This window comes from Gardnerella nova, from assembly GCF_049244055.1.
GTDB lineage: Bacteria > Actinomycetota > Actinomycetes > Actinomycetales > Bifidobacteriaceae > Bifidobacterium > Bifidobacterium vaginale_H.
Genome location: NZ_CP058369.1, coordinates 1,383,634 through 1,498,976 on the forward strand (window position 1 = coordinate 1,383,634; position 115,343 = coordinate 1,498,976).

Sequence of the window (115,343 nt, forward strand, 5' to 3'; positions counted from 1 at the left end):
GCAGGCTTCGGAGCCGGCGTCGGAGCTTTTAAAACCGCAATGGCACTTCTTGGCGTATTTGACACGAATCAGATGCCAAATCCTGTTCTTCCGCTTCAAGGAGAGAACGTCGAAGCTATTGCCGGTGTTCTTAAGGAAGTTGGACTTACGCTTGCTAAGACTCCAGAAGAAGTAAGCGCTTCTACTAAATAAGAAAATTAAAAATCATTTCTTGATGGCGAAAAGTAAGCAAATAGTGTTGCGGCATGCGTTTAGTGCGCTTGCCGCAATGCTAATAATTACACGCAAAAATTACGTACCAAAAATTACGTACTAAAAATTAGACGCAAATAATTACAAGACTTTAAAGGAGAGGTTAAATATGGCAGAAGTTATTATCGTAAAGGATCAAGATGAAGCCGGCGAACTTTACGCAAAAGCCGTTGTAGATTTGATTAGTCGCAAGCCAGACGCAGTACTTGGCTTAGCTACGGGATCTAGCCCATTAAAGGCCTACGAGCATCTTGCAAAGCTTGTTAAAGAAAATAATGTTGACGTAAGTCGCGTGCGCGGATTTGCGCTTGATGAATACATTGGATTGCCGTTAGAGCACGAGCAGTCCTACCACAGCACAATCCGCAGAACCGTAACCGATTTAATCGGCCTAAACCCAGATTTAGTGCACGTTCCAGGAGATGTTCTTAACGGAGCGCCATTAAGCGAAGGCAGCAAGATTGCGCACGCTGGAGCTGACTACGACGCTGCTATTGCTGCTGCTGGTGGAATCGACGTGCAAATTTTGGGAATCGGCTCCGATGGACACGTTGGCTTTAACGAGCCTGGATCTTCGCTTGCGTCTGGAACGCGCGTAAAAACCTTAACTGAGCAGACTCGTGTAGATAACCGCCGATTCTTTGACGGAGATATTAACCAAGTTCCAACACATTGCATAACGCAAGGAATTGGAACGATTTTGCGCGCTAAGCATCTTGTTCTTCTTGCGTTTGGCTCAAATAAGGCAGATGCTGTAGCTGCAACGCTAGAAGGTGGAGTAAGCTCGCTATGCCCAGCTTCCGCGCTTCAAATGCACCCACACGCAACCGTGATTATAGACGAAGCGGCAGCAAGCAAGCTTAAGTTGGCAGACTACTATCGTTGGGTGTACACAAATAAGCCATCTTGGCAAGGAATCTGATACTCAAGTCTAAAATTTAGTAACGTATTCAAAAGCACAATCGCAGGTGAATGAAATGTCAAAAAATGCATATTTAGATGCCGTAAATAAGATTGATGATTCACTAAAATCAAGTGAGGGGCGCAATTTTGTAGTGCGAAACGTTAGCGTTGTAGACGCGCGCGGAATCGTTCCAAACGCTTGGATTTTAGTTAAAGACGGCGTAATTCTAAAAACTGGCATTTTGAGAGATGACCTCACCGCAGCGATTCATTCTTACGGCCTAAGCGCATCTGATTTAAGCGTTATAGATGGGCGCGGAAGTTTTGCTGCGCCCGGTTACATTGATTTGCACGCTCATGGAGCTTGGGAACATTCGTTTGACGATGGCGCCGAAGGGATTGCTATCGCGCGCGCTTACCACATGCTTCATGGCACAACTCGGCAAGTTCTTAGCTTAATTACGAATCCCCTCAACGTAATGCAGGAAAACTTGCGCGTTGTTAAGCAGGTTATGCAAACGCGACCAGATGTGCTTGGGTCGCATTTGGAGGGACCGTTTTTGGCGCTGTCTCGAAAAGGCGCTCACGATCCTAATTGTCTGGTGGACCCTACAGCCGAGCGCGTTGAAGCACTGCTGGAGGCAGCAGACGGCACTTTGCGTCAAATTACTATTGCTCCTGAGCGTGAACATGGCATGGAGGCTATTAAACGTTTTGTTGATGCTGGCGTAATCCCAGCCGTTGGCCATTGCGATGCGGATTATCAAACTGCTCGCACAGCTTTTAACGCAGGTTCCACGCTTATGACGCACATGTTTAACGCTATGAATGGCATTCATCATCGTAAGCCAGGCCCGATTCCTGCAGCCTTGGAAGATTCGCGCGTCACGATTGAGCTTATTAACGACGGTTTCCACGTTGAAAACCCCGTTTTGCGAATGGCGTTTAAGGCAGCGGCTGGAAGGATTGCGTTTGTAACAGACGCTATGGCCGCCACCGGTTGCGCGGATGGCTCTTATAAGCTTGGAGCACTTGACGTTCAGGTTACAGACGGTCATGCAAGGCTTGTTTCTAATGGCGCTATAGCGGGGTCTACTTTAACGTTAGACGTTGCGATTAAGCGCGCTGTTAAAGAGCTTGGCATTGGCTTGCCGGCGGCAATTGCGGCTGCAACTCTCGTTCCAGCCCGAGCTCTTGGGGTAGATAAGCAGAATGGTATAACTAACGCGCCTTTGGGCTTGGTTGAAAAGGGTTACGCAGCCGACTTACTTTTGCTTAATTCTGGGACTTTGGCCGTCGAGCACGTTTGGCTAGAAGGCCATAAAATTTCGTAACGATTGTAATCGTTACATTTAAGCGTGATGTCACAGTACTCAGGCATCACCATTGAAGATAAAAGAACCGCTCCGTAAATAAGAGCGGTTCTTCTATTTGTGCGTTCGTTTTGTAAGATTAATTCTTCTTTAATCTGTGTAACAAAATGGATTGGATCGGTTCGTAGTGAGAATTTACGGCTTGTCTATATCCATCTGCGTCTCCCGCAATAGCCGTTTTAAGCATAAGTTCGTGCGCTCTAGCGGTTTTTTCAAGCTCGTCCGAAACTTCCAGCCCCAATTGTGGCAAAACAGCCATATGCACAAGCCACAAGCATCGCACGAATTGCTCTGCAATCGTATTGTTTACCGCGCGCAAAATGCCCGTGTGGAAAGCAATGTCTTGTTCCAAGAACGTTTTTCCAGCATGCGCTTCTTTAGTCATTATTTCCGAAAGCGCCTCCAGCTCTGGATGCTGCGTTCCTTTAAGCGACTCAACCACCTTATCCGCACATCCAAGGTCTAGGAATTTTCGCATTTCTACAACGTTACTCAAGTCTTCAAAATTCTTATTAATGGAGATTAAGGAGCGAAAAGCGAGTGTTTCCACCATTGGGTCCAAAGATAGCGAGCCAACAAACATGCCTTTTCCTTGCTTAACTTCCACAATGTTAAGTGCTTCCAGCTTGCGAATCGCCTCGCGCACCGATGACCTTGATGCGCCAATCAAATTGCATAGCATTGGCTCAGTTGGCAGCATGTCTTTGGGTTGCAAGCGTTCTCTTAAAATAAGCGATCTGATTGCATCCATCGTTTCGTCGCAACGTTTTCTTGCAACAATTGGAGCGGAATTAGAGCTTGCTTGCAATAACGATAAGCGGTCTAGTGTTGTCATCTCGTCGTCTTCGCAGCTGCTAAATGTCTCTTCCATTTTGGCTCCTTTCAGTTCGCGTGAGTCTTCTCTCTTTTATTTCTTCCATTTTTTCGTTTTTGTGTACTTCGTTTTTGTGTACTTTGTTTTTGAAACCTGTGTGCAAACTATCTTGTTGCCAAAGCGAGGAATCTATTGTTGTTATATAAATTCCAGTAGTCTCTCTTTCCCACAGTAGTTGCAAAGTTCGTTTATTGCTAGAGCTAAGGCATTGATATACGTGGTGGAACGGGTTTATACACACGCTTTTTGCCCATGTTTTTCCACCGTCAAAGCTAAATCTCACAACTCCGCGACCGCGGTACGGCATCATTTGGCTTGCGTTTGCAAACGCTATGCAGTCGGTGGCTTCTGCGTTCTCTGCATTTTCGCTGCTTAAACAGGTTGCGCTCGGCTGGCTGAATATCTCTGGCAAACTTGTGTCAAAAATCAGCTCGCTCCAAGTTTCTCCGCAATCTTGACTAATAGCTTTGCCTACACATCCCGAGCGATTTTGATTGCGGAAGAAAGCTAAAATATCGCCATTTTTGCGTTCAACAAACACAGTTTCGGAGCTTGTGGCATCGTCGTCTTGCATTGTTGCAGGGTCTACGATTTTTCCGTTGATTAATCGCCCTTCGTTAATCATTTTGCCTCGGCTCCACGTTTTGCCGTCGTCGTCCGAAATAAGCGCTCCCGAAGAGTAGTGCGATTTGCTTTGGCCGCTGCAATAGAATGGCACGAGTATTCTGCCGTAATGTTTTTCGCTGTGCCTAATAACAATTCCGTTCCCAGGGCACACTCCCGCAAAGCTCATCCATGGCTCCTTAACCATGTGGTCGATTAAGCGTGGCGCGCTCCATGTTTTGCCGTCGTCGTCCGAGTAGATTTGCGCTATATAACACGTTTTTTCGGCAAATAATGGCTGACTTTCGCTTGCAATTGCTGGCGATTTCCATATGTCCCACGTGGAACAGTCGCAAGTTTGATTACTGTGCGAGTTATTGCGTAAGTCATTGTGCAAATCGCCATTCAAATCGCCATTTTTTATGCTTCCGTCTGGGAAAACTAGCCACTTTGTTGCGCATTCTTTTTCGCTAGAATCGCATGGCAATTTTACGGCCGCGCTTGCGTCCATTGCTGCCGCGTAGTTGCCTCCTAAGCGGTCTATAAGCTTGATCCTTCCGCATGCGTCTACGCCTACAGCGGTTTTACAATTTGTTAGCCCAATTCCGCCAGGATTAATGTCGATTAATACGTTAATTCTTTCGCTTTTGCCTTCTGGGTCTAAAACAGGGCAGGAGTCGATTGCGCTCGCGCCCAGTTTTCCAAGGTTTTTGCCAGGCATGTTGATTACGGTTTGCAAAGGCCCCCACGTTTTGCCGCCGTCCGCGGACCGGCGAATCACAAAGTTTATGTGGTTTGGAGCGTCGTTTGAAACGCTTGTTCGCTGGTCTGCTCCTGCGATTAGTGTTCCCATGTGCGTTTTTACAAGAGACGGTATTCTGTAGCTGCGAGAGCCCGCATATCCTGTGTCAAATAGTGCGGTTGTTACAAGCGGTTTTACTTTTGATATTCTTTGGATTTGGCCTTCGGTTAGTGCGCTAAAGTAGATTCCGCCTGTTCTAGCTTCTCCCATTAATCGCACTCCGCGCAAGTCTTCGCCAATGCTTACGGCGTTTAATTCTGGTATGTTTGCAAACCAGAATTGTCCTATGTTGTGCGACTGGCTGTATCCGTCTACGTAAATGTCGATTGCTCCGCGATTTGCGCGAATAATCAAGTCGTGCCATTCGCCGTCGTCAACGCTTGCGGCTGCTTCGATTACGCTTTTTACGCACGTTTCGCTGTCGATTAGCGTGATTTTTATGCCTTCTGGCCCTGCATACACGCTTATTTTTTCGCTAGATTCTAGATTAGTTTTTGTTCCAACAGTTCCAGCAGCAAAAAGCACTCCATGTTGGCCCGGGCCGCGCAATCTAAATTGAATGTACAGCGTTCCGATCGACTTGCAAGATACGCGTTTTATGTCTCTTGCGCAAATCGTAGGTCCTGCAAACCATATGTCTGGCTGTGCTTGAGTGGCCGAATTTGCGATTTCTTCTGGATTTGGCAAGTGGTTTGAGTAGTAAAAGTCGTAGATTTGCGAAGATTCTGCCTGTGCTGCACACACTTCGGCCGCTTTTTCGCTCACTCTTTGCGGCCCAAGATTCGTTGCGCTCGCAAAGCATTGGTATCCGTCTAAATAGAATCGGCTTCCAAAACTTCCGTACGTTATTGCAAAATCGTGTTCGCGCCCATCGCATGCGCCTAGCGCATCTTCCATGTGCAGTGCAATTTCTTTCGCGCCATTTGCATCCGCGCTATCTTCTAAAAGATTTTGCGCAACAAGTAGTGGAGAATCTTCTTTAATACTTATTTTTATTATTGGAGTTGCGTGCTCTTGATGCGTGGAAGCTTGCGATTTTTGCGCGGGCTTAATATTTAATAAATCGCAATTCGCATTTGCTACAAATTTGAACCTTATTATTCCTTCGTTTTGATTTATTCCATCGTTTTTATCTTTACGATTGGTGCTCGATGCGTTTTCGCTATATTCTTTGATTTCGCTAGTTGGTGTAATTTTTATTGTGGCATGGTTGAATCGCGTGTGCTCCGAACCTGCGATATTTACTATATCTACACTTAGGTTCGTCGTCTTCGTTGAACGACGTTCCATTTTAGTCCTCCATGACCGTAAAAATTAAAACCACTATGTTTTAACACATATGACGTCTTATGACATCTACTTATTTAGTCTATCACATATTTTTAAGCAAATGCACAATTGTTGCACATGATGTTGCAATATGATGCTACAAAATAAAAAAAAAACGTTGAAATATCAACGTTTTACAAAGAGTGCGAACGGCGGGACTTGAACCCGCACGAGTATACACTCACTGCCACCTGAAGACAGCGCGTCTACCATTCCGCCACGTTCGCATACAAAGTGCAAGGCTACCATACTTGATATAAACTCGCAATATTTAGCCTAGCGTTTTGTACTCAAATTGCTCTCAGCCTTTTGAACCGTTTTCGTAATAATGCGCAAGAGTTTCGTCGCGGAACTCCTCAAAATATCCGCCGTCAATAGAAGCACGAATATCGTCAAGCAACTTCACAAAGAAACGCTCGTTGTGAATAGTCGCAAGCGTAAAACCGTTCATTTCGCTAGCTCGCAACAAATGATCCACATACATTCGAGAATAATGCGTGCAAGTGTAGCAATCGCAACCTTCCTCAAGCGGACGCTGGTCATGCTTAAATTCAGCACGCTTTACGTTATAACGACCATGACGAGTGAAAATCGCACCATTGCGCCCACAACGAGCTGGGGCTACGCAATCAAATGTATCTCCACCGTTCTCTACGCACGCAAAAATATCGTCGACTGCAGCAATACCAAGCACGTGTCGAGGCCTGTTTTCCGGCATCGCGTCACAAATCCATGCGCAAGTATCTCCAATAATTCGCTTTTCAATAGCGCCACCAATACCAACGCCATCAAAATCTAGCGAAGCAATCTGCTCAGCTGCATGCCGGCGCAAATCCTCATAATTAGCGCCCTGAACCACACCATACAGTGCCTGATACGGCTTACCAACGCGCTCCTCTGTCAAACGCTGATGCTCAGCTACGCAACGCTTAGCCCAACGGAACGTACGCTCAACTGATTCTTCCTGGTAGCGACGAGTATTCATTAAAGTAGTAAGCTCGTCGAAAGCAAACATAATATCCGCACCAAGTTTATGCTGGATTCCCATAGAAATTTCGGCACTAAAACGGTGCTTGGATCCGTTAAGAGGAGACTTAAAAGTTACGCCGTCCTCGTCAACGAAAGCCATACGCTCCTTGCCGGCCGCAATAACATCATCCGACTTCATGCCAGTAACGTCCATTGCAAGCGTTTTCTTAAAGCCAGCGCCTAAAGAAAGCACTTGGAAGCCACCAGAATCCGTAAAAGTTGGCTTATCCCAGTTCATAAACTTTCCTAAACCGCCAGCTTCGTCAAGAACATCCGCACCCGGACGCTCATACAAGTGAAAAGCGTTAGAAAGCATGCACTGCGCGCCTAAATCTTTAATAGTTTCAGGCAATACTGCCTTCATCGCAGCTTGCGTCGCAACCGGCACGAACGCAGGAGTTTGAATATCTCCGTGAGGCGTGTGAATTACGCCAGTGCGTCCGTAACGAGCGCCGTCGCGACCCTTACCTTCAGCAGTATTGGAAAGTCGCGTTTTAGTTGTAAACGAAAATTCTTTGCGGTCACCAGGCTTCCCAGGCTCGGCTCCGCGTGGATGTTCAAGAAGACTTGTCATATCCTTTACTTTATTAGAAGCCCTGACGAGTAAAACTAAAAGTTGCTACGAAAACAAAGTAATACTATTTATAAACTGACGAAATTTGCGAACCAACGTAACTTACAAAATTCGCGATGATATATGCAAATACCTATTTTGGAGACAATCGCTAGCTAATTTACGGGGTTTTTATTGTGAATTGTTCAGGAAATTTTAAGAACGAGAAGATTAACTCGTATTAAGAATAACTGCATGGTTTATTATGTTGTGTTAAGAATATTTTTAAGGAGGATGAATGGCTGACGATATTTATGATGCTCATCAGCAAGAATTCAACGAGTCTAACCAGATTCAAGGCAATCAAGATAATCAGCCTTACGCTCCCCAGCCCCAGCCGCAGCCGCAGTCGCAGTCGCAGCAAGAAGCTCAACCGGAAGCAGAACAGCAGACTCAGCAAATAACGCAGCAAAACACACAGCAACCGCAGCAAATGCAACCTGCGCCGCAACCGCCACAAACGCCACAAACGCAGCAACCGCAAATATACAGTCCTGCTCCAGAATTCGGCGCTTATGGCCCTGCTCGCACAGATAACACGGGCGCAGCAAACAGCGCAATTACCGGCAATACGCAAGACGCACAAAACACACAAAATGGATTTAACGGCGACGCCACGCGCGAAGGCAACACTAACGATACGTTACCTATACCGTTTGCCAATTTGCAACATACGAGCAACACATTTGGAAATCCTTACGAATCTAACGAAAATCCGAATGTTGTAAACGGCGCCAACAATGCAGCTGCAAACAACACGGATCCTAACGGGGAGCCGTACAATACCAGCAACAACAACGCAAACGGCACAACGGCACCAAAGCTTCGCAATAAGAACGTAGTATCCCCTGTTTTCACTTCCATTATTTCCGCTGCAATTTCAGCAATAGTATGCTTAGTAGTGGTAGCTTTTGCCATTTCTCAAGGACTTATTGCACTTCCGGAAGCAGGATCCTTGGCTAACGTCGGCACAAATAATTCGGCACGAGGAACGGCAATAGTCAAAGGCGCAAATGCCCCAGATTGGCGAAACGTTGCACGTCAAGTCTCCGGATCTGTAGTATCCATACAAACACGTTTGGAACGTGGCATGGGCAAAGGCTCCGGCGCAATTATTAGTTCTAAAGGCTATGTCGTAACCAACAATCACGTAATCGCTGGTGCAAAACAGATTCAGGTCACACTCTCCAATGGGCAAATGTATTCAGCAACTTTGGTGGGCGCAGATAAAACAACCGACTTGGCAGTGCTCAAACTCGACAACGCACCAAGCAATCTGAAGGCAGCACAGTTCGCCGACTCCAACAATCTTGCGGTAGGTGAACCGGTTATGGCAATTGGCAACCCACTCGGCTACGACGACACAGCAACCACGGGTATTGTGTCAGCATTAAACCGACCAGTATCTGTTATGGATGACCAAAGCCGTTCCGAAATCGTAACCAACGCAGTACAAATCGACGCAGCTATTAACCCTGGAAATTCAGGCGGCCCAACGTTTAACGCAGCAGGACAAATTATCGGTATCAACTCCTCCATTGCAGCAACATCTGCACGAGGCGGCACCGCTGGTTCTATTGGTATCGGCTTTGCAATTCCAGCGAACTTAGTAAAACGCGTAGTTTCAGAAATTATTAAAAAAGGTTCCGTTAAACACGTAGCTTTGGGAATTATGATTAAAAGCGTAGCCGTGGAATCAAACGGAATTACCCGCGGAGGTGCGCAAATCGCCTCAGTAAACCAAGGCTCTCCTGCAGCCAAAGCTGGCTTGCAAGCCGGTGACACTATTGTAGCCTTCGACGACAAGCCGGTGACTAACAATTACGCTCTGCTCGGATACGTGCGCGCTACAGCGTTCAACGAAAAGGCCACACTTACGGTAGTGCGCGGCGGAAGTACGCTGAAACTACGGGTGACATTTAACCAAGAAGAAGCAGCCGTTAATGGTGCCAATCGTCAAGAAAGCCAGTTCAATAAGAACAAGAAGCGCCATAGCTTGCGCAATAAGCATGGCAATAGTTCCGATGACGACGATGATGACATGCAGCAGCGTGGAGACGACGATGGAGATGACGGCGGAATTTTTGATCCGTTTGGCTTCTGGTAAATTGAATAACTACCCGCACAACAGCGCAATCAATCGTGCTGAAAATGCGGATTAGTTAAACAAATACGCCCCGAAAGTAAGTTCATACAACTTGCAGTCGGGGCGTATTTGTTTATTCACCTATAATATAATCCGTTTGGCGTGGCGCGAGTTTTGGGGGATTTCTCTCCTCGCACGCCCCGTCCTTCGTCGCTTCGGTTGTTAAAGGTTTTTATGTCTGCTTCGTTCTTAATGAATGTTGCTTCCTCAGTCCTCTTTTAGTGCTCGTAGAGAAATCCCCCTAAACTCTGCGTGCTAATCGTTAATAACCGTGTCTATCGCCGAGATTTTTCGATTTTTCTTCTTCGCTTGGCGAATCAGCAGCCTTCGGCTCTGACGTTCGCCTCGCTCAGTGCGAAAAATCTCAAATCTCCACCACACTAATATTCCTACGACTGAACTGATTGCAATTAAAATGTAAAAATAAACTATTCATTCATTTTGAAGGTTACTTTTACGCTCGTAAACCGTAACTTTTCCATCGCTTGTTCGCGCTTTCCAAGAAGATTTAGTTTGCGCAATAACATGAGGCGTATAGTGCTCAATGTTGTAATCCAAAGATAGGAAATAGTACCAAGGCTCGCTCGATTCCGTAACAAAGAATTGAGGCTCCCGCTTCGATTTGCAAGCAGCTAATTCAGCATAAGATTGCTGTTCGCTAGGCTGCTCGTTGGTAATAAACGAACTGTTTTTGTAGCTGCAATCAATAAGATTCTTAGCAAAATATGGGTTTGCTGTAATAAGTTGCCACGAATACTGATGAATATCACTTACTTCCGGAGATATTACGTTACCGTACTTGTCAGTTTGTTCATCTTTATGCAGCCAAGAAGTTACGAAACGCTTATTTTCAGCATGATTGCGCTTAATAAATTGCGCAAGCGCGCGAGATCCGGAATAGTCGAAACGAATATCGTTAACGCAAGCAAACGCGTTCCAAACTAGGCTTGGTGCAAGCAATAAGACGATAAGTAAGTTAACCGCTTTTTGCTGATTCACAATATTATATTTTGCAAAATAAGGTCTCAACTGTGCAAAAAGTTTGACCAGCATAGCCGGGACGTCACCTCTATCAAGCGGACGCTTTGCAATGCACATCCAAAGTTGCGCCAAGAACAGTACGAACACGATTCCCGAATGATGCAAAGTAAAATATTGCGTCGCCACCGCAGAAAAAGCTAAGTATGGGAAAATAAGATCAGCGGTCATGCTCCTGCGATACGCAATACGAATCACACAAGCCCACATCAATAGCGAAACAATCACACAAATAGCAGTAGGCAGCACGCCCAAAGTTAAACGTCGAAGCGACACGTCACCGCCAAAAGCAGTAAACGCACTTTCTGAAGGAACAACGAAAAGAAAATACAAAAATTGAACAATCTGCGAATTTCCACTAAAAGTTGCGCGGGAACCAAAAGCGTTAGAAGCGGGCCAAATACAAGCAACACTTGTAATGCCTACAAAAGCGAGCAAAACCCAAGCCGACAAACGTTGAATATTGGAAAAAATTGCGGAAAAAGCGTGCGACAATCCCGCAGACTTAATAACTCGGAAAACCCAAGCCAACGCAAAACCGGCAGCCAATGCAATTCCGTAAGCACTTAACACACACATGAGCGCAAGACTTAACATGAGTTTCCAAGTGCAAGAAGGCTTAGAATCCGCTTGTTTCCAATAGTGCGCAGCCATTAGCAAGGCAGCGCAAAGCAGCGCATACGGGCGAGAAGTAACGCCATATTGGAAGCAGAAGAAATACGTAAACGGCAGCAGGATAATTGCCAGTCTGCTAAAAGGAGCGTGAAATATCAGCCACCCTCCGAGAAGCGCGGCACACAACAATTGCACTCCCTTAAGACCGATTTCGTACGGGACCCCAGTTTTTGCAGGAATAGAAAGAAGAAGCGTCCACAGCGGCGGATGCCCTTCGTAGTGCGGGCGAAGCGTTAACAAATCAGCAAAAGAAGAATCGCGCGCAATAAGCCAACTTTGCGCTTCATCAAACCAAGGCTCATGGAAGCACATGACGATAACAATTACCGAAAGATACGCAGCAAACGTAAGTATGCGAGCGCGGAGCGACAGACGTATCGTGCCTGCAGATTTCAAATAGGATATGTTTCCGTTCATAACTACCTTCGTTCGGAACTTTTGCTTGTTCAAATAATCACACAAGTTGCGCACAAACAGCGCACAAATAAAATCACGCCCGCACTATGGCGAGCGTGAAATATGCGAAAGCTACACGTCAGTTTTGTTTCAAAGCCGCCAAACGGCGAGCATTGGCCACAGCGTACAAGCTAATACCAGCAGCAACCGAAGCGTTAAGAGATTCAACCGCGCTGGAAATTGGGATTCCTGCGATAGCGTCGCAAGCTTCACGCGTGAGACGGCTCATGCCTTTACCTTCGGAACCAAGAACCACAACTAACGGATCGGTTTCAAAACCAGTTTCACCAACGAGCTTGTCGCCACCGCCGTCAAGACCAACCGCATACCAGCCGCGTTCGCGCAAACCTTGAATCGCCTTGTTCAAATTCACGACTCGAGCAACCGGCAAATGAGCTGCAGCACCCGCGGAAACCTTCCACGCAGCCGCAGTTACGGAAGCAGAACGACGTTCTGGCAAAATCACGCCATTAGCACCAAACGCGGCAGCAGAACGAATAACCGCACCCAAATTTTGCGGATCAGTTACGCCATCCAAAGCAATAAACAACGGTCGCGCATTGATACGCGCTGCCGCAGAATCTGCAGCTTCCATGGCGCGAGCCTTCTTTTCTGCCCGCTCAACTAATTCCTGCAACGAGTAATATTGGTACGGTTGCACCTTCAAAATAATGCCTTGATGGTTGCTAGAATGGGCGATGCGATCCATTTCCAAACGGTCAGCTTCCAGCAAACGCAAGCCTTGCATACCGGCGAGCTTCACAATTTCGCGAGTGCGATCGTCGTGTTCAATACGATTCGCCACGTACAACTGCGTGCTTGGCACACCCACTCGTAGAGCTTCAAGGGCTGCGTTGCGACCAATAACAAGTTCGTCTGAATCCGTGCCCAACTTGTCTACTCTGCGACGTGCAGCTAGTCGCGGATCAGCAAAAGTACGTTTCATAGCTGCTTTTTTAGCAAAATAAGCCTTGTGATATACGCGATCTTCGGCCTTTGGTGTAGGTCCTTTACCACGTAGCGCGTTGCGATGTTTTCCACCCGACCCCTTGGTCGGTCCTTTTTTCGTAGTCATACTCCTATTCTCACATGCCCCCGAGGCATTGAGTTTGTACCAAGTTTTATCACTTTGCAGGCGACTTTTGCAACAAAAATACTTAAACAAATATTCCAGAAATGCTTAAACAAATATTCCGGCACGTTCTATGACATAATAGAACGGTACTCAACTATTGCAATACTGTTGCGAAACTGTTGTAAAACCGTTGCAAAACCGTTGCAATAATCCACAACCGCGCAATAGTTACGATAATAAGCAGCTAACAATAGCGCTGTTACCGCAATTATTGACTACTCCGCGGCGCTCCCAAGGGGGAAAATATGGTTGATCACACTATTGATCAATCCGAAAACAAAGTAATTGACTCTCCAAGTCAAGATCCATCGTTACAAGACGTTCAACAAGTTGCTGAAGCTCTGCACGTAGATGTGACGCGCGGCTTAAGCTCCGAAGAAGCATCTCGCCGACTTGCGCAATTTGGTCCGAACGCACTCGCCGCAGCACCAAAAATACCTGCGTGGAAACGATTCCTTGAACAGTTCAAAGACCCGCTCGTTTACTTGCTTATTGCAGCCACGATTATTTCTGCAATCGCTTGGTTCGTAGAGCGAGCGCAACATAAAGGAAATAGCGGCGGAGAAATTCTTCCGTTTGATTCCATTGTTATTATCATAATTTTGATTGCGAACGCTGTGCTCGGTTTTATTCAGGAATCGCGTGCGGAAGAAGCAGTTGAAGCTTTGGCTAAAATGAGTGCTCCGCAAACTTCAGTTTTACGAGACGGCCGCGTTAGCCGCATCGATACTACTGAAGTGGTTCCGGGCGATATTCTTGTTCTTGGCGAAGGCGACGCAGTTTCTGCAGACGGCCGACTTATTGCGGCTGCTTCTTTGCGCATTGCTGAAGCAAGTCTTACGGGCGAATCAGTTGCAGTAAGCAAGCGTCCAGATACTTTGCAATCCGCGAAAGCGTTAGGCGATCGCGCCAACATGGTGTTTAATGGCACGGCGGTAACGCAAGGAACCGGCCGCGCAATCGTAACTTCAACCGGCATGCGCACGCAAGTTGGCAAAATTGCGGATATGCTTTCTAAGTCGGATGAGGAATCCACTCCTCTTGAGCGCGAAATGGTGCGCGTTTCTAAAGTTCTCGGCATTGCCGTGTGCGTTATTGCGGTGATAGTTCTTGCCTCTATGTGGCTTCTTGAAGGCTTCCATACAATCCAAGATATTATTGATTCGCTGCTGCTTTCTGTTTCGCTTGCTGTTGCTGCGGTTCCGGAAGGTTTAGCCGCGATTTTGACAGTAGTTCTTGCGCTTGGCGTGCAGCGCATGGTTAAGCATCATGCGGTAGTAAAAAAGTTGTCTTCCGTTGAAACGCTTGGTTCCGCTTCCGTTATTTGTTCCGATAAAACGGGTACTCTTACTCGCAACGAAATGACTGTTGAGCGCGTAGTGACGCCGAGCGGCGAAGTTCAGCTCACTGGCAGCGGCTACAAGCCGGAAGGTCGCATGGTACTTCTTGATTCTGCAGACGCAGATCTTGCAGTTCCACAAAATCTCGCTACGGAAGTATTGGGAACTTTAGGTTCCGGCTACTTGGCTAACGATGGCGATCTTCATTGCGACGAAACTACTAAAAGTTGGCAACCGGTTGGGGATCCTACGGAAGTTTCGTTAATTGTTGCCGCACGTAAAACGAAGGCAGATAAGCGCTACGCTCACTTAGTTCGCGTTGCTGAGGTTCCGTTTACTTCCGAACGCAAGCGTATGTCCGTGGTTGTAAAAGATGGTTCAGATTCCGGAAATTTGATTGTTTGCGCTAAGGGCGCTCCGGACGTGCTGCTTTCTTACTGCACTCGCATTGCGGTAGCCGGCGCTGTACGTCCGCTCACCGACGGCGATCGTGAGGATATATTAGCTACCGTCGAACGCCTTTCCGGAGAAGCTTACCGAACTCTTGGCATGGCGTATCGTCCGCTTGGCGTGGATAGCTTGGCAAAGGTTGACGGCATGGTTGCGAATGCTGCCGGTCAGATTGCTGATGTCGCTGAGCAGAGCGACGTGTTGGAATCCGATTTGATTTGGAACGGCATGGTTGGCATTATTGACCCGCCTCGTATTGAGGTTCGAGATAGTGTTGCTCAGGCTCACCGCGCTGGAATCCGCACTGTTATGATTACTGGCGACCACCCGCTCACTGCGACGCGTATTGCGCGAGATCTTGGAATTGTTGGCAAAGACGAGCACGCACTCACCGGTGATGATCTCGACGAACTTCTTTCTCGAGACGACGACAATATCGCTTTTGACGAAGCAATAAACAAAACCAGCGTTTACGCGCGCGTTGCCCCTGAACACAAGCTTGCTATTGTGTCTTCGTTGCAGCGTCAAGGCAACATTGTTGCTATGACTGGCGATGGCGTAAACGATGCTCCAGCAGTAAAGTCGGCTGATATTGGCGTCGCTATGGGCATTACCGGTACTGAAGTTACGAAAGAATCCGCCAAAATGATTTTGGCTGACGATAATTTCTCAACTATTGTTGCGGCTGTGCGCGAAGGTAGAGGAATTTTCGATAATATTCGTAAATTCTTACGATACTTGCTCAGTTCTAACGTCGGCGAAGTTTGCACAGTTTTCGGCGGCGTTGTTTTTGCTGGCGCGCTTGGCATTACGCAGCCTAATTCCGTTGGCGTTACGCTTCCACTTCTTGCGACTCAGCTTTTGTGGATTAATTTGCTAACGGACGCGGCCCCTGCTCTCGCTATGGGAGTTGACCCGCAAACCGACGACGTAATGGATAGGAAGCCTCGAAAGCTCACCGATAGCGTTATTGACCGACCAATGTGGGGAGATATCGTATTTATCGGCATAATCATGGCTGCTATTACGTTAATCGGCATGGATATGCATTTGGCTGGCGGCTTGTTTACTGACCGTTCTGTTGGCGTTATGAGCCACGCAGCTCAAATGACTCATGCTCGCACAATGGGCTTCACCATTCTTGTGTTTGCGCAGATGTTGAACGCGTTAGCATCTCGTTCCGATTTGCAGAGCGTGTTCGTAGGTTTGTTTGCGAACCGTTGGCTTTGGGGCGCTATTGCAATTTCTGTGGTTCTCCAGCTGGCTGTAATTTACATTCCATTCTTGAACGAGCCATTTGGCACTGTGCCTTTGAGCTTAACTGAATGGTTTGAGTGCCTCGGCCTTTCCATGGTGGTGCTAATAGCTTCCGAGCTTAGAAAGTGCGTGTTGCGTTTTATCGCTAAACGCAAGGCAGCAAAATCCTTAACTACGGCTGCTTAATAAAGCGCGCAATTAGCTAAAATAAATAACTAGCTAACTAACTAAATAAATAGCTAACTAAATAGAAGCTGCCCTAACTAAATAGCAGCTGGCTTACAAATACGCGGTACAGTACGTAGACTACTTACATCAGCTACGTTTCTGTGCCGCGTTTTGTGTTTTTATTTTCTATAAAATTTTTTGCTTATTGCTCACGAATACTTGTTTGTTTTCAGAAAATAGTTTTAGAAACTGCCGGACCGCAGCACACGCTACAATTGTCCGTATTGTGTTGTCGCGCAAAATATGCAATAGAAAATGGAATATTTCGTGCGAACGAAGAAGTGTGTTGTGCATAAGTTATTGCAAGGAGATTTGACGTCATGCTGTTGTCTGATCACGACATTCTCAAAGCTCATGATGAGGGCCATATTAATTTGACCCCATGGACCCCAGAAATGGTACAGCCAGCGTCAATTGACGTGCGTCTTGACCGTTTCTTCCGATTATTCAACAATCATGCTTACACGTATGTTGATCCGGCAGAGAATCAGGGAGAGCTTACAGAACAGTTCGAGGTAGCTCCTGACGAGCCTTGGATTCTTCATCCTGGAGAGTTCGCTTTAGGCGCTACGTGGGAGTATGTAAAGCTTGATGCAACTATTGCTGCGCGTTTGGAAGGCAAAAGCTCGCTCGGTCGTCTTGGTATTTTGACGCATTCCACAGCTGGCTTTATTGACCCAGGCTTTGAAGGCCATATTACGCTTGAACTTTCTAACGTGAGCACGTTGCCGGTTAAGCTTTGGCCTGGCATGAAGATTGGCCAAATGTGCTTCTTCCAGTTGAGTTCTCCGTGCGAGAATCCGTATGGGGCCTCTGTAAACGGTTCACATTACCAGGGTCAGCGCGGTCCAACCCCATCGCGCTCCTATGAGCATTTCTATCGTGCTGATTTAGGAAAATAAGGTCACACAATCGTCATTAAATATAAATTAATATGGCGATTGTTGATTAAATACTAAGTTTCAGAAGAAAAGTAGAGAATTTTCAGATAACTGTCAGCCAGCATTTTACTGCTACCCAGCATCGTGTGGTTTCATAATATTGTCGATGAAAAAACGACAGGTGCAACGAAAAAAGCACTAAAAACTTATTCTTTTCTTCTCTCCTTTTTGTTTCCCCGGCGCTCAGGCGCCGGGGTTAAATTTTTTAATGCTCTGTTTGCGAGCGCACCTACGCTACCGCACACGTCCAGGGTTATAGAGGCCAACATTATTGTTTGTGCAGGTCAGCACAAGCAGAGCTGACGATTTTGCACAATCCTTCCATAATCTTGTCAACTGGAGAAGCCGCACGCCAATTTAAGTACAGTGAACGATAAGGCTTGGGATTCTTAAACTCTCGTAACATTAAACCAGCCGGCTGCACAATTGGAGGTACAGTTGCAAGACGTGGCAATAACGTCACATCTTTGCTTCCTACAACCATATACCGCAAGGTTTCTAACGATGTTGCTCTAAATTCCGATTGCTTCGCACCTACTTTTTGACATACGTCGAGCATGCTTCTACGCATACAATGCCCATCTTCTAATAAAAGTACTTTCTGTGTAGACAAATCTGAAAGTTCAATTGGTTTACTTTCGTGGCCTAGTAAAGAATTTGTAGAAGCCGCAAGGAGAAAATCTTCGTCAAAAACATGACACACTTTTATTGAAGGCGCATTCAAACTTTCGCTTAATATAACTGCGTCGACTTGACCACTATCTAGTAAATCAATAAGTTTTGCTGATTTTTCTTCTATAAAACGAATAGTAAGTTTTGGTTTTAAACGCCTTAGCGCAGGCATGATACGCGGAAGTAAATATGGTCCTAATGTTGGAAACACTCCCAAAACCACTGTAGATGACCATGGATCTTCTGAACGCCTTGCAGCTTGTCGAATACGTGACATATCTGCCTGAATACGTTTAGCATAATAAACTACTTCCCTCCCAGCAGGAGTTAAGATTTGTTTTCCGGGAGTACGCTCAATAAGTTCCACACCTAAAGTTTCTTCAAGTCTTTTAATTTGGGTTGAAAGAGTAGGCTGGGAAACGCGCATACGAACAGCCGCCTTGGTAAAGCTTCCTTCTTGCGCAAAAGCTATTAGATATTCTAACGCTCTAATATTCATAAGACGCCTCCCGTTGTTTATTGCGTAATAAATGTTACAAATTATTTGTTTTGTGGGCTGCGGATAAGATAGTCAAATGCAGACAACGCGGCATTCGCACCCGTTCCATACGCTGTAACGATTTGCTTATACGGTTCGTCTGAACAATCTCCGGCAGCAAAAATACCTGGAATATCGGTGCAACCTGCTCTATCCGTAATAATTTCTTTTCGTTTATTAAGAGGCAACTGATTTTCCAGCCAGCTAGTATTTGGAGCCAAACCAATTTGCACGAATACGCCGTCTGCTTCAATAACATGCTCTTTAGATTCAGAATTATTTTCGCTGTTTCGATCTAAGTAATGCACTGCTGTAACTTTATTTCCATTGCCTTCAACTTTGCTTACCGCAGCACTCGTAATAACTTCAGTATTTGGCAAATTATTCAAAGTATTTAGTAATACTTGATCTGCTTTCAGCGTATCCATAAATTCAACTACAGTTACGTGTTTTGCAACTCCAGCTAAATCAATAGCAGCTTCAACACCAGAATTTCCACCGCCAACAACGACAACATTCTTATCTTTGAAAAGCGGACCGTCGCAATGAGGGCAGAACGATACGCCTCTATTCCTATATTCATCTTCTCCAGGAACGCCAAGCGTACGCCAAGTCGCGCCAGTTGCAATAATCACAGCGCGAGCTTTAAGCACACCGCCAGAGCGAGCATGAATTGTATGCAAACCGTATGCTTCTTTAGCTAAATCTAGCGAATCTGCCCAATCTGGTGTGAAAACGTCAATATTGTACTGTGCAATATGTTTAGTTAAATCTGCTGCTAGCTGAGCACCAGTAGTGTGCGTTTGTGAAATATGGTTTTCTATACTTTCCGTTTCCACTACTTGTCCGCCACGATGATCCATAATCATAGCCGTACGCAAGCCTTTGCGCGCAGTGTAAATTGCTGCAGCGGAAGCAGCAGGGCCGCCGCCAACAAGAATAATATCGTAAGGATCTTGCGCATTCATTTTTTCTGCTAGCGCAGCGTTTTGCGCAGAAACGCTATTATTCCCATCAGATTTTTCGTTAGACGCAAGTATTGCCACCAGTTCATCAATTCCTGCTCGTCCGGAAGAAATGAGTTTTCCGTTTTCAAATACGGCTGGCACGCTCATTACACCAAGGCGCTCTACTTCTTCTCTAAAAGCGCTACCTTCTACTGCAGTATGCCGAATTTTAGGGTTGATTATGGAAATAGTATTTAGTGATTGCACAACTTCTGGGCAGTTAAGGCAGGTGACGGACATGTAGGTTGTTACGTTGTGTTCGCCAAGTTTGAGGATTGATTCGCGTTGTTCGTCGGTAATTTTTGGAGCGTATCCGCTTACTTGCAGCAGTGCTAGAATAAGCGAACTAAATTCGTGACCGAGAGGCAATCCTGCGAAGGTTACGAATACTTCATTTTCTTGGTTCTTACTATTTTTAGATTCTGCGCGCCTAATTATAAAACTTGGCTTCCGAATTGTGCCAGTCTGCTTTACTGCTTGCTCGCCTTCAATAATATTGATTTTGTTGCTTTGTTGAGATACTTCATTAAGTAGTGCGCGAACTTTTTGGGATGTTTCAGAATTATCCGTATACGCTACAAGTTCAACTGGTAAAACCATTTTCTTTAATAATTCTGCGAGTTGATTAGTTAATGATGTATTCAGCAGTGACATAAAAATTTTACTTCTTTCAGCAATATTGATTGTAGGCTTACGTAGTAAATATGGTTGCGTAGGAAGCTACGATTGTAGGTTCCTACGCAATATTGGGATTTTAGATAAATCAGATTTTGCCAACTAAATCTATAGAAGGTTCCAAGGTTTCTTCGCCTTGTTCCCATTTAGCTGGGCAGACTTCGCCTGGATGAGCAGCAATGTACTGAGCTGCCTTAACTTTACGAAGAAGCTCGTCAGCGTTGCGGCCAATGCCATCAGCTGTCATCTCGAAGAACTGAATCATTCCTTGCGGATCCACGAGGAACGTAGCGCGGTGAGCTAAACCGGATTCTTCGTTCCAAGCGTCGAAGTTGCGAGAAAGAGCACCGGAAGGATCGCCTAACATAGTGTACTTTACTTTTGCAATGGCTTCGGAATCGTCGTGCCATGCTTTGTGCACAAAATGTGTATCTGTAGAAACGGAATATACTTCTACGCCAAGATTTTGCAATTCTTCGTAATGATTTGCAAGATCTTCCAACTCAGTTGGGCATACGAATGAAAAATCAGCCGGATAGAAGAAGAAAATTGCCCACTTGCCAAGAACGTCAGCATCACTTACTTCAACAAATTCGCCATTCTTATAACCATTTACTTTAAATGGAAGAATATGCGTGTTCATAAGACTCATATTGTTCTCCTAAATATATTAATTTTGCGCTTTCATCGCGCTGTATCATTTGCTATTAATAATAGATTATTTCTATAAATGTTTATATACGTATAGTTATTTTCTATATTGCTTATACGAATTATCAATACTTAATAAAAAGAAATATATAGTACTTACTTTCGCACATCTAACCCAAAGTGTGCGCGCGACGACTTATACGCAGACTTATAGAAACGTAAATTTTATATGTGGAATATGCAAGATTGCTATGTAAGTGGAGCGGATGACGGGAGTCGAACCCGCCTCTGAAGCTTGGGAAGCTTCCATTCTACCGATGAACTACATCCGCAAAAATTGCAGCAACCATGTTGCGCAACAACCATTCAAGGTTACCATGCGCCGTTTACTGCTTCAACACGCATCTACTATTACTAATCGCAAACACGCGCAAATACGCGCGACCACGCAAATACCAATACGCAACCACGCAAAATCAGCGGGCCATATCCATCAATTTCTCAATGCGCTCCTGAACGGCCGCCCTCGAAGGACATAAATCAACAAGCACGGAATCGCCACTATTCCACGGACGAACAATCATCAACGAAGCAACCGCCTGCAGACCAGCAGTAGCTTTCATACCGTGCAATTGCACGCCGTATGCGATTTTATTCAGAGCAGACGCGAGCGCCGCTGGGTCACCTGTTACTTCACTTCCGTCTTTATCGGCATCTAATTCACGCGAGCCGGGAATTGTTGCGCTCATAATAACAGCAGCAATAGGAGCAAATAGCACATTCAAGCCTTTACCCACAAATTTGCAATATTTACGAAGGCCACGCTGGTACTTATTTCCCGTATAAACAAGGAAGGAACCAACGTACGTTAACACGGTTGCTGTAGCTGTAGCGAGAGAAGACGCAAGAATATCGTGATTATAAATGTGCATAAGTTCATGGCTTATTACTCCACGAAGCTCACGTTCGTTAAGAATATTAAGCAATCCGCGCGTGCAGCAAATAGTAGCGTGCCGTTCGTTTCGCCCAGTAGCGAAAGCGTTAGGACTTTCGCAAGGAGCTACCATCACGCGAGGCATGGATTTACCGATACGTGCAGAAAGTTCTCGCACAATACCGTACAGCACTGGTTCTTCATCCTCAGTAACTTCGCACGCACCCATAGCAACGATGGCGAGCTTGCTGGAGCACCAGTAAGCGGTAGCACTTACCACAAGCCCCAGCAAAATAAACCACAACAATGAGTCCATGTGGGCGCCGGTAAGCAGCCAGCATAACGTAAGAAAAAGCCACACAACGCCAAAAAACAGCGCGGCTTTCAAACTGTTATAGTGGTATGCTCTTACGCCCTTAAACATGGGAGTCAGTCTAATAAAAAGAACTTAAATTTTTCTGAATGTACACTGCGTATTTACTCACTACTATCTAAACGCCGCAACGCCAAAACGCCAGCGCACTACTCGCCCAAAGCAATAGACACAAGTTCCGCAGCAGACACTACTTTCTTGCGAGTGCGCTGTTCTTTAGCGCCAAGTTCTCGCTCATATGCGTCAACCCGCTTCCACCCTGCGTAATCAATAGCTTGCACGCCGCGAGATTCCAGCAGCCTATCAATAGACTGCGCATCGCGATCTTGCGCATCCAAACCAGACGTCGATAAATCTTCAAGCATATTATTCACAATGAGCAGCGCATCAGATTTTGTAGAACCGATCAAGCCGACTGGCCCGCGCTTAGCCCAACCAGTAGCGTACAGTCGTTTGCGCACCTCACCATTTTCCGCAGCACTTACGATTCGACCGTCGTTATTTGCAAGTAGCGTACGTTTTTCGTCGTAAGCAATACCGGCAACTTCGGCAGGATGGTAGCCGATAGCGTGATACACTGCTTGCACATTGTAGTTTTCAAATTCGCCAGTGCGCGTCATTGTGCCGTCTGCACTTGTGACAGTTCTTTCAACGCGAATTGCTTTTACGCACCCATCTTCGCCAAGAATTTCAACCGGAGCCGAGTTGAAATGAATAACGTAACGCCGATTTGCAGGATTTCCTTCAAAATCAACGTTTCCGCCATCTTCCATGTCTTCTGCCATGTCGCGTATAGCAAATAATTCTTCCACCATTTGGCGAGTGAGCTTATCGTTACCCGCGACTTCAATAGTTTCGTCGTCAAGTTCAAAATCGTCTTCGTTAATAACGATTTGCACTCCCGGCAACTTTTCCATTTCGCGCAATTCTTGCACGGAGAATTTGGCTTGTGCCACGCCTCTGCGAATAAACAGATGCAAAGTTTGTATACGATTTTGCTGCAATCCTTCGTACACGTCGTCCGGAATATCCGTATGATCGCGCAAATAGTCCGGATCTCGCAAAAGCTCGCGCGCAACATCCATAGCCACGTTTCCGCCGCCGATAACAGCTACTTCCTGAGCGTTAAGCGGCCATGTGCGCTTGCTCGTTGGGTAGCCGTCGTACCATTCTACGAATTTCGCAGCTCCGTACACGCCATCTAAATCGGCGCCTGGCACGCCTCGAAGCGGCCTGTCTTCTACGGCACCCGTAGCGAACAGCACTGCGTCGTAACGTTGCAGCAAGTCTTCTAAAGTAATATCTTTGCCAAATTCCACGTTCGCGTAAAGGTGAATATCTGGATTATCAAGCGTTTTTTCGAGAGCGTCGGCAATAAATTTAATACTTGGATGATCCGGAGCAACTCCGTAACGCACTAAGCCAAAAGGCACAGGCAATTTTTCAAAAAGATCGATGCGAGCACGCGTGCCAAGCCCTAATTCTTCTCCGCGTTTAGCGAGCTGGCGCAAGAAAATATCGGAAGAATACACTCCGGCAGGACCAGCCCCGACTACAGCAATGCGCAGTTCGGGTGTTTCCCGTGAAACATTTTCATTTATAGCAATATTATTTTCCATTATTATCCCCATATTGAGCTGTATTATGCGGCAGTTTCGCCGCGTTCGCGCCATTTTGCGCGGCCTACAAGCATAGGTTGCCTTCGTATATTTAAACTTCCAAGCTCTGCTAATTACGTAATACTTAAAACTAATTACGCAACATGCTTAAAACTTACTCTCAACGCATTTTGCAGCACTCGCTATCACAAAAGGCATCCGCGTATGCTTTCATATTTAGAGTAGCGCACCGCTAAGTCTTACAACATGCTTTAGTGAGTAATATTACGCGAGCGCAACGCAGTTAACGCCCACATAATTGAGACAACGTCAATAATTTCCTGCATCATGGCGCCAAGAACCGTTGGTATAAAACCAAAAGCTGCAAAAATCATGCTGACAACAGCCAAGCCTATTCCAAGCAAAACCGACTGTATCATCACTCGTTTGGTATGTTTTGCAACGCTTACGGCGTTAGCAACCGACGCAATATCATTGTTCATAATAACAACTTGCGCGCACTCCGATGCCGCTGTATCAGTGCCGTCTGTTACCGCCACGCCAATATCGGCTGCCGCAAGCACTGGAGCGTCATTTACGCCGTCGCCAACCATCATGGTTACGGTTGAATTTTTCCCGTTCTTAGCAGCGTCAAGATTGTGCTTTTTTACGTGTGCTAATTTATCTTGCGGAAGCAAATTCGCGTGTATTGTGTCAATGCCAACGCTTTTGCCAATCGTCGTTGCAGCTTGCAAACCGTCGCCGGTGAGCATTGCTACCGATTGCACACCTAACGCACGTAGTGAAGCAATAGTTGCTTTTGTGTTATTTCGCGGCACGTCTTTTAGTACAATACGACCAGCTAGCACGCCGTCAAAAGAAACGTAGGTTGCCATTTCGTCTGCGGCAAGAGCTTTGCCCACAGTTTCCACAGTTTCTACAGTCCCTACAGTTTGATCCGCATCTTTTTCCGTTACGTATTTTCGCCTACCTACACGCACTAAAATGCCGTCTACAACGCCTTGAATACCCTGACCTGCAGTTTCTTTAACACTGTGCACTACAGGGTATTCTCGTACGCTAGGAAGTTGCGGAGTTGACGATGGGTGCGTGCGTTCCCACAGCTTTGCTCCCGCTTTCGCGATGCCGCCGGCGAGAATGTGCTGCGAATAGGTTTCGAGCACGCCTGCGAGCATTACAATTCGGTCAGCATCCTGCGTAGTGTCGGTTACGTCTACGTTTACCACTTGCGGCTGTTTTACAGTTAGTGTGCCGGTTTTGTCGAAGAAGACGTCAGTTACGCGGCTTAATTGCTCGAGTACGTCTTGACTTTTAACCACAATTCCAAGTTTTGCTAAACGCCCGGTACCAGCCATGCAAGCGACCGGAACTGCAATAAGTAGCGGGCAAGGAGTTGCCAACACAAGTACCTGCGCGAAACGTATTGCTTGACCAGAAAAAGCCCAAGCAAAGCCGGCGATCACAAACGAAATTATTGTAAACGGCACAGATAGCATATCCGCAAAACGCACAACAGCCGCGCGTGACGACTTAGCAGATTCGACTAGTTGCATAATTTTTTGGTATTGCGAGTGTTCCGATAGCTTGGTTACGCGCATAATAAGCACAACGCCGCCGTTTACGCAGCCAGAAAGCACGGACGCCCCTGCAAATACTTCTCGCGGCACGGATTCGCCGTTAATAGCGCTTGTGTCGAGGGTTGCGGAACCGCTGAGTAGTTCGCCGTCAACCGGCACAGTTTCGCCGGGAAGCACGACTATAACGTTACCAATTTTTAGTTCATTAACTGGCACTGTTGTGTAGCGCTGCAATTTTGCGACGGTTTCGCCCGGTTCGGTTGATTGTAAGAATGGGCAACAATTGCGATTATGTTTCTGCTGGCACGCATCCACTTTTTTGAATTCAGCATGCTGGCACAATGCGCACGTGTTTGGGTCGCAGTGGTTGCCGCTCATGCACGGTGGCACGTACGTTTCATTGTTTTCTTGATTGCGTTGCATTTCGTGCTCAATGCCTGGCAAAGTCATAAGATGAGCAGTTTTTGGAGCTGCGCTTACTAAAAGAGACAGATTGCGTTGGGCTTTCATATGCGCAAAATCTTCTATAGCGGATCCGGTCCAAACCATTACCACGATGAGATAGCTCGCCCAAAATTCTCCCATTGACAAAGTGGCTAGTAGCGCAACAAAAGCTAGCAAATCAATACCCAAAGTGCCGTCGCGCAAATCTTTAATCATGTTGTGTAAAGAAGTAAGGCTGGTATATAAAACGAGAATAGCGATAATAGTTTTGCCAATACTAAGACTTATTGAAATATCGAAATCAAGATTTAAGAAATCAAAAATTCGTTGCGAAAGATTAGAAATTTTCTCATTAAAAGTAGCTAATATTGGCAAATTGCATGAGTACAAAGCCGCAATAAACGGAAAAGCAAGAATGGCAATTGTTAATTGAGGTACACGACGGCAATACGCTAAAAGTTTACGCATATACTTTCCTTACGCTGATCAGGTTAACCGCTTAAAACGTTTAACACACGATTTCACGCCTTGTTAACCCATTGAGCGCAACTTAAATAGCGCACTCAATACACGGCGTAAAGATTTATATTTAATTTTCAAGTATTTTTTAGTTTAACAGTAGCCCTTGATGAGAAACATTCGCATTAACCTGCAAAGCTCATGCGTAACAATTGTTTATAAGCGTGTCTGTAGGCTGACGCTTTACCCAAAAACAAAAAAGCCTCCGGTTTCACGAACGCCCCTAGTAGCGTCCACAAAACCGGAAGCAACACACTCAACAAAGCCGCATAAAACCACTACCACACTAGACTGCGAAGAAAAGAAATTTGGCAAAACAGTCCAGCAAGCAACAGCGTGAGCAGCATTAAAGGCGTCAACCTTATCTTTAGCAGCAAAAACAACGGCGGTAGCAGCAGCAAAGGTCGTTTCAGTCAAATCTGCAGGAACAGCAGTGGAACCTTCAGCGGCTTTCTTAGTCTTGTTCAACTTAGCGAGAGCATCGGTGAAAGCATCGTTAGCATTATCGGAAGCAGTCTTGGCTGCATCATGCTTAGCCTGCTTTGCTTCTTCATCAGTCACAGCCTGCTTAGCAGCAGTAACATCATCTTCAGCAGCTTCAAGGTCACGAGCTGGCTCGACTGCTTCATCTTGGTGTCGAGTGTGTAGCCAGATTCGTGTTCGTTCGCGGGAATTGCTCAAAGCGTGTTTTTGCTCGGAAACACACCGATTTTTGCCCTCATACGTTCTCGGAAACAGTTCAAAGGCCATGTTCCTACCCATGATATGCAAATCCGTAGATTTGACCTTCGTTTCAAGACTTCGCTCTGAGGAAATAAGTCCGAAATCCCATCGTCTCGACATACCTATTTGTGAAACCAAAACTATACATTGAATGTCCGTTTTCCTCTATTCGATATATGGTTTCTGTCTCCAATGGTCGCTTTTTAATCTTCAATGTTCACTTTTTTATATTTCTGGTTCCTGCTGTTTGGCTTATCTGGTATCGTCATTTCTATTTTTCCTGCACTAAGCAAAGGAACAAGATACCTTTCTCTGAAATTCTTGCTATCCGTAAGGCCAAGGTAATCCATCATCTCACGCTTACTTCGCGGTGTACTGCAAAAATCAATTAATCTCAATAACCTTTGTTCCAGATCTTGGGGGGTGACTTGATGGGTATCTTGAGGGACGACTTGTGGGGTACCTTGGGTAATCGGCCCGACCTTGGCAGTTGCAGCCTCAGAAAGAGGAATCACTGTCGTAAAAACATCTGCCTCTGTAAAGACAGGCTCTCCACCAGAATACATCTTCGTGTATTTATAGCTGTTGCGCATACCGCTTCCCAGTTCGTCAGCAAGACCTATCTCACGGAACACTTTTGCTATCGGCGGATTCTTTGCAAATGGCTTGAATGTTTTCAGATTCAAGTTTCCGTGCCCATGCGCAAGGTTCGCATTCTCTGTTGTAATCTTATCCCGTTCAATGACAAGCTTCGGTACATATCCACTGGAAAAATCACGGTGCATGAGTAGGTTGGAAATAATCTCACGCAGGATTTTATCTCTGGCGCTTATCCGCTGGACACCATCCAATGTAAAAACATCATTCAGATGCTTCTTTCCAAATTCCATCAGACGATCATAACTTTCAATCAGGTTTGTGATCACCACGTCCCTGTCATCATAACGATCAACATTGAACACTCTGAAAATAGCGTCTGTCTTATGCTGAGGTAACACGGACATGATACGGTTATCCGTACCAAAGAGTAAGACTGCCGCAAGTGTGATACCTTCTTTGTTCGTTTCCGGATCCTCAAGTATAAGCCCGCAGCTTCTGAGCATCTCCTCATCCGTCATGTCAACCCACGGATGGTGCTCAGTATTCACTCTCGTCATTCTCCTTGCTCGATCCATAAGATCATGGCGAAGGCTTGAAACTGGGATGGCAGGGTAGACCTTATTCACAAAATAGGTGCTTTGCTTACGGGCATAAAGGTTGAAAACCATGTCCGCATTATCTGTAATATCGATGTCAGACTCATTATTGCGATCAAATATTCTGCCCGCATTGCGGTAAACGGTTTTTCCAACCGGGACATAGACATAAAGAACAATACGCCCATCGATCTCATATTCCTCTGTAGTCAAATAGAGTGGAGGATACATTTTTCTCTCATTGTTAATCGTAGTAACAAAATTTTTCTTCATCTGCTCAACGCAGTCTTTATCAACACCGAGAATCGTCCCGTTATCCTTCACACCAAAGAAAATATGACCGCCATCCCGATTAGAAAAAGAACAAACGGTATCATAGACATCCTTCGTAATATCTGTTGTTGATTTTTTGAATTCGACTGTCAGCCCCTCTCCCTGACGAATCAAGTTCATCAAATTTTCAGGGAGTATCATATAACTCACCCCTTTCGATTATTCACTTATCAATTCCATTAGGCAAAATGGAATCAACCTCGTTCTCCTTAAAAGTCTGTTCTTTTCCTTCATTGCTTTTTGCTCAGACTTAGGATCTGTTGTTCTCCAGTTTCCTCCCATATTCGTATCTGGATATTTGTATGAAACACTACCACCCAAGCTTGTCTGTGGAAACGCTGGTAACACTTCAAATTTCATCCCATCAGAAAAGGCAATTTTAACAACCTGACCATCTGCCCTAATATCGCTTCTTGAATAGGGAGTTTCAATCGCATTCTTCACAGCCTGGGTGCAAAGTGGCGAATCGACTTGCATGGGCGCTTTGACAGAGCTTGAAATTGCATAACGCATTTCAAGCTCCTTCAAAGCGTGATTTGGCTCAAATGTAAAGTCCAGTGGACTTTACATGCCAAATCAGCCGAACGGCTACTAATAGCCGTGCGCGACGACCTGCCTTTTCGCTTAGAGCATAGCGCGAAAAGGTAATTCGGAGCGCTGAGCCACTCAAGGCAGAAGCACTGCTTCTGCGTGGCGAAGACGTGAGCGCAGCTAACCTGCGCACGAGTCGACGATTTCGAGCTGCATAATGCGCGCGAATGCACTTCGATTCGCTGAGCTTGCTCAGAGTTGAAAGCACAGTGTGCTTTCAACGCAAGCGAGGTCTGCCTTCGTCTCGATTGACGAAGGCAGGGCAGAATAGTGTGACTGTGCTTTAGAAACTAGGTTGTGACTGGCGTGCGCTGACGACCTGCCTGAGCGCAGCATTGCGCGCGCGATTATTCCTTTACGTGGCTGTAAAGTTTTAATCGTTTTTTGGCTTAATTTCGATTTTTTCTTTACATGACTGTAAAGGAAATGTCGGTTTAGTGATTTTGAACATTTGCCGGAGTTTTTTCTCCGGCATTTGTTGCTACTTCGGCCATTTTTTGGAACATTCTCCGGAAAATTCCCGGCGTTTGTTGCTGTTTTGGCTGTTTTTTGGAACATTTGCCGGAGTTTTTTCTCCGGGTTTTGTAGCTGTTTTGGTGCTTTTTTGGAACATTTGCGGGAAAATTCCCGGGTTCTGTAGCTGTTTTGGCGCTTTTTTGACATGAAAAAAGGGCTTCTAGCGATTGGCTAGAAACCCTATCTGTGGAGCTAAGGAGACTCGAACTCCTGACCCTCTGCTTGCAAAGCAGATGCGCTACCAGCTGCGCCATAGCCCCAAAGGTAAAAAGAATGAAACTCACTCAATTTCCGTGGGCCCGGGAGGACTTGAACCTCCGACCTCATCCTTATCAGGGATGCGCTCTAACCACCTGAGCTACGGGCCCAACTTGTATGCTTAAAACATACAAGTAGTTAGATTAGCACATAGCAGCAAAAAGTCAAACCCAACTGCAGGGCGTGTCGCACTATGCGCTCATCGCAACAGTCATACCATTATATATTGCAATTAATCAAGATGACTACGCATAAACCACTGGAACTTCTCCAGCTGCTGCACGTGATCCTGAATAATGTTAGAGCTTACGACGTCAAGCTCATCAAGCTCAGCAATAGCTTTGCGATCGTCTGCAATCATATCGTTGTAATACTCAATAAGAGCCTGCAAATATTCTTTAGTTGACTTACGACCAGTTAAAGCAAAACGCTTCCATGTGCGAGCTGCAACAACATCGTCTGCGCGTCCAAGTGGAGAGCCACCCAAAGTTGCAATTCGCTCAGCAGTTTCATCCGCCTGAGCCAGAACTTCAGCAACCTGAGGGTCAAGCATTTCGTGTACAGCAATAAAATCTGGGCCAGTAACATTCCAGTGAGCATGCTTCAAAACCAAAGCAGCCTCCTGCTCGTGGCTTAAACGATTCTGCAAAACAGCAACAGCCTTTTCACTGGCCGCTTCGTCGAGACCTGGCAAAATATGCAATAAGGCCATATTTATCCTTCCTTAGGTTTGTTATTATCATACTTATTTTATCGCTACGGCTAGCTACGCGCGGCGACGCACTTCAAGAGTTGCAATACGTCGACCATCAACCGCAGTAACTGTCATATCGTAGCCGTCTGCATCGTGCAAAACAGCTCCAACGCTTCCCATAGAACCAGTATGCGCTAAGAAATAGCCTGCAACAGTTTCATAAGGTCCATCTTCAAGCTCAATGCCTGTAATGTCAGCAAAATCTTCAATGGTCATACCGCCATCAATTTTTGCCACGCCGTTTACAAAAGCCGTGGTTTTGTTTGCATTACTTTGCTCAGTTTCATCCGGCAGATCGTACTCGTCGCGAATATCTCCAACAAGCTCCTCGGTCATATCTTCAAGAGTTACAATGCCGTCAGTTCCGCCGTATTCGTCAATAACAATAGCCAAATGGATTCCGCGCTTTCGAAGTAGCTCCAGGCTCGGCAATAGTTTGGAAGTTCCAGGAAGACTAATTCCTTCGCGAGTTACATCTGCAACAGTTTTTGCGTTAGGATCTCTAACATCCAACAAATCGCGCACATGCACAAAACCAATAACGTCGTCAAAATCCTTGCCAATAACAGGGTATCTGGAATACGGAAGCTCACGAATTTTTGCAGCTGCTTCTTCAAGGCTCAAAGAGCCGTCCAAAAATTCCACGTCAGCACGCGGACGCATCACTTCAGCAACAATAGTTTCCGAAGCATCAAACACATCATCCAAAATATTGCGCTCATCCTGACTTAAACGCTTATTGCTATTAACAAGCACACGCAATTCTTCGTCGGAAACTTCGCTTTCTTTTTCGTTCGGATCAAATCCAAGCAGGCGCACAAAACCGTTAGTATTCTTACCAATAAGCCAAATTAAAGGTTTGCAAATTTTCGAGAAAATATCCACCGCCGGCACAACCGCTCGCGCAATCTGCTCAGAACGCTGCATTGCAATACGTTTCGGCACAAGCTCCGAAATTACTATAGAACAGTACGAAATAATAAGAGTTAAGAAAATAGTAGTAAGCGGGCCTGCAACATGCTTAGGCACTCCCCATGAGCATACAAGCGGAACAACGTAAGGCGCTAACGCAGATTCGCCGAAGGATGCAGAAAGAAAACCAGAAAGCGTTACGCCAATTTGCAAAGCAGATAAGAAAGTATTGGGATCACGCGCAATTTTAGCAACACGCGCGCCGCGAGCATCCTGCATCTCCATGCGATCAATTTGCGAACTTCGTAAACTCACTAAAGCCAACTCGGTAGCCGCAAAAACGGAACCGAACAGCAAAAAAATCATAATGAGCAGAATATTAAAACCAATCGCCATAATTGTTATCTTAGTTTACTTCTATGCGATATCAATAATTCACAGCAAAATACTCACGGACGATAAAAATATCCCGTCGGAGCCGCAACAGCACGCAACGAAACTATTCGCAACACAATCCCCGAATGTTGATACCCGCTCAATCCAATACTTCCACGAGTAATTACAGCACGAATACGCACCCATTCACGATCGTGAAGATTCTTCGCATTCTTGTAATTAGCAACAAAGCCAAACGGCGACATGTCGAGAATACAACACGACATAAGTTGACGTGACAGACGAAATTGCCCGGCACCTAACGTTGGGTCGCGGCTTACAAAACCAGTAAGCGTAATCGTATAACCATCATATTTTGAAATATTATGGTCAATTTCGTCATACCATAAGCCAAAATCGTCATTTGGCACTGTTATAGAACGCTGATCGCGACGCAAACCAGGCAACGCGCCGGCAACACGACGAATCGCAATCGCGCGACCACCCGCGTAACGATCAAAACCGTTCAAACCAAGCCCAGGCGCAGTCTGCAAAGGAATAATAATCAGCAGCGCAGGAACAACAATCGCCACAAGCATGCGCCAAGCATCGCGCGCAGAAAGCGCAAACCAACCACACGCGGCGCAAACGGCAAGAATTAGCAGCATAACGGCAGCAATAAGCAAATAAACAAACGCGCGCGGCGTGGTAAGAAGCGTATATTGGCCGCTTAAAGTAACAAAAGCTACCGCAGCCGCCAACAGCAGCAACGCCAGGGATTCTACAAGTTGAGCAAAAGTAACGCGATTGCGTTGCTCGCTTTTAGACGCAAATAAACCGGTGCGTTTCATATCATGAATCCCCAGGCCCAGTTAGCAAATAGCGAAGTTAGGAAGCATACGCCAGCAATAGTTAAAGTTAAGCGCAAAACGAATTTTCCACGGCAGTCGGCGGCTAGCATAAGCGTATTTTTAAAATCAAGCATGGGACCGAATAAAAGGAACACCAGCACGGAGGAAATAGGCAAAGATGCAGCCAAACTTCGCGCAATAACAGCATCCGAACTCGAACAAAGCGAACTAGCGTACGCAATAACCATCATTGCTGGAATCGCAAACCAAACGTTGCTGGCCTGCACGCGAGAAGCGGGATCCGCGCCAAGCCACGCGCGTATAACAGAAGCGACAACGGTTCCACACACGATAATTGGTAAAAGTTTCAAAAAATCTTCGTGAATATGCTGTATATATTGCTTTATTTGATGCTTTATTTTATGCTTTATTTTATGCCCTGGTTGCGGCAATTTCGTGGATTGCGTTACGCTATTGCAGCCGCATTTTAGCGCGCAAGAACATTCCGGATTCTTATTTTCAAGCAAAATTTCGCGTCTCAAAACTTGCGTTTTTTGCGGGAAAATCACAAAACTCAAACCAACGAGCAGCGCAATACCAGCCCCCAACGCAACCCTCATAACGGCCACTGCTGGCACATCCGCAAACGCATACCAAGTTGCCAGCACAGACACAGGATTTACCACGGGAACAGCGCAAAGGAACGTTATCGCACAAGGAAGCGGCAATTTTCTTGCGACCAGCCTGGAAAAAGTTGGCACAACAACGCAGTCGCACACCGGCACGCACACTCCCGCAAATATGGCGGCTAAAAAGCCGTTTGCAGTGGACTTCGGAGCGTGTTTTTCAATAAAATCAGCCGTTACCCACGTTTCCACAGCCGCCGAAACGAGCACGCCAATAAGAGTGAATGGAATTGCCTGCAAAAGTAAGCCGGCAACGCCTCGAATAGTTGTGTCAACGAGCAGCCACGGGTAGCGCGCTTGCAAAGCAGGGGCCATCGCAATAAAAAGCGCGACAAGCGGTGTACCAGCAATCAAAAAAAGATAGTGCGCAGAATTTGCTGGTTTTGATTGTTGCGCCGGTTTTGATTGTTGCGCCGGTTGAGTTGATTGCGTCACTTGCGCCAATTTTAACATGACAATACTTCCACCAAGCCGTCATTCATACGATATCTTGCACCAACAAGCATCAAAGTATCGTCAAAAACAGCTTCGCGAATTATCTGCGATTTATCGCAAATTTCAGCGAGAATATTAGAAACGTGAATACGCTCAATATCGTCCGTATCCAATTCTTCTTCAATGCCTGCGAGCGCAGCAGGCCCCAATGAACGAAGTAATATTGACTCACTCGACTCAATTATTTCACTTGTTTCGTCTTCGCCGTATTGCGCAACCAACTTTTGTACAGTCGGCACAACCGCTTTAACAGCCCCGCAATGCTCGTGGCCAAGCACAACCAGCACTTTTACTCCCAAATCAGTCACAGCGTACTCTAGCGAAGCAATTACAGCATCGTCCAGCATCTCGCCGGCTGTACGAACGGAAAAAATATCTCCCAAACCGGCGTCGAATACAAATTCCGGAGCCACGCGCGAATCAGCGCACGAAAGCACAATAGCACCCGGATGCTGGCCGTCAATAAGTTTCATACGCGTCTCGGAATTTACGCCTGCGTGCGTCGATTTTCCTTCCGCAAACTTGCGATTCCCGGCAAGCATTGCGCTCCATACCGATGTAGCTAAAACTGAATTTTCGTTAATAAAATCTTTGTTAGCACAATTTTTATTAACGCAATCTTCGTCGATTACTTCCTGCATTATTACCTCCTACACTGACGCAACTGGCGTGGGCAATATTTTTTAGTTGCTTAAAGTTTAAAATTTTTTACTTAGAATATATTGTATCTTTCGTAGTAAATATGAGAATAAAAAGGCTCCCGTATCGCAGATTCGCAAATACGAGAGCCTCCCTACGTAAATTTATATATCATCCGGTGTTCTGCAAGCCTGCAGCAACGCCAGAAACAGTGCAAAGAATAAGGTAAATGAACTCTGCCTGCTGGCTTTCGCTCAATTCTTCCTTATCTACCTTGTTACGAAGCTTGTGCAATGCGAGCGACTGGATTACCGAAAGCGCGTCCACGTAAGGCGAGCGCACGCGAATTGCCTGTCCGAGCACGTGACGGTGCTGCAACGGCCACTTGTCGCCAACAATCTGCAAAACCCACTTGCGAGTAAGCTGCATTTCCGAAAGTACTTTATCGCTCAAATCTTCGCGATCTCCAAGGCTTAAGTACATGCGAGCAATACGCTCATCCGTCTTAGCCAAAGACATCTCAATATTGTCAATAAAAGTACTAAACAGAGGCCACTCTTCGTAAGCACGACGCAAAGTTTCCAAATCGCCAAACTTTTCGCAAGCTGTTCCCAAACCGTACCATGCTGCCAAGTTGATGCGAGCCTGAGCCCAAGAGAACACCCACGGAATTGTGCGCAAATCGTCCAACGACTTCGCACCCAAACCGCGCTTAGCTGGGCGAGAACCGATTGGAAGCAAGCCAATCTCGCTCAACGGCGTAACCGTGGAGAACCATGGAGTAAAGTCATCGGTTTGCAGCAAATCAAGGAAGCGCTCGTGAGCCGCAACGTCGAGCTTTGCAGCCATATCCGCGTACTTCTTCGTCATATCAGTGTTGGTCTTCTCAACACTTGGCGAAGACTGAAGCAGCGTTGCAGCTGCCACGGATTCCAAGTGACGAATAGCCAAAATTGGGTTGCCATAACGTGCGAAAATAACTTCGCCCTGTTCGGTGAGCTTGAATCGGCAGTTAACGGAACCAACCGGCTGAGCGAGCACTGCGCGGTTTGCTGGACCGCCACCGCGACCAACAGCACCACCGCGGCCGTGGAACAGCGTCAAATCAATATCGTGCTTCTTAGCCCACTGAGCGATACGCTCCTGAGCAGAGTGCAAAGCAAGCGTTGCGGAAGTAGGGCCAGCATCCTTAGAAGAATCAGAGTAGCCGAGCATAACTTCCATCTTGCGGCCAGTAGCCTTAAGACGAGCCTGCACTTCAGGAATTTTAATAATTTCCTCAAGCACATTTACGGAATTTTGCAAATCTTCCAACTGCTCAAACAGTGGAATTACGTCAATTGTTGGCGCATCCTGCGGATGAGCGAAAGCGAGACGATTCAGTTCGAAAACGTCGCGCACGTGCTGAGCAGATTTTGCAAAGGAAATAATGTAGCGTCGTGCAGCTCGCATGCCGTTGCGCTTCTGAATTGCTCCCAAAGCGCGGAAAGTATCGAGAACTTCACGAGTCATCGGCTGCAACGGTCCGCGTTCGCCGTGCAAACCGTGCTCACGAATATCTTCCAAGGCGCGAGAGTGCACCAAAGAGTGCTGACGGAACTCCATCTCAACCATGTGGAATCCGAAAGTTTGTGCCTGCCAAATCAAATCCTGCAAAGGACCGTAGGCCGCACGAGGATCGCCACCTTCCGCCAAAGAACGCTGCACAATCTGCAAATCTTCAATAAAATCTTCGCAAGAATGGTACATCAAATCCGTATCGCGGCTAATAGTGCGATGCAAACGATCTGCCATTACCAGCATTACAGCGCGATGTGGCTCGCTATTAGAAACGTCGGAAGCGTTTTCCGTAAGCTGTTCGCTCATTTCGCGCTGACGATTCCACAACTCAAGCAACTCAACGCTTGGAGGAGTTGTGCGAGTTTCCATAGTCAAGCACTTGCCAACTTCGCGAGTACGATTTTCCAAAGCCGCAAGCACGTGATCGCTAAACTTTCGTGCAACTTGGCGACTTACTTTAGCAGTAACGTTCGGGTTGCCATCGCGATCCGAACCAATCCAGCTTCCCGGATGGAAGAATGCAGGGCAGCGAGGCGGCACCAAACCAGCCTTCTCACCAAGCAACCAATCGTCAAAGCGACGATACACGAGCGGAATAGTATCAAATAAAGTAGCGTCAAAAATGTCAAGAATCGTGTCGGCTTCTTCAACCGGCGTTGGCTTCTTCAAAGCAATAGGCGAAGTACGAAGCAAAGCGTCAATTTCGTTGTAAAGGCGACGGTAATTTTCGCGCTTATCCGACCCGCCTAAACGATGATGCTCGCTAAGTAATTGCGAAATACGGCGAATCTTGCCAGCCACAGCCTTACGACGAGCTTCAGTCGGGTGCGCAGTAAACACAGGATGGAACTCAAGCTTTGCAAGCAATTCCTTCGCTTTAGCCGGACTCATTTCCGTCAGTAATTTGTGGTACGCGCAAGTAAGTTCATTAACTGGATCTACTGGCAACGAATCTTCAACTTCACACTCGCGCTGATGCAGCACAGACACGCGATAATTTTCTTCGCACAAATTAGCGAGATGGAAATACGTTGCGAAAGCGCGTGCTAAAAGTTGCGTATCGTGTAAACTGAGGCCGTTAATTTTGCTGACAGCCTTGCTTAAACCGTCGTCCGCAGTAACTTCCGCGTCAACCATTTGCGCAAAATGGGCGGTACTAGCTTCCACAGCATTCAGACGCACATCGTCGAATACTGCAAGCAATTTTTCATCAAATTCACCAAGAACATCGCGAAGAATATGCAAGCACAAATCCATATCTTGCTTAAGCGATGCTGGAAGGTCACGCTCCTCCGGGCCTTTTCGCCCTAAACCAGACGTCACAATGGTTGCGTCTGCTGGAGTAACCTGCTGATTTTCTATTGTCATCAGACCTCCTCACGCCAGTAATAAGGTTGCTTGGTCGTCTGACTTCCGTGGCTCCTCCACGGTTATGTAGGTCAAAAGTTGCAAGCCCACAGCCTTGTTCCCAGCGAAATACCAAGTTAATTTTGGAACTACCACCGGACGTATCCGGGACGTATAAGTAAACGTCAATAATTTGGCAATTCTCCTCGGCAATGGGGGTGCGTATACTGAAAAATTGTGAGCACAGTAGATAGTAATGCAAATAATAATGACGACAGCAACAAGCCGGAAATTCTTTCAACAGGTCATATAGTCGGCAAGCCTTCTGGACGCTTCCACACGCACGCTATTCCGCTCGATATGGACGATGTTGAGCAAGACTGGGACAAGCCGGTTACGGAGGCTTGTATAGCTGCTAAGTCAAGCATTATTATTCGCGTCGGCGCACTCGGCTTGGGTGCTGGAACCGGAAGCTACCGCGTTCGCGAGCTTATGCACCGAATTGGCGAACCAATGGACGTGCATGTGCGAGCAAACGTAAATCTCACCGACATTGAGGCGACTTGCACCGATAAGCATGAGCGTATCACCGAAGTTGTCGATCTTCCAACTACTGGCGTAAACACTGAGCGCATTTGGCTTTTGGAACATTTTGCAGACTGGTTTAACGTAAAGCTTGGCAACGATTCTCTATACCATTCCAAAGCGGCTGTTTCTAAGGAATTAGTGGACACTCTCCAAGAAAGCGACGTGGAGCGCGATATTGTACAAACCGCTAAGCAATCAGAAGAGCACGCTGCAAAAGTAGCGGAAAAGCAGGCTTTACAAGAGGCAATTCAAAAGGAAAAGCCGCGGGGAATTTTTGCTTTACAGCCGGAAAGCGCTTATACGGAACATTTTTCTCACATTCAACGCACAAACGGCAAGAATGTAGATGCCGGCGAACGTGACACCGACAGTCCTCTTACTGTTCGCGAAGTGCACGACCGCCTCGATTTGATTAAAAATCGTAAACCGCTGTACAAGCCTTGGTTTGCCGGACTTGCGTCTGCAGTTGCTTGTGCGTCCTTCGCTTTTTTGCTTGGCGGTGGCCCTTACGACATGATTGGCGCTTTTATTGGCGCAGGAATTGGCCATTATATTCGTCGCCGCATGTTTATGCATCATCTCAATCAGTTTGTGGTGACGTTCGTGGCGGTTGCTATTGGTGCGCTTTCGTGTATCGGTTCGTTGCATTTAATTGGTTGCTTTGATCCAAGCGCATTAAATCATACAACAGCATATATTGGTTCAGTTTTGTTTGTTATTCCTGGCTTCCCGCTTATTACAGGCGGCTTGGATATTGCAAAAATAGATTTCCCTTCCGGAATCCAACGTTTGTGTTACACGCTTGCGATTATTTTGATGGGTACGCTCGCTGGTTGGATGGTTGCAAGTCTTGTACAGCTTAATCCTCAAGGTTTCCCTCCGCTCGGGTTAAACCCTTGGCTTAATGCGGTGTTGCGACTTATTACTGCGTTTGCCGGCGTGTGGGGCTTCTCTGTGCTGTTTAATTCTCCACAACGCATGTGTTTTGTTGCTGGCATTATTGGTGCTATTACTGATACGTTGCGATTAACTATGACAGACTTTGGTGTTGCTGCAGAAATTGCTGCTTTTAGCGGGGCTTTACTTGCGGGATTGTTGGCTTCTGCATGGCGATCCATTGTAAGACATGGCTGGGCACCTCAGTACTTGGGGTATCCTCGAATAGGTCTTACTGTTCCGTCGATTGTGATTATGGTTCCGGGACTTTATATGTATCGTGCGATGTTTTATCTCGGTCAATTCAACACACTTCCAGCGTTGGATTGGACTTTCCGCGCGTTTATGGTGATTATTTGTTTGCCAATTGGTCTTGCAGTTGCGCGAGTTATTACAGATAAAAGTTGGCGTTACGACGTGTGATTTTCTAAATTTCGGTTCATCAATTTTCAACAATAAAGCCGCTTACAAGTTTTCTTGCGAGCGGCTTTATTGTTTATTAATTTGCTTACTAAATTTTAATTAGTACTTCTAGTACCTCTAGTACTTCATTCCCATTGCTTCACGAACTTGATTAAGCGTTTCCTCGGCGATAGCGTTGGCGCGCTTGTTACCATCGTGCAAAACGTCACGAATACTATCCATATCTTTTGCTAATTCTGCGCGACGCTCACGGTGTGGAGCTAAGAAATTATTTACGTTCTCAATTACGTACGCTTTCAACGCGCCGGCACCAGCGTTACCAATTTCTTCCGCAATTTCTTTAGGATCTCTTCCAGTTACCAAACCTGCAGTAGTAAGAAGTGCCGAAACTTGCGGACGCGCAACCGGATCAAAAGTAATCATGCGTTCAGAATCAGTTGGACTTTTCTTAATTAGTTTCGCCGTTTCTTCAGCAGTAGCTCCCAACATAATCGAGTTGCCGTAAGATTTGCTCATCTTGCGACCGTCCAAACCTGGAATTTCAGGCGCGTCGGAAAGAATAGCGGAAGGCTCCGAGAATACTGGATTCTTCTTTGCGTAGCGTTCGTTAAATCGGCGAGCAATCGTGCGAGTAATTTCAACGTGCGGCAAATTATCTTTACCAATCGGCACAACATTTGCCTTGCAGAACAAAATATCGCAAGCCTGATGCACCGGGTACGTAAGAAGCAAGCCGGTTAAAGCGTGTCCTGAAGATTCCATTTCCGACTTTACTGTAGGATTTCTGTGCAATTCCGCTTCGGTGACCAGTGAAAGGAACGGGAGCATAAGTTGATTTGCAGCAGGCACAGCAGAGTGCGTAAAAATCATGGTTTTTGCTGGATCAATACCAGCAGCCATGTAATCGAGCACCAAATTCAACACATTATCTTCAATGTGTTCCGTAGTGTCACGATCAGTAATCACTTGATAGTCAGCGATAATAATATTGGTTTTTACGCCACGTTCCTGCATGGCGACACGCTCACGAATTGAGCCGAAATAATGTCCTAAATGCAAACGTCCCGTTGGACGATCGCCGGTGAGCATAGTAAATACCGAAGGTTTAGTTTTTAATTTTTCTAAAGTAGCGTCTGAACGCTTACGTGCTGCGAGAAAACTTGCGCTCATTTCGTTACCAACAGCTGTTACCTGCGCTTCTTCTGCCATTTCCAACTCCTTACGTACGCGTATTTTTACGCCGAAAATATGGCTTTTATGGTAAAAGTTTACACAGACAATGCACTCGGTTGCGGTTAAGTGGTACGCTCTTGTGTGATGAACTGATTGTTACGGTAATTTTTAGAGGGGGTCAGATGGGCCGCGGACGACAGAAGGCAAAGCAACAGAAAATTGCCCGTAAGCTCAAGTACCTGACGACCGATACGGATTATGTCGAGCTTGCTAAGGAACTCAACTCTAGCGAACCCGGACAAGGATCCTTCGATCCATTTGCGTCGAGCGAAAGCTACGAGGAGGATACGTATCTTCCAGAGCAAGATAGCACCAATCAAACGGATGCTACTGCTGACGTTTCAGACGATGATGATTTAGACGAATATGCTAAGTGGGCCGCTGAAGCAGCTGCTAAAGCTGTGAGTAATGAAAATTCTGCAGCTCATACGGGCGCACACGCTCCTGTGCATCATCACATTCCTATGCCAGTGCCGAGCTTCATGCACAAGCATGACAAATAAAGCATTAGCTTGCGAATTTTTTAATTTCTTATAAAACTTACGTACCCTGGGTGTGCAGTACTGCCCCCAGGGTATTTGTGTTTGGTTGGCGTTACGCGCGTTACATAAAAATCTGAGCAAGCGGCAAATGTTCCGCAAAACCGCAAAAGCAACGACAAGACTGTCAACCAGAGACACGCGCGCAGAAAGAGTACTGCGCGAGGGTCTGAAGAACGGGATTAAGAGACACTAACGCAGAACACAATCTGCACGCGGGTCCGAAGAACAGGATTAAGAGACACTAACGCAGAACACAATCTGCACGCGGGTCCGAAAAACGGGATTAAGAGACACTAACGCAGAACACAATCTGCACGCGGGTCCGAAAAACGGGATTAAGAGACACTAACGCAGAACACAATCTGCACGCGGGTCCGAAAAACGGGATTAAGAGACACTAACGCAGCGTGCCGACGAAAATCCCCAGCATTTTACAGCGGCAGAATATCACTTAAATCGTCTCGTTCTCCACACGCACTTATGTTGCCTGCTTGCTTTTCTTGATTCCAACTTGTGATACCGCAAGAAAGTCTTAACCAAACTTCCGGATCGAGCTCAATAACGTCTGGAGGCGTAAGATTGTGCGGATCGGAGGCGGGGCCTTCTAAAATTTTCACGGCTCCCCAAGGAGCAACCCGAACTTCCACCCCCGTGCCAGGTGCCTTATTTTCAAGCAAGTGCAAAGAATATCTCACAGCTAAAGCAACGTCCGCAGGCGCAATCTGTACAACACTGCTACTTATTTGCATTTGCTCAATACCAGAATTACATATTTTTAATGCTGCTTCATGCCAAGATAACCAAGCGCGCTTCCCTCGCTCTATATCTCGTTCAAGTATTACTGCCATTCTTTCATTATCTTCAATGCAACATACTTTATCTTCAACGCAACATACTTTCGAAAAGTACATTTGTAATAAGTCGTTATATACCAATTAATTAAATTAATTAAAGGACTTGGGGTTGTGGTATCGTCGAAAATATCGTGTGCATTCACGCCTTTTTGTAGTTATCTGCAAAAGTTACCTACAACACGGCATTGATTTAATTGCCTAAACAAAGTTTCAGGCTGCACACTTTTTAGGAAATATAACAAACGGCACAAGGAGTCAAATATGACTAAACACGTCGCGCCGAAAGCTAAAACTACTGCGACGGCATTTGCCAAAGAACTTCAAGAGCATCTCAAGTACACCCAGGGTGTAACGCCAGAGCAGGCCACTACGGCAGATGTGTATGTTGCCGCTGCTACCGCAGTTCGTCGTCACTTGATGGACTCTTGGATGCAGACACAGCATGACATGATTAATGGTAATACCAAGGCTGTTGGCTATTTGAGTGCAGAGTTCTTGATGGGCAAGCAGCTTGAGAATGCTTTGTTGAACGCTGGTCTTACTGATCAGTTCAATAAGGCTGTTACTAAGCTTGGTTTCGATCCAAAGGCTGTTATCGACGCCGAGTATGAGCCAGGTTTGGGTAACGGCGGTTTGGGTCGTCTCGCAGCATGCTTCATCGACTCACTCGCTTCTATTGGTGTGCCAGCATTCGGCTACGGTATTCAGTATCGTTACGGCATCTTTAAGCAGCGCTTTAATGAAGAAGGTAAGCAGGTTGAAACCCCTGATTACTGGTTGAGCAATGAAGAGCCATGGGGCCACATTGATTATGGTCGTGACCAGCGCGTCAACTTCGGCGGTGAAGTTGTAGAAGAAAATGGCAAACGCGTGTGGAAGCCAACTTGGTCTGTTCGTGCAGTACCAGTTGATTACATGGTTCCAGGCTACAATTCTGGCCGCGTAAATACTCTTCGTTTGTGGACTGCTAAGTCTTACGATGAGTTTGATTTGCTCACTTTCAACAAGTCTGAGTACTTGGATGCTGTGAAGCCACAGGTTGCAGCAGAAAACATTTCTAAGATTCTTTACCCAGAAGATTCCACTCCAGAAGGTAAGGCTTTGCGTCTCGAGCAGCAGTACTTCTTCGTAGCTGCTTCTATTCATGACGCCATCCGCGTGTTCTACCCAGGTCAGGATAAGCCGGATCTCACTACCTTCCCAAGCAAGATTAACTTCCAGTTGAACGATACTCACCCAGTTATCGGTATTCCAGAGCTTATGCGCGTTCTTATGGACGAGTACGGCTACGATTGGAACACCGCTTGGGGTATCACCACTAAGACCTTCAACTACACTTGCCACACTTTGCTTCCAGAAGCTTTGGAAGTTTGGCCAGCCAAGCTTATTGGCGAACTTTTGCCACGTCACCTTGAGATTATTCAGGGTATTAGCGAGCAGTTCCGTAACGAGCTTCGCGGCAAGGGTGTTGCCGAGGATCAGGTTGAGCGTATGCGTATCGCTACCGACGCTGATGAAAATGGCGAAGGTGCTGTAGTTCGTATGGCTTACTTGGCTACCTACGGCGGCTCTTACGTTAACGGCGTTGCTGAGCTTCACTCTGAGCTTTTGAAGGATGTCACGTTGAAGGACTTCTCCAGCGTGTACCCAGATAAGTTCAAGAACGTTACTAACGGCGTCACTCCTCGTCGCTTCGTGCGTTTGAGCAACCCACGTATGTCTGCTCTTATTACTGAGGGCTTGGGCACTGACGCATGGCAGGGTGATTTGGAGCTTCTCGAAGGTTTGAAGCCATTGGCTGACGATCCATCCTTCGTAAAGAAGTTCGCTAAGGTCAAGCAAGAGAACAAGCTTGCCTTCGTTGATTTCGCAAAGCAGAAGTATGGCTTCGAAATCAACCCGGACACCATGTTCAACACCATTGTTAAGCGTTTGCACGAGTACAAGCGCCAGTCCATGAAGATTCTCCAAGTTATCTCCACATACGCTGGAATCAAGAATGGCACGATCGACGTAGACAAGATGCTTCCACGCACTGTCTTCTTCGGCGCTAAGTCTGCTCCAGGCTATGCTATGGCAAAGCTCACGATTCAGCTCATTAACAATGTTGCTCGCGTGGTGAATAACGACCCAGCATGCAAGGGCAAGCTCGCTGTGTTCTTCCCACCAAACTACAACATCGAGTTGGCAATGAACTTGATTCCTGCCACCGATTTGGATGAGCAGATTTCTCAGGCTGGTAAGGAAGCTTCCGGCACCGGTAACATGAAGTTCGCTTTGAACGGTGCTTTGACTGTTGGTACCCTCGATGGTGCAAACGTTGAGATTCGCGAGCGCGTTGGCGCTGAGAACTTCTTCCTCTTCGGCATGACCGTTGACGAAGTTGATAAGCTCTACGCTGAAGGCTACGATCACGGCGGCTCCCGCAAGTACTACGAGTCTGATCCTCGCTTGAAGACCGCTGTGGATATGGTTGCTGACGGCACCTTCTCCAACGGCGACAAGAGCGTGTACGAGCCACTCGTCAACGATTGGCTTACCCACGATTACTTCATGGCAATGGCTGACTTCAGCTCTTACATGGATATTCAGGCTCAGATTGAGGAAACTTACCGCGATCCAATGAAGTGGGCTCGCATGGCAGTTTTGAACGTAGCCAACTCTGGTTACTTCTCTTCTGACCGCTCTATCGAAGATTACCTCGATCGCATTTGGCACACTGGCGCTTTGCCAGCACACGTCGCTGAGTGAGCATAGAGGTAGCGTTGTAATCGCTTAAATAAAGGCGGAGGCTGTTGATTCAGCTTCCGCCATTTTTTATCTAAAAAATATTAATATAAATAAGAGGCAACTACGCGTGTGCGCAACCGCCTCTTATTTCTAAAGTTATTAAAGCAACTACTGCTGTTCTAAAGCCTCTATTTGAAGCTTACGTTTTGTTGAAGATTCCTTTTTAAGCTTCTGCAGCAGGAGCGTCTTTTTCTTCCTTCTCTTCTTTTTCTAATCCTAAATCGATTGGTGAAGAGCTGTTCTCCCATGGCTGCTCCCATGGATCGTAATCAGGATTGTGCTGCTTATATACATACAGTGCAGCAATGCCTGCGAGCAGTGCTCCGAAGAGCAGTGCAAAGAACTTCCAACCGCCAGAGGACCTGTTCTCCATGATGGCTCCTTTCGTTAAGCTGACCTGCTCGTCCAAGTCAACGATTCTTATCGCGTTTTGACGCGTATCTACTATCATAGTTGCTTTTTAGTACCATCGCATCTTTTTGTAAGTAATGTTTGTGACTATTTTTCGTAAACTTTTAAAACGCCATAAGTGCGACACAAATGTGAAGCAAAACAGATACTATATTGATATGCACAATTTGGATATAAAAAATTTCTTACAACGCTTCAAACTTCGCTGCAACACTATTACAGCGGTTCTTATATACGCTTGCGTAGCTGTGTGGGTTGTGGAAATACTCTTACATACTTTTGCACCTAACACATATTCTCTGCTGATAGAGTACACCGCTTTCGCACCAGTAACAGCGCTTGTGACACCTTGGACTTGGTTCACGTCAATGTTTGTACACGCGCCAAACATTACACATATTTTCTTTAATATGCTTTGCTTGTGGTCCCTTGGGGCAGAGTTGGAACGTTTCTTTGGCAAGTGGAAGTTCCTCGGTTTATATGTGCTTTCTGCCCTCGGCGGCGACGTTGCTGACATTATATGGTGCAGTTTGACTCATAATTGGTTTGTTGCGTCTTATGGCGCTTCAGGAGCCATAATGGGACTTATTGGTGCACTGTTGGTTGCGCAATGGCGGCTTGGCGAAAATATGAGAGGCACGTTGCTCTGGATTGCGATTACTCTTGCTATGCCTCTTGTTATTCCTAATATTGCTTGGCAGGCACATGTCGGTGGTTTATTAGTTGGTACAGTTCTTGCAGCTTTGCTTGGCACGCATAATAGGCTTCTTGAAAAAGCTTCCTTTAATACGCGTTTCTTAACGTATTTTGTTTCGATTTTTGTGATTCTCGTCGCTTGTGCAGTGTTCTGCTTGAGTTGGACATTGTAGCTAAATTACACGCGTGTAGTTTTCCACCATTGTGTACAGTAGTGTGGATAACTTGGGTATAAGTTGGGCATAAGATGCTAACAACTACTCAAGTTATCCACATACTTAATCACAAACGTTGATAACTTGCCTTTCTTGAACGCGTGTATAAGTGCATAACAGTTATCCACAATTTACTGCCCGCTGTGTAATTCTTCTTGCTTTTTGTCTTAAATTTCTACACCTTCATGAACAATAAAAACCATGCCTGTTCTTCAAAATCCTCCCGCTATTCAGCCAGCTAACGATTCCACGATTGCGTTTATTAAAGAAAATGCGAAAGCAAATCCAAATAATGCTGCTCTTAAAGCACCACGCAACGCAGGTATTGATGTTCCTTTTGCAATAAATCAAATCGCAGGCAAACAAATAGCCCTTCAAAAACTGCCAAAATGGGCATCCTGCGAAGAGATTATATATCCGGCACATATATCTATGGAACAATGCTCTTCGCAAGCCACAGCGCAATATAAAGCTAATATTGCACAAAAATTACTTAGTGAGCTGCATGAAGAAAATACTTCGAGCACTCTTGTTGATTTTACAGGCGGATTTGGCGTCGATTGCACAATAATGTCTGAAGTTTTCGATTCCGCAATCTGCATTGAGCAACAAACTGAACTTTCTAGCATAGCGCAACATAACATGAAATCTTTGGGACTTTCACACGTTGCATGCTATAACAACAACAGTCTTGACGCACTGAACCACATTTCCAACGTAACGATGATATATGTTGACCCAGCTCGCAGGAATACACAGGGCGCACGCACGTACGCCATCGAAGATTGCACCCCCGATGTACTTGCTCTTAAAGGGAGTATGCTTGCAAAAGCTCAAATAGTGATGATTAAACTTTCACCGATGCTTGATTGGCACAAAACAGTAAGTGATTTCGGCGGCAACGTCTCGCAAGTACATATAGTTGCGCATAATAACGAATGCAAAGAACTACTACTAATTATTGATGCGCATATTCATAACCAACTTTCAATACACTGCGTAAACGACAATCAGCGCACCACTATTAAAGCGTTCTATGATACCGTAACCAAGCAAGTTTCAACGCGTGCCGCACAATTATGCGACAGCACTGAAACCAGGCAGAGCAACGACTTACGCAATTGGCAACAATGGGCACAGTACGTTTACGAACCAAACGCAGCAGTTATGAAAGCTGGGTGCTTTGAATACTTAGAAGAACAATACAAGATCCAGGAAATTGGCCCTAACAGCCACGTTTGCATTGCTCGCGATTATTACGCTGATTTTCCGGGGAAAGTATGGAAAATTGAGAGCACGTGTAGCATGAACAAGCGCGACATAAAGCGAACGCTTGGCGATCTTACTCACGCAAATATTGTTACACGAAACTTTCCTATGCCGGCGGAAGTGCTGAAGAAACGTTTGCACTTACAGGACGGCGGAAATATTAGGCTTATTGCAACAACCGACAGCAATAAAGATCACGTGATTATTCGCGCAGGTTCCGTACAGCAATAATAGCGAAACACAAAATTCGCATATCGTAACTTTTCGTAACAATAAAAAAGTAGCCACACAAAACGCGCAGCTACTTTAATAAAATCGGTTCTAAATTAGCGTAATTGTATTAACGCCACCACATGGTCATTATGAATCCAACAAAAATTACTGTTAAACCAATAACCAAATTCCATACGCCAATGCCAGGAATTGGTAGAGCAGGATTCAGATAGTAAACAACCGCCCAAATTAAACCAACAATCATCAGCGTGCAGAACAGTGGCACAAACCATGCAGCATTAGCTTTAGTACCTTTGATGCTTTCCTCAACACGTCGCCTATTTTCTGCTTGACGCTGCATCATCTGCTGAATCTGTGGTGAAAGCGCCTCCTTATCAGCAGTAGCGTTCAACACAGCTTCAACCTCATCCATAGGCACGCCGTAAATATCATCATTCGACGTATCGCTCGTCTTTGCAGCGTCGTCAGCTGCAGTCGTGTGCAATTTTTCCTCAGCCATAACTGTAACTCTCCAATCAATCGGCTACACGCTATAATAGTGGTTACACTCGAACGCTGGAAGAACAGCTGAAAGAACAGCCGAAAGAATGAAGGCAAATTATGGTAAAACAGACCGGCAAACACGGCGCCCCACGCTCATTACTGGGCAGTTTTGCCGTTGCGATTGCTGTATTTCTTACCGGCTACTTGTTTGTTACCAACTTGCGTGTTAATAAAACCGCTTTCGTTACTTCCAACACGAGTCAAATGGTTGAGCTTAACTCTCAGCGTACTAAATCTTTACGAGAAGATATTAAATCTTTAGATTCTAAAATTAGTTTACTCAACAAGACTTTAGTAAGTAATACAAACGATAACGTGTCTTCTTCAGATACGGGAAGCAGTACAGTACTTCCGAAACTTCAAGGACCAGGTATTGTAGTTACTCTTAACGATTCCCCCTTGTGGAAAGGTGTAGTAAACGGTTCAGGAACTTCCGGCAATATTAACGATTACGTTATTCACCAGCAAGATATTGAATCTGTCGTAAACGCACTATGGCGAGGCGGTGCGGAAGCTATGACTATTCAAGATCAGCGAGTATTGTTCAATACTGCTGTAATCTGTATTGGTAACGTACTCATGTTGCAGGGACACCAGTACTCGCCACCATATAAAATATCTGCTATTGGCCCAGTAGATGATATGGTGAATGCTCTTAATACTTCACCAGCCATACGCACTTATAAAGAGTACGTAAGTTCGTTTGGACTGGGGTGGAAAGTAGAGAAGAAAGAGAATTTGCGTTTTCCCGAATCTTCAGTTTTGCTACAGCCGTTACAATACGCTACAGTATCTAAAGAACTAGGCAAGTAATACTATGGTTCAAGATCTTAATATGTCAACAAAGGAGTAGCGCATTATGCACTCTGCTAACGCACATGGGCGATATGCTAAGAATACTGGCTCTGGCTTTTGGCGCCAGGCTATCGGCGTTTTAAGTGAACTTCTAATTGCTTTTGCAATAGTTTGCGCACTATATGTCGCATGGCAAATGTGGTGGACAGGCGCTCAAGCCGAGCATACTCAGGTTGAAGCCCGTCAAACAACTTCATGGCATAATCCTAAAAGCGGCACTGAAGCTAAGATTGCTATGCCTCAAACAGGTGAACCTCCGAAGCTTAATAAGGTCAAGTATGGCGAACTCTTAGCGCGTTTGTACATTCCGCGTTTTGGCAACCAGTGGGAACGTAACGTCGTAGAGGGCACAACACTAGAGATTTTAGGTATGCGTGGCGTAGGGCACTACAGTGAAACCCAGCTTCCTGGAGAAATCGGTAATTTTGCGATAGCCGGTCACCGTAGTGGTTATGGACAGCCTTTAGGCGATGTTGATTTGTTGCAGCCTGGGGACGCAGTCGTAGTTCGTACTAAAGATTACTGGTTTGTGTACAAGTATGAGTCTCATAAAATTGTCACACCAGATCATGGTGAAGTTATTGCTCCAAATCCTGATAATCCTGGTGAGAAACCAACGAAGCGTATGCTTACTCTTACCACGTGTGAACCTAAGTACAGTGTTGCAACGCACCGCTGGATTAGTTACTCACAATTCGCATATTGGGCAAAAATTAGCGATGGCATTCCGAAAGAGTTGTCTACAATTGACGAGCAGGGCAATGTTAAGTTTATTAATAACGAACAGCAGTCTTTAGCTTCTCACCTTTCTTCATTAGTGCCAGTTATGCTTGTTGTTTGCGCTTTGTACATCGTATTTTTCGCAGCAGGCGCAATCGCTTGGCAATGGCCTGAACTTCGTGCCATACGCGCTGGTTTGAAGAAAAAGCCAGACTTCAGCATATTTGGTGGTCTTTTACGACTTCAGCCAGGCATAACCGCAATACGCTGGATTTTGGTATTGTTGATTTATTTTTTCATCGCAATGGCTCTTTTTCAGTGGATTTTCCCGTGGGCCGCAACAACAATTCCAATACTTCAGCAGATGTCTAACTACGCTACCACTGTCTGAACTATAAACGAGAATCTACTTCTAAGGCCTACAAGTTATATGCTTGTAGGCCTTAAAAATATGTACCATTGTAAGAAATAATCTTCCTACTCACCGTTTCATAAAACAGTTCTTTACCACCATACGAAACTTGGTGAGTAGGTTTCAACCTGTAACAATGAACTTAATTATTTTTTGCTGGAGCATCCGTCGTATCTGTTGGAGATGGAATACTACTTGCGCTAGCTCGTGTAGTTAAAGTAATCGCAGAACCTTTATCCACCTTGTTCCCGGATTCTTCTGACATTCCCGTAACAATGTCATCATCCTTGGCAATGGAATCAGATACCACTCGCAAACCCTTAGCTTCAAGTATCTTCTTAGCTTGCTTAAAGGTTATATTACCAACGTCAATGCGAGGCACTTCCACCTTTGGCGAACCTTGAGACACATACACAGTGATGGAGCTATGCGGTTTAACTGACGTTCCGGATGCAGGATTGATGCGCGTCACATTATCTTCAGGCACACTATCTGAATCCTCTTTCACAATATCCGCAGTAAAACCAAGATTTTGCAACTGACTTACTACAATATCCTTACTTTGACCAACAAGACCATCAGGAATCTTCGTTAAACCAGAAGCTATATACAGCGTAATAGGCGTTCCCTTATCTGCGAAGGAATCAGCATCAGGATCGGTACGCGTTACATGATTCTTTTTCACTTCGGAACTATCTTCAACGCGAACGCTTGCAATCTTAAAACCGGCGTGCTCAAGAATCTTACGAGCTTCTTCTTGAGATTTTCCGCTTACATCAGGAACGCGCGACGATTGCGGTCCCACAGAGAACCACACGGTAACCTTAGAACCAGAAGCTACACGCTCACCGCCACGCGGAGACTGCTTAGTAAAAGTACCTTCTGGTTGTGATGAGCGGTCATCTTCACGAATATCTGGTACCAATCCGAGTGCACGCAACTTTTCTCGAGCAGCATCCTGCGTAGTTGTTTCCATAAAGGTTGGCACAACAACGTCACCAGCCATACGACTGCGATTCAGCATAAACAGTATGCCGACAAGTACTAGAAGTGCTACTACAACTGCGGAAATAGAGCCTATTACTACATGCTTACGTCGTTTAGCTTGCATAGTAGCACGTTGAGCCGCTCTTGTACTCGGTTCGAAAGAAGCAACATTCGAGTTTTCAAACTGGCCCGTAATAGGATTAAATGACTGCGTTGCCGCAACATCTTCTACGCCCATGGCTTGTGTTGCTGCATTCTGCTCAGCCTGCTTGCGAGCTTTCATATTAGCTAAATCAGTCAGAGGATTAAACGCAGCGGCAACCGGTACTCCACCGTTCATAAACGCTAAAATATCGTTTTTAAATTCTGCGGCTGTAGCATAACGATTCTGACGATCCTTTGCCATAGCTTTAGCACAAATCTTGTCCCACATAACAGGCATTCCTGGCACAAGCGTACTCAGCGGAGTTGCAACTTCAGACACGTGCTGATATGCAATAGACACTGCGGAATCTCCAATAAATGGAGGTCGTCCAGTGAGCATCTCATACAATACGCACCCCGCAGAATACAAATCGGAACGCATATCCACTTGTTCGCCGCGAGCCTGTTCTGGCGACAAATATTGCGCCGTTCCCACAACACCCTGCGATTGCGTCATAGTAGTTGCGGAATCATCCAACGCACGCGCAATACCGAAGTCCATCACCTTCACCATGCCTTGCTCGGAAATCATAATATTTCCAGGCTTAATATCACGGTGAATAATTCCCATGTGATGCGAATATTCCAGAGCATTTAGCACGCCCAACATGACTTGTTCAGCGTCACGTTGGCTTAATGCCCCATTCATCTTCAAAATATCGCGCAGCGTTTTACCTTTAATGTATTCCATTACCAAATACGGAAGGCGCTCTTCTGTACCATTTTCTGCAATGACAGATTCTTCCCCGGAATCGTAAATATTTACAATATTAGGATTGTTCATTTGCGCAATCGCGTGTGCTTCCCTGCGGAATCTTGAAAGGAAGATTTCATCATTTGCCAGGTCAGAACGCATAATTTTTACAGCAACGGTACGTCCCAAGCGCTTATCTACTGCGACTCGCACCTCCGCCATGCCGCCGCGGCCGATAAGTTCACCTAATTCATATCGGCCATTCGCTAATGAGGTTGGCATTGTCGTACTCATTGCTGCTCCTTGCGATTATTGGTATTAAAAATATTAATAATATTAACTTGTGTTTGTGGCATGCTTTTAATACATCGTACCTGTTTAGGAACGGTAGTAATCATTCCTGTTGTGTTATTAAAAGCTGTTTGTTGATCAAGAAGTCTGCGTTCAATGCGCGATAATACTTTTGAAACAACAAGCGCGTCTTTTGGACGATCTTGAGGATCTTTTGCAAGCATAGACATAACAAACTGTCTTAATTGCAAATCAACTGTCTTCGGCAAAGGTGGCACAGGATCATTCACATGAGCAGCCGCAATATCTACGGGAGTGGCTCCCGTAAACGGCCTATGTCCGCATAATCCTTCATAAGCTACAACGCCTAACGAGTAAATATCGGATTGTGCAGTTGCTTGTTCTCCCTGGGCTTGTTCAGGAGAAATATATTGTGCAGTTCCTACTACCATGCCGTCTTGCGTAATCTGCTCTTGATCGTTTGAATAGGACACACCAAAGTCTGTTATTTTAACATTTCCAGTATCTGAAACCATAATATTTGCAGGCTTTACATCGCGATGAATAACACCGTGAGAATGTGCTACAAAAAGACCACGCGCTGTTTGAATAAGAATAGGAAGCAGTCTAGTAGGTTCTATAACTTTCTCTTTATGATACAAGTCTGCCAACGATTTACTTGGCACATATTCCATAATGAGGAAGCCAATTCCATCGTGCTCATAGTAATCAAATAAGGCTGCAATATTAGGATGCGCAAGGTTCGCAGAATTGTGCGCTTCAGCACGAAGACGACGTAACTTCGCTTCAACGTTTGAAGTATCAGTGCGCAACGCTTTAATGGCTACAATCCTGCCAAGCTGAATATCGAAGCCCTTCCAAACTTCTCCCATGCCGCCTTGTGCAAGACGACAGTCGAGACGATAACGATGATGAACTAACTGTCCTTCAACGAGTTTCATTGGGTAAGCGCCTCCTTCATCACTTGTCGCATAATTGGTCCTGCAACGTAGGTACCAAAAGTTGTTGCGTTATGAACGACTACTGCTATAGCTATTTTAGGATCTTCCGCGGGGGCAAATCCAATAACCCAACCATTTGCCGCCTGATTATACATTCCAATCTGTGCTGTACCAGTTTTCGCAGCAACGTGAATATTTGGTAAGGAAAGATTCATATTTTCTTTCGTGACCACAGCTTGCATCATAGTAGATAATTTAGCAGCATTATCAGCACTCATCGCCTGATTCATAACAGTCGGCTTTGTTTGTGATAACACAGACAAATCACTAGATCTAACACAGTCAACAAGAGTAGGTTTCATAAGGGTACCATTATTAGCGATAGCTGCAGCAACCATAGCGTTTTGCAGAGGAGTTAATTTAGCGTCACCTTGACCTATAGATTCCAGCGCTAATTTGTCAGGAGTTGGTTTCAGTGAGAATGTAGAGCTTACTGCGCGAAGAGGGAATCCTGTAGAGTCAGAACCATCTATTGTTGGAGAATCAAAGAATCCAAACTTTTTTGCTTGTTTTACCAACGCATCAACACCCAAAGCATTACCTAACTGTGCAAAAGCAGTATTAGAGGAGTAAGCTAAAGCATCTTCAAAGGAAATTTGTCCGTTCACTCCATTTCCTTGCGGACCAACATTAGTTAAAGCGGCACTTGTTCCAGGAAGAGTATAGCTTACTCCGGCAGGAATTAACGTATTTGGTTGATATTTTCCGGACTCTAAAGCTGCGGCTGCAACAACCGTTTTAAACGTGGATCCTGGAGCATAAAGTTCGGAAATAGTGCGGTTTAGCATAGGATTCGCTATATCAGAAGTAATCTGTTCATACGAATTATTAACAGCATTAATATTGTGCAGAGCAAGAATATTCGGATCGTAACTTGGAGTGCTCACCATTGCGCGAATTCTTCCAGTTTTCGGCTCAATGGCAACTAAAGCACCGTCTTTGTCTTTAAGAAGATTGTAGGCAAGATTCTGTAAGCGTGAGTCGATAGAAGTTTCAATGGATGCTCCACGGTTAGCAACACCAGTAAACAGAGAACGAAATCTTTGCCAGAATAATGCGTCAGACTCACCACTCAGCAGGCTGTTACGCGACGCTTCAATGCCTCGATCAGCTCGCTGACTAATGGAGAAATACCCAGTAATTGGCGCATATACTGGACCATTAGCGTATTGTCTTTGATATACAAAAGCATCTTTTGAAGGATCAGATTTTGCTATAACAGTACCGTCAGCAGTAAGAATTGCACCTCGCGGCGCACCAAATTCATGATACAAAGCTCTTCTATTGCGTGGATCAGCATTTAATGCATTCGCATGAATAGCAGTAATAATAGTACTTGAAATTCCTAAAATTATAAACAGCACAACTACTGCAGTAAACAGTTCTCTCAGACTTTTATTCATGAATCTCACCTCGCTTCTCCGCTGAAACGACTGACGAAGTGCTATTCTCTTTGTAATCATTCTTTTCGGAGGACGTTTGGGCACGCTCTTGTAACTCTCGTTCCCTCAACGCAGCTAACGCTTCATATTGGAAAGTATCAGAAACGACAGTAGATTCAGGCTTGTTTGCTGCGTGAGAAATAACAATAAGTAAGGCTGCAAGCAAATAATTTGCTACCAGCGAAGATCCTCCAGCTGCCATATATGGCATAGTTAAACCAGTGAGCGGAATAACCAACGTAATACCACCAACAACGGTAAAAACTTGAAATGCCATAGTAAAAACAAGTCCGGATGCCAACAGCTTGCCGAAACCATCTTTAATTTTCATTGCTGTAATCATGCCGGAAGCAATAATAATTAAATACAGCACAAGAACAGCAAGAAGACCTGTAAGACCAAGTTCTTCACCAACGGAAGCATAAATAAAATCTGAATTAGCTAACGGTGTTAACGAAGGGTGTCCTTGACCTAAACCAGTTCCCGTTGTACCTCCTGCAGCTAATCCAAATAATCCTGATACAATTTGTGCAGATCCGCCAGGGAAACGGTTATATATGGCGTTATCAAATGGGTGAAGCCACGCATCCACACGATACTGCACATGTGCAAATAGTTTTACTGCAACCAAGCATCCTACAATAAAGGCGACGCAACCAATCGCAAGCCATCCCTTGCGTCCTGTTGCCACATACAACATTGACACAAACATAGCAAAGAACATTAATGATGTTCCAAGATCATGCTGAACCACCAGCACACCCATTGAAGCAGCCCATACTAACGCAATAGGACCAGTATCTTTCAAACGTGGCAAGTGAACGCCTAATACTTTGTTTCCACCTACAGCAAGACGATCACGATGATTAAACAAGTACGCAGCAAAGAAGAAAGCAAGGAATAATTTAGCAAATTCCCCAGGTTGAATAGTGTGATTGCCAAAACCTATCCAAATCCTAGCCCCACCAATTTCCTTACCTAAGCCCGGAATCATAGGTGAAAGCAGTAGTAGTAAGCCAATCACCATGTTGACGTACGAGAAACGTCTAAGTATACGATAATCTTGTAAAACTATTACAAAAATAATTGATAATACTAGTGCTACACAAACCCACACTAATTGTTTCATAGCAACGTTGGTATTGTTTTGCCGATCAATCCTAGCGATAAGAACGGTTCCAATAGCGGTGAGTAGCATAATACACGGCAATATGGCTTGGCTGGCATACGGTTGTTTTACTAGTAATACGCTCCAAAATACTAGGAATAATAGCACTACCAAGCACAGCATAACTACATAGTTGCTTGATACGTAGCCGTCTATTCGGAAGAACATTTGTAAGAATGCCATGCACGAAAGTAAGGTTGCAAAAAGAAGAAGCGCCATTTGACGTATACGCGTAACAATCATACTCATGAGGTTTTACCCTCCTGTCCCGCGTTATCGTGATTCTTATTTTGCTGTGAACGAACAACTTTCTTCTGTTGTTCTTCACGTCGCTTTTCTTGTGCTCTTGCACGCATTTCTCGAAGAATTAGAGCAGCATGACCACGGGCTTCAGCTAAACTGCCAAAACTGATGCCTTCACGCAACTGTTCTTGCCAAGACTTATCAAGTTTTTTTACACGAATATTAGTTGATTCAACTTCGTGAGATAAAGCAATGCCAAAGATATTTGTTGGTACACCTTGATAGATAACAACACGATCATTACCTTCACCAATGTAATACTGGGTTTGTGTCCACGCATACACACCATAACCGGCGGCGGACACAATTAGCAGACCTAGTAATACTGCTAAGGCAATTCCAATACGCGTCCAACGCCTACGTAAAGAGTGTGCGCGATGAGCCTCATCTTGCTCATGTTTCATAGCACGAGCTACATCCGGATCATGCGGATCTGTAGAAGTTTTACCATTTTTCTTAGTTACTATAGGAATTTCGTGAGTATCAGGATTATGCAACTCACCAGCTTCTTCTCGAATGTGAGAAGGCTGAACAATTCTTGTCACAGTAGTTGTTACATCCGAATTTTCGTCATGATTGTTATCTGCATTTTGAACTAAAGCAGCTGCACGCTGAGCTGGAGAATTTTTATCTTCTCTTAAAGCAGGAGATGCAGCAACAGCTTTGTTAATAATATCCGCTATTGATTCAAGATCTTGGCTTGCTGCCCCACCAATAAGTGGAGTTTGATGTGGTAAATCAAAAGCATCAGCATCAAGCGCCAACGTTGCATCAGCAATAACAGCAGTAACATTATCAGTGCTACCAGCCCGAAGAGCCATGGCAACTAACTTCTGTGCGCACTCTTCCTGATTAGAAACAGTGCTCATTACATCTTGTATAGTTGAGTCTTCAAGCACCCCACATAATCCATCCGAACACAACAGCCAACGATCAGAAGGATGAGCCATTCGTAAAGCAATATCAGGACGTGGATCAATATCAAAATCTCCCAAAACGCGCATTACAACATTGCGTTGAGGATGATTACGCGCTTCCTCAGGAGTGATATGTCCCATATCAATAAGATGTTGAACGTAGCTATGATCCGTTGTCATACGTATAAGATGATTATCTCTTAACAAATATGCTCTCGAATCACCTAAGTGCGCAAGTACCCAATATCCACAAACTAGCGTTACTGCGGTAACAGTGGTTCCCATTCCTGCAAGTCGGCGTTCTCTTTTAGCTTTACCAACAATGGCATCGTGAGCTGCCATAATAGATGTTTCCATCATTGCAGACACAGTTTTTATATCGTGTGGTCTTGAATCCTGCTCAATATGCGCGAGAGAACGAATGGCAATAGTGGAAGCAGTATCTCCTCCGGCATGACCTCCCATACCGTCACAAATAGCAGCCAAATGTTCACCAGCAAATGCGGAATCTTGATTGTTGCTTCGTACAGTTCCTACATCGCTCACTGCCGTAGCATACATAAACAGTATTTTTCCAACAGGTTCCACATAATCGGTTTGTTTGGAAACTTCGGATTGTATTGGCTGGATGTTGAGTTGCTCATTCATTTTCTCAACTTGCGTTTGAGAATCAGCGTTTGAATTGGATTGTGCCATATACTTACCTCAATTCAAACATGGTTGCGCCTATGCGTACCGAAGTACGAGGTTGCAACACTACAGGTTCGCTTACACGAGTATGGCCAATCATAGTCCCGTTAGTGCTACCTAAGTCTTCAAGAACCCATGCGTGAACAGTTTGATTAAAGTACACGCGTGCATGGTGAGATGACACAAACTCATCATTTAATACGACAGTGTTGGAAGCAGCACGACCTAATGTAATGCCAGCAGCATTCAAAGGGAATGATGATCCAGCTAGCGGTCCATCAATAACAACGAGCAATGTAGGTTCCATTCCAGAATTTTCCGGAGCTGTAGAAGTTGAAACAGCCTGAGGAACCTGTAACTGTGCAGATGAAGGTGAAATTATCTCATGCGGTGAACGTCGAGATTTTTTATTCCAAAAATGGGATTTTTTAGGACTAAAAATTTCAATATCACAGCGAAGTGAACGAATAGCGCACCACACAAAAACCCATAGTAAGGCAAGAAAACCATACTTGAGTATTGCGAACGTTAATTCAGTGAACATCATGTGCGGTACGTCTCCTCAGTCAGAAATACTTACTACTCCTGGTCTTGAGACGATGCCCAATAAAGAATACGCGTACGTCCAATAGTGATCGTGTTACCGTCGACTAATGTTGCTGCAGGAACCTGATGTCCCTCTACATACGTGCCGTTGGTGGAACCGAGATCGCGAGCAATAACACCATCAGGGGTGATATCAATACCGAGATGATGACGAGAAATGCCTGGATCATCAATAACAATGTCACATCCAGATCCACGACCTAAAATAGTGCGTTCCTTGGTGAGCAAATATTGGTTTCCATTAATCTCCAACATAGGATGATTCTGTTGTTGATTATCAGTGGTGACAGGTACAGCGTTTCCTTGTACTGATTCGGAAGTTAAGTGGAAGTTACCTTTGGTTAACTCTAAATCTTCCTCAAAAATAACAACTACAGGTCCAACGAATGCGTAATGCTGACTTTTTGCATATTGCGTAAGATTGTCGGCAAGTTCATTAGCTAACGCTTCACTACCCCATTGTTCAATGTGATCAAAATCCGGTGTGCTCAACTTAAAACGATATTCATTAGGAGCAACAGTGTGATCACGCCCAATAGGCATGGCTTCAGCATCAATTTCACGTTCCAAAGCACTCGAAAAATCAACTGGCTGCAAATCTTTAGAGCCGAATTTTGCGAAGACGCCGTTCATTGCACCTTCCACGCTCTTCTCAAATCGGTCAAGCACACTCATGGTAAACCCTTTCTATCTGTTCATCATAGTACTCGTCACCGGGTACGGTGTTCAACTCTCACATTACATGTTTTATACTTATACTCTATTTTTTACTTTTACTTCCACAAGATTAGCGTGCGTGTACGTTATTGTGCGTGTACTCTTAACAATTATGACGCAAAAAAATAACAGCAATCATGGCGGATTGTTGGCACTAGCACACAATACCGCTACTATTTTTACCATAATACTTGCTCTTGTTGTACCTTGTTTTGGTAAGGCTTTTCTTGTGACAAGTAAGGAGCGCGCTTACGAAAGCACAATTGTTGCTTGGTTTCATAATAGCGTTCCTTCATTTTTACTTACTTTTTCCAAAATTATTGCAGTAGTGTTTTCTACTAAAGGTTGCTTAATAATTTTACTTTTACTTGCCATAACTTCTTGGTTTATAAGTAGAAATTGGAAGATTACGCTTATTCAACTTTTTATTTCCTTAATTCCTATGGTTTATATTTTTGCGGTGAAATTTGCCGTTCATCGTCCTAGACCATATATAGGTCTAAAAATTAGCGTTCCTTCAGATCCAAGTTTTCCTAGTGGACACACTTCGGCAGCGGTTGCAGTGTGTGTGATGGCTATGCTCATTGTTTATATGGTTAAACCAGCTTTTATTCAGATTGGACTTCTTTTTAGCGCAGTATTAGTTGTTATTGTTGCTATTTCACGACTTATTGTTGCTGCACATTTTCCAACTGACGTATTAACTGCTGCAATCATGTATCCTTTGCTTTCTATTTCCGTATTACGATCGTGTCAACGTCACCACTTGTATGTTGATCTTAGAGAAAATACGGAAGATACAGATATAAATACTGAAGATACAGATATAACAGAATTATCCTCAACAATGGAGTAATACAATGATGGATGGTTTTAAAAAGTTTATTTTACGTGGCAGCGTTATTGATATGGCTGTCGGTGTTGTTATGGGCAGTGCTGTTACTGCTGTAGTAACAGCAATAGTAAAACATATTATTAATCCTCTTATTGCAATGATTTGTGGAAAGACGGAACTTGATGGAGTACTTACTGTCACATTGAATGGCGCCACTATTTCTTTTGGAGCAGTAATTGGAGCTTTACTTAACTTCCTTATTATTGCCACTGCAGTTTATTTCTGCATAGTTATTCCTATTAATAAGTTGCGTGAGCTTGGCGTCAATTTGTTACAAATTGAACACGAAAAAACTGAGGAAGAAAAACGCAAAGAACGCGAAGAAAAAACTATTCAACTTTTGCAAGATATTCGCGATGAAATAGCTCGTCGTTAACATATATTTGCTTTTTAAATATTGTGTCCCCGCTCATAAAATTATGAACGGGGACACATCATATTTATTTTGTCAGTAGTATTAATCATCACCTAGTGTGATGTGAATACCACCTACAAGAGATCCGACAACGTTATAAAGCAGCGCAATAATTGCCGAAAGTATAGTTACAATAACGATTTCGACAATAGAGAAAATTGTTACAGCACTTAATACCGTTGGCAAAGAAAACACGTCTGCAAGATTAAAACCGTTACTATCCAATCCGGTTGAAGACACGATTTGTGTTACCTGATCAAATACACCTACCATATTCAAGAATAGCCATACTAATCCTGCTGCAATAACTTGAATAATTCCACCTGCAACGCTGAGTAAAAATGTAACTTTTGCAACAGACCATGCATCAACGCGAACTAGAGAGAGACTCATACGCCTTGCACGCGGGGTTCGACTAGATTTTGCTGAATTATGAGCCTGATTGTTTAGATTATTAGATGCAGTTCCACCAACAGTACGACGTGAAGCATAGCTGCTGCTCACCCGTCCTGAAGTTGAAGGATTTTCTTTAGCAATATTCCCCAACGATGAAAGATACATCCCGCCGTTAGACTTGTTTTCTTTATTATCCTCGATGTACGCACCTTCTGCAGAAGGAACGTGCTGTTCTGCAAATTCTTCTTCATTTTCCGAAATAATTGCAGATTTTTCACTCATATTGGTTGGATGCGATGGCTCAAAATTTTCGCTCATCTCAGTGTTCCTTCTCTTACTATATTTCGTACAATCAGTGTCATTATATCAATGAGAGTACCAATAAAAACGGACTATAAACGCTCTCATGGTACTCTCATTTATTCTTTTTTATTATTAAATTTTATTCCTCAGCGTATGTAGTTTCTGCAGGATCTTGTATATTATCCGCATTTGCTTCATTTAGTTGAGTTGTTACTTCATCTGTTTGATGATCGTCATCAGTTTCTTCATTGCGAGCAATGGAAATGATTTCGTCACCATTATCTGGCTTTGCTAAAGTTACGCCTTGAGTAGTTCGTCCCGTACGTTTCACTTCGTTTACGTTGGAACGAATTACTTTGCCTGACTTCATAATTGCCATTACTTGATCTGTTTCTTCAACAATTAATGCGCCAACTAATGAACCACGACCTTCTGCAAGTTGTACAGCTTTCACACCGTAACCGTTTCTGCCTTGCAAACGATACTCTTCAATAGCAGTTCGCTTAGCAAATCCTTCATTAGTAACTACAAGAAGATCTTTACTAGTTTCTGCAGCAACAACGTCCATGTCGAGCAATTCGTCACCTTCACGGAATCGCATGCCTTGAACGCCAGCAGTTTGGCGACCCATTGGTCGAAGCTGTTCATCATCTGCTCTAAACTTCAGACTCATGCCGAGCTTAGAAACAAGAATAATGTCGTCTTCTGGATTGCACAATGCTGCACCAATAAGCTCGTCAGAAGGCTCACCAGTTGTTTCATCTGCCATTAAACGAACTGCAATTAAACCGCCTTGACGTGGAGAATCGTATTCTTGCAAAGCTGTTTTCTTAACTTTACCCGAGCGAGTTGCAAGTACAAGATATTTTGCTACATCATAATTTTCGATTGAAAGCACTGCTTGAATTGTTTCTCCAGGAGTAAATTGCAGAAGATTTGCAACATGCTGACCTTTAGAATCGCGCGATCCTTCTGGAAGTTCATAAGCTTTCAAACGATAAACTCGACCACGATTGGTAAAGAAGAGAAGCCAATTATGTGTGGATGTGAGGAAGAAGTGATCTACTACATCATCTTCACGAAGCTTAGCGCCTTTAATACCTTTACCACCGCGATGTTGAGCACGATACTCGTCTGCTTTTGTACGCTTAATGTAGCCTGCTCGAGTAACTGTTACAACAACGTTTTCTTCCGCAATAAGATCCTCAACGTTCATCTCACCAGAGAATGGAAGAATCTTTGTTCTACGTTCGTCACCATATTTAGCAACAATTTCGTCAAGTTCATCACCTACGATTGTGCGCTGACGTTCTGGACTTGCCAAAATATCGTTGTAATCAGCAATTTTTCGCATTAATTCTTCGTGTTCGTCGAGAATTTTCTGACGTTCCAAAGCCGCAAGCCTACGAAGTTGCATTGCAAGAATTGCGTCTGCTTGAACTTCATCGACATCGAGCAAATCCATCAATCCTGTGCGAGCAGTATCAACATCTTTAGACGCACGAATTAAAGCAACAACTTCATCAATCATATCCAAGGCTTTCAAATAGCCTTGCAAAATATGGTCGCGCTCTTCGGCTTCACGCTTTAAGTAACGTGTACGACGATCAATAACTTCAAGCTGATGAGCTACCCAGTGGCGTATAAACGCATCCAAACTCAAAGTTCTAGGCACTCCATCAACCAAAGCAAGCATGTTTGCACCAAAAGTTTGTTGCAACTGCGAATGCTTATACAAGTTATTTAAAACAACTTTTGGAACAGCATCTCTCTTAAGAACAAGTACCAAACGCTGACCAGTACGACCAGACGTTTCGTCTCGCATATCAGCAATGCCTTGAATCTTGCCGTCACGTACAGCTTCCCTAATAGAAGCAGCAAGACGGTCAGGATTTACCTGGTATGGAAGCTCGGTTACAACCAAGCACATACGTCCCTTTATTTCCTCAGTATTAACTACTGCACGCATGGTGATTAAGCCGCGGCCAGTACGATAAGCCTGCTCAATTCCTTTGTGACCTAAAATTGTTGCTCCAGTAGGAAAATCAGGTCCTTTAATGCGCTGAATTAATGCTTCAAGAAGTTCTTCTTTACTAGCATCTGGATGTTCCAAAGCCCAGTGCACACCATCAGCCACTTCACGCATATTATGAGGTGGAATATTTGTTGCCATACCAACAGCAATACCTGCGGAACCATTTACTAGGAGGTTAGGGAATCGTGCTGGAAGAACTGTAGGCTCTTGCGTTTTACCATCATAATTTGGCAGAAAATCGACGGTATCTTTATCAATATCACGCACCATTTCCATAGCCAAAGGTGCCATACGACATTCTGTATAACGCATTGCTGCTGCAGGATCGTCACCAGGGGAACCAAAGTTTCCTTGACCATCGACGAGCATATAACGCATAGACCAAGACTGAGCCATACGTACCAAAGTGTCATAAATAGCAGAATCACCATGAGGATGATACTTACCCATAACGTCGCCCACGACGCGGGAACACTTGTTATATCCACGATCAGGCCTATATCCGCCGTCATACATGGCATAAATAACGCGGCGGTGTACTGGTTTCAAACCGTCACGAACATCTGGCAAAGCTCGCTCAATAATAACTGACAAAGCATAAGCCAAGTAGGATTCTCGCATTTCCTGTTGCAAATCCATGTGCTTTACGCGAGCACCCTTCATTAAGCCATAATCAGTATTATCTGATTCCTGTGGGCTTTGCGGTTCCATTGAACCATCTGGCAGTTGATCTCGTTTTTCGCCATCATTAGCGGCATTTATTTCGTCTACCACTGCAATTCCTTTGTATTTTTATACGTTTAACGTTCTATCTGGCTATATTTTCTAAGAATAAATCTCATACTTAAGCATCAATAAATCGTGCATCATGAGCATTTCGTTGAATAAAGAGTCGTCGTGGCTCTACTTCGTCGCCCATAAGCATGGAGAAGGTTTCATCAGCACGAGCAGCATCTTCAATATGAATTTGCTTCAAAATGCGATGTTCAGGATCCATAGTGGTTTCCCACAACTCCTGATAACTCATCTCACCCAAGCCCTTATATCGCTGAATACCTTCACCCTTAGGAAGTTGACGACCAGCAGCTTTACCTTCTGCAAGAACGCGATCACGTTCAGCATCTGTATAAACGAAGTCATGTGCTCCCTTACTCCACTTCAAGCGGTACAAAGGTGGCATAGCAACATAAACGTATCCTGCTGTAATCATAGGACGCATGTAGCGGAAGAACAGTGTCAAATTCAAAGTAGCAATATGAGCACCATCAACATCAGCATCAGCCATAATAATAACTTTGTGGTAACGGACCTTGCTTAAATCAAAATCTTCACCATAACCGCCACCAACTGCAGTGATTAAGGATTCAATAGTCTCAGACTTCATCATTCTGTCTATTGATGCACGCTCAGTGTTCAAAATCTTACCGCGCAAAGGCAAAATTGCTTGTGTAATAGGATCTCGACCTTGAATTGCGGAGCCACCTGCAGAATCACCCTCGACGATGAATAATTCACATTCTTCAGGATTACTTGATTGGCAGTCCTTCAACTTATCTGGCATACCAGCAGTTTCAAAAATAGACTTGCGACGAGTATTTTCGCGAGCTTTCTTTGCTGCCAGACGAGCACGAGAAGCTTCCATAGCTTTTTGAATAATATTCTTCGCTTCACTTGGATGAGCATCGAGCCAATCTCCAAGCTTTTCTGTCATAACTCGCTGCACGAAAGTCTTAGCTTCGGAATTTCCAAGTTTTGTCTTAGTCTGACCTTCAAACTGTGGAGTAGTAAGTTTTACTGAAACTACAGCAGTTAGACCTTCACGAACATCGTCACCAGAAAGATTAGTATCTTTTTCTTTTAAGATATTTTTTTCACGAGCATAACGATTAATTAAAGTTGTTAAAGCAGCACGGAAGCCTTCTTCGTGAGTGCCACCTTCAGTAGTTGAAATTGTATTAGCAAAAGTGTGAACTGCTTCTGAATAGGCAACGGTCCACTGCATAGCAATTTCTGCTGAAATACCAATTTCAAGATCTTCAGCTTCAAAATCAATAACATCTTGCTCTACCGGCACAGCCTTACGAGATTTAACTAAATAATCAACGTAATCTTTAATACCGTGCTCATATTGGTAGCTTACGCTTCGATGCTTTGTTTCATCAGTAGACTCATTATCTCCTGCAACTTCGTCTCCAGCTTCATCTGGTTTACGTAAGTCAGTTAAGGAAATCTTCAACCCTTTATTTAGGAAGGCCATCTGCTGGAAGCGAGAACGCAATGTTTCAAAATCGTATGTAGTTGTTTCAAAAATTGCTGCATCCGGCCAGAATGTTACGGACGTACCAGTAGATTCTCCTTCTTTCATTGGCTTACCTTGGGCAAGTGGAGCAGTTGGATGCTGATCTACATACGTTTGTGTCCAGTGGAATCCTTGACGACGGACTTCAATTTCCACACGCGTAGAAAGTGCGTTGACTACAGAAATACCAACACCGTGAAGACCACCGGAAACAGCATAGCCGCCGCCACCAAACTTGCCACCAGCATGCAGCTTAGTCATCACTGTTTCAACACCAGAAACACCTTCGCCTGGAACCTCATCTACTGGTATGCCACGGCCATCATCGACAACGCGAATAGCGTTATCTGGCAAAATTGTTACTTCAATATGCGAAGCATAGCCAGCTAATGCTTCATCTACAGAATTATCTACAATCTCATAAACTAAGTGATGCAAGCCGCGAGGACCGGTAGAACCAATGTACATACCCGGTCGAATACGAACAGCCTCCAAACCTTCGAGAACTCGAAGATCACTAGCATCATAATGTTCAGGAGCAAGTGAATCATCAAGTTGAGCATCATTAAGCTTATGCTCTTCGACAGTATTGTCCATCGAATTATCTTCTGTATTTGTCACCTTAGGTCCCTTCACCATTTTTCACACCAAAAGGCATTAATAAGGTCAACATACGCCAGAAAGCACAAAAAAGGGGATTCTAGCGCTTGAACTATATTACATGACATTCTACACATACATAATGACCTCTCGTCATTAAGAGGCCTTTTCACTATTTTTAATATTTACTTACTTTTCCAAGCACCTAATCCGGTTGTTGTAGGACCAATAACTTTAATTTCTGTAATCTCAATATCGGCAAGATTTTCAGAAATTTTTTTCTTTAATTGAGGAAGTAAATAAGAAAGTTGCGTAGCCCAAACAGCTGATTGCGCACGAATAATAAGTGTTCCATTTCTTATTTGACTAATTTCACAATGTTGAGCAATAACTTCTCCCACCACTTTATTCCAAGAAACACGCAATTTTGCTATAGAAAGCTGCTTATTCCACCTATTTTTAGAAGCAAAAGTTTGTAAAATTCCACCTAATTCAATAGGATCTCTCCCAGGTTTACCAAAATTTTCCCAAGCCTGCTCAGCTCGGTAAGAAAGATCTTCTTTTTTTCTTGCTTTAGCAGAAATTGGTTCAAATATTAATGCCGGTAATTTACGAGTATCTAGCTTAAGAATCTTATACGCAGGTATCATAGTGCATCATTTTCCTGACTGCTGCGTTGGGCTAATATACCTTTTAGTATGGTGGTGTGAAGCGAATTAATATCATCGTCTTGTTGGGATGTTAAATCAGCAACATCAATAATATGATGATTACATAACTCACTATTTTCAATGCTGTTAGGTATATCGCTTATTGAGGAAGTAGTAATAAAAACTTGTCCTTGTTGTTCTGCAAAATTCAAAATTTGTTGACGTCTCTGTTCATCGAGCTGAGCAAAGACATCGTCAAGAATAATAACAGGATTATCACGATTTTTTTCTTCTAATGCTTTGCACAGTGCCATTTTTGCAGCTATAGCAAGTGTCCATGATTCACCATTAGAAGCAAAATCCTTAGCAAGCATAGAATCAAGCATAAAATTGACGTCATCTCGATGAGGACCTATAAGATTGCATCCTCTAGCAAGTTCACCCTCATAAATACGTTGAAAATGCTCACCTATATCTTGTAAAAGTTCATTATGAGAATCGTAACTTTTTAATACTTCTTCAAATGAAGGAGCATATTGTAATATTGCGTTTTCACTATTATTAGTAAGATTTTGAACAAGCTGAGTAAAAGAGTTATTTAATATAGTTACTACTTGATTTCGAGCACGAGTTACAGCAATACCACTTTCAATAAATCTTCCAGTCCAAATTTCTAAACCAGATAGTGAAATATTACGTTCAGAATAAGAATTTTCTCGAATATTTTTTAGTAGTGCAGCACGTTGCTTAGCAATATGACGAAATTCTTGAATAAGCTGTGCATAATTAGGAAGTAATAAAGTTCCCGCCTGATCTAAAAAAGTACGTCTTATATTAGGATCTCCAAAAATAAGAGATTGATCTCGAGGAGTGAAAGAAACCACGGGAAGTAATCCTGCAATTTCTCTCATATATAATGATTTTCCAGAATTAATACGCGCTCTATTGGCACCCTTTATTGAAAGAGTAACTTCGTAAGTAGTATCTTCTTTGTTGGCACACACGTTAATACGTATAGTAGATGTTTCATAACCTCGTGTAACAAGAGGTAAAGTTGAGGAAGTTCTGTGACTGATTCCTGTTCCAACAATTTCTAAGGATTCTACAATATTTGTTTTTCCTAAACCATTATTGCCAAGAATAATATTTATTCCAGGTTGAAAATCACAAATAATATGTTTCCAAGAACGAAAAGTATCAAGGGCAATACGAGAAACAAACACTGTTTTATTACCCTTTCTTTTTACAAAAAACGTGTAATATTAAATATTTTTAAACGTTGGTAGTTATATATAAAAAATTGCGATATTACACTCACTTTGAAAATGTGTTGATATTAAATTCATAGTGAATGTAATATCGCAAAAATGTTTAATTATTAAAGCGCATAGGAACAAGAAGATAACGATAATTCAGAGATTCGTCACCATCAGATTCTTGTTGACCATTAAATTCGACAGGTTTTACTGCTGTTGCCATTTTCATATGAACGAAAGGTTCACTAATAGCGCTTAATCCTTCCACTAAGTACATTGGATTAAATGCTACGGTAATGTCTTCTCCATCCATATCAATATCGAGAACTTCATTTGCTTGAGATTCATCGGCAGTACCAGCACTTAATGTGAGTTCTTGATTAGAAAAGACCATGCGAATAGGAGCATTACGTTCAGCAACCAAAGATACTCGTTTGATAGCGTTAATTAATGCTTGTCTGTCAATAACAGCGTGAATAGGATATTCATCGACAAAAAGTCTGTCTACTGAAGGAAATTCGCCATCAATTAGTTGTGATGTGCTGGTTCGTCCAGAGTTTTCAAAACCAAGTAATGTTGGTTCTTCTTCATTAAAGTAAACAAGAACATTTTGGTGGTCATCAAAAGAACGAGCAATGTCACGAAGTAAAGATCCACGAACAAGAGTTGTTGCGTGAATATTTTCATGTTCAGGAGTCCATTTGAAATTAGAACGAGACAAGCGGAAACGGTCAGTAGAAGTCATAGTTACGGTATCGTCATCAAATTGCATGCGAATACCAGTCAGTACAGGCCTATTTTCTTCTCGTGAAACAGAAACAGAGGCTTGGTTAACAGCTTGCATAAAAGTTGGAGCATCAACTTGTCCTAATTTGCTAGGAAGATCAGGCAAATTAGGATATTCACCGAGTGGCATTAGTTGCAAAGTAAAAGTTGATTTTCCAGAAGTAATGGTCAAAGTATTTTCTTTAGAACTTAGATAAGTATTTTCTGCTGGAAGAGATTTAGTAATATCTGCCATTAATTTGCCTAAAACAAGAACGCTACCTTCTTCATCAATGCCAGCTTCAATGTGGTGACAACTGGAAATCTGATAGTTAAATGCAGAAAGTTGTAAGGTACCATTTGTTGCTTCAATTTTTAAGCCTGCAAGGATAGGATTAGCTGGTCTTGCATCGATAACGCGTGTTGTCCAAGCTACAGCGTCAGCAAAAGATGCAGAATTAACTTCTACTTTCATACGTCCTCTTTTCTGTAAAGTCTGCAATTATTCTATCGTATGTTGCGCCTACTTTGCTAAGTGAAAAAAGAAAGTGGAAAACGTCTTAATTATTTCTACTAATAAGTAAGTAAATAAAGTAATAGACATAATAAGCGTGGTTAATATGTGGAAAAGTGCTGTAAAAGCGCGAAATAAAAAGGTTATGCACACGAGAAAATTGTGTATAGTGTTCAAACAACAGTGTGCACAAGTAGTCGACTTATCCACAGCGTTAGCTATTTTTTGAGTTGTTAACAGTTGAATCGTGCTTATACACGACTTACTAACATTTTAAAACGGCGTTTTCCACGAGTTATGCTCAGGTTTTACCCACATTTGTGATTAAGTATGTGGATAACTTTCTTTATTTTCTATGAACAATTAAAGAATAACATGGTGGAAAAGCAAATATTTTTTATACTACTTCCTATGCTCGGTAGGATTTTGCTTCAAACGAACTGTTAATTCCATAACGTAATTATAAATTTCCTGCTTTTCTTGCATCTCACCACTAACACGAGTATAAGCGTGCATAACGGTGGTATGATCTCGACCGCCAAAAACCTCGCCAATATCAACCAAGCTCATACTTGTCATTTCACGAGCAAGATACATAGCAATTTGACGTGCAAGTGCAACATTTTTTGTACGTTGGCGACCAACAAGTTCATCAAAAGTCATGTGGAAATATTGCGCAACTTGACTAATAATATCGGATGGTCGAACTTCAATATCAGTTGCAAAGAAATCCTGCAACGCCTGTTCCGCCAAAGCCTTACTCACCGGCTGATTACTTAAGGAAGCAACAGCGGTAACGCGAGTTAACGCACCTTCAAGCTCACGAATATTCTCTGTAAAGCGTTCGGCAATTAAATCAAGTACATCACTCGGAACGTTGCAATGGTTCATAGAAGCCATCATACGTAAAATTGCGATACGCGTCTCTAAATCTGGTGGTTTAATATCAACGGTAAGACCAGACTCAAACCTGGAAATTAAACGAGCTTCAAATCCCTTAAGATTTTTTGGAGCAACATCAGAAGCAATAACAATACGCTTATTGGCCTGATACAAGGCATTAAAAGTATGGAAGAACTGTTCTAGTGTTGCTTCCTTACCACCGAGGAATTGAATATCATCAATGAGAAGTACATCAACTTCACGGTAACGCCTGTTAAAGTCAGCAATTTGACCTTGACTTTGATTTGGCGTCTGTAGAGCTTCAATAAACTCATTGGTAAACTCCTCACTGGTGACATAACGCACTTTAAGAGAAGCATCCTTAACCAAAGCATAATTACCAATAGCATTAAGCAAATGGGTTTTACCAAGTCCAGAACCGCCATAAATACATAACGGATTAAAGTCGCGGCCAGATCCTTCAGCAACAGCAAGAGCTACAGTTCTTGCAAAACGGTTTGAATCTCCAGGCACGAACGTATCGAAAGTTGCACAAGTATTTAAATGCGTAACAGAATCTCTTTGCACGGAAACAGGCATTTTTTGTTGAGAAACCTGTGCCGAAGTAGATGGCATACGAGTTTGTTGCAGAGTGGAAAGACCAGTGGCATTGTCAAAATCCGGCTGCGAAGGCATTGTTGCCGAATGTAAAGTATTAAGTGGATCTTCAGATTTTCTGTCAGCTTCCATCGAGTTAGCAGAAGCTGGATTATGAGATAGAGGAGCTGGGGAAGTTGTATTGATTGATGCCGTTTGTTTTGGCTGAGGCGCCACAGTAGGGCGTGTATCAGCCCCACCTTGCTCGTTATGATGCATTTGTGGAACGATTTTAAAAGCAGGGAACATATCCTTGCCTGTGCAAATTTTCAAAGCAGTCAGCAGCGGAGAATTAAGTTCATTCTGTAATGCAAGCTGCGCTTGAGCATTAGGAACACATAAAACGATAGTTGTCCCAAAAATTGCCTCTGGTTCGACGCTTTCAAACCAACCCTTATCTCGTGCAGTTAACAGGGCATTGTGCTGCAAAACAGTAAGCGTATTAGACCAAACAAGAGCAGCTTGTGCTGCAGGGTCGCCTAATGTATCAGCCATGTCACCCCCCAAAAGGTTAACGTACACACATGAGAATAAATATGATTTTTATACGCGCACGCGTGTGTAAAAGTATCAGTAAGCTATCTTTACACCGACCCTACGAAGTTATCCACAGTCTAGCGTGTTGAAATTACTTAAATGTGAATAACATGTGTGTAATTTGTGGATAAGTTAGAAGTGTAGTTTTGGCTATATTTCAACGTTTTTGGCTATATTAAAAATGTGATGAAAATGTGAACAAAATAATTTTTGTTATCTGTATGACATTCACCCAATAAGCACAAAAAATGTGAAGTTTTGACTCTTGGTGAGGGGTAAGAGTATTTTAGTAGAGCTTGACTCATACGGGGCCATGCTTTTGCATGGCTGAATACAGGAGCATTAGTTATGAAGAGGACATTCCAGCCGAATAACCGTCGTCGTCACATGAAGCACGGCTTCCGCGTTCGCATGCGTACGCGTTCTGGTCGCGCCGTTATTAATCGTCGTCGCGCCAAGGGCCGTAAGTCGCTGTCTGCCTGAGCTAAGGTAGCGTCGTCAGGTATGGAAAGGCTGAAAAGCCACCGTGATTTTGTTACGGTACTTAGGAAACGACGCAAAGTGAGTTCGCGGGATATCGTCGCGCATTATGTGATGCGTGACGATATAGCCGTACCGAACGCGCTTAACGAAGGTAGAAGTGCAGGTCTAGAAAGTGTTGCCACGGGTTTTGAAAGTAGTATTCCCGCGGCATTTTCTGATACCTTAAAACAAGCTCACAATACTGAGGTTGCCAAGAGGTTAGGCCTTGCTGTATCTAAATCAGTAGGAAAAGCTGTAATTCGTAATAAAGTGAAGCGTCGTTTAAGGGCTATTACTCGCGAATGCGAATTTTTGTTGCCTGCGGGCTGCGATGTTGTACTACGAGCTAAGCCGACTGCAGCTAAAGCTTCATTTGATTCACTGCAAAAACAAATTCAAAAGCTATTTGAAAAAATTAGTGAAGTGTTGCAGCCTGCTCAAGGTTGTGAATCGCATGAAAATAATCAAAATTAAGTAAGTGAGTATATATTACTTAGAGAGAGAAAGTGGTTATTATTATGCGAAATAAGGAAAGTTTTGCAGCGAGTACAATGATTACAGCAATTCGTTGGTATCAGCGCGTGATTTCTGCCAAAAGACCAGCTTGCTGCCGCTACTATCCTACTTGTTCGCGTTACGCTATTGAAGCCGTTACAAGGTTTGGAGCAGTAAAAGGTGGTATTCTGGCGGCGTTGCGACTACTTCGCTGCAGACCGTGGACTAGTTGCAGTATTGACGACGTGCCACATACTTATTCAATTTTTTATCGTTGTGCTTGGTCTAAAGCGCATGAAGAGCCTCGGTTAACTCCCTTGGCTGAAGAAGACAAGGAAAACTAATGTTTAATCAAGATCACTTCTTACTTGATAGCGGACCCTGGGGATGGTTCTACAAAATCCTTACGCCAGTTGAGTGGCTTATGACTCAAGTTATGTACTTGTTCCACAAATTCCTAACTATGCTCGGGATGAATGAAATTGGTTTCTCTTGGGTTCTTTCGATAGTGTTTTTGGTGCTGGTTGTTCATGCCTGCATCTTCCCTGCCTTTATAAAAAGCATTAAGGGCATGCGTAATATGCAGGCAATTGCCCCTAAAATGAAGAAGATTCAGCAAAAGTATAAGGGCAAAAATGATGCTGCAAGCAAAGAAGCAATGCAGCGAGAAATGATGAAACTGTACCAAGATAACAACGCAAATCCTGCTGGAAGCTGCCTTCCTATGATGATTCAAGGTCCAGCGTTTATGAGTATTTGGTATACGCTTTCTGTGATTCCGTTCATTGCTCGTGGAAAGCATGCCGCTCTTGGAGCTTTTGATATTGCTACAGCACAACAATTTATTAAAACGCACGTGTTTGGCGTAGGTGTTGCTGACACATTTATGACGGTTGGGGCATTAGGGAAAGTTGTTATTGTTATCGTTGTAATACTCATGTGTGCTGCAATGTGGTACATGCAGTTTAACAATATTCGTAAGAATCTGCCTCCAGAATCTAAGCAGGGCAGCCAATATACGATGCAAAAGCTCATGATGTGGGGATTCCCGTTAATCTATGTTTTCTCTGCATTCGCTCTTCCATTTGCAATGCTTGTTTATTGGCTTGTAAACAACATTATGAATATGCTTCGCTCTATTTGGCAGGTATATGCCTTCCCAACTCCTGGCTCTCCTGCAGCTGAGGAAAAAGAAGAGCGAGATTATAAGAGAGAAACAGCTCGTCGCGAACGTGAAGGATTGCCTTCTATTGAAGAAGAAAAGCTCCAACAAGCCCGCGAAGAGGCTGAGCGTAGGGAAACTGAAGGATTCCAACGTAAGCAACCACAACGTAAGCGTAAGGTGACAAAGCGGTAGTAATAGCTATATTACATAAATCAACAAAGCCGGTGCGAAAGCCTGAAAATAGGTTGTTAACTTGGCTTTATTATCCGCTAAACTAGACTTCAGAATTGTGTAACGTGAATTTGTATCACGATAAGGAGTAGGTAATGATACAAGATGAGAAGAAGACAGTGGATCAGCTCAATGAAGAAGCTGATATCGCTGCCGATTATTTGGAAGGTTTGCTTGATATTGCCGATTATGAAGGCGATATTGAGATGGGAGTGCGCAATAACCGTCCAATGATTCAAATTGTTGCTGATGACGATACTGATATCAAGCATTTGATTGGTCGCGAGGGCGAAGTGGTTGATGCTTTGCAACAGCTGAGTCGTCTTGCTATTCAGCAGAAAACTGGTGATCGTTCGCATCTTATTGTTGATGTTGACGGGTTCTTAAAGCGTAAGCGTCAGCATTTACGCGATATTGCATTGGATGCTGTTGATGAAGTTCGTGAAACTGGTGAATCTGTATCTTTGAAGCCTATGAATTCGTTTGAGCGTAAGGTTATTCACGATACTGTGCGCGATGAGGGCTTGCGTTCTCGTTCGCATGGTGAGGAGCCACATCGTTATGTGACGGTGTATTTGCCTGCCAGTGCAGACGAAAATATGGTTGACGATGCTGAAGATGTTTCTGCAGACGATGGGTATGTAGAAGAATAATTAATGCTACACCTCTTAGTGTTGTCTAAAATCGAGAAAAAATAAAATTACCCAATAAGATAAAGTAACATAGTTGAACAAATTTTGTTTAATTATGTTACTTTTATCTGTTTGTGATGTACTAAAAAATGAATCTGAAAATCAACAAAGCGCGGGACAATATGGAAAATATTCAATCTACTCAAGCGACAGAAAGTATGCAAAATGTAGTTGATGAATTGGAAAATTCCCCACTTTTAGCTGATATTCTTGGAAATGCTCTTAGCCAGTGCGAGCTGTTTCACGTGAAACTACAAAAAGAAGGTTTGTTGCGTGGGCTGGTTGGACCGCGAGATATGGGAATTTTGTGGGAGCGACACATATTAAATTCTGCTGCCGTTGTGCCATTTATTCGTGAAACTATTTCTGGTAGTAAAAGTAAAAGAGTTGCCGATGTTGGTAGCGGTGGCGGCTTCCCTGGATTAGTACTGGCTGCTTGTTTACCAGAAAGCGATGTGACATTAATTGAGCCAATGGAACGTCGTGTAACATGGCTTCAAGAATGTGTTGCCCTTATGGGATTAAAAAACGTAACTATTTTTCATGGAAGATCAGACGAAGTTATTGAGAAAATTAAATCTCACGAGATAAATGTTTTTGATGCCGTAACGTGCAGAGCTGTGGCCCCTATGACAAAATTGGCAGGGTGGACGATACCATTGTTGCGCGAACACGGTCGACTGGTTGCTCTTAAAGGAAAATCTGCTCAAGCAGAAATAGAAAAAGCTGCAAAGATGATTCGCAAAGCTGGTGGTGTAAAGCCTCGAGTTCTTGAAGCGCCTGTGGCTCCTGGCTTGCAACCGACTACTGTTGTAATTGTAGACAAAGCCTAATTTTTTAAAATTGCGCAAGCAAAAAAAGCAACGTTAATAAGCAAATAAAATCAATTAAACTGTTACATTGTTTCATGTGAAACATTAAACAATTTTGCGTTTTTATGTCCATAGAAACAAGGAAACTTGAGACACGGTATTGTATTTTTTGGTCTCTTCATAGTTGAGCGGGGGTGATACGTTGTGGAATCGGCTGCTGAAACAATTCAACGTATTTTTGGGGATTCGAAGTCTTCGTTAGGCATTGAATTAGCAGATTTAACATCTCGTTATCACGCGCTTGACAGTGTGAAATATCCACATCCTGATCAAACTCGTTTTATTGCTGTTGCTAATCAGAAGGGTGGCGTAGGTAAAACAAGTTCTGCCGTTAATCTTGCTGCAGCAATGGCGATTAGTGGATCTCATGTGCTCGTTATTGATATGGATCCACAGGGTAATGCTTCTACCGCATTTAATGTGCCACACGCTTCCGGTGATCCTTCAGTATATGACGTTATTGAAGGTAGAAAAGGTATAGCTGAAGTTAAGTTAGCTTGTCCTGACATTGAAAATCTTGATGTAGTTCCTGCCTCAATTGATTTAAGCGGTGCAGAATTAGAACTTGCTGATATGGATAATCGTAACAATCTATTGAAAGATGCTCTTCAAGAATATCTTAATCAATGTGAAACTCATTACGATTATGTCTTTATAGATTGCCCACCTTCCTTGGGATTACTTGTAATTAACGCTATGTGTGCCGCTCGTGAAATGCTTATACCTATTCAAGCTGAATATTATGCACTAGAAGGTTTAGGACAGCTTATAAGAACAATCGGTTTGGTACAGCAACACTACAATCCAATTTTGGTAGTATCAACCATGTTGGTAACTATGTTTGACAAGAGAACACTTCTAGGGCGAGAAGTATTCCAAGAAGTAAAAAACCATTATCCTAACATTGTTCTCGATACTACTATTCCGCGTACAGTAAAAATTCCTGAGGCGCCTAGCTTTAATCAGAGCGTTATTACGTATGATCCGCACGGTGCTGGTGCAATATCGTATCGCGAGGCTGCGTTGGAAATAGCAAAACGTTCGCAAACTGTACTGGCTGTTATTTCATCAAAACAAGAGGCGTTGCGTAGCGCAAATGAAGAGGAGAGTGGACGATGAGCGGAAATAAATCTCGTTTGGGGAAAGGTTTAGGAGCTTTATTCCCAGCTTTGCCTGGTGAGGGTGCCTTAACTGAGCAGTTTGACGATAAACTAGATGATAACAAAAATATTGTTTCACATGAAACAACAAAGGCGACTGTTTCACATGAAACATCTAGCAATGTTGTTACTTCTGCAAATAGTGTTTCACATGAAACAAACCAACAATTAAAAACGCAAACTAAAGTGCCCAGCATAAGCGATGCAATAGCTCCTCATGCAAATTATGTAGATAACAAAAATAAGGAATCACAAGCCGTTTCACGTGAAACTTTACCGCTAACACAGGGTAACAAACACGCTCGTAAGCGTTCAGCCATGCCATCTCTTGAAGATGTCACACGCCCAATCGATTTCTTCTTCAACGAAACCACGACGCAGACATCACCCCTTACTTCGCATGAAAATACGGATCGTAAATCTGGTGACAGCAATGTAAAAACTGCAAATACTACAAACGTTGAGGAAACGCAACAAACTGCAAAAACTCAACCGCTGCAGCCAGTAAAAGGTGGATATTTAGCATATCTAAAACCTTTAGATATTGTACCTAATGCTCAACAGCCACGAACTATTTTTGATGAAGATGAGCTGCGCGAACTTGCGTCTTCTATTAAAGAAGTGGGCGTACTACAGCCTATAGTTGTTAGACCAATCGAAGGTGCCGATAAGAACGATAAGCAGATTGCACACTACGAACTTATTATGGGAGAACGCAGGTGGCGTGCTTCGCAGATTGCAGGTCTCGATACTGTGCCAGCAATTGTGCGCACGACTTCTGACGAAAATATGCTACGCGATGCATTGCTCGAAAATCTACATCGCGTGGCCTTGAATCCTCTGGAAGAAGCTGCAGCTTATTCGCAAATGATTGACGATTTTGGTTTGACACAAATACAGCTTTCGCAATCTGTGTCGAAATCTCGTCCACAAATTGCAAATACTTTGCGACTTCTAAATCTTCCTGCAAGTGTACAAAAACATGTAGCATCAGGCGTGCTTTCTGCCGGACATGCTCGCGCTTTGCTTGGTTTGGAAAAGCCAGAAGATATGGAAGATCTTGCCAATCGAATTATTGCTGAGGGGTTATCAGTTAGAAGTACTGAAGAAATTGTGTCGCTTAAAACTAAGCATGAATCTGACGGCATAGTTCACGCTCGCAATCGGCGTAATAATAAGTGGGCTGCTTCGCCAATTCGCCAACAACTTGAGCAGCGTTTTGCAACTAAAGTTTCAATTAAAGGTACAGAAAATCACGGTCGAATAGAAATTGTGTTCTCGTCTCCGGAAGAAATGCAGCGCATAGTGGATTTGTTAGTAGCTGAAAAGCAGCAGTAATAAGTGATATATGCGCAGGCGCTAGCAATTACAGCTTATTATGTTCCTGGTTATGTTTTAGTATTGTGTTTTTTAGATTTTGGACACCAGTCTTTAGAACTACACAAAACTTACAGATTTGTACCGCTTCTTAGCAGCAGCGCAGTTTTTCAGTGTGACTAAAGTTACGCAATTAAGATATTAATAACGCGTGCTATATGTAAATCGGATTTTTGCGTTCTGGTGTTTCCCTTAGCTGAATACGGGAGTATTGTTTTCAATAGTAGTTACGCGACTTATTACATTGCGTATGGCAGGCGTGTATCTATATTTCTATGCAAGATTCATATTTTAATATGTATCGAGAGAGGAAAATAATGATGAACAAAAAGTGGTGTGCTGCTATTGTTGCAGCAGCAACATTAGCCGGAGGAATGGCACTTGCTGGTTCTGCATACGCTGATGAACCGGAGTATTCTCCTGAATCTTGGTCTGTTGCTGAAGCTTTAAACACAGAGAATAAAAAACTGTACTTACAGGCTATTCATGCTGCTCATGAAAAAGCTGAAGAAACCGGCAAAGTTCAAGCTATATTTTATCGAAATGATCATAATATAGAAATTCCAAAAGGTCATACGGTTGTTCACGGTGATAATAACACAGGTACATTCTATATTGCGCCTGTTAACGTCGTTAACAATGCTTGGACTGTGGATGAAGCCAACCCTACTGAAACTTTCGCATTAAGCGACGAATTTGTAAAATCATTAAGTAGTTATCCAGGAGACGGCGATTCGGGTTTCGCTGCTATAATTTCCGGTGGCCTGCCTCGTAAGTCTCCATTGTTTGTAATCCCAACCAAAGGTGATTTTTGTGCAGGATTGACGGGAGCACCTTACGCTAATTGTTCCACGTGGCGCGACGGAAGTGCTGTTGATATTAACAAAGTATCCGTCAGCAAGATTGGAAAGTATTCTGCAAATGTAGATGTCGAATACAATGTGCACTCAGATAGTTCGGTAAAAGATCTGAAGGTGTTATCGTACTGGTACAAGAATATGGAACCTACGGGATTTGCTATTGAAACAGACTGGTCCCTTAGGCCGCTAAGTGCCGAAGAAAAGGCTTATGTTACGAACATTCGCATGGATGAAGTTCCATATGAAAACGGCGCTCTGAAAAAATACGCAATTTCTGAAGATAATGCAGAAGAGGCTGCTAAGGAAGAGGCTACAACAGAAGATGCTGTTGAGCGCTCTTATTGCTTCGAGGGTACTGCTGTTAAGGAAAATCTGCAGACCAAAGTTGGCAAGAACAATACTACGGTGACCTTTGCTGAGTTACTTCCAGGTGCCGTATATGGTAATACGACTAAGCAGGTGTTGCCTTTCTATGCTCAGTTTGGCCTTATGTCTACTGTAGAATCTCCCAACGGCGAAGTGATAAGTGACGATATTTCTCGAACTCAGACAACTGTTAACAATCTATTGTCCAACAGAGTACCTGAGGGTTCGCTTATTCCACAGGCTGGCGCTAAGGGCTTTACTGTGTGGGCTGAATGGCGCGATGAAAATGGTTTGTTAAGGCATTCCCAAGAGAAGTTAGTTCCTTCGTTTAAGACGCTTCCAGATGGTGGGCATTTTTATGATAATTATCCGAAGGGTAATCCTGATGAAGGTGTAGCTGCTGAAGATGTTCAAGAGCCTGAAGTTACGCCAACTGGTGAGAGTGATGCACTTCCTGAGGCTGACAATAATGATAATGTTGCCGGCGACGACTTTGGTGACTTTAGTGACTTTGGTGACTTTGACGACTTGGGTGATCTTGGAGACCTAGGCGACTTTGGTGACCTTGGTGACCTTGACGACTTGGGTGATCTTGGTGACTTAGGTGACCTCAATTTGGATGACTTAGGTGACCTTGACGACTTGGGTGATTTTGGCGACTTAGGCGATGTTGATACGGAAACTACTGCGGATGCAGTTTCTAATGCAGAGCCAGTTGCAGATTCAGCTGCAGAACCAGCTGCTATGTAGTGTAGGTGACAAAGCAACTGCAATACTATCGGCTAATTTATAGTTAGCTGTGTAGTTTTATAAATTAATATTGTGATATTTCGGCTGGGTAAGTTGTACGTGAAATTAGCGGAAGATATAGAAAAGTACGGTATTTTTCTCTGTTTCACGTGGAACAATCCCAGCCGATTGTTATATATTAGGAATTACGGTTGGGCCGTTGTTGGTATTTTTATTAATGTGAATTTGCTTTCACGTATGGCCATGGTTTTATTCATTGGGCATTTTGTATGTGACATTGTGTGAGTAATGAAATGTATGTGCAATATCCATTGAATACCTTGATTTCTGTAGGTAGTGTGCTTATGCTAGTCGAAGCGCTGCTCGCAAAATTATTCAGGTTAGTGCATATTTCACAATAAATTTGTAGATAGTTGCTTATGCGTTTGCGTATGAGATATTAAGAAAGGGAAAGATATGTTAACCAAGAAGGCTATTGCCGCATTTGCCGCTGGGGCAACATTGCTGAGTGGATTTGCTTTCGCTGTTGTTCCTCAGACCGCTTTTGCTGCTTCAAATACTACGAGTACTTCTGCAGAGCATAATGACAACGATGTTATTCACTTTAAGAATGAAATTTTTAAGAAGAACATACTTGGTGCTTTGAAAGATTACCAAGTAATTGGTAAAGATGCCACTGATATTACTTATGCTGATGCTAAAAAAATGGTATATCCTGTATTTCTTGATTTAGGATATTCATACAATAAACCTGAAGGTGTTGACGTTGATCCTCAATCTTCAGATAAAAATGTTTCAGATCTTTCTGATCTTCAATATTTTTCAAATGTTCAAGATCTTCACTTAACTGGAGATGTAGGTTTTGATTTTTCGCCATTAGCAAAGCTGCAGAATTTAACAAAATTGTATATTATGATTCGCAACAGTACAAAAACTTGCGATTTTTCTTCTTTGAAGGGTGTAACAAAAAATCTAACGACTTTATCTGTGAGAGTTTCTGGGGATCCTGATTTATCTCCTTTGGAAAGATTCACCAATCTTACTGATTTAGATATTGATGCTAATTATTTGAAGAGTCTTGATGCTATTAAGGGGCTTACGAAGTTAGAGCATTTGGTATTACATGCATCTAGTGTTTCTGATCTTTCTCCTTTGAAGAATCTCACCAATCTAACAGACTTGGGTATTTATAGCAGTGCTGCTACTAACATTGATGCTCTCAAAGGACTTACAAAGTTAAAAGATTTATGGTTATATATTTGGGATGCTCCTGATCTTTCTCCTTTGAAGAATCTCACTGACGTCACTAATTTGCATGTTGTTACTAATAAGGCTACTAGCGTCGATGCTCTCAAGGGACTTACAAAGTTAAAAAAACTGGAGATGCAAATTCATAATGTTTCTGACATATCTCCTTTGGGTAATCTAAAAAATCTTACTTTCCTTGATATTTCTGATTCGATTGTGAAAGATATAAGCACAATAAAGCAGATTCCGTATCTTAGCTACTTAGATATTACTTGTTGCGATAAAATTGGCGATTATTCTCCATTAAAGAGTTTGCCTGGGAATGCGGTGTTAGTAGTTAGCGCTAAGTTAAAAGACAGTGATGTTATCAAAAAGTTAAAACAGGAAAGAGGCGATAAAAAGATTGATATTTCATATTCCACAACTTGGTGTTCGCAAGGTTGTGATCCAGATTTTAATGATGTCAAACATATTGAGCCAGATTCTAATGATGACAAAGATATTGAGCCAGCAGATAATCATGGTGATGCAAATACCAGTACTGTAGACATAAAAGAGCCAGAAGATGCAAAGGATTCTTCTAAGGATTCTTCTAAGGATTCTTCTAAGGATTATGGCGATGATAATCCGCAATTTGCAGCTGATTTTGATGATTTTGATTTGGATTTGAGTGATCCAGGTTTATTGTATGATGATTCTTCTTCGGATTATGGCGATGATAATCAACAATTTGCAGCTGATTTTGATGATTTTGATTTGGATTTGAGTGATCCAGGTTTATTGTATGATGATTCTTCTTCGGATTATGGCGATGATAATCCGCAATCTGCAGTTAATTTCGATGATAAATTCATGTCTTTTGATTCGAATTTTGATGATTTTGATATTGCGGAGTTAGATAATCTAGCTGATTTCAGCAATGACATCGGTGATTTTTATGATGTTGATGTTTCTGCGCATAATTCCTTAGATTCTAATCAGGTTGAGCCTGTAACTGCGGATGCAGTTTCTAATGCAGAGCCAGCTGCAGAACCAGCTGCTATGTAGTGTAGGTGACAAAGCAACTGCAATACTATCGGCTAATTTATAGTTAGCTGTGTAGTTTTATAAATTAATATTGTGATATTTCGGCTGGGTAAGTTGTACGTGAAATTAGCGGAAGATATAGAAAAGTACGGTATTTTTCTCTGTTTCACGTGGAACAATCCCAGCCGATTGTTATATGTATTTAAATGCTAAAGAGCAGCGAGCAAGCGTAAACTTTGCGCGATATATGCTACATTATGAGATTTATCAGCGGTTTGCACCTACTTAAGCAACTCTTAATTTTCTTTCTTAATTTTCTTTTTCATTAAGATAATCTTGCGCATCAAGAGCGGCACGGCAGCCCATACCAGCTGCGGAAATAGCTTGACGGTACACGCTGTCAACTACATCTCCGCACGCAAATACGCCCTCAACAGACGTGCGCGTCGAAGCGCCGTCCACTACAATAGTGCCATCTTCGTTAAGATTCAGTGCGCCGTTAAGGAATTTCGTTGCAGGAGTGTGTCCGATAGCGACAAACAATCCAGCAGATTCAACTTCCTGCGTCTCCCCCGTAGTAACATTGCGAACGGTAATTGAAGTAGCCTCTGTGTCGTTGCCGTGTACAGCGTCAACTACGCTACTCGTCAAGAACTTAATTTTTTTGTTTTCTTTTGCGCGATCAACCATAATTTTTGAAGCGCGGAACTCATTGCGTCGGTGAATTAAAGTCACAGACGAGCCAAAACGTGTAAGGAATTGTGCTTCTTCAAAAGCAGAATCTCCGCCGCCAACAACAGTAATCGGCTTCCCTCGGAAGAAGAAACCGTCGCATGTTGCACAATAGGATACGCCTCGTCCAGAATACTCCTGCTCACCAGGCACGCCCAATTTGCGTACCTGTGAGCCTGTAGAGACGATAACAGCCTCAGCTTCGTAAGTTACACCCTCGTCTACAGTTACGCGTTTTACTGGGCCGTTAAAGTCTACAGAAGTAACGTCGTCTAAAAGAATTTCCGCTCCAAATTTTTCGGCCTGACGCTGCATACCTTCCATTAGATCAGGGCCTAAAATACCATCGGGGAATCCCGGATAATTCTCCACTTCTGTGGTATTCATAAGTTGTCCGCCAGGAGTAAGTGCGCCGGCAATAACAAGTGGTCGATATCCTGCTCGGCCCAGGTATATTGCGGCAGTGTATCCTGCAGGACCAGAGCCGATAATAATTACTTTGCGCGTCTGATTTTCCATAAATTGTTACCCCTAAACTACTATTAACCAATCAACTAACTAGCCAATTAAATAACTAATTGGTTAACTAATTAATTAACTAACTAACTAACAAATCAACTAACCTACTAACCATACTGTGAGCCAGCCAACTGTGCCATTAGTGCTAGTACAGCTTAATAGAATTAATATAAAGACTATTATTCGGCATGCTATCTTTTGGAACCCACAGCATAAAGTCTTGCGATTTCACAATCTTCTTCAACTTTACGTCAGTAGTGCCGCTTTCGTCGAATGTAAATTCTGCTACTTGTGTGCCTTTAGTAGGATCATTCGTAGCGTTCGCAATCAAATAAGCATGGCCACCTGAAGTGCGAATCGAAATTACAAGACGATACACCGGTTGTGGCTCGGTTAAATGAATGTAATAGCCGTAGCCATTCTGCTGCGCTGGGAAACTCAAGAATTGGTAACGGTCAGCCTTATAAGCAACCGTATTCGTTGGCATCTTAGGTTTTGGCACAGCGCGAACCTGCTTGCGTCCAGTTTGCTTGCGTCCGGCATTCTTCTTAGTTGACTGCTTTTCTTGCGGAAGAACTCCTTGACTACCAAACGGCACATTTTCAACATTGGTACTATCCCACGTTTCGTTATTTCCGAAACCGTCTGTATTTTCGTGTGTGCCAAACAAGCCGTGCAATGCTAACGCTAAACCAGCTACAAGCAGCAAAAATACCGCGCCAATAGCGATAACTTTTGTTGAAAGACCCCACCAAATCTTCGCGTCTGCAATAGCATTATTATTTCGAGATTTTTGTTTTTGTGATGCGGCAGCCTGTTCGCGAGGTTGGAAACTTGGTGGCAGTGAAGGTGCGTTATTAGCAAGAGAATCGTCGTCGTCATTATTGCGTTCATCTTGAAGCGCGCGCGCCGATTCTTCGCCAGGAGCTATAAACCTGCCATGGGTATCAACTACAGGAACTCGGCCTGTGGACTCACCTTCTGACGTCAAGTTTTGCGGACGAGACAGCAACGTTGTGTGTTGTGCATTTTCGGCAAGCAAATGTTCAAAATCAAACGTTCCTGTAACACCCGTTTCACTTATGCTACTTTGTGCCGATTGATTCTCAGAGTTACTAGCATGGTCAAGAACGTTCCGCGAGGTCGCTGGATCCGGAAAATGCTTATACGAAGACGATAAAGTTGGGAATATAGCATCACCCGTATCAAGCTCAGTAGGAGCAAGAATATTCGCCATTTCAGCTGCAGCAATATCATGGAAATCGATGTCGGTATTAGTATTGCTGTCGTCCTCGAATCCGTTATTGTCATCACTTTTAGCGTTGGCGCTGTTACGTTTAAGAAGCGAGCCAAGCGTTTTGCCAGCATTCTTAATGCTATTACTTAACTTAGCGGAACTTCCTGTACCAGTCGCAAGTGCCGTAAGCGAACTCGACTCAGAGGTAGCAGTAACGTCGTCGCTATGTATATTGCTCTGCTGAATAAGTTGTGCTTCAAACTGTTCCTCACTTTGGGTGAGATCCTCCGGCAACGGTAACAGAAAAGCATCTTCCGTATGACGCAAACGAACGTTACTAATAGAAGCTGCGCTCGTTTTCCCATCGAGATCAATATCTTGCTTAGTAAGTCGAGATAACGGCGTGTAAGAGCCCAAAAGAGCGGTAAGTTCAGCAATAGAAGCCATAGGAACCACATTGCTACCATTGCCGTCTTTGTGGTTAGATAAGCTGCGTGTACAAATCATCCTAAATTCTGAAGGAGTATTATCTGGCAGCATAGCCGCATCAAAACGAGCTTGTACACGAGAAGAAGTTCTAGTGAGCAAAGCATACAGCAGCGAAGCGAGTTGGCGAGTAGCCGTATGTTCAGCGTCATGCATTAGTGGAGGGTGCTTTTCGTCTTCCAACTGCGTCCTATCCTCTAATAGAGGGCTTACCGGAGTGTCAGCAAGTTCTATACCAGTTGGAGTAATTCGCACGGTGTCACTAGCGATGGCGTGATGCGTAATATTATTAGCAAGCAGTCTACTTAAAGCCTGGGCTGTTTCCGCAACAATTGTGCGCACTGCTTCATTGCTTAATGGTGCATCTTTTTTCGCTAGATAGTCGTCGAGCGTAACACCGCGGTCAAGTGAAGTAATAATAATCGCAATATTATCGTGGTGCTGTAACTGTAGCACTTGCGTAAATTTACGGTTATGAGAAAGCGCGAGCGTAGAAGCAATAGTATTAACTTCCGGCAGGAAACGTGAGTCGCGTACAATAAAAAGTTGGCAATCTTGCGTAAGTATGCGGTCATTAGCCTGCCACACTTGCAAGCCTGCTTCATTGCGCAAAAGGGATACCAATACGTATCGATTCAGCACAATATCTCCCAAGCGAGGTTCCATGTATTCCTCATCTTCCTACGCACAAGTAAATAGGTGACAAAATATTTCTTACTACCATCTCATTGTACCGATGAAATGGCATGTTATGTACCGTAAATTTTGCTTATATTGTAATAATTTCCAAAATTAAAACTCTTACTCACTAATTGACGAGTGAGAACGCACTTTTCTAGGTGCGCGGCTCTCGGCATCGCTATGCTGTTCGTCATGTTGCGCAAGATCACTAATTTGCGAAAGATGCTCAGATAGTGGTGTCAAAGCCGGAATTTTCTGCGCGATTTTACGTACCAGCGGAGCCGACAAGTCCACAAGTTCGCTTGTTTTTAACAAAACCAAAATCACTATATACGCAACTGCAGCAACAATAGTAACTATTGCGCAAACGATTACGGCATGAAGCCAACGTGCAACCCCATGCGTAGCAGGATCGTTAAGGCACAAAACTTTTATCAACGGATCACGTACTATCAATCCCACGATGATAGCAATCAGCGAAGCTGCAACAATTTTTGCGTGTGAAACTATGAGACGACGATCGTCCAAATCATTATGAAAACGATGACGTAACATTCTAACCAACGAAGGGAACGTGAGGAAGAAACTCATGGAAACGCAAGCACCCAACGCAGTAACCCAGTAAGTTGCCGGCAAAAACTTGACGCAAGAAACGAAAGCAATAAGTTCAGTAGCAAGCTGCGCGAACGCAAAAATAAAAGGTCGCTTCCCATCTTCAAAAGCAAAAAAGGTGCGTTGAATAATCAGGTAGCTGCTAGTAAGCGGCAATCCAAAAGCGAGCATCATAAGTGGTGCAGCCATCAAATCAGCTTCCTGAAGGCTAATAGAAGGAATGAGGGCTAAAGAAATAGGCATTGGAATAACAATAAAAACAACAGCAAAAAAGCAGGTAATAAGGCTAACGTGACGCAGTGCACGACTTAAGTCGTTGCGTGCGACGCGGAGATCGTGTGAGGCCACAGCCCGGGAAATCTTAGGGAACATGGCTGTCGCAACCGATACCGCAACCAAAGAGTAAGGAAGTAGAAATATAGTGTACGCATTCTGGTAGGTTGCGTTGCCAGCTACTTCAAACTGGTCCAAGCCTAAAGTTTGTTCCGCAACCAAAGGAACGCTGGTAGTAATATGCGTATTAATCATCACAATAATCTGCGTAATTGCTACGATACCGGCACTCCACGCGGCGACTGGACCCATAGAACGCAAGCCAATATCTCGTATACCCCAGCTTGGTTTGTAATGTATGCCGCTTTTCATCAAAGGCCAGAACAACACCAACGCCTGCGCAGCAACACCAAGCGTCCAAAATCCTGCGGTAAGAAGCAAAGAGGTGCCATTCCAAAACCCAAGTGGTTCCCTATTTGCTTTTCCAAAAAGCAGTATAAATACGCCAAAGCCGCAGCAGCTGATAATATTCGCCGCAACCGAGCTCCATGCGTACATTGCGAAACGACCTTTAGCTGCAAGTACCTGTCCAAGAACCGTATAAAGTCCGTAGAAAAAGATTTGCGGCATGCACCATAACGTAAAAGCATAAGTAAGAGATTGCATTTGAGCGCTGCCGCCGGCGTACAGAATAGTAAGTAGCGGCGTTGCTGCAGCCATAAGAATAGTGATGGCCGCAAGTAGCACAATTGCGAAAGTAATAAGCTTATTTAAGCGGTCTTCAGCATTTTTCTTTTCCAAAGTACGCACTATTTGTGGTACCAACACAGCATTAAAAATGCCGCCGGAAACGAGCGTGTAAATAAGCTGAGGAATCATGGAGCCGGCTTGGTATGCGTTTGCTGCCAAGCCAGTCGTGCCAAGAGCTGCAGCAAGAAGAATAGTGCGTATTTGGCCGGTGATGCGCGATGCCGCCGTTCCGCTGGCCATAATCATAGAATTGCGACCGATTGAGCTCATTCGTCCGGATCCTTTTTACGGTGGAATTGCCTCCAAAGACCAAGCAACCCAAGCATGAAAGCGAATATTATAATAATCGTACCGCTTTTGTCATTAATTTGCAGTGTACTGGTAATAAGTGTGCCTTGCGGCTGAGAAAATGCGTGATGCTGCCTGTCTTCTAGTACAAACGTCACTTTGGTGTGCGTTGAAGTGGTAATACGAAGCGGCAACGTAACTTGCGTTTCACTATTTGCCGGAATATTTACTAACGTTTTACGATTAGTGACAATTTCCATAGCGTGCGTGTCAGCAGACAAATACACTTGGACGGGATATCTGTAATTGTTGCTAATAGTAACCGGCATGCTTGCTGTTTCGCTCACTGCTGTAATATCGTGAGGCGCAATAATACGTATGCCGGAAAGAAGCGCGCGGGTGAAGCGAGTTGACGCGCTTTCTGTTGATTTTTGGATGGATCTGTTTACCAAATCGTGTAGGGCGATTGAATCGTATAAGCGTAATACGTATTTTTTCCAAATTTTTACGTTTAGTACGCTTCGTGTTTGTGCCGTTTGTTTAGCGAGCGCTTGGGCGTCACCTTCGGTAGCGATTGCTTTGGTCGCAGCTCGGTAATCGAGAATATGGTTGACGAAGCGTAGCGTATTGTTCCTATGGTGCGATAAATCGTTTAGCGCTTTTCGTCGCGTTTGAGCGGTTGCCGCACTTATTGCGCTGCTGTGAGGAATGGATCGCATAATATTGCTGCGTTTCCAATAAGGCAGGGTTTCTTGCTGCGTTTGTGCCATGGATTTCAAGTCGCTGAGCGAAAGCCAAGGGGACTGTTCTAAAGCGCTCATAGTGGCATCAATATCACTGACGCTGGTTTGTTGGGAAAAAGTTACGAGAATATGGCGCGGCAAGTACGGTTGCTCCATATGGTAGAACGCGCTTTGTGCAACAAGTCGGTTAATGCGGCCTGCTCGGGTGTGCTCGCCTACTGCTTCGTTATCGGTAGGATTGCCGTTCGCGAGGGTGGTCAGTACCGCTTGTGAAGCTAGCACGCGCACATTTCCGGCAGGGGTTTCAATATCGTATATGCCGTTTCTCAACGCAAATTGCGAGGCGCTGGAATCAAATTCGTCTGTGGAAAGAACGGTATCGTAACCGTTGCGTTTTGCTTGCTCAAGTGCTTCGAGCGTCCAGCGTCCGCCGGTTTGCCACGCGTAAGATTGTGGCGCAGTCTCGTTGTTTGTGTTTTTTACTATTGCTTGAGAATTTTTTGCTGACCATACGGATTGGGCAATGCCTGCAGAACTATACGCTTCTCGATTATGCTCGTCGGCGTAGGCGCTAATATCAAACCCCGCTCGTTGCATATAAGCAGAAGGGAGGAATAGTAATCGTGCTGCTTGGAGCGTGTTGCTATCTGCAATTGTCTGTAATTTTGCGTGTTTGTTAGCTAAATCGGCTTGTTGAAGGATGTGATGGGTGTTATTTTTGCTTGTTTGCAGCAACGAATCGATATTGTAGATGTGCTGTGGAATATCAGATTTTATAGAGTATTGTGTTTGTGTCAGCATTGGCATAACCGCAGTAAGTTTCATGGTTGGAGCGTCGGTTGCGTGAAGTCCAACGTTGGAGCGCGTCAGGAAAGACGATATTGATTTGTATCGTGAATAGTTTTGAGAGTAGTAAGTAATGGAGAGCGGTTTTGGTCCCCAATGCCAAATTGATTTTAATGCTGGATTGTCGGCAGGGATGTCAAATTGTACTTTTGTGCTTGTGCCTGCAGCAAGGGAGCTGGTTTTAGCTGAGCCTAAGATTTGCAGCGTTGGTATGCGAGACTGTCCTTGCGCCCAATTTTGCATGTCTGTGCGTGAAACAAACGTGTACCCAGCGTTTATGGCAACTTGCACCGTGCCTTCTGGAAGTGCGGTGTTAGTCGCCTGAAGATTAATAGTGATATGGTATCCGCTGGTATCGCTTACTACAGGGGTTGCTTGGAGTATGCTGAGCGAAATTCCTTTGCTGCGCGGGTTTTCGTATGGTGTAGTGCGTTGCTTTTGTGTTGGCGCGTGATTGTTTGACGAATAACGTGCAGGTGCTGCTATTGTGGCAGTTTTTGCGTGCGCTAAACCAACTAGTCCTAGCGATTCAAGTCCTGGAGCGCAGCTCACGAGTAAGCTGAGGGAAACAATGGTGAGTAAAGCAACAACAAAACGTGCTTTCTTAACGAGCGTGTACAAAACGCTAGTTAGCGAGAAACGTGCTGTGCGGCTCAAAGATTGCGGATATTGGTTGGTTTGGTGCTTACGCGTGAGATTCGTCACTGTGAGACCGCCTGTGTGCTTTTTTTGCATATAACCATGCAACTTTGCGTTCGTTTGGATAACTCAATATAGCATTTAATTCCTTGAAGCTCACCCATATTGCATCTTCTGCTTCGTGATCTGGGTCGCCTAATACGGAAAGATTGCCGCTTACGTAGCGTAGTGCAAAATGGTGTACCAATTTGTGTACGCGATGTGTTGTGCCAGTAAACCAATAGTCGATAGTAGCGATAGAATCCACAACTTCGCCTACGATGCCGGTTTCTTCGTGAATTTCGCGCACGGCAGTTTGTTGAGGGGTCTCGCCTTTCTCAATATGCCCCTTAGGTAAGCACCATTCGAGATGTCCACTTCTGGAATGACGAGCAATAATTGCGACACGCCCGAGTGAATCGAACACGAGGCCGCCGGCAGAATATTCGCGAATAATTGGCAAATCTTGAGCGTCTAAGGAAGCGAAAGTTGCGGGTGTATCCGTAAGTCTACGCTGTGGCATGAGCGCTGGAGAAGCGCCGGCAACGGTTGAATTTTTCGGTAGTTCTTCCGTGGTGATTACCGGTTCTTGCGACCTCTGCTCACCTGCTGAAAGTATTGGAATATCAACGAAAATTCGCGTTTCTTCTTCATTCCGTTCGCAAGTTTTTCCTCGCGTAATTTTAGCGAAATCAAGTGGAGTAAAAGAATGGTGAGGCTCATTTTGGGTATGATTATCCGCAAGCTTGGCGAGCATACGTCGTAAATCTGCAGGAGTAACCATACACTCCACCTTACTCAATCCGCTGTGCATTGGGGTAACGGTATGCTGGAATATAGATAGATTTTTGCTGAAAGGGTGTCGGTAAGGGTGACTGAGAACTTTGAAGTTTGGCCTGAAGCTATAGAATTGGGGCGACTTTTTGCTGAGCATAATTATGAACTTGCGTTAGTTGGGGGTCCTGTGCGCGATATGTTGTTGCATCGCGTGTCGCACGATCTTGATTTTTGTACTTCGGCGCGTCCTGAAGAATTTGAGCCAATTTTGCGTCGTTGGGGGCACGATGGTTTTTGGGATATGGGACGAAAGTTTGGTACGTTGGGTGCTATGCGTCGTCGTCCTGACGGCACGGAAGTAAAGGTTGAAGTTACTACGTACCGTTCGGATGTGTACGATCCGGATTCACGCAAGCCTGAAGTGCAATATGGCGATACGCTGGAAGGTGACTTGTCACGGCGAGATTTTACCGTGAACGCGATGGCGTTGCGTGTGCCGGAGCTTGAGTTTGTTGATCCTTTTGGTGGTGCTAGTGATTTAGCAAAAGGGGTGTTACGCACTCCCGTGGACCCTCGCCAATCTTTTGACGACGATCCGTTGCGTATGATGCGTGCGGTACGTTTTGTTGCACAGCTTGGTTTTACTATTGAAACTAATACGGCTGAAGCAATTGTGGACATGGCTGATCGTCTTACTATTGTGTCTGCTGAACGTATACGTGACGAAATTACGAAATTGTTGCTTTCTGACAGGCCTCGCCAAGGTTTGGAAGCTTTAGTTGAATCTGGTATTGCTAAGCGTGTGCTCCCAGAGATTCCAGCATTACAGCTTGAAATAGATGAGTATCATCGGCATAAAGACGTGTTTGAACACACGATGATGGTTCTTGAGCGCGCTATAGCGTTGGAAACAGCACCGGAAGGGCCTGTGCCCGCACCGGATTTAACGTTGCGTTTGGCGGCATTGTTACATGATATCGGTAAACCGAGCACCAGAAAGTTTGAAGATGGAGGCAAAGTGAGCTTCCATCATCACGATGTTGTGGGTGCGAAAATGACGCGTAAGCGTTTAAAAGCGCTGCATTTTGATCACCATATTATTGATGATGTAAGTGAGTTAGTGAATTTGCATTTGCGTTTTCATGGCTATGTTGACGAGCCTTGGACTGACTCTGCGGTTCGTCGCTACGTTAAAGATGCGGGTCACTTGTATGAGCGTTTGAACAGATTGACGCGAGCTGACGCTACTACGCAAAATCGACGTAAATCACTGATGTTTGAGCATGCTATGGACGAAATGGAAGATCGCGTGCGCGAACTAAAGAAGCAGGAAGATTTTAATGCAATTCGTCCGGACGTTGACGGTAATGAAATTATGCAAATATTGCAATTGCAGCCTGGCCCAACCGTTGGCGAAGCTTACAAGCACATGTTGGATTACCGTCTTGATAACGGGCCGGTTGAGCATGATATTGCAGTAGCTGAGTTGCAGCGTTGGTATCGAGAAACACACGAGTAAACTGGACGTATAAGCGCAAATGCTGCGCATATGCTTACTTACTTTTACTTACTTTGGTTAGTGCCTGTAAGTAAAGCATTGTATGTACGTTGCGTGTACGTTACTGTATTTTGTTACTGTACTTCTTTATGCTGGTAGGCTTTTGGAAGCTTAGTTAACGTATCTGCTTTTACACAGCCCGAAATTTCACGAATAGACGCTCCGGCAGCAGGCACGTCAACTTTTGGACGAAGGTTATTAAACGTGGAACCAAGTACGATATCAATAAGTTTGTCTTGACGATCATCCATGCGAATAATAGCATCAGTAAAATTGGCACTTACTGTATACGCTTCATTAATAGCGTTTTTGCCGAAATAAATAGTAGTACGCTTAATGTTGCTCGTTTTATTGTTATTGACTTCAACAAGATTAAAGCCGCGAGCGTTAAGAGCCTCGCCCACTGCGCGCGCAAACCCGCGGAATTTAGTGCCGTTTAATACGCGAATCGACACGGCTCGATTATCGAGGTACGGTTTCTTCCCGCCTTCTTTTCCTTTAATAGCGCAAGGTGCCACAATACCATAATTTGGATTATCTCTTGGTGTTGGCGCGGCACCTATGCCAAAAACATGGGAGTGCACAATCAGCGCAAAAACAAACACAACCGCTAAGCCTACGCTTACGGTGGTTAGGATAGACCGTTTTCTCTGATACATGAAAGCTTTACGAGCAATATGTTCGTCGTACTCTTGCGCCATGTTTACTTCCGATCTGCGTATTTGCCTTATATGCTTAATTTGCAGTGTGCAGTAAGCTCATTAAGCTACTTATAAGCCACTTATAAGCCACCTATCCCTAATACTTACCGCATTTTACCGGCTATGTATGACTGATGAATGTGTTACTTGCAGGCACGATATAAGCTAATAAATTCGTCGCAAGTAAGCGTCTCCCCACGTCGCGTTGGGTCAATTCCCGAGCGCTCGTACGCAGCTTCGGGGACTAGATGCTTCAGAGCCGCGTGCAAAGTTTTACGGCGCTGTTGGAAGGCCGCATCAATAAGTGCGAATACTCCTTCGCGCTCTTGTTCTTCCCCTTTGCTGGTTTCATCGCGCGTGAACGAAACTAAAGCTGAATCTACATTTGGTGCGGGCCAAAAAACGTTGCGTCCAATAAGACCTGCTCTTTGCGCTGTCCCATACCAAGCCAACTTTACGCTGGGAGTTCCGTATACTTTATTGCCTGGTTGAGCGCATAAACGGTCGGCGACTTCTTTTTGTACCATCACTAAAAAGTGTTGTAAATTGCTGAATTTTTCAAGCAAAGTAAGTACTATAGGAGTCGCCACATTGTATGGAAGATTGGCAACGAGAGTAAATTGAGTAGCGTTTGCTAATTGTGGGACGTCGTTAGAGTCGAGCGCTAAAGCATCTTTCAGTATTACTGCGAAGCGAGATGATGCTTGCGGCATAAATTCTTCGACGGTGTGCGGCAGCCGCTTAGCAAGTGGTGGATCAATTTCTATAGCAGTAAGATTGGCGCCGGCCTGTAGCAAAGCAAGGGTAAGTGAACCAAGGCCAGGGCCTACTTCCATCACCATATCCCCTGCCTGAACTCCAGCGGCGGCTACGATTTTTCGTACGGTACCAGGATCAATTACAAAATTCTGCCCGAACTTTTTGGTAGGTGTAATGCCTTCTTCTGCAGCGATACGACGAATATCCGCAGCGCCTAAAAGTTGACCGTCGGATTCGCTTTTCTTTGTTGCGGAATCTGCGTTACTTGTCGAGGTGCTTATTGTTGCGCTGTCTACTGTGTTATTCACCCTTATACTACCTATCGTGTTTGCTAGCGTTACGTCGTCCAATTTAGTACCAACCAATCTGCTTCGAATGTCTTACAGCTCCGCTTGGGCTTCCGTACTTATTTTTGATGTAACTTAATCCCCAGCTGATTTGCACCGCCGCGTCCTCATGCCAGTTTGCTCCAGCGCTACTCATTTTGTTTGCAGGAAGCGCTTGTGGAATGCCGTATGCGTGAGAACTTGGGTTTTCGGCGTTCCAACGCCACCCAGATTCTCTATTCCATAGCCAAACCAAATCTTCCCACTCTTTGCCCGTCCATCCCATTTGTGCTGCGGCTCCTTGCGCGAAGAGTTTGGCCTGTTCTGGGGTTGCGTGTACCAAACTATCTGGGTTGCTGGCTGGAGCTGGTGCCGGTGGGTTTGGCGCAGGTGCGGGTGCTGTAGTAACCGTTGACATTGTGGAAGGATTTGGTTGCTTATTTTCTTGCGATTCCGTCTGCTTGGAAGATTGTTGAGATTGCTTGGTTTGAGTGTCGGTTTGTTGAGTTGCAGCGCCGTTAGACGATTTATCGGATGATTGGGCGGGAGCTTGTGCGGATTGCTGCGCCGAAGTAGAAGCTGAAGTCGAGGTAGAAGCCGGAGAAGACTTCGCTGGCTGCGCAGATTCTTGATTTTGTTTGTCAGATGGTGCTGACTTAGGTTGAGTTTGTTGCGTTTGTTGTGCCTGTTCTGCTTGCTTGTCAGATGCTAGTTGCGAAGGAGACAATTGGGTAGCTTTGCGAGGGGTTTCCCGAGGAGTGTTCTTAGTTGTTGCGTTTTTTTGTGATTGACGTTGAGGTTGACGAGGCTGCTTTGCTTGGTTTTGCTGATGATTCGAAGTCTGCGTCGGCTTAGGAGCACTCTTTCCCACAGCAACGACTTCATTAATCGAAGGCTTCACTATATTTTGCGCAATAAGCGTGGCGCTTTCCGCTTTTCCATCTACGTACGTTACGTTATAAACATCCTCACGTTCACCGTTTACGCCAGCCTGTTGTACTACTCTCGCGTTTGCTGGCAGCTTAGGATCGACAATAGTTTGCGTAGCGAAAGGTAACGAAACAGTGCGCGTTTCCTTACCGTGAGTGACTCGTGCAACTCGAAGAATCGTAGTGCCGTCATTTTCTTCAACGCTTACGCGATCTTCTTTGCCGAGCACAATTCCTTGCGAATCGAGGATTGCGCTCGCAGGTAACGTACCGTCTGGCGCAATTCGCGCTTTCCCGTCGGCAATAACGGTTATAGGCCCTTTTTTATTAATTGATAATCCGCAGGTAAGTTGGTCATATATGTTGCGTAAATTCACTGTAATGCGTGCGGCTTTGCGTGCGTTAGCTTTAAAGAATCCAATAAGTTGATCGATACTAGTTGCAACTGTCCAAAATGGTATGGTTACGCCATCTACAGTAATGGAAGTTTGGTAAGCGCTGCGGACGGTGACGGTTGCGTGATTGGTAAGAATTTCCCCAGAAGAAGATATTACTTGATCGTGCGTTTTGAGCGGAATGCGCTGTTCTTCTAGCAAGCGAGTAGACGTAGTGGCGTAAGTTTTAACAATTCGGGTTTTGCCGTTTACTACGAGCGCCACCGATTTTTGTGCGGTAAAAGCAAAAGTACTTGTTGCTGCAAGTGATAGAGACAGGACGCAGGCAAGAATACGTGCGCGTCGCATTACGATTAAGCGTCGAGGGGTCCATCGACGTGCCATATCACCACTCCCTTCACTGTGAACCGGCTTTTATTATACCTTCTACGCTGCACTCTGTTGTGATTATTAATCTGACTACTAATTTGAAAAGAATGAATTGGACAAGTCTGGCTACGCTAAAAGTAGTCAAGACGAAGGTAAAAAAGAAAAATGGGGGCGGGAGAGAAGGGGATATTCCCGCCCCCTAAGAGGAGGAGCTGGTTGGGGGACGCTCCGTCCTCTACTCGGAAACCCTGAGTTGGGGGAAGGTTTCCGAGTTCTTACTCGCGAAAAGTGTTACAGTGTGCAGATTCCCTTTCTCAACCTGAATTTTACATATAAAATTACAAAAAATTACGTCGGCTTATTAAAAGGTTTCCTTCTTCGTGCAACTATTTCCCGTCATTATATGCTGAGCAAGAGATAACAGAAAAAACGGAGCCTCCTGCCGGGATCGAACCGGCGACCTGCCGCTTACAAGGCGGCCGCTCTGGCCATCTGAGCTAAGGAGGCGCACGCTACGTGGTGTACATCACTGCTCCACGCAGAACATTGATTAGTGTATCATATATCGTCAAACTACAAAAGTGACTGTGATTCGTAGCGTGTGGTGCGTTGCGTATTGAGCTGGACTATGAATATGCGAGTGCTTTGGCGGTGCGCAGCATTACCATAATGCAGTATGGAAGATATCAGCATAGTTGATTTGCAGCCGGGCAATAATGTGGGCGGGTATACGCTTATTGCCAGGCTTGGTGGCGGCGCAATGGGGTCAGTTTGGCGCGTTAAAGACGATGGCGGCAATCAGTATGCTATGAAAATATTGCGTGCTTCGATGAATATTTCCGGCAGTGAGGATATTGACGGTGAGCAAGCGCGTGCTCGTTTGCGACTGAAGCGGGAAGCGCTAGCTTTACAGCGTATTCACCATCCGGGAGTGTGTTCAATAGTTGATATGGAGCTTGATGCGTCGATTGCGTTTATTGTTACCGAATTAATTGATGGTCATAATTTGCGTGAGGATGTTGCAGAAAATGGACCGTATTTAGCTGATGATTTAGAGCGTCTTGCGCATAAACTTATTGAAGCTGTTCAGGCAGTTCATGAGGCTGGCATTATTCACCGCGATATTAAGCCAACGAATGTTATGATTGCTGCAACTGGTCCTGTATTGGTAGATTTCGGCATTGCGATGGGTGAAGGTGAAAGTCATGTTACCCGTACGGGATTAGTGATGGGAACTCCGGGATTTATAGCTCCCGAAATTATTGAGGGCAGTGATGCTGACGAGCTTACCGACTGGTGGTCTCTTGCAGCAGTGTTGGCTTTTGCGGCCACCGGAAAGCCGGTTTTTGGTACGAAACCTTTGATGGCGGTGCTTGAGCGTGCAGCTTCTGGCAATGCGGATTTAAGTGGATTGCCGCCGAAAACTTTGGCTGCTTTCCGTGACGTTTTGCAGCCTCAGCGCGAGAAGCGCTGCTCCCCAAACGCTTTGGAACAGGCGATAAGCGAGGATGCTATGAATCCTTTAGCGTGGCCGGAGGCGAACCGCCCTTTTGATCGAAGCGCTGCAGGCGAGACAGCTCGCGCAATGTGGCGTGAAACAATGGACGAAAAGATTGATGAATCGCAGGGTGGATCAACCGACGAGATGCAAACAATTTGTTGCGATAACGTTATTGAAACCTCTGCACTGCCATTATCTGCTACTACGGTTATGCCGCAACGCAATACTGTTACCTCGCAGCCACACGCTGTTACAACGCAACCGGAACATTACGAATCAAATATAAGCCAGGATGTTGATTCTTCTGGCGGTGCTGTTAGCAATCCCCCAAGCCAATATTCTTACTTATTGCGAGGTGCGTGGGCGCTTACAATTTGTGCTCCGATTTGCTCTCTTATTGCAATAGTGAATGTGCTTGATGCTGTGGCAGTCAGCGCATTAATGATGTGGATTACTGCAACGGTTGGATACAATATTGCGGCAAAGTTGCGTCGCCAGCAATTGCATAATGGCACAACTCCGCGGCATGATGTTGTTATGCGTGTTGCAGGGCTGCCTTGGCATAGCGTATGCGGTTTGGCATATACCATACCCCGCATTATTGGCATAGTGGCTGGCGGTGTTGTAGGTTCTGTTGCGTATCCGCTGCTGTGTGGTAGTGCTCCAGAATTACTGTCTGTTACGTTTGGTTCCGTACAAGTTTTTGTGCCGACTTACCATCCGGAAATATTTTCGCAAACGTCTGTTGGTTACGTTTTAGGATTTATTGTGGCTTGGATTGTTATGGCAATTATTAAGGGCACTACTGTGTTCTGTTCGGGACTGGGAGCACTATTTTGTTCGTCGCGTAGGGTTGAAGATTAGTAATTGTGTTAGCTTATGTTGCAGGTTTCATAAGAATTATCGAGTGATTTTCGTTATGCTTTCGTTAGGTTTGTACTGTTGCTAACGTGGTTAGCAGTGTTTCCGTTGGTGCCACACGTTAAACTATGTGGCAGTTATTTATTTATGTGACTGTCGCCGGGAGCAAATCCTGGCGCGTAATGCAAAGTAAGCGAGGATTACGAAACAAATGTCTACAATACAGCCAGATGACGTTCAGCAAAACAGTCATGTTGCTTATGCGCAGCAGAAAAATGCGTTACAAAGTGAACGTTTAGAGCGTGAGGCGCGTGAACGCCGTCAACAAACGATTATTGGGCTTATTGTGGTGCTGATTGTTATCGCCATGATTGCTGCAGTTGGTATAACTGCTTATCAAATGACGTATGTTCAGCCTCAAAAGAAGATTGAGCGATCTGAAAAAGCTCACGTCAATTTGAAAAAACTTGCACCTCAAGATCGTCCAAAAAGCGTGAACGATAAAGACGGCATTTTGTTAAGTAAGTTGGGTTACGGGAAGGCTGTACCGAACGCTCCGACGATTGCTGTGTACTCTGATCCGATGTGCCCAGGTTGCGGCGGTTTTAACCGCAAGGTAGACAAAACTCTGAATGCTATGGTGCGTGCTGGCCAAATTAATTTGGAAATCCACCCAATGTCGTTCCTTGATTCGCTTTCAACCGATCACTACTCTTCTCGAGTAACGGGAGCTATTGCTTATATTGCAGAGAACGATAGTGATCCTGAGCATTTGTTGCAATTTATTAATAACATTTTTGCAGAAGACTTCCAGCCGGAAGAAGGCGAAGGTTATAAACCTGTAAGCAACGAAAAGTTGATTGAACAAGCTAAGAAAGCTGGAATAGACGATTCTGTAGCAAGTAAGGCTTTCGACCGTCGATACGTGAAATGGCAGAATGTAGTGAATAAATACACTCCAGATCGTAAGGAATTGTGGAATGTTTCTGGATCTAACAAGGGTTCTATGACTACTCCAACTGCGACTATTAACGGTAAGTTGCTTGATATGAATGCAGTAAACGAAAAGAATATGAATGTGCTCGATGCAGTACTGCATTGCATTGGCTTGGAAAAGCAGCAAGTTGGTGTTGAAGGGCAAATGCCTAAAGTGACGGATAAGGATGCTCCTATCGACTTGTAATCTTGTAGTAAGTTACACGCATTCAAAGTAACGATAAAATCAAAATATCGTTGTAGTAAAACGGACGTTCAACATTGATGGGCGTCCGTTTTTATATCGCATGAGCTTGCAAGATGAATTATCGTTGATTGTTTCGCGTCTTTGCCATAGCTTTGGTATAAACAAATGATTAAGCAAACGGGCATATTTTTAAGGTGAATACCAACCATTGTTTATGCTTATTGCTGTTTTTAAGAGCGTTTCCGACACGCCGATGCCGCAGAAAATACTGATTTTTTGCTGTTTTTCTGAGCTAAACATGATATATTAAGGCATGGCTCAACGAAGAGAACCTTCAATGGACCAGGTAAGTAAACTGTGGACGATTGATACCCGCCGATGTAGGAAATTGGGGTCATGAGTGCACACCCTTCACTACGGATCGTTCGGCACGTACCTGCCGATGAAAGGACATATCATGGCAGAAGTTGTATTTGATCATGTGACTCGTATTTACCCAGGCAACGATAAGCCTTCGGTTGACGATTTGAACATGACTATTAGAGATGGTGAGTTCCTCGTACTCGTTGGTCCATCTGGTTGCGGTAAGTCAACGACATTGCGTATGTTGGCAGGTCTTGAAGAGGTTAACAAAGGACGTATCCTCATCGGCGGTCAAGACGTTACTACAATGCAGCCAAAGGATCGCGATATTGCAATGGTCTTCCAGAACTATGCATTGTATCCGCATATGACTGTTGCAGACAACATGGGCTTTGCTCTTAAGATTGCTGGCGTTCCAAAAGAGGAAATTCGCGCTCGCGTTGAAAAAGCAGCTCAGGTTTTGGATTTGACTGAGTATTTGGATCGTAAGCCAAAGGCTTTGTCTGGTGGTCAGCGTCAGCGCGTTGCTATGGGTCGCGCAATTGTTCGTGAGCCAAAGGTCTTCCTTATGGATGAGCCTCTTTCGAACCTTGACGCTAAGCTCCGCGTGCAGACTCGTACGCAGATTGCTGCTTTGCAGCGTCAGCTCGGTGTTACTACTTTGTACGTGACTCACGATCAGACTGAGGCCTTGACCATGGGTGACCGCATTGCAGTCATCAAGCTTGGTGTTTTGCAGCAGGTTGGTGCTCCAACCGAGCTTTATGATCGCCCGGCAAACGTGTTCGTTGCAGGCTTCATTGGCTCCCCATCCATGAATATTAACCAGCATCCAGTAGTTAACGGTCGCGCTCAGATTGGTGAGGATTCTATTGTTCTCCCAGCTGAAGCTGTTGACAAGCTCACTGCAGAAGATAACGGCCAGATTATTGTTGGCTTCCGTCCAGAAGACGCAAGCTTGGCAACTTTCGACGATCCAAACGCATTCTCCTTGCGAGTAGTGAACGTCGAAGATCTCGGCTCTGATGGCTATATCTACGGCAACATCATCACTGATGGTTCTCCTGAGGAAGCATCCACAATGATGTCTGACCAGAATAAGCTCACAACAATTCGCGTGAATCCGCGCGCTTTGCCAAAGGTTGGTGACACGGTGAAGATCAAGATTGATCCATCCAAGATGCACCTGTTCGCGCCTTCTACTGAGCTGCGTTTGAACTAAAAGCTGTAGGTTTGTTTGTTTGCGTAAGTAAAATAAACAAATTTTCGATATAAAGGTATTACGGGGTTCGCAATGTTAAGCGGACCCCGTTTTTGCCAGCAAAATCAGAACACAAATAGTGGTAGATAAGTTCGCGTGTTATAACGTATAGCTTATTATGTCTTACTGTGTATAGTTGTTATCAATAATTAGTTGGCAGTGAATCTGCGTAGCGTTTGAGCAGTGGATTGTACTGTTGACATGAGCTTGATTGGTACATGGACTTTATGGAATGGAATGACGCTCCTCAGTTGGACCCGCGTGCTGTGCAGGCAACTTCAGTATCTGCACAAGACGAGAGTGCGTCGTCTCAAGAGCCGCAGACGCTTAAGATTACCGCCGCTAGTTCAAATCCAAAAATGTTTACCTTGCCGTGGGAGCTGCCGCTTTCTCAATGGCCGGTTGATTTATTTGTGAATTTGCCACGCGGTATTTCTCGTCACGTTGTGCGCTTTGTGCATGTTGGTGACGAAGTGTATGCCATGAAGGAAATAACTCGGCAAGTAGCAGAGCGAGAATATGAGTTGCTGCGTCGCTTGCGTAAGCTTGAGTTGCCAACTGTTACCCCTATAGCTGTTGTTGCAGGCCGTCGGGATGCCAATGGTGAAAAACTTGAGGCAATGTTGGTGACGAAACATTTGAAGTTCTCACTGCCATATCGTGCATTATTTGCTCGCACTCTGCGTCCGGACACTGCTGAGCGTCTTATTGATGCGCTCGCTGTGCTTATGGTTCGTTTGCATCTTTCTGGCTTCTATTGGGGTGACGTGTCGCTTTCTAACGTACTGTTTTTGCGAGATGCTGATGCGTTTTCTGCATTCCTGGTTGACGCAGAAACTGGTGATTTGCACGGAAGTTTAACGGAAGGACAGCGCGAATACGACATTGATTTGGCTCGCACCAATATTATCGGCGAACTGATGGATTTGAGCTCAGGTCAATTGTTGCCTACTGAAGTGGACGAAATTAGCATAGGTAATCGTTTGGTTGACCGTTACCATTCGTTGTGGAGTACTCTTACCGATGTCGATAAGTTTAGCCCAGATGAAATGTGGCGTATCGAGCGTCGTGTGAATCGTTTGAACGAGCTTGGATTTGATGTTGACGAGTTGGAAATGAAGACTTCTGAAGACGGACGTAGAGTATTGGTTCGTCCTCGTGTAGTCGATGCCGGTTATGCTTCACGTAAGTTGTTGCGTTTGACTGGCTTGGATGTGCAAGAAAATCAAGCTCGAAGGCTGCTTAATGATTTAGACGCGTATAGAACTTCTACATGGCGTCAGGGTGAAGAGTTGGAGATTGTTGCTACCGACTGGATGCGTGAAGTCTTCGAGCCGACGGTTCGCATGATTCCGCCTGAATTCCGTTCGCAGATTGAGCCAGCGCAGTTCTTCCATGAAGTGCTTGATCACCGTTGGTTTATGGCAGAAAAGGTCGGTCACGACGTTGCTATGCAAGATGCCGTGACGAGTTACATTAAGAATGTATTGCCACAGTACAAAATGGATAAGCGCGTGCTCGCTGCTATTAATGCTGATGCTGATTCCGGTGTAATAGACGATGAATATACTTATTCGCAATCCAATGATGCTGGCGTTGATCTTTATGAGGATGATCAAGATGCCAGCGTGTGGGCAAGTTGAGATTTTGCCTGGATGAGTTGAGGATAGTTACTTGAGCGTTATACAACAAACAAGAGAGCTAATTTTTAATAAGGACGACCTCGTTTGTTGTCTTTGATTGTTCAGCGATTATTTCGCAGGGGGAACTTCGGTTCCCCCGTTTTTATATATAGTTACGAATTAATCTGGATGCAACCAAATATCAACACTGTAGTCTGAATTTGGGTATAAAAAAGTGCCCCCTGTGGGACTCGAACCCACAACCCAAGACTTAAAAGGACTCTGCTCTGCCAATTGAGCTAAAGGGGCAACAAACGCTAAGTGTACTACACTCGAGCGACGAAGTGAATATCGTGTACACGTATGCGTGTTATGAGCGTTGCTGGTGTTATTGCAATTCGCCTAAAGATTCCAACTTTGCTTTAATTTGCGTAGCTGAAGGTTCTACCATAAAAGTATTGTCTGCAAAAGTAACTACCGGAATATGCTTTTGCCCACTAATCTCAACCGCTTTTTCTGCAGCGCCTTCTTCCGTTTCAATATCATGCCAAACGAATGCTACACCATACTGATTAAGCGCAGCTTTAGCACGCTTGCAATCACCGCACCAATCTGCTCCATACACTTCTACGGTTGCTTGATCTGCCATAAATGCTCCTTACTGTACTTTTAATCGTCACTATTGCGCGCAATAAATGGATTGCTTACTGCCTCGCTACTTTCTTACTGCCTCGCTACTAGTTTAATGGATTCCGTAATGCTGTGCTAGTTGATGGCAAATTAATATGCAAGTGTGACAAAGATGAGAAAAAATAGTGAAATATATTGCTAGTGTCCCTTGATTTTCATAGGCTTAATTGCATGAATATGGTTATAGATATGAATACAGTGATTTGGTTTGCGGCTGCAGCGGTCATTATCGCTGTGCTTTTAGTAGCTGCTGCCGTGATATTGCGTATTCGTGGTAACAATCATGGTCCAGACATTCCGCAAAGTGTGGACGACAATCTTTCAACTGTTGAAGCGGGCAAAACAACAGCGTCTGAAAAACCGTTAGATTCTGAACCATCAGCCGAGCCTGTAACTGAGCCGGAGGTTAAGCCGGTAGTTAATTCGGCATCGGGGTCTGCGTCTGGGCTTCGTTCCGCAACTCCACTGCCGGAAAGTACCTCTTCCCGCTTAAAGCGTCTGCGTGAACGTTTAGCACGTAGTGCAAACCCATTTGGTCGCGCGCTTTTCAATATTATGAGTAAGGATCATCTTTCAGAAGAAGATTGGGAAGATGTAGAAGATACGCTGCTTATGGCTGACGTTGGTGCGCAGGCGAGTGAAACATTAGTTGAAGCGCTGCGCCAAGATGCTCGCATTGCTGGTACTACTAGCGCTGACGATGTGCGGGCCGCGCTGCGGGCTAAGCTTTTAGAAATAGTGGGTGAGAATACGGATCGACGTTTGAATGTCGATAAGCCAGAAGCGCACCATCCGGGCGTTATTATGATGGTTGGCGTTAATGGCACTGGTAAAACTACTACTGCCGGTAAATTAGCTCGACTATTTGTGGCTGAACATCGTTCTGTTATGTTTGCTGCTGCTGATACTTTCCGTGCTGCTGCGGCAGACCAGCTTACAACTTGGGCTTCTGCGGTTAATGTGCCGGTTGTGCGAGCCGATAAAGACGGTGCTGATCCCGCTTCTGTTGCCTTTACGGCGGCAAGTAAAGCGCAAGAGGAGCAGACAGACGTATTGATTGTAGATACGGCAGGGCGTTTGCAAAATAAAGCAAATCTGATGGATGAGCTTGGCAAGATTCGCCGAGTGGTAGAGAAAACGATGCCCGTCGACGAAGTATTGTTGGTGTTGGATGCCACTACCGGTCAAAATGGTATGGCTCAGGCGAAGGTTTTTGCTGAGGCTATTGGTATTACAGGCGTGGTGCTCACTAAACTCGATGGTTCTGCCAAAGGCGGTATCGTTATTGCTGTGCAGCGTGAGCTTGGTGTACCGGTGAAGCTTGTGGGACTTGGTGAAGGGCCGGATGATTTAGCTCCATTTGATCCGCACAGTTTTGTAGATGGTTTGCTTGGCTAAGCGGTGGTTTGGTAGGTAACTTGGTTGTTAATTTGGCAATCTGAATTACCGAAACACAAGTTTTGAGCCTGCTTACATGAGCCTGCTTACATAGGTGAGCAGGCTTTTTTATAAGCTTTTTTGCATAGTCTTATTTCATAGTCTTTTTGTTACGTAACTTTTCTCGTTACAATAGCTATATAGCAATAATGTAATACGTCAGCTGCAACGGCACTGTTATTGTGCCGTTTGCGTTGTGCTGTTGAATAATTGAGGTGAGACATGACCACAATGGATCCGCAATGGGCGTTGTTGGCTGGTGCGTTGGTATTTATTATTACGCCTGGCATTGCGCTGTTTTATGGCGGTCGCGAACGTGCTACTTCTATGGTAAATATGATGATGCTGTCTGCTGGTGCTATTGCCGTCACGACGATTGTGTGGACGTTGTGGGGATGGTCTATGGCTTTCGCTGGCAAAGATATGGCCGGTGGCGTAGTTGGAGATCCGATTAGTGGCCTTTTGTTCCGTGATTCCATGGTGGCAGATCATGGCGTATTTACTTCCATGGATGCTAATTCTGGTTTGGCTGGTGGTATTCCTGCAGCTTTCCGTTTAGCCTGTGCTGTAGTCGCTGTTGCGCTTATTACAGGTGCTTTGGCAGGCCGTGTACGTTATGCTATTTGGTTGATTTTTGTGGCTGTTTGGGTGACGTTAGTATTCGCTCCGTTGGCACACATGGTTTGTGGCGGCGGATTGTTATCTCCTAACGGTGCTATTTCGCAAGCTCTTGGTATCCAGGTGCACGATTTTGCTGGTGGTTCTGTATTGCATATTGCTGCAGCGGTTTCTGCTCTTGCCATTGTGCTCATTATTGGCGGTCATGCGCATTTCCAATTGAAGCATTTTGTGCTGCATATTAAGAATGTTGCGCGCACAAGTGTTGGTGCTGATGCTGGTAGTGCTGCAGGTTCCGATTCATTAAAAGATAAGCATATTCGTAATCATGGTGTGAAAAGTCGTTTGTCTCGTGCTTTGTGGGCTGATGTTGCGAATGTGCAGAATGCTGTTCAGAGTGCTGTTGTTTCTCCGGTTGCAACAGTTGCTGAGGTTGCTTCAGAACCTGCCCAATCCGCCACAGATAGTGCTGTAGCTGCCCGTCATCCGCATAATGTTCCGTTTGTTGTGCTGGGCGTGTTTTTGATTTGGTTTGGCTGGCTTGGTTTGATGATTGGTTCGTCCGCAGGTGTTCCTGGCGTTGCTGGTTACGCTTGGGTGAGTTCTATGATTACAGCTTCGGCTTCTATGCTTGCTTGGGGTGTGACTGAACGTTTGCGTTCTGGTTGCTTTAGTGCGTTGGGTGCGGCTTCTGGAATTATGGCTGGCTTGGCTGCGAGCGCTGCTGCTGCGGATGTTATTGCTCCACTGTGGGCGTTGGTGCTGGGCGTGCTTGCTGGAGTTATTACTTCGCTGGTTTCACATTCTCGCATGTTTGTGCGTTACGATGGCGCTTTGCACGTGGTGAGCGTAAATGGTGTTGCTGCTTTTATTGGTGTGCTTGCAGTTGGCTTGTTTGCTGACGGTACCGGATTATTTGCTGTTGGTGACTGGCATCAGTTGGTTGCACAATTATGCTTGATTGGTATTACCGTGCTGTATTCGGGTGCTGTAACAGCGGTTGTTGCTTTTGCGCTTGAGAAGCTGTTAGGGTGGCGTATTTCGGAAGCTAAGGAGCGTAAGGGAGTTGATTTAGCTGATCAAGGCGAGCGTGCTTACGATTTTTCCACTATTGCGCAAAGTCATGGCGGTGCTGTGGTAACTGTTGCTAATGACGGCGATGCGAGTAGAGAGCAGATGGCTGTGCTTGCGTCGGTAGATATTGCGGTTGATGATAATGCAGCTGAGCCTGAGCGTCCGGAGATTGAGGTTGATACTAACGATGAGACTGTTGAACAGAGTGAGGTTGTGCTTGAAAATGCCGCTGATAGTGATGTTCAGGATGTTGCTGTCGATGAAACGTTAGTGGAAGATAGTAAAAATATCGAAGCTGAGGTTGCAGAATCGGATGTTCAATCTGAGGAGAGCAATATAGAAGCGGATACGGAGGCTGACGATAGTGATGCAGCTGAGTCTGATGCCGAAGTTGAGGATACTGAGGCTGAGGACAGTGAAGCTGAAGATGCCGATGTTGCCAAAGCTGTTGAGGCTGACAGTGACGCTGAGAACAGTGACGCTGAAGGTAACGCTGAAGGTGACACTGCAACTAATAAGGATGTTGCTGAGAGTCGTGAGACGGCACAGAGCGAAGGTTCTGTTGAACAGTCTCAAGAGGAGACTCGAAAGAAAAAGTCTGGTAAACGCAACAATGCTAAGTGATCATAAATGGTCACAATGTTGAAAGTGCATATCGTAAGATAGTTCCGTAACGAATGTATCGAGACATTACAAACCGCGTGTGTTACGTAAGTAAAGCACGCGGTTTTTGATTTTCCTTGGCTTTTGAAAGGCACATTTGCCTGCGTAAAGTATCAAATAAGACACGCACGAAATATGACATGTGAATAAAAAGTTGAGTTATCCACATTTTAGGCGTGTTCAAGTGGACATCTGGCAAAATTATCCACATAATGGGGATAACAATGTGGATATCCTGCGGATAACTTGTGTAAACCAATCTTTCTATTTGCACTTTTAACATATTTGTGTTAGCGCGCAAACCAAAGTAAGTAAGCGGATGAGTTGCTTGTGTACGCAAACAATCCAAAAAAGTAATTTCGCCGCAAATAAACTAATTAAAAAGTAAAGCGATACAATAAAACACTATGGCACATAAGCAGTTGGAAAATAACAATATGGCAACATTGCCGCACGACGCACATCGTGCTTCGTCAAACGAGTCAAGCAAGGATACGTTACGCAAAAATACGCAAAGTAATCTTGCGCAAGCTACTGTAGTAGATGCTCACATGCTTAAGTCTGTTAACGACATTGCTTCACAACGGAAAGATGTACTCCGCAATATGTGGCTGCTTGCTGTGCCAACATTCGGTCAACTTATTGCAGAACCAGCATTCGTGCTCATTGATACTGCTATTATCGGTCACATTGGCCGCAACGCCCTTGCAGGGCTTTCTATTGGCTCAACGGTGCTTCTTACCACTACCGGTCTTTGCCTTTTTCTCGCGTACAATACAACTTCGCAAGTTGCTCGTTTTTTAGGTGCCGGCAAACGGCGTGAAGGTTTTAGCGTTGGCATGGATGGATTATGGTTGGCAATGCTACTTGGGATTGTGCTTACTGTGATACTTCTGTTTGCTGCAGAGCCGTTATGTTACGCTGTTGGAGCGCGCGGCGAAACTTTGCGCAATGCAATTGTGTACACACAAACGGTGATACCGGGATTGCCAGCAATGCTGCTCGTTTACGCAGCAAACGGCATATTTCGAGGCTTACGCAATGTGCACATTACCTTATTTGCTGCGGTAAGTGGAGCCATAATTAATACGATACTTGACGTAATCATGGTGTTTGGTTTGCGTTTAGGAATTGCAGGATCTGGTATTGCTACCATGATTGCGCAATGGTATATGGGGTTGGTGCTCACTATCCCTGCTATTGTGTGGGCTGCACATAGTCAGGCGCGTCTCCGGCCGCATTTTCGCCATATTTTACATTCCGCTGGTAGCGGTGTGCCGCTTTTTGTGCGCACTCTTGCACTGCGTGTATGTATGGTTGCCACGGTTGTTATGGCCACGAGACTCGGCACGAATACGCTTGCAGCTTACCAAGTTGCCAATTCTTGCTGGAACTTTGTGATGAATATTCTCGATGCTATTGGTATCGCTGCGCAAACTATTGTTGCAGCTGCACTTGGTGCGGGTCTTCGTGAGCGTGCCGGCATGATTACGCGTATTTGCGCTCAAGTAGGTGCGGTAAGTAGTGTGATTGTTGGTTTAGTAATGATATTAGTTGGATGGAGTTGCTCGCCATTATTCACTCCGCACGCGGATATTCAGCTCCTCATTGCGATCGGCATGACAATAATAGGATTGTTCCTACCTCTTGCTGGTTGGATGTGGGCTTTAGATGGCGTGCTTATTGGTGCTGGCGACCATCGTTATTTAGCAAAGGCTTGCTCTGCAACGGCAGTAGTGTATTTACTTGCGCTTCTTACTACTTACGCAATTGATTCGCTACTAAATACTCACGATATTACGCGAACTATTACGCTGTGGGTTGTGTTAAACGCTGTGTATATTGGTGGTCGTGCCGTGGGAAATAGTCTAAGAATACGCAACGATACGTGGATGGAATCTGCTGCGCGGCTGTAATACGTGCGCGCGTTTATACTCGATTCTATGGCAGATAATGATATGTGGCAGTCCGCGTCAAGCAAGGTGAGTCGCGCTGGAAGTAATCGAGGCGGCAACGGTGACGCTTCGTTATACGGTTCTGAAAGTACAAGTCGCGGCAGTGAAATGGGCGGTGTAACACTGTTTGATCGTGTGCCTCCGCACGATGTTGACGCAGAAATGGCGGTACTCGGTGGCATGCTCATGAGTAAGGATGCTATTGGTGAGGTATCGCAAGTACTTGAAACGGCTGATTTCTACCAGCCTCAGCATCAAACAATTTATGATGCTATTCTTACGCTGTTTTCTGGTTCGCAGCCAGTTGATGTTGTGCTGGTTGCTAACGAATTAATGAAAGCTGGCAATCTCGATAAAATTGGTGGTGCCGATTATTTGCACAGCCTCGTGGCTTCCGTACCGACGGCTGCAAATGCAATGTATTATGCAGATATTGTGCATCAGAATGCCGTTTTGCGTAACGTCATTACAGCCGGCACTAAAATTGCGCAAATGGGCTATTCTGCCTCAGGTGCGCAGGCAGAAGATATCGTAAATCTCGCACAATCGGAAGTGTACGAGATGAGCGCTGGTAGAATACGTCAGGATTATGTTGCTATTGGTCCGGTTTTGCAAAATACGCTCGATCAGCTCGATAAAATGCAGAATCATGAGCTTGAACAAGGCGTGCCAACCGGTTTTCGCGATATTGACGAAGTTACGCAAGGTTTGCAGCCTGGTCAAATGATTGTTGTTGCAGGCCGTCCAGCCATGGGTAAGTCAACGCTCGGCATTGATTTTGCACGTTCGGCTGCGTTGCATCATAATCTAACTACCATCGTATTCTCGCTCGAAATGAGCAAAGTGGAATTAGCGCAGCGCATTATTGCTGCAGAAACGAATATTCCGCTTGCTGCCATGCGTAGAGCGGAAGATATTACGCCGGATCGCTGGAATACACTCAATAATTTCTGGACAAAAATGCAGAACGCCCCACTTTTTATTGACGACAGTCCAAATATGAGTTTGATGGAGATTCGCGCAAAATGTCGTCGTTTGAAACAAACGAATGATTTGAAACTGGTAGTTATCGATTACCTTCAGCTTATGAGTTCCGGCAAGCGCGTTGAAAGCCGTCAGCAGGAAGTTTCGGAATTTTCGCGTGCGCTAAAATTGCTCGCTAAAGAGCTTGAAGTGCCGGTTGTGGCTTTAAGCCAGCTCAATCGTGGGCCAGAAATGCGCAACGACAAGAAGCCGCAACTTTCGGATTTGCGCGAATCTGGTTCTATCGAGCAGGATGCTGACGTGGTGTTCCTGGTGCATCGTCCTGATTTCTACAATAAGGAAGATCGCCCGGGTGAAGCGGATATTATTATGGCTAAGCATCGTAATGGCCCTACTGATACCTTCAATCTTGCCTTCCTTGGCGCAACTTCCAAATTTATGGATATGCCACAGGATTATCAGCAGGCAGGGGTGTGATAAGTATGTCAAGTGGCAACCATGAATCGCGTAAAAAGTTGCGTAAAGATTTGAATAAAGATTTGAATAAGACCTTGAACAAGCATTGGTACAGTTTTGCTATGCCCGCTGTAGGAAAGTTAGTATGCTTACTTTCCAGAGCTTTACATCACGGCGGAAGCGCTCTGCCAGGTAAAGTAATCGAGCGTCTTGATCCAGGCTTTTTAGCGCGAACCTTAGCAACATTACCGTACGGAATAGTACTTATTTCCGGAACTAACGGCAAAACTACCACGACGCGTATGGTAACTTCTATGCTGCGAGACGCAGGATTTAAAGTATTTACGAATCCAACAGGCTCCAACTTTACTAGAGGCGTAGTGGCAGCTCTCGCAAAAACTATGCCTGCTTTTGGCACAAAACTAGACGCGGATATTGCGGTTTTAGAGCTTGACGAAGCGTACGCAGTGCATTTTGTAAATCAAATTAAACCACGTTACGCTACGTTACTCAATGTTATGCGCGACCAGCTCGACCGTTTCGGCGAAATTGATACGACTGCAAAACTATTAAGTAACGTAGCCGCTGCGACTGAAGGAACGGTAGTGTTAAACCGTGAAGATCCACGTATTCGTGCGCTTGCAAGCGTTGTTCTTTCTGGTGCCAGCGTGCGCTACTTCGGTTTGGATGATGCAGTAAAAAGTATGTTCCCAACGGATGATGATTTGCACAATAATGTTGAGAAAAACGAAAATTGCGAAGACGGTGCAGTGGGGAGAGATAGCAACCTTCCCAAAGCAGATGTTGTGCTTTCAAAAGTTGGCGACCACGAGGCTGAGTTTATTATCAAAGGGCAGCGTAAAACTACTTCCGTAAAACTCGACGGAGCTTACAATATTTTCAACGCCGCAGCTGCTGCAACTGTAGTTCGTGCTATCTTAGCGGACGCGGCAAAACAAAATTCTGCGCTACAAAAATTCGACGACGATGCGCTTATGGCGGCGATTTCGCGCGTGACTCCAGCTTTCGGGCGAGGCGAAGTAATTGAAGTTAATAGTGCTCCAGTTGAGCTTGTTTTAGTAAAAAATCCTATTGGTTTTAGGCTTGCGCTTGCTTCTGATCATCCGCAAAATCACGATACAATGATTGCGATTTGCGACGAATATGCGGACGGGCGAGACATGAGTTGGCTGTGGGACGTTGATTTTACATGCTTGAGCGGCAGTGGAGTTGCGTGCGTTTCTGGCACTCGCGCATGGGACATGGCTTTGCGCTTGGAATACGATAAGGTTGCGGCTCGCAATGTGAATACGGATTTAGAAGAAGACGTTAAATCTTTCGTGAACGGTGATTTTAGTGGCAACACTAAAAACGCAAAACGCATATACTGCACGTATACTGCCATGCTCCGCGTGCGCGCGACTTTAGCGCAACTTGCGGAAGTTAAAGACGTTGGAGTTGGAAAGTAGTTGGAAAGTAGAAGTCATGAATGGTGCCAGTGATATTAGTCAGGCAACTGCTAATAATGAGTATAAAAATCGCGTGCTAGATATTGTGTCGCTATATCCGAAAGACATGAATATTTACGGCGACTATGGCAATGTGCTTACGATTATGCGCCGTGCGGAATTGTACGGATATAAACCTGTGTTGCACGAGTACAATGTTGGCGATGATTGGCCAAAGCGTGTGGATATGATTCTTGGCGGCGGTGGCCAAGACCATGGTCAAAGTAGAGTTACTGAAGATTTATTTGCGCGCGCGGATGCGATTCGGGAGCTTGCAAAAAGTGGCGTGCCAATGCTTATGATTTGCGGACTTTACCAGCTTTTTGGAGAGTATTTTGAAACCGTTGAGGGCCAAAAGCTTCAAGGAATTGGCATACTCGGTGAGCATACGGTTGGTCAAGACGTGCGCATGATTGGAAATCTTGTGGAGCACAGCGCCGATTTTGGCGATATTGTGGGCTACGAGAATCATTCCGGGCGCACAAGCTTGGAAGATGGCACGCAGCCGCTTGGCTCGGTTGATGGTGAAAATTGCGGAAATAATGGTGAAGATCACACGGAAGGCGCTCGCAAATATAACGTTATTGGAACGTATATGCACGGCTCAGTTTTGCCGAAAAATCCGCGCTTGGCTGACTTTTTAATTCAAAAAGCTGCAGAAAATCGTTACGGTGAATTTACACCAAATCAGACGGACGCTCAGCGCATAGAGCTTGCAAAACTGGACGAACTTGCCGATAGCGCTCGCAAAGTCGCCATAACTCGTCCGCGGTAAACTTGCCTGTATTATATACAAAAGCCTGCTGAATTATGCAAATTATTGCAAACCAGCAGGCTATTTTGTAGTTTTTAGATTGATTTTTGACTTTATTTTTCTCAGCTATTCGCACGGGAAACAACGTGTTAGTCGCAATGCAGCCGTTGCGTACGCTATTTATTGCGTTAGCTTTTTACTTAGTTCGCACCACGAGGCTTGCGCGTGTGGGTGTGAATTAAATAAGCCTGGCTGTCGACGAGCGGACGACCTTCCTTGTCGCGAGAGTGCAAGGTGTACGTGCCATCGCCATCCATCCACCATGAGACCGTAGAATCAGCCATTTGCAAATCAATATACTGAATCAACGCTTCAACTTGGTCAGGGGCGCTAATGCGAACCAGCGTTTCCACGCGACGATCAAGATTGCGGTGCATCAAGTCAGCTGAACCAATCCACACTTCTGGACCGCTCGCAGGGCCGTCTCCAATTTGTGGACCACAAGAATTAGCAAACGCGTAAATACGGCTATGTTCAAGGAACCTGCCGAGTACTGAACGAACGCGAATATTATCGCTCAATCCCTCAATACCAGGCTTCAATGAGCAAATGCCACGCTCAACAATATCAATCTTCACGCCTGCTTGCGAAGCGCGGTACAAGGCATCAATAGTTTGCTCGTCAACCACAGAATTGACTTTAATTTTAATCCACGCTTCTTTACCAGCAAGAGCCGCTGCTTCCTCGCGGCGAATACGTTGGATAATGCCAGTGCGAACCGTACGCGGAGCAACAAGTAAGCGGTGGAAACTTGACTTTGGAGCGTAACCAGAAAGCTGGTTGAACAGACGCGTCAAATCCTGTCCGACTACAGGATCGCAAGTAAGCAATCCCAAATCCGTGTATAAACGAGCTGTCTTAGGATTGTAATTTCCTGTACCAACGTGGCAGTAGCGTCGCAATCCTTCTGCTTCCTGACGGACCACAAGAGACAACTTGCAATGCGTCTTCAAACCAACAATGCCGTATACAACGTGCACGCCTGCGCGCTCAAGCTTACGCGCCCACGCAATATTCGCATCCTCGTCAAATCGTGCCTTAATTTCAACTAACGCAAGCACCTGCTTACCAGCGTGAGCCGCGTCAACAAGAGCATCGATAATCGGCGAATTGCTAGAAGTTCGGTACAAAGTCTGCTTAATTGCAAGAACCTTCGGATCGGCAGCAGCTTGCGCAAGGAAAGCCTGCACAGAAGTAGAGAAGGAATCATAAGGGTGATGCAACAAAATATCGTGCTCACGAATCGAAGCGAAAATATCTTGCGCATGGCTAGTTTCAACTTCCGCAATCTGACGATTCGTAGTCGGAATAAACGGACGATACTTTAAATCTGGGCGATCCAAAGCCTGCAACTCAAAAAGTACCGTCATATCGAGCGGCGAAGGTAAGCGATACACTTCCTCAGGGCTTACTCGCAACTGATTGGCAAGAAGTTGGGAAAGGAACGGGCTGGCTTCGTCGGAAATTTCCAAACGAATTGGCGGTCCAAAGCGGCGACGCAAAAGCTCTTTCTCCATAGCGTTGAGCAAGTTTTCTGCATCGTCTTCCTCAACGTCAATATCCTCATTACGCGTAACGCGGAAGGAGCGAGCTTCCTTAATAATCATGCCTGGGAAAAGCGATTCCAAGTGCGCTGCAATCAACTTTTCCATGGTGATAAAGCCGTAGCGTTCCTCGCGGCCTTCTTCATCTGTTAAATCGTCAACTGGCACAAGACGGTTCAAATTGTCTGGAATTTTTACGCGCGCAAAATGCGATTTCCCAGAATTTGGATTTTCGACGATAACAGCCAAGTTAATAGACTTGCCGGAAATGTATGGGAACGGGTGTGCAGGGTCCACTGCGAGTGGGGTGAGCACAGGGAATACTTGCTTGCGATAGTAATCCGAAAGGCGATCTTTTTCGGACTGAGTAAGCTTATCCCAGCTGAGCAAAACAATGCGCTGCTTGGCAAGTTCCGGGAGAATATGGTCGATAACATAGTGCGCATGCTCATCTTGGCGGCGATGCGTCACTTCGCTGATAGCGCGCAATTGTTGGCGTGGGCTGAGCCCGGATGCTGCGGTAACAGCAATGCCAGAATCAATGCGTCGCTTCAAGCCTGCGACTCGAACCATAAAGAATTCGTCGAGATTTGACGCAAAAATAGCAGCAAAATTAGCACGTTCAAGGAGTGGCAAATCGGTATTTTGAGCCAACTCAAGCACGCGTCGATTGAATTTCAACCAGCTTAACTCGCGGTCGAAGAAACGATCCTTTGGCAACGGTAGCTCAC

General features: G+C 44.6%; 83 protein-coding genes, 6 tRNA genes and 1 pseudogene (2 of these 90 only partly in view). 36 read left to right on the forward strand and 54 right to left on the reverse strand.

Translation table 11 applies throughout. The annotated features are described in order from the left end of the window. The 3 genes from HXT56_RS05415 to nagA all read left to right on the forward strand — a co-directional run. Positions 1 to 192: the 3' end of a dihydrodipicolinate synthase family protein gene (locus HXT56_RS05415; RefSeq protein WP_421777962.1), read on the forward strand. It extends 768 nt beyond the left edge of the window; the window shows 192 of its 960 coding nt (coding positions 769–960); the start codon falls outside the window, past its left edge; its stop codon occupies positions 190 to 192. 169 nt (positions 193 to 361) lie between these two features. After that, the gene (gene nagB, locus HXT56_RS05420) at positions 362 to 1,174 is read left to right on the forward strand and encodes a glucosamine-6-phosphate deaminase (RefSeq protein WP_004126702.1); all 813 of its coding nucleotides are present in this window, start codon (positions 362 to 364) and stop codon (positions 1,172 to 1,174) included. 55 nt (positions 1,175 to 1,229) lie between these two features. Beyond that, a complete protein-coding gene (gene nagA / locus HXT56_RS05425) occupies positions 1,230 to 2,489 on the forward strand; it encodes an N-acetylglucosamine-6-phosphate deacetylase (protein WP_421777963.1) in 1,260 nt (419 codons plus the stop codon). Between the two features lie 118 nt (positions 2,490 to 2,607). On the opposite strand, the gene HXT56_RS05430 is transcribed toward nagA, so the two are convergent. The 4 genes from HXT56_RS05430 to tgt form a co-directional block, all read right to left on the reverse strand. After that, positions 2,608 to 3,399 carry a FadR/GntR family transcriptional regulator gene (locus HXT56_RS05430; RefSeq protein WP_116712625.1) on the reverse strand — a complete coding sequence of 264 codons (792 nt, stop codon included), beginning with the start codon at positions 3,397 to 3,399 and terminating at the stop codon, positions 2,608 to 2,610. Then, positions 3,383 to 6,097 (reverse strand): exo-alpha-sialidase, encoded by a 2,715-nt coding sequence (locus HXT56_RS05435; protein WP_421777964.1) that lies wholly within the window; start codon positions 6,095 to 6,097, stop codon positions 3,383 to 3,385. Before HXT56_RS05435 ends, HXT56_RS05430 begins: the two co-directional genes overlap by 17 nt. A 183-nt stretch (positions 6,098 to 6,280) precedes the next feature. Next, positions 6,281 to 6,363, reverse strand: a tRNA-Leu gene (locus HXT56_RS05440). A 74-nt stretch (positions 6,364 to 6,437) separates the two neighbouring features. Next, positions 6,438 to 7,739, reverse strand: coding sequence for a tRNA guanosine(34) transglycosylase Tgt (gene tgt, locus HXT56_RS05445; protein ID WP_116712627.1), 1,302 nt, complete (start codon positions 7,737 to 7,739; stop codon positions 6,438 to 6,440). Positions 7,740 to 8,016: 277 nt separating this feature from the next. Here tgt and HXT56_RS05450 point away from each other — a divergent pair, with 277 nt between their 5' ends. After that, positions 8,017 to 9,885 carry a S1C family serine protease gene (locus HXT56_RS05450; protein WP_421777965.1) on the forward strand — a complete coding sequence of 623 codons (1,869 nt, stop codon included), beginning with the start codon at positions 8,017 to 8,019 and terminating at the stop codon, positions 9,883 to 9,885. Positions 9,886 to 10,356: 471 nt separating this feature from the next. On the opposite strand, the gene HXT56_RS05455 is transcribed toward HXT56_RS05450, so the two are convergent. Further along, positions 10,357 to 12,054: an ABC transporter ATP-binding protein gene (locus tag HXT56_RS05455; RefSeq protein ID WP_421777966.1), complete on the reverse strand. Its 1,698-nt coding sequence runs from the start codon at positions 12,052 to 12,054 to the stop codon at positions 10,357 to 10,359. 118 nt (positions 12,055 to 12,172) lie between these two features. After that, positions 12,173 to 13,168: a 23S rRNA (guanosine(2251)-2'-O)-methyltransferase RlmB gene (rlmB, locus tag HXT56_RS05460; protein ID WP_165846103.1), complete on the reverse strand. Its 996-nt coding sequence runs from the start codon at positions 13,166 to 13,168 to the stop codon at positions 12,173 to 12,175. Positions 13,169 to 13,473: 305 nt separating this feature from the next. On the opposite strand from rlmB, the gene HXT56_RS05465 reads away from it, so the two are divergent. Together HXT56_RS05465 and dcd are read left to right on the forward strand one after the other, a co-directional pair. Continuing rightward, positions 13,474 to 16,461 (forward strand): cation-translocating P-type ATPase, encoded by a 2,988-nt coding sequence (locus HXT56_RS05465; protein ID WP_421777967.1) that lies wholly within the window; start codon positions 13,474 to 13,476, stop codon positions 16,459 to 16,461. Between the two features lie 362 nt (positions 16,462 to 16,823). Next, positions 16,824 to 17,405, forward strand: coding sequence for a dCTP deaminase (gene dcd / locus HXT56_RS05470; protein WP_421777968.1), 582 nt, complete (start codon positions 16,824 to 16,826; stop codon positions 17,403 to 17,405). A 307-nt stretch (positions 17,406 to 17,712) separates the two neighbouring features. Here the strand turns inward: dcd and HXT56_RS05475 are convergent, their stop codons facing one another. The 18 genes from HXT56_RS05475 to HXT56_RS05560 all read right to left on the reverse strand — a co-directional run bounded on the left by HXT56_RS05475 (position 17,713) and on the right by HXT56_RS05560 (position 37,710). Further along, a complete protein-coding gene (locus tag HXT56_RS05475) occupies positions 17,713 to 18,615 on the reverse strand; it encodes a LysR substrate-binding domain-containing protein (RefSeq protein WP_421777969.1) in 903 nt (300 codons plus the stop codon). Between the two features lie 41 nt (positions 18,616 to 18,656). Beyond that, entirely contained in the window at positions 18,657 to 20,315 is a 1,659-nt protein-coding gene (gene ahpF, locus HXT56_RS05480; protein ID WP_421777970.1) for an alkyl hydroperoxide reductase subunit F, read from the reverse strand. A 109-nt stretch (positions 20,316 to 20,424) separates the two neighbouring features. After that, entirely contained in the window at positions 20,425 to 20,988 is a 564-nt protein-coding gene (gene ahpC, locus HXT56_RS05485; RefSeq protein WP_116712635.1) for an alkyl hydroperoxide reductase subunit C, read from the reverse strand. A 257-nt stretch (positions 20,989 to 21,245) separates the two neighbouring features. After that, a tRNA-Gly gene (locus HXT56_RS05490) sits at positions 21,246 to 21,319 on the reverse strand. A gap of 144 nt (positions 21,320 to 21,463) precedes the next feature. Beyond that, complete coding sequence (locus HXT56_RS05495; protein WP_421777971.1) at positions 21,464 to 22,345, reverse strand: M48 family metalloprotease; 882 nt, start codon at positions 22,343 to 22,345, stop codon at positions 21,464 to 21,466. Between the two features lie 98 nt (positions 22,346 to 22,443). After that, the gene (locus HXT56_RS05500) at positions 22,444 to 23,925 is read right to left on the reverse strand and encodes an FAD-dependent oxidoreductase (RefSeq protein WP_421777972.1); all 1,482 of its coding nucleotides are present in this window, start codon (positions 23,923 to 23,925) and stop codon (positions 22,444 to 22,446) included. Positions 23,926 to 24,164: 239 nt separating this feature from the next. Beyond that, a complete protein-coding gene (locus HXT56_RS05505) occupies positions 24,165 to 26,402 on the reverse strand; it encodes a heavy metal translocating P-type ATPase (protein ID WP_421777973.1) in 2,238 nt (745 codons plus the stop codon). Positions 26,403 to 26,636: 234 nt separating this feature from the next. After that, positions 26,637 to 27,296: a hypothetical protein gene (locus HXT56_RS05510; protein ID WP_421777974.1), complete on the reverse strand. Its 660-nt coding sequence runs from the start codon at positions 27,294 to 27,296 to the stop codon at positions 26,637 to 26,639. Between the two features lie 83 nt (positions 27,297 to 27,379). Beyond that, complete coding sequence (locus tag HXT56_RS05515) at positions 27,380 to 28,846, reverse strand: RNA-binding domain-containing protein (RefSeq protein WP_421777975.1); 1,467 nt, start codon at positions 28,844 to 28,846, stop codon at positions 27,380 to 27,382. A gap of 18 nt (positions 28,847 to 28,864) precedes the next feature. Continuing rightward, positions 28,865 to 29,218 (reverse strand): SMODS domain-containing nucleotidyltransferase, encoded by a 354-nt coding sequence (locus HXT56_RS05520; protein WP_421777976.1) that lies wholly within the window; start codon positions 29,216 to 29,218, stop codon positions 28,865 to 28,867. A gap of 781 nt (positions 29,219 to 29,999) precedes the next feature. Next, positions 30,000 to 30,072 (reverse strand) — tRNA-Ala (locus HXT56_RS05525). Positions 30,073 to 30,106: 34 nt separating this feature from the next. Beyond that, positions 30,107 to 30,180 (reverse strand) — tRNA-Ile (locus HXT56_RS05530). Positions 30,181 to 30,302: 122 nt separating this feature from the next. After that, positions 30,303 to 30,782 (reverse strand): Dps family protein, encoded by a 480-nt coding sequence (locus HXT56_RS05535; RefSeq protein ID WP_116712018.1) that lies wholly within the window; start codon positions 30,780 to 30,782, stop codon positions 30,303 to 30,305. A gap of 54 nt (positions 30,783 to 30,836) precedes the next feature. Further along, positions 30,837 to 32,132: a hemolysin family protein gene (locus tag HXT56_RS05540; protein ID WP_250309753.1), complete on the reverse strand. Its 1,296-nt coding sequence runs from the start codon at positions 32,130 to 32,132 to the stop codon at positions 30,837 to 30,839. Positions 32,133 to 32,185: 53 nt separating this feature from the next. Further along, positions 32,186 to 32,962, reverse strand: a complete 777-nt coding sequence (locus HXT56_RS05545; RefSeq protein WP_421777977.1) for a TIGR03943 family putative permease subunit — start codon at positions 32,960 to 32,962, stop codon at positions 32,186 to 32,188. Further along, on the reverse strand, positions 32,959 to 34,101 hold the full coding sequence (locus tag HXT56_RS05550) for a permease (protein ID WP_421777978.1): 1,143 nt from the start codon (positions 34,099 to 34,101) through the stop codon (positions 32,959 to 32,961). Before HXT56_RS05550 ends, HXT56_RS05545 begins: the two co-directional genes overlap by 4 nt. Continuing rightward, positions 34,095 to 34,784 (reverse strand): carbonic anhydrase, encoded by a 690-nt coding sequence (locus HXT56_RS05555; RefSeq protein ID WP_421777979.1) that lies wholly within the window; start codon positions 34,782 to 34,784, stop codon positions 34,095 to 34,097. The genes HXT56_RS05550 and HXT56_RS05555 overlap by 7 nt, the downstream gene beginning before the upstream one ends. 169 nt (positions 34,785 to 34,953) lie before the next feature. After that, entirely contained in the window at positions 34,954 to 37,710 is a 2,757-nt protein-coding gene (locus HXT56_RS05560; protein WP_116712478.1) for a phosphoenolpyruvate carboxylase, read from the reverse strand. A 216-nt stretch (positions 37,711 to 37,926) separates the two neighbouring features. On the opposite strand from HXT56_RS05560, the gene HXT56_RS05565 reads away from it, so the two are divergent. Next, positions 37,927 to 39,636 carry a threonine/serine ThrE exporter family protein gene (locus HXT56_RS05565; protein ID WP_421777980.1) on the forward strand — a complete coding sequence of 570 codons (1,710 nt, stop codon included), beginning with the start codon at positions 37,927 to 37,929 and terminating at the stop codon, positions 39,634 to 39,636. Positions 39,637 to 39,753: 117 nt separating this feature from the next. Here HXT56_RS05565 and trpS read toward each other — a convergent pair whose 3' ends face one another. After that, positions 39,754 to 40,845, reverse strand: coding sequence for a tryptophan--tRNA ligase (trpS, locus tag HXT56_RS05570; protein WP_421777981.1), 1,092 nt, complete (start codon positions 40,843 to 40,845; stop codon positions 39,754 to 39,756). 146 nt (positions 40,846 to 40,991) lie between these two features. Here trpS and HXT56_RS05575 point away from each other — a divergent pair, with 146 nt between their 5' ends. Next, positions 40,992 to 41,372, forward strand: a complete 381-nt coding sequence (locus tag HXT56_RS05575) for a DUF3073 domain-containing protein (RefSeq protein ID WP_116712475.1) — start codon at positions 40,992 to 40,994, stop codon at positions 41,370 to 41,372. A gap of 470 nt (positions 41,373 to 41,842) precedes the next feature. On the opposite strand, the gene HXT56_RS05580 is transcribed toward HXT56_RS05575, so the two are convergent. Next, positions 41,843 to 42,259, reverse strand: coding sequence for a sterol carrier family protein (locus tag HXT56_RS05580; protein ID WP_116712474.1), 417 nt, complete (start codon positions 42,257 to 42,259; stop codon positions 41,843 to 41,845). A 267-nt stretch (positions 42,260 to 42,526) separates the two neighbouring features. Here HXT56_RS05580 and HXT56_RS05585 point away from each other — a divergent pair, with 267 nt between their 5' ends. Then, positions 42,527 to 45,016, forward strand: coding sequence for a glycogen/starch/alpha-glucan phosphorylase (locus tag HXT56_RS05585; protein ID WP_421777982.1), 2,490 nt, complete (start codon positions 42,527 to 42,529; stop codon positions 45,014 to 45,016). 202 nt (positions 45,017 to 45,218) lie between these two features. On the opposite strand, the gene HXT56_RS05590 is transcribed toward HXT56_RS05585, so the two are convergent. Next, on the reverse strand, positions 45,219 to 45,428 hold the full coding sequence (locus HXT56_RS05590; protein ID WP_165846087.1) for a hypothetical protein: 210 nt from the start codon (positions 45,426 to 45,428) through the stop codon (positions 45,219 to 45,221). Between the two features lie 196 nt (positions 45,429 to 45,624). Here HXT56_RS05590 and HXT56_RS05595 point away from each other — a divergent pair, with 196 nt between their 5' ends. Continuing rightward, complete coding sequence (locus HXT56_RS05595) at positions 45,625 to 46,335, forward strand: rhomboid family intramembrane serine protease (RefSeq protein ID WP_421778502.1); 711 nt, start codon at positions 45,625 to 45,627, stop codon at positions 46,333 to 46,335. A gap of 243 nt (positions 46,336 to 46,578) precedes the next feature. Further along, positions 46,579 to 47,877, forward strand: a complete 1,299-nt coding sequence (locus tag HXT56_RS05600; protein ID WP_421777983.1) for a THUMP-like domain-containing protein — start codon at positions 46,579 to 46,581, stop codon at positions 47,875 to 47,877. Positions 47,878 to 47,986: 109 nt separating this feature from the next. Here HXT56_RS05600 and crgA read toward each other — a convergent pair whose 3' ends face one another. Further along, positions 47,987 to 48,379: a cell division protein CrgA gene (gene crgA, locus HXT56_RS05605; RefSeq protein ID WP_116712471.1), complete on the reverse strand. Its 393-nt coding sequence runs from the start codon at positions 48,377 to 48,379 to the stop codon at positions 47,987 to 47,989. Positions 48,380 to 48,480: 101 nt separating this feature from the next. Here crgA and HXT56_RS05610 point away from each other — a divergent pair, with 101 nt between their 5' ends. Beyond that, positions 48,481 to 49,236, forward strand: coding sequence for a DUF881 domain-containing protein (locus tag HXT56_RS05610; protein ID WP_421777984.1), 756 nt, complete (start codon positions 48,481 to 48,483; stop codon positions 49,234 to 49,236). Positions 49,237 to 49,282: 46 nt separating this feature from the next. Further along, complete coding sequence (locus HXT56_RS05615) at positions 49,283 to 50,389, forward strand: class E sortase (RefSeq protein ID WP_421777985.1); 1,107 nt, start codon at positions 49,283 to 49,285, stop codon at positions 50,387 to 50,389. A gap of 163 nt (positions 50,390 to 50,552) precedes the next feature. Here HXT56_RS05615 and pknB read toward each other — a convergent pair whose 3' ends face one another. The 7 genes from pknB to HXT56_RS05650 are packed head-to-tail and all read right to left on the reverse strand — an operon-like array spanning position 50,553 to position 59,409. Further along, a complete protein-coding gene (gene pknB / locus HXT56_RS05620; RefSeq protein ID WP_250309744.1) occupies positions 50,553 to 52,589 on the reverse strand; it encodes a Stk1 family PASTA domain-containing Ser/Thr kinase in 2,037 nt (678 codons plus the stop codon). Further along, entirely contained in the window at positions 52,586 to 53,548 is a 963-nt protein-coding gene (locus HXT56_RS05625) for a serine/threonine-protein kinase (protein ID WP_421777986.1), read from the reverse strand. Before HXT56_RS05625 ends, pknB begins: the two co-directional genes overlap by 4 nt. Then, positions 53,545 to 55,011, reverse strand: a complete 1,467-nt coding sequence (locus HXT56_RS05630) for a peptidoglycan D,D-transpeptidase FtsI family protein (RefSeq protein WP_421777987.1) — start codon at positions 55,009 to 55,011, stop codon at positions 53,545 to 53,547. Before HXT56_RS05630 ends, HXT56_RS05625 begins: the two co-directional genes overlap by 4 nt. After that, positions 55,004 to 56,467: an FtsW/RodA/SpoVE family cell cycle protein gene (locus HXT56_RS05635; protein WP_250309743.1), complete on the reverse strand. Its 1,464-nt coding sequence runs from the start codon at positions 56,465 to 56,467 to the stop codon at positions 55,004 to 55,006. Before HXT56_RS05635 ends, HXT56_RS05630 begins: the two co-directional genes overlap by 8 nt. Beyond that, on the reverse strand, positions 56,464 to 58,134 hold the full coding sequence (locus HXT56_RS05640) for a PP2C family protein-serine/threonine phosphatase (protein WP_250309742.1): 1,671 nt from the start codon (positions 58,132 to 58,134) through the stop codon (positions 56,464 to 56,466). The genes HXT56_RS05635 and HXT56_RS05640 overlap by 4 nt, the downstream gene beginning before the upstream one ends. Before the next feature lie 4 nt (positions 58,135 to 58,138). Beyond that, complete coding sequence (locus tag HXT56_RS05645; RefSeq protein ID WP_116712463.1) at positions 58,139 to 58,675, reverse strand: FHA domain-containing protein FhaB/FipA; 537 nt, start codon at positions 58,673 to 58,675, stop codon at positions 58,139 to 58,141. 32 nt (positions 58,676 to 58,707) lie between these two features. Next, complete coding sequence (locus HXT56_RS05650) at positions 58,708 to 59,409, reverse strand: FhaA domain-containing protein (protein WP_250309741.1); 702 nt, start codon at positions 59,407 to 59,409, stop codon at positions 58,708 to 58,710. A gap of 154 nt (positions 59,410 to 59,563) precedes the next feature. Between HXT56_RS05650 and HXT56_RS05655 the strand changes: the two genes are divergently transcribed. Together HXT56_RS05655 and mscL are read left to right on the forward strand one after the other, a co-directional pair. Beyond that, positions 59,564 to 60,307, forward strand: a complete 744-nt coding sequence (locus tag HXT56_RS05655) for a phosphatase PAP2 family protein (protein ID WP_421777988.1) — start codon at positions 59,564 to 59,566, stop codon at positions 60,305 to 60,307. Between the two features lie 4 nt (positions 60,308 to 60,311). Next, positions 60,312 to 60,722: a large conductance mechanosensitive channel protein MscL gene (mscL, locus tag HXT56_RS05660; RefSeq protein ID WP_116712461.1), complete on the forward strand. Its 411-nt coding sequence runs from the start codon at positions 60,312 to 60,314 to the stop codon at positions 60,720 to 60,722. 81 nt (positions 60,723 to 60,803) lie between these two features. Here mscL and HXT56_RS05665 read toward each other — a convergent pair whose 3' ends face one another. The 7 genes from HXT56_RS05665 to dnaA all read right to left on the reverse strand — a co-directional run bounded on the left by HXT56_RS05665 (position 60,804) and on the right by dnaA (position 71,613). Then, entirely contained in the window at positions 60,804 to 61,418 is a 615-nt protein-coding gene (locus HXT56_RS05665) for a DUF3566 domain-containing protein (protein ID WP_421778503.1), read from the reverse strand. 181 nt (positions 61,419 to 61,599) lie between these two features. After that, positions 61,600 to 64,269: a DNA gyrase subunit A gene (gyrA, locus tag HXT56_RS05670; protein WP_421777989.1), complete on the reverse strand. Its 2,670-nt coding sequence runs from the start codon at positions 64,267 to 64,269 to the stop codon at positions 61,600 to 61,602. 70 nt (positions 64,270 to 64,339) lie between these two features. Continuing rightward, positions 64,340 to 66,415 carry a DNA topoisomerase (ATP-hydrolyzing) subunit B gene (gyrB, locus tag HXT56_RS05675; RefSeq protein ID WP_421778504.1) on the reverse strand — a complete coding sequence of 692 codons (2,076 nt, stop codon included), beginning with the start codon at positions 66,413 to 66,415 and terminating at the stop codon, positions 64,340 to 64,342. Positions 66,416 to 66,579: 164 nt separating this feature from the next. After that, positions 66,580 to 67,044 (reverse strand): DUF721 domain-containing protein, encoded by a 465-nt coding sequence (locus HXT56_RS05680; RefSeq protein ID WP_116712458.1) that lies wholly within the window; start codon positions 67,042 to 67,044, stop codon positions 66,580 to 66,582. After that, positions 67,041 to 68,267 carry a DNA replication/repair protein RecF gene (gene recF, locus HXT56_RS05685; protein WP_421777990.1) on the reverse strand — a complete coding sequence of 409 codons (1,227 nt, stop codon included), beginning with the start codon at positions 68,265 to 68,267 and terminating at the stop codon, positions 67,041 to 67,043. The genes HXT56_RS05680 and recF overlap by 4 nt, the downstream gene beginning before the upstream one ends. A gap of 148 nt (positions 68,268 to 68,415) precedes the next feature. Further along, a complete protein-coding gene (gene dnaN, locus HXT56_RS05690) occupies positions 68,416 to 69,540 on the reverse strand; it encodes a DNA polymerase III subunit beta (protein WP_116712456.1) in 1,125 nt (374 codons plus the stop codon). A 441-nt stretch (positions 69,541 to 69,981) separates the two neighbouring features. Then, the gene (gene dnaA, locus HXT56_RS05695) at positions 69,982 to 71,613 is read right to left on the reverse strand and encodes a chromosomal replication initiator protein DnaA (RefSeq protein ID WP_421777991.1); all 1,632 of its coding nucleotides are present in this window, start codon (positions 71,611 to 71,613) and stop codon (positions 69,982 to 69,984) included. 390 nt (positions 71,614 to 72,003) lie between these two features. Between dnaA and rpmH the strand changes: the two genes are divergently transcribed. From rpmH to HXT56_RS05745, 10 genes are all read left to right on the forward strand, one after another. Continuing rightward, positions 72,004 to 72,138, forward strand: a complete 135-nt coding sequence (gene rpmH / locus HXT56_RS05700) for a 50S ribosomal protein L34 (RefSeq protein WP_116712454.1) — start codon at positions 72,004 to 72,006, stop codon at positions 72,136 to 72,138. 21 nt (positions 72,139 to 72,159) lie between these two features. Beyond that, complete coding sequence (rnpA, locus tag HXT56_RS05705) at positions 72,160 to 72,651, forward strand: ribonuclease P protein component (RefSeq protein ID WP_250309736.1); 492 nt, start codon at positions 72,160 to 72,162, stop codon at positions 72,649 to 72,651. A 44-nt stretch (positions 72,652 to 72,695) separates the two neighbouring features. Then, on the forward strand, positions 72,696 to 73,016 hold the full coding sequence (gene yidD / locus HXT56_RS05710; RefSeq protein ID WP_250309735.1) for a membrane protein insertion efficiency factor YidD: 321 nt from the start codon (positions 72,696 to 72,698) through the stop codon (positions 73,014 to 73,016). After that, a complete protein-coding gene (yidC, locus tag HXT56_RS05715; protein WP_116712452.1) occupies positions 73,016 to 74,029 on the forward strand; it encodes a membrane protein insertase YidC in 1,014 nt (337 codons plus the stop codon). The genes yidD and yidC overlap by 1 nt, the downstream gene beginning before the upstream one ends. Positions 74,030 to 74,163: 134 nt before the next feature. After that, a complete protein-coding gene (locus tag HXT56_RS05720) occupies positions 74,164 to 74,721 on the forward strand; it encodes a protein jag (RefSeq protein WP_116712451.1) in 558 nt (185 codons plus the stop codon). Positions 74,722 to 74,882: 161 nt separating this feature from the next. Next, positions 74,883 to 75,593: a 16S rRNA (guanine(527)-N(7))-methyltransferase RsmG gene (rsmG, locus tag HXT56_RS05725; RefSeq protein ID WP_421777992.1), complete on the forward strand. Its 711-nt coding sequence runs from the start codon at positions 74,883 to 74,885 to the stop codon at positions 75,591 to 75,593. A gap of 183 nt (positions 75,594 to 75,776) precedes the next feature. Further along, on the forward strand, positions 75,777 to 76,751 hold the full coding sequence (locus HXT56_RS05730) for a ParA family protein (RefSeq protein ID WP_421777993.1): 975 nt from the start codon (positions 75,777 to 75,779) through the stop codon (positions 76,749 to 76,751). Then, positions 76,748 to 78,130 carry a ParB/RepB/Spo0J family partition protein gene (locus tag HXT56_RS05735; RefSeq protein ID WP_421777994.1) on the forward strand — a complete coding sequence of 461 codons (1,383 nt, stop codon included), beginning with the start codon at positions 76,748 to 76,750 and terminating at the stop codon, positions 78,128 to 78,130. Before HXT56_RS05730 ends, HXT56_RS05735 begins: the two co-directional genes overlap by 4 nt. A 356-nt stretch (positions 78,131 to 78,486) precedes the next feature. After that, entirely contained in the window at positions 78,487 to 80,145 is a 1,659-nt protein-coding gene (locus HXT56_RS05740; RefSeq protein WP_421777995.1) for a hypothetical protein, read from the forward strand. A 456-nt stretch (positions 80,146 to 80,601) separates the two neighbouring features. Continuing rightward, positions 80,602 to 82,440 (forward strand): leucine-rich repeat domain-containing protein, encoded by a 1,839-nt coding sequence (locus tag HXT56_RS05745; protein WP_421777996.1) that lies wholly within the window; start codon positions 80,602 to 80,604, stop codon positions 82,438 to 82,440. Between the two features lie 288 nt (positions 82,441 to 82,728). Here HXT56_RS05745 and trxB read toward each other — a convergent pair whose 3' ends face one another. The 5 genes from trxB to HXT56_RS05770 all read right to left on the reverse strand — a co-directional run bounded on the left by trxB (position 82,729) and on the right by HXT56_RS05770 (position 91,048). After that, positions 82,729 to 83,670, reverse strand: coding sequence for a thioredoxin-disulfide reductase (trxB, locus tag HXT56_RS05750; protein WP_116712447.1), 942 nt, complete (start codon positions 83,668 to 83,670; stop codon positions 82,729 to 82,731). A gap of 145 nt (positions 83,671 to 83,815) precedes the next feature. Beyond that, on the reverse strand, positions 83,816 to 86,059 hold the full coding sequence (locus tag HXT56_RS05755) for a kinase (protein ID WP_421777997.1): 2,244 nt from the start codon (positions 86,057 to 86,059) through the stop codon (positions 83,816 to 83,818). 135 nt (positions 86,060 to 86,194) lie between these two features. Continuing rightward, positions 86,195 to 87,979, reverse strand: a complete 1,785-nt coding sequence (gene murJ / locus HXT56_RS05760; RefSeq protein ID WP_421777998.1) for a murein biosynthesis integral membrane protein MurJ — start codon at positions 87,977 to 87,979, stop codon at positions 86,195 to 86,197. After that, entirely contained in the window at positions 87,976 to 90,321 is a 2,346-nt protein-coding gene (locus HXT56_RS05765) for a DUF6049 family protein (RefSeq protein ID WP_421778000.1), read from the reverse strand. The genes murJ and HXT56_RS05765 overlap by 4 nt, the downstream gene beginning before the upstream one ends. Next, positions 90,272 to 91,048 (reverse strand): NUDIX hydrolase, encoded by a 777-nt coding sequence (locus tag HXT56_RS05770; RefSeq protein ID WP_421778002.1) that lies wholly within the window; start codon positions 91,046 to 91,048, stop codon positions 90,272 to 90,274. Before HXT56_RS05770 ends, HXT56_RS05765 begins: the two co-directional genes overlap by 50 nt. 75 nt (positions 91,049 to 91,123) lie before the next feature. On the opposite strand from HXT56_RS05770, the gene HXT56_RS05775 reads away from it, so the two are divergent. Continuing rightward, on the forward strand, positions 91,124 to 92,560 hold the full coding sequence (locus HXT56_RS05775) for a CCA tRNA nucleotidyltransferase (protein ID WP_421778004.1): 1,437 nt from the start codon (positions 91,124 to 91,126) through the stop codon (positions 92,558 to 92,560). Positions 92,561 to 92,673: 113 nt separating this feature from the next. Here the strand turns inward: HXT56_RS05775 and HXT56_RS05780 are convergent, their stop codons facing one another. The 4 genes from HXT56_RS05780 to HXT56_RS05795 form a co-directional block, all read right to left on the reverse strand. Further along, positions 92,674 to 93,300: a LytR C-terminal domain-containing protein gene (locus HXT56_RS05780; protein ID WP_421778005.1), complete on the reverse strand. Its 627-nt coding sequence runs from the start codon at positions 93,298 to 93,300 to the stop codon at positions 92,674 to 92,676. A gap of 143 nt (positions 93,301 to 93,443) precedes the next feature. Continuing rightward, a complete protein-coding gene (rsmA, locus tag HXT56_RS05785; protein ID WP_116712485.1) occupies positions 93,444 to 94,340 on the reverse strand; it encodes a 16S rRNA (adenine(1518)-N(6)/adenine(1519)-N(6))-dimethyltransferase RsmA in 897 nt (298 codons plus the stop codon). 70 nt (positions 94,341 to 94,410) lie between these two features. Then, entirely contained in the window at positions 94,411 to 96,093 is a 1,683-nt protein-coding gene (locus HXT56_RS05790) for a G5 domain-containing protein (RefSeq protein WP_421778007.1), read from the reverse strand. Between the two features lie 418 nt (positions 96,094 to 96,511). Further along, a tRNA-Thr gene (locus HXT56_RS05795) sits at positions 96,512 to 96,585 on the reverse strand. A gap of 169 nt (positions 96,586 to 96,754) precedes the next feature. Between HXT56_RS05795 and HXT56_RS05800 the strand changes: the two genes are divergently transcribed. The 4 genes from HXT56_RS05800 (at position 96,755) to HXT56_RS05815 (ending at position 102,890) form a co-directional block, all read left to right on the forward strand. Then, positions 96,755 to 98,443, forward strand: a complete 1,689-nt coding sequence (locus HXT56_RS05800) for a serine/threonine-protein kinase (RefSeq protein WP_421778009.1) — start codon at positions 96,755 to 96,757, stop codon at positions 98,441 to 98,443. A gap of 208 nt (positions 98,444 to 98,651) precedes the next feature. Then, positions 98,652 to 99,623, forward strand: coding sequence for a DsbA family protein (locus HXT56_RS05805; protein ID WP_116712439.1), 972 nt, complete (start codon positions 98,652 to 98,654; stop codon positions 99,621 to 99,623). Between the two features lie 457 nt (positions 99,624 to 100,080). Continuing rightward, positions 100,081 to 101,208: an ABC transporter ATP-binding protein gene (locus HXT56_RS05810; protein WP_116712438.1), complete on the forward strand. Its 1,128-nt coding sequence runs from the start codon at positions 100,081 to 100,083 to the stop codon at positions 101,206 to 101,208. A 266-nt stretch (positions 101,209 to 101,474) separates the two neighbouring features. Then, the gene (locus tag HXT56_RS05815; protein ID WP_250309719.1) at positions 101,475 to 102,890 is read left to right on the forward strand and encodes a DUF4032 domain-containing protein; all 1,416 of its coding nucleotides are present in this window, start codon (positions 101,475 to 101,477) and stop codon (positions 102,888 to 102,890) included. Positions 102,891 to 103,105: 215 nt separating this feature from the next. On the opposite strand, the gene HXT56_RS05820 is transcribed toward HXT56_RS05815, so the two are convergent. Both HXT56_RS05820 and HXT56_RS05825 read right to left on the reverse strand, forming a co-directional pair. Beyond that, a tRNA-Lys gene (locus tag HXT56_RS05820) sits at positions 103,106 to 103,178 on the reverse strand. A 79-nt stretch (positions 103,179 to 103,257) separates the two neighbouring features. Continuing rightward, positions 103,258 to 103,518: a mycoredoxin gene (locus HXT56_RS05825; RefSeq protein ID WP_116712437.1), complete on the reverse strand. Its 261-nt coding sequence runs from the start codon at positions 103,516 to 103,518 to the stop codon at positions 103,258 to 103,260. A gap of 212 nt (positions 103,519 to 103,730) precedes the next feature. On the opposite strand from HXT56_RS05825, the gene ftsY reads away from it, so the two are divergent. From ftsY to HXT56_RS05855, 6 genes and pseudogenes are all read left to right on the forward strand, one after another. After that, a complete protein-coding gene (gene ftsY / locus HXT56_RS05830) occupies positions 103,731 to 104,957 on the forward strand; it encodes a signal recognition particle-docking protein FtsY (protein ID WP_421778012.1) in 1,227 nt (408 codons plus the stop codon). Between the two features lie 261 nt (positions 104,958 to 105,218). Then, positions 105,219 to 106,733: pseudogene (locus HXT56_RS05835) on the forward strand (ammonium transporter); the annotation flags it as partial. Between the two features lie 1,169 nt (positions 106,734 to 107,902). Then, a complete protein-coding gene (locus HXT56_RS05840; RefSeq protein WP_421778505.1) occupies positions 107,903 to 109,267 on the forward strand; it encodes an MATE family efflux transporter in 1,365 nt (454 codons plus the stop codon). Positions 109,268 to 109,294: 27 nt separating this feature from the next. Then, positions 109,295 to 110,767, forward strand: a complete 1,473-nt coding sequence (dnaB, locus tag HXT56_RS05845) for a replicative DNA helicase (RefSeq protein WP_421778014.1) — start codon at positions 109,295 to 109,297, stop codon at positions 110,765 to 110,767. A gap of 5 nt (positions 110,768 to 110,772) precedes the next feature. After that, entirely contained in the window at positions 110,773 to 112,215 is a 1,443-nt protein-coding gene (locus tag HXT56_RS05850) for a MurT ligase domain-containing protein (RefSeq protein WP_421778016.1), read from the forward strand. A gap of 16 nt (positions 112,216 to 112,231) precedes the next feature. Beyond that, positions 112,232 to 113,029, forward strand: a complete 798-nt coding sequence (locus HXT56_RS05855) for a type 1 glutamine amidotransferase (RefSeq protein WP_421778018.1) — start codon at positions 112,232 to 112,234, stop codon at positions 113,027 to 113,029. Between the two features lie 179 nt (positions 113,030 to 113,208). Here the strand turns inward: HXT56_RS05855 and HXT56_RS05860 are convergent, their stop codons facing one another. Beyond that, positions 113,209 to 115,343 carry the 3' portion of an RNA degradosome polyphosphate kinase gene (locus HXT56_RS05860; RefSeq protein WP_116712432.1) on the reverse strand. The gene runs 103 nt beyond the window's last position, so the window shows 2,135 of its 2,238 coding nt (coding positions 104–2,238); the start codon falls outside the window, past its right edge — the gene reads right to left on this strand; the stop codon is at positions 113,209 to 113,211.

Coding starts and splice junctions, on each gene's coding strand:
- ftsY (WP_421778012.1), top strand. CDS start 103,731: ATGAATATGGTTATAGATATGAATACAGTGATTTGGTTTGCGGCTGCA.
- HXT56_RS05555 (WP_421777979.1), bottom strand. CDS start 34,784: ATGCAGGAAGTAATCGACGAAGATTGCGTTAATAAAAATTGTGCTAAC.
- HXT56_RS05805 (WP_116712439.1), top strand. CDS start 98,652: ATGTCTACAATACAGCCAGATGACGTTCAGCAAAACAGTCATGTTGCT.
- HXT56_RS05550 (WP_421777978.1), bottom strand. CDS start 34,101: ATGTTAAAATTGGCGCAAGTGACGCAATCAACTCAACCGGCGCAACAA.
- HXT56_RS05450 (WP_421777965.1), top strand. CDS start 8,017: ATGGCTGACGATATTTATGATGCTCATCAGCAAGAATTCAACGAGTCT.
- dcd (WP_421777968.1), top strand. CDS start 16,824: ATGCTGTTGTCTGATCACGACATTCTCAAAGCTCATGATGAGGGCCAT.
- HXT56_RS05825 (WP_116712437.1), bottom strand. CDS start 103,518: ATGGCAGATCAAGCAACCGTAGAAGTGTATGGAGCAGATTGGTGCGGT.
- HXT56_RS05580 (WP_116712474.1), bottom strand. CDS start 42,259: ATGGCAGTAATACTTGAACGAGATATAGAGCGAGGGAAGCGCGCTTGG.
- HXT56_RS05790 (WP_421778007.1), bottom strand. CDS start 96,093: ATGGCACGTCGATGGACCCCTCGACGCTTAATCGTAATGCGACGCGCA.
- HXT56_RS05810 (WP_116712438.1), top strand. CDS start 100,081: ATGGCAGAAGTTGTATTTGATCATGTGACTCGTATTTACCCAGGCAAC.
- HXT56_RS05735 (WP_421777994.1), top strand. CDS start 76,748: ATGAGCGGAAATAAATCTCGTTTGGGGAAAGGTTTAGGAGCTTTATTC.
- HXT56_RS05640 (WP_250309742.1), bottom strand. CDS start 58,134: ATGGCACAATCCAATTCAAACGCTGATTCTCAAACGCAAGTTGAGAAA.
- HXT56_RS05635 (WP_250309743.1), bottom strand. CDS start 56,467: ATGAGTATGATTGTTACGCGTATACGTCAAATGGCGCTTCTTCTTTTT.
- rpmH (WP_116712454.1), top strand. CDS start 72,004: ATGAAGAGGACATTCCAGCCGAATAACCGTCGTCGTCACATGAAGCAC.
- HXT56_RS05755 (WP_421777997.1), bottom strand. CDS start 86,059: ATGGAACCTCGCTTGGGAGATATTGTGCTGAATCGATACGTATTGGTA.
- HXT56_RS05510 (WP_421777974.1), bottom strand. CDS start 27,296: ATGTCGAGACGATGGGATTTCGGACTTATTTCCTCAGAGCGAAGTCTT.
- HXT56_RS05815 (WP_250309719.1), top strand. CDS start 101,475: ATGGAATGGAATGACGCTCCTCAGTTGGACCCGCGTGCTGTGCAGGCA.
- tgt (WP_116712627.1), bottom strand. CDS start 7,739: ATGACAAGTCTTCTTGAACATCCACGCGGAGCCGAGCCTGGGAAGCCT.
- HXT56_RS05655 (WP_421777988.1), top strand. CDS start 59,564: ATGACGCAAAAAAATAACAGCAATCATGGCGGATTGTTGGCACTAGCA.
- dnaB (WP_421778014.1), top strand. CDS start 109,295: ATGGCAGATAATGATATGTGGCAGTCCGCGTCAAGCAAGGTGAGTCGC.
- HXT56_RS05765 (WP_421778000.1), bottom strand. CDS start 90,321: ATGCAAAAAAAGCACACAGGCGGTCTCACAGTGACGAATCTCACGCGT.
- HXT56_RS05560 (WP_116712478.1), bottom strand. CDS start 37,710: ATGACAATAGAAAATCAGCAGGTTACTCCAGCAGACGCAACCATTGTG.
- HXT56_RS05545 (WP_421777977.1), bottom strand. CDS start 32,962: ATGAAACGCACCGGTTTATTTGCGTCTAAAAGCGAGCAACGCAATCGC.
- HXT56_RS05720 (WP_116712451.1), top strand. CDS start 74,164: ATGATACAAGATGAGAAGAAGACAGTGGATCAGCTCAATGAAGAAGCT.
- trpS (WP_421777981.1), bottom strand. CDS start 40,845: ATGGCAGAAGAAGCGCAGGTAACAGCTGTTGGTAACGAAATGAGCGCA.
- HXT56_RS05650 (WP_250309741.1), bottom strand. CDS start 59,409: ATGAGTGTGCTTGACCGATTTGAGAAGAGCGTGGAAGGTGCAATGAAC.
- HXT56_RS05435 (WP_421777964.1), bottom strand. CDS start 6,097: ATGGAACGTCGTTCAACGAAGACGACGAACCTAAGTGTAGATATAGTA.
- HXT56_RS05615 (WP_421777985.1), top strand. CDS start 49,283: ATGCACTCTGCTAACGCACATGGGCGATATGCTAAGAATACTGGCTCT.
- HXT56_RS05505 (WP_421777973.1), bottom strand. CDS start 26,402: ATGCGTAAACTTTTAGCGTATTGCCGTCGTGTACCTCAATTAACAATT.
- HXT56_RS05780 (WP_421778005.1), bottom strand. CDS start 93,300: ATGGCGCAAGAGTACGACGAACATATTGCTCGTAAAGCTTTCATGTAT.
- HXT56_RS05800 (WP_421778009.1), top strand. CDS start 96,755: ATGGAAGATATCAGCATAGTTGATTTGCAGCCGGGCAATAATGTGGGC.
- HXT56_RS05610 (WP_421777984.1), top strand. CDS start 48,481: ATGGTAAAACAGACCGGCAAACACGGCGCCCCACGCTCATTACTGGGC.
- HXT56_RS05850 (WP_421778016.1), top strand. CDS start 110,773: ATGTCAAGTGGCAACCATGAATCGCGTAAAAAGTTGCGTAAAGATTTG.
- HXT56_RS05540 (WP_250309753.1), bottom strand. CDS start 32,132: ATGGCGATTGGTTTTAATATTCTGCTCATTATGATTTTTTTGCTGTTC.
- ahpC (WP_116712635.1), bottom strand. CDS start 20,988: ATGAGTCTTATGAACACGCATATTCTTCCATTTAAAGTAAATGGTTAT.
- HXT56_RS05625 (WP_421777986.1), bottom strand. CDS start 53,548: ATGAAACTCGTTGAAGGACAGTTAGTTCATCATCGTTATCGTCTCGAC.
- rsmG (WP_421777992.1), top strand. CDS start 74,883: ATGGAAAATATTCAATCTACTCAAGCGACAGAAAGTATGCAAAATGTA.
- HXT56_RS05740 (WP_421777995.1), top strand. CDS start 78,487: ATGATGAACAAAAAGTGGTGTGCTGCTATTGTTGCAGCAGCAACATTA.
- HXT56_RS05855 (WP_421778018.1), top strand. CDS start 112,232: ATGAATGGTGCCAGTGATATTAGTCAGGCAACTGCTAATAATGAGTAT.
- HXT56_RS05515 (WP_421777975.1), bottom strand. CDS start 28,846: ATGATACTCCCTGAAAATTTGATGAACTTGATTCGTCAGGGAGAGGGG.
- dnaA (WP_421777991.1), bottom strand. CDS start 71,613: ATGGCTGATACATTAGGCGACCCTGCAGCACAAGCTGCTCTTGTTTGG.
- nagA (WP_421777963.1), top strand. CDS start 1,230: ATGTCAAAAAATGCATATTTAGATGCCGTAAATAAGATTGATGATTCA.
- mscL (WP_116712461.1), top strand. CDS start 60,312: ATGATGGATGGTTTTAAAAAGTTTATTTTACGTGGCAGCGTTATTGAT.
- HXT56_RS05595 (WP_421778502.1), top strand. CDS start 45,625: ATGCACAATTTGGATATAAAAAATTTCTTACAACGCTTCAAACTTCGC.
- HXT56_RS05495 (WP_421777971.1), bottom strand. CDS start 22,345: ATGTTTAAGGGCGTAAGAGCATACCACTATAACAGTTTGAAAGCCGCG.
- HXT56_RS05590 (WP_165846087.1), bottom strand. CDS start 45,428: ATGGAGAACAGGTCCTCTGGCGGTTGGAAGTTCTTTGCACTGCTCTTC.
- nagB (WP_004126702.1), top strand. CDS start 362: ATGGCAGAAGTTATTATCGTAAAGGATCAAGATGAAGCCGGCGAACTT.
- HXT56_RS05465 (WP_421777967.1), top strand. CDS start 13,474: ATGGTTGATCACACTATTGATCAATCCGAAAACAAAGTAATTGACTCT.
- HXT56_RS05535 (WP_116712018.1), bottom strand. CDS start 30,782: ATGGCCTTATTGCATATTTTGCCAGGTCTCGACGAAGCGGCCAGTGAA.
- dnaN (WP_116712456.1), bottom strand. CDS start 69,540: ATGAAAGTAGAAGTTAATTCTGCATCTTTTGCTGACGCTGTAGCTTGG.
- pknB (WP_250309744.1), bottom strand. CDS start 52,589: ATGAGTACGACAATGCCAACCTCATTAGCGAATGGCCGATATGAATTA.
- HXT56_RS05585 (WP_421777982.1), top strand. CDS start 42,527: ATGACTAAACACGTCGCGCCGAAAGCTAAAACTACTGCGACGGCATTT.
- rlmB (WP_165846103.1), bottom strand. CDS start 13,168: ATGACTACGAAAAAAGGACCGACCAAGGGGTCGGGTGGAAAACATCGC.
- murJ (WP_421777998.1), bottom strand. CDS start 87,979: ATGAGCTCAATCGGTCGCAATTCTATGATTATGGCCAGCGGAACGGCG.
- HXT56_RS05600 (WP_421777983.1), top strand. CDS start 46,579: ATGCCTGTTCTTCAAAATCCTCCCGCTATTCAGCCAGCTAACGATTCC.
- HXT56_RS05745 (WP_421777996.1), top strand. CDS start 80,602: ATGTTAACCAAGAAGGCTATTGCCGCATTTGCCGCTGGGGCAACATTG.
- ahpF (WP_421777970.1), bottom strand. CDS start 20,315: ATGTCACTGCTGAATACATCATTAACTAATCAACTCGCAGAATTATTA.
- HXT56_RS05520 (WP_421777976.1), bottom strand. CDS start 29,218: ATGCGTTATGCAATTTCAAGCTCTGTCAAAGCGCCCATGCAAGTCGAT.
- yidD (WP_250309735.1), top strand. CDS start 72,696: ATGCGAAATAAGGAAAGTTTTGCAGCGAGTACAATGATTACAGCAATT.
- HXT56_RS05500 (WP_421777972.1), bottom strand. CDS start 23,925: ATGGGGATAATAATGGAAAATAATATTGCTATAAATGAAAATGTTTCA.
- HXT56_RS05770 (WP_421778002.1), bottom strand. CDS start 91,048: ATGGTTACTCCTGCAGATTTACGACGTATGCTCGCCAAGCTTGCGGAT.
- HXT56_RS05680 (WP_116712458.1), bottom strand. CDS start 67,044: ATGATACCTGCGTATAAGATTCTTAAGCTAGATACTCGTAAATTACCG.
- HXT56_RS05455 (WP_421777966.1), bottom strand. CDS start 12,054: ATGAACGGAAACATATCCTATTTGAAATCTGCAGGCACGATACGTCTG.
- HXT56_RS05840 (WP_421778505.1), top strand. CDS start 107,903: ATGCTTAAGTCTGTTAACGACATTGCTTCACAACGGAAAGATGTACTC.
- HXT56_RS05645 (WP_116712463.1), bottom strand. CDS start 58,675: ATGATGTTCACTGAATTAACGTTCGCAATACTCAAGTATGGTTTTCTT.
- HXT56_RS05430 (WP_116712625.1), bottom strand. CDS start 3,399: ATGGAAGAGACATTTAGCAGCTGCGAAGACGACGAGATGACAACACTA.
- HXT56_RS05475 (WP_421777969.1), bottom strand. CDS start 18,615: ATGAATATTAGAGCGTTAGAATATCTAATAGCTTTTGCGCAAGAAGGA.
- yidC (WP_116712452.1), top strand. CDS start 73,016: ATGTTTAATCAAGATCACTTCTTACTTGATAGCGGACCCTGGGGATGG.
- crgA (WP_116712471.1), bottom strand. CDS start 48,379: ATGGCTGAGGAAAAATTGCACACGACTGCAGCTGACGACGCTGCAAAG.
- rnpA (WP_250309736.1), top strand. CDS start 72,160: ATGGAAAGGCTGAAAAGCCACCGTGATTTTGTTACGGTACTTAGGAAA.
- HXT56_RS05630 (WP_421777987.1), bottom strand. CDS start 55,011: ATGAATAAAAGTCTGAGAGAACTGTTTACTGCAGTAGTTGTGCTGTTT.
- trxB (WP_116712447.1), bottom strand. CDS start 83,670: ATGGAAAATCAGACGCGCAAAGTAATTATTATCGGCTCTGGTCCTGCA.
- HXT56_RS05575 (WP_116712475.1), top strand. CDS start 40,992: ATGGGCCGCGGACGACAGAAGGCAAAGCAACAGAAAATTGCCCGTAAG.